The sequence below is a fragment of the Umezawaea sp. genome, assembly GCF_036375055.1.
Taxonomy (GTDB): domain Bacteria; phylum Actinomycetota; class Actinomycetes; order Mycobacteriales; family Pseudonocardiaceae; genus Umezawaea.
This window is the reverse complement of the sequence record NZ_DASUSQ010000083.1, coordinates 1-115,028: the sequence shown is the minus strand read 5'-3', so window position 1 is coordinate 115,028 and position 115,028 is coordinate 1. Positions and strand designations below refer to the sequence as shown.

The 115,028-nt window shown below is 71.9% G+C and carries 101 protein-coding genes, 1 tRNA gene, 1 pseudogene and 2 riboswitches (1 of these 105 running past the window's edge); of the genes and pseudogenes, 36 read left to right on the top strand and 67 right to left on the bottom strand.

From position 1 onward, the window contains the following. On the bottom strand, positions 1-1,740 hold the 5' portion of the coding sequence (gene uvrB / locus VFZ92_RS23080; RefSeq protein ID WP_330878095.1) for an excinuclease ABC subunit UvrB. 429 nt of this gene lie to the left of the window's left edge; 1,740 of the gene's 2,169 nt are visible here — the first part of the coding sequence; it begins with the start codon at positions 1,738-1,740; its stop codon lies beyond the left edge, outside the window. A gap of 57 nt (positions 1,741-1,797) precedes the next feature. Then, positions 1,798-3,096, bottom strand: a complete 1,299-nt coding sequence (locus tag VFZ92_RS23075; protein ID WP_330878094.1) for a DUF5685 family protein — start codon at positions 3,094-3,096, stop codon at positions 1,798-1,800. A 74-nt stretch (positions 3,097-3,170) separates the two neighbouring features. Between VFZ92_RS23075 and VFZ92_RS23070 the strand changes: the two genes are divergently transcribed. Beyond that, the gene (locus VFZ92_RS23070) at positions 3,171-3,710 is read left to right on the top strand and encodes a DUF402 domain-containing protein (RefSeq protein ID WP_330878093.1); all 540 of its coding nucleotides are present in this window, start codon (positions 3,171-3,173) and stop codon (positions 3,708-3,710) included. Positions 3,711-3,875: 165 nt separating this feature from the next. Continuing rightward, positions 3,876-4,319 carry a hypothetical protein gene (locus tag VFZ92_RS23065; RefSeq protein WP_330878092.1) on the top strand — a complete coding sequence of 148 codons (444 nt, stop codon included), beginning with the start codon at positions 3,876-3,878 and terminating at the stop codon, positions 4,317-4,319. On the opposite strand, the gene coaE is transcribed toward VFZ92_RS23065, so the two are convergent. The 3 genes from coaE to rpsA all read right to left on the bottom strand — a co-directional run bounded on the left by coaE (position 4,295) and on the right by rpsA (position 7,838). Further along, positions 4,295-5,470, bottom strand: a complete 1,176-nt coding sequence (gene coaE / locus VFZ92_RS23060) for a dephospho-CoA kinase (RefSeq protein ID WP_330878091.1) — start codon at positions 5,468-5,470, stop codon at positions 4,295-4,297. The genes VFZ92_RS23065 and coaE overlap by 25 nt on opposite strands. 12 nt (positions 5,471-5,482) lie before the next feature. Further along, complete coding sequence (locus tag VFZ92_RS23055; RefSeq protein ID WP_330878090.1) at positions 5,483-5,986, bottom strand: hypothetical protein; 504 nt, start codon at positions 5,984-5,986, stop codon at positions 5,483-5,485. Between the two features lie 361 nt (positions 5,987-6,347). Then, the gene (gene rpsA / locus VFZ92_RS23050) at positions 6,348-7,838 is read right to left on the bottom strand and encodes a 30S ribosomal protein S1 (RefSeq protein ID WP_259623642.1); all 1,491 of its coding nucleotides are present in this window, start codon (positions 7,836-7,838) and stop codon (positions 6,348-6,350) included. Between the two features lie 190 nt (positions 7,839-8,028). Between rpsA and VFZ92_RS23045 the strand changes: the two genes are divergently transcribed. The 5 genes from VFZ92_RS23045 to VFZ92_RS23025 all read left to right on the top strand — a co-directional run bounded on the left by VFZ92_RS23045 (position 8,029) and on the right by VFZ92_RS23025 (position 13,114). After that, positions 8,029-8,859: a class I SAM-dependent methyltransferase gene (locus VFZ92_RS23045; RefSeq protein ID WP_330878089.1), complete on the top strand. Its 831-nt coding sequence runs from the start codon at positions 8,029-8,031 to the stop codon at positions 8,857-8,859. An 85-nt stretch (positions 8,860-8,944) separates the two neighbouring features. After that, on the top strand, positions 8,945-9,877 hold the full coding sequence (locus VFZ92_RS23040; protein ID WP_330878088.1) for a GNAT family N-acetyltransferase: 933 nt from the start codon (positions 8,945-8,947) through the stop codon (positions 9,875-9,877). Positions 9,878-9,981: 104 nt separating this feature from the next. Continuing rightward, positions 9,982-10,644, top strand: coding sequence for an ATP-binding cassette domain-containing protein (locus VFZ92_RS23035; RefSeq protein ID WP_330878087.1), 663 nt, complete (start codon positions 9,982-9,984; stop codon positions 10,642-10,644). Further along, positions 10,641-12,521: a YhgE/Pip domain-containing protein gene (locus tag VFZ92_RS23030; RefSeq protein ID WP_330878086.1), complete on the top strand. Its 1,881-nt coding sequence runs from the start codon at positions 10,641-10,643 to the stop codon at positions 12,519-12,521. Before VFZ92_RS23035 ends, VFZ92_RS23030 begins: the two co-directional genes overlap by 4 nt. Beyond that, positions 12,518-13,114: a TetR/AcrR family transcriptional regulator gene (locus tag VFZ92_RS23025; protein ID WP_330878085.1), complete on the top strand. Its 597-nt coding sequence runs from the start codon at positions 12,518-12,520 to the stop codon at positions 13,112-13,114. The genes VFZ92_RS23030 and VFZ92_RS23025 overlap by 4 nt, the downstream gene beginning before the upstream one ends. 17 nt (positions 13,115-13,131) lie before the next feature. On the opposite strand, the gene VFZ92_RS23020 is transcribed toward VFZ92_RS23025, so the two are convergent. From VFZ92_RS23020 to VFZ92_RS23010, 3 genes are read right to left on the bottom strand one after another with little or no spacing between them, the layout of a single operon-like run. After that, positions 13,132-13,701 carry a hypothetical protein gene (locus VFZ92_RS23020; RefSeq protein ID WP_330878084.1) on the bottom strand — a complete coding sequence of 190 codons (570 nt, stop codon included), beginning with the start codon at positions 13,699-13,701 and terminating at the stop codon, positions 13,132-13,134. Next, positions 13,698-14,294: an AAA family ATPase gene (locus VFZ92_RS23015; protein ID WP_330878083.1), complete on the bottom strand. Its 597-nt coding sequence runs from the start codon at positions 14,292-14,294 to the stop codon at positions 13,698-13,700. Before VFZ92_RS23015 ends, VFZ92_RS23020 begins: the two co-directional genes overlap by 4 nt. 50 nt (positions 14,295-14,344) lie before the next feature. Continuing rightward, positions 14,345-14,866: a GNAT family N-acetyltransferase gene (locus tag VFZ92_RS23010; protein WP_330878082.1), complete on the bottom strand. Its 522-nt coding sequence runs from the start codon at positions 14,864-14,866 to the stop codon at positions 14,345-14,347. Positions 14,867-14,948: 82 nt separating this feature from the next. Between VFZ92_RS23010 and VFZ92_RS23005 the strand changes: the two genes are divergently transcribed. After that, positions 14,949-15,398, top strand: a complete 450-nt coding sequence (locus VFZ92_RS23005; RefSeq protein ID WP_330878081.1) for a helix-turn-helix domain-containing protein — start codon at positions 14,949-14,951, stop codon at positions 15,396-15,398. Between the two features lie 3 nt (positions 15,399-15,401). Here the strand turns inward: VFZ92_RS23005 and VFZ92_RS23000 are convergent, their stop codons facing one another. Beyond that, complete coding sequence (locus VFZ92_RS23000) at positions 15,402-15,905, bottom strand: O-acetyl-ADP-ribose deacetylase (RefSeq protein WP_330878080.1); 504 nt, start codon at positions 15,903-15,905, stop codon at positions 15,402-15,404. Positions 15,906-15,909: 4 nt separating this feature from the next. Further along, on the bottom strand, positions 15,910-16,521 hold the full coding sequence (locus tag VFZ92_RS22995; RefSeq protein ID WP_330878079.1) for a TetR/AcrR family transcriptional regulator: 612 nt from the start codon (positions 16,519-16,521) through the stop codon (positions 15,910-15,912). 64 nt (positions 16,522-16,585) lie between these two features. Between VFZ92_RS22995 and VFZ92_RS22990 the strand changes: the two genes are divergently transcribed. Then, positions 16,586-17,035, top strand: coding sequence for a DUF1453 domain-containing protein (locus VFZ92_RS22990; RefSeq protein WP_330878078.1), 450 nt, complete (start codon positions 16,586-16,588; stop codon positions 17,033-17,035). Between the two features lie 68 nt (positions 17,036-17,103). Beyond that, complete coding sequence (locus VFZ92_RS22985; protein WP_330878077.1) at positions 17,104-18,072, top strand: helix-turn-helix domain-containing protein; 969 nt, start codon at positions 17,104-17,106, stop codon at positions 18,070-18,072. A gap of 16 nt (positions 18,073-18,088) precedes the next feature. Here VFZ92_RS22985 and VFZ92_RS22980 read toward each other — a convergent pair whose 3' ends face one another. Continuing rightward, positions 18,089-19,675, bottom strand: coding sequence for a hypothetical protein (locus VFZ92_RS22980; protein ID WP_330878076.1), 1,587 nt, complete (start codon positions 19,673-19,675; stop codon positions 18,089-18,091). Positions 19,676-20,279: 604 nt separating this feature from the next. Here VFZ92_RS22980 and VFZ92_RS42515 point away from each other — a divergent pair. Further along, a pseudogene (locus VFZ92_RS42515) lies at positions 20,280-20,726 on the top strand (transposase); the annotation flags it as partial. Positions 20,727-20,841: 115 nt separating this feature from the next. Here the strand turns inward: VFZ92_RS42515 and polA are convergent. Further along, positions 20,842-23,517, bottom strand: a complete 2,676-nt coding sequence (gene polA / locus VFZ92_RS22970) for a DNA polymerase I (RefSeq protein WP_330878075.1) — start codon at positions 23,515-23,517, stop codon at positions 20,842-20,844. A gap of 53 nt (positions 23,518-23,570) precedes the next feature. Here polA and VFZ92_RS22965 point away from each other — a divergent pair, with 53 nt between their 5' ends. Next, positions 23,571-24,017, top strand: a complete 447-nt coding sequence (locus tag VFZ92_RS22965; protein WP_330878074.1) for a hotdog fold thioesterase — start codon at positions 23,571-23,573, stop codon at positions 24,015-24,017. Here VFZ92_RS22965 and VFZ92_RS22960 read toward each other — a convergent pair. The 6 genes from VFZ92_RS22960 to VFZ92_RS22935 all read right to left on the bottom strand — a co-directional run bounded on the left by VFZ92_RS22960 (position 24,014) and on the right by VFZ92_RS22935 (position 30,489). After that, the gene (locus VFZ92_RS22960; protein ID WP_330878073.1) at positions 24,014-24,850 is read right to left on the bottom strand and encodes a hypothetical protein; all 837 of its coding nucleotides are present in this window, start codon (positions 24,848-24,850) and stop codon (positions 24,014-24,016) included. The two genes, VFZ92_RS22965 and VFZ92_RS22960, sit on opposite strands and share 4 nt — an antisense overlap. A 119-nt stretch (positions 24,851-24,969) precedes the next feature. Next, the gene (locus VFZ92_RS22955; RefSeq protein ID WP_330878072.1) at positions 24,970-25,683 is read right to left on the bottom strand and encodes an ABC transporter ATP-binding protein; all 714 of its coding nucleotides are present in this window, start codon (positions 25,681-25,683) and stop codon (positions 24,970-24,972) included. Continuing rightward, on the bottom strand, positions 25,680-26,552 hold the full coding sequence (locus tag VFZ92_RS22950; RefSeq protein WP_330878071.1) for an ABC transporter ATP-binding protein: 873 nt from the start codon (positions 26,550-26,552) through the stop codon (positions 25,680-25,682). The genes VFZ92_RS22955 and VFZ92_RS22950 overlap by 4 nt, the downstream gene beginning before the upstream one ends. Next, positions 26,549-28,243 carry a branched-chain amino acid ABC transporter permease gene (locus tag VFZ92_RS22945; RefSeq protein ID WP_330878070.1) on the bottom strand — a complete coding sequence of 565 codons (1,695 nt, stop codon included), beginning with the start codon at positions 28,241-28,243 and terminating at the stop codon, positions 26,549-26,551. The genes VFZ92_RS22950 and VFZ92_RS22945 overlap by 4 nt, the downstream gene beginning before the upstream one ends. Before the next feature lie 17 nt (positions 28,244-28,260). Then, positions 28,261-29,178, bottom strand: coding sequence for a branched-chain amino acid ABC transporter permease (locus tag VFZ92_RS22940; RefSeq protein ID WP_330878069.1), 918 nt, complete (start codon positions 29,176-29,178; stop codon positions 28,261-28,263). An 87-nt stretch (positions 29,179-29,265) separates the two neighbouring features. Further along, the gene (locus VFZ92_RS22935) at positions 29,266-30,489 is read right to left on the bottom strand and encodes a branched-chain amino acid ABC transporter substrate-binding protein (protein ID WP_330878068.1); all 1,224 of its coding nucleotides are present in this window, start codon (positions 30,487-30,489) and stop codon (positions 29,266-29,268) included. Positions 30,490-30,848: 359 nt separating this feature from the next. Here VFZ92_RS22935 and VFZ92_RS22930 point away from each other — a divergent pair, with 359 nt between their 5' ends. Next, positions 30,849-32,753, top strand: a complete 1,905-nt coding sequence (locus tag VFZ92_RS22930) for a hypothetical protein (RefSeq protein WP_330878067.1) — start codon at positions 30,849-30,851, stop codon at positions 32,751-32,753. Between the two features lie 3 nt (positions 32,754-32,756). On the opposite strand, the gene VFZ92_RS22925 is transcribed toward VFZ92_RS22930, so the two are convergent. Together VFZ92_RS22925 and VFZ92_RS22920 are read right to left on the bottom strand one after the other, a co-directional pair. Further along, positions 32,757-33,353, bottom strand: a complete 597-nt coding sequence (locus tag VFZ92_RS22925; protein ID WP_330878066.1) for an ANTAR domain-containing response regulator — start codon at positions 33,351-33,353, stop codon at positions 32,757-32,759. Between the two features lie 237 nt (positions 33,354-33,590). Further along, positions 33,591-34,565 carry a hypothetical protein gene (locus VFZ92_RS22920; protein WP_330878065.1) on the bottom strand — a complete coding sequence of 325 codons (975 nt, stop codon included), beginning with the start codon at positions 34,563-34,565 and terminating at the stop codon, positions 33,591-33,593. A 486-nt stretch (positions 34,566-35,051) separates the two neighbouring features. Between VFZ92_RS22920 and VFZ92_RS22915 the strand changes: the two genes are divergently transcribed. From VFZ92_RS22915 to VFZ92_RS22895, 5 genes are all read left to right on the top strand, one after another. Next, complete coding sequence (locus VFZ92_RS22915) at positions 35,052-36,641, top strand: thiamine pyrophosphate-binding protein (RefSeq protein ID WP_330878064.1); 1,590 nt, start codon at positions 35,052-35,054, stop codon at positions 36,639-36,641. Position 36,642: 1 nt separating this feature from the next. Further along, complete coding sequence (locus VFZ92_RS22910) at positions 36,643-37,158, top strand: DinB family protein (RefSeq protein ID WP_414719978.1); 516 nt, start codon at positions 36,643-36,645, stop codon at positions 37,156-37,158. Between the two features lie 222 nt (positions 37,159-37,380). Then, positions 37,381-38,523 carry an FAD-binding oxidoreductase gene (locus tag VFZ92_RS22905; protein ID WP_330878062.1) on the top strand — a complete coding sequence of 381 codons (1,143 nt, stop codon included), beginning with the start codon at positions 37,381-37,383 and terminating at the stop codon, positions 38,521-38,523. Between the two features lie 8 nt (positions 38,524-38,531). Beyond that, positions 38,532-39,656 carry a Glu/Leu/Phe/Val family dehydrogenase gene (locus tag VFZ92_RS22900; protein WP_330878061.1) on the top strand — a complete coding sequence of 375 codons (1,125 nt, stop codon included), beginning with the start codon at positions 38,532-38,534 and terminating at the stop codon, positions 39,654-39,656. Continuing rightward, positions 39,653-40,738, top strand: a complete 1,086-nt coding sequence (locus VFZ92_RS22895; protein ID WP_330878060.1) for a CoA transferase — start codon at positions 39,653-39,655, stop codon at positions 40,736-40,738. The genes VFZ92_RS22900 and VFZ92_RS22895 overlap by 4 nt, the downstream gene beginning before the upstream one ends. A 36-nt stretch (positions 40,739-40,774) precedes the next feature. Here the strand turns inward: VFZ92_RS22895 and VFZ92_RS22890 are convergent, their stop codons facing one another. Genes VFZ92_RS22890 through VFZ92_RS22850 form a run of 9 tightly spaced genes read right to left on the bottom strand, consistent with a single transcriptional unit; the run spans position 40,775 to position 50,957 of the window. Further along, positions 40,775-41,866, bottom strand: a complete 1,092-nt coding sequence (locus tag VFZ92_RS22890) for a hypothetical protein (RefSeq protein WP_330878059.1) — start codon at positions 41,864-41,866, stop codon at positions 40,775-40,777. After that, the gene (locus VFZ92_RS22885; RefSeq protein WP_330878058.1) at positions 41,863-44,109 is read right to left on the bottom strand and encodes a hypothetical protein; all 2,247 of its coding nucleotides are present in this window, start codon (positions 44,107-44,109) and stop codon (positions 41,863-41,865) included. Before VFZ92_RS22885 ends, VFZ92_RS22890 begins: the two co-directional genes overlap by 4 nt. Then, positions 44,106-44,807, bottom strand: coding sequence for a hypothetical protein (locus VFZ92_RS22880; RefSeq protein ID WP_330878057.1), 702 nt, complete (start codon positions 44,805-44,807; stop codon positions 44,106-44,108). Before VFZ92_RS22880 ends, VFZ92_RS22885 begins: the two co-directional genes overlap by 4 nt. Before the next feature lie 22 nt (positions 44,808-44,829). Further along, positions 44,830-45,540, bottom strand: coding sequence for a protein DA1 (locus VFZ92_RS22875; protein WP_330878056.1), 711 nt, complete (start codon positions 45,538-45,540; stop codon positions 44,830-44,832). A gap of 1 nt (position 45,541) precedes the next feature. Further along, positions 45,542-46,495, bottom strand: a complete 954-nt coding sequence (locus VFZ92_RS22870) for a hypothetical protein (protein WP_330878055.1) — start codon at positions 46,493-46,495, stop codon at positions 45,542-45,544. Continuing rightward, positions 46,492-47,493, bottom strand: a complete 1,002-nt coding sequence (locus VFZ92_RS22865; RefSeq protein ID WP_330878054.1) for a protein phosphatase 2C domain-containing protein — start codon at positions 47,491-47,493, stop codon at positions 46,492-46,494. Before VFZ92_RS22865 ends, VFZ92_RS22870 begins: the two co-directional genes overlap by 4 nt. After that, positions 47,493-48,206 carry a vWA domain-containing protein gene (locus tag VFZ92_RS22860; RefSeq protein WP_330878053.1) on the bottom strand — a complete coding sequence of 238 codons (714 nt, stop codon included), beginning with the start codon at positions 48,204-48,206 and terminating at the stop codon, positions 47,493-47,495. The genes VFZ92_RS22865 and VFZ92_RS22860 overlap by 1 nt, the downstream gene beginning before the upstream one ends. 13 nt (positions 48,207-48,219) lie before the next feature. Further along, complete coding sequence (locus tag VFZ92_RS22855) at positions 48,220-49,740, bottom strand: DUF4407 domain-containing protein (RefSeq protein ID WP_330878052.1); 1,521 nt, start codon at positions 49,738-49,740, stop codon at positions 48,220-48,222. Beyond that, positions 49,737-50,957: a hypothetical protein gene (locus tag VFZ92_RS22850; protein ID WP_330878051.1), complete on the bottom strand. Its 1,221-nt coding sequence runs from the start codon at positions 50,955-50,957 to the stop codon at positions 49,737-49,739. Before VFZ92_RS22850 ends, VFZ92_RS22855 begins: the two co-directional genes overlap by 4 nt. A 749-nt stretch (positions 50,958-51,706) precedes the next feature. On the opposite strand from VFZ92_RS22850, the gene VFZ92_RS22845 reads away from it, so the two are divergent. Then, positions 51,707-52,522 carry a serine protease gene (locus VFZ92_RS22845; RefSeq protein WP_330878050.1) on the top strand — a complete coding sequence of 272 codons (816 nt, stop codon included), beginning with the start codon at positions 51,707-51,709 and terminating at the stop codon, positions 52,520-52,522. Here VFZ92_RS22845 and VFZ92_RS22840 read toward each other — a convergent pair. Continuing rightward, entirely contained in the window at positions 52,519-53,781 is a 1,263-nt protein-coding gene (locus VFZ92_RS22840) for a phospholipase (RefSeq protein WP_330878049.1), read from the bottom strand. The genes VFZ92_RS22845 and VFZ92_RS22840 overlap by 4 nt on opposite strands. Positions 53,782-53,897: 116 nt before the next feature. Here VFZ92_RS22840 and VFZ92_RS22835 point away from each other — a divergent pair, with 116 nt between their 5' ends. Then, positions 53,898-54,320 carry a CoA-binding protein gene (locus VFZ92_RS22835; RefSeq protein ID WP_330878048.1) on the top strand — a complete coding sequence of 141 codons (423 nt, stop codon included), beginning with the start codon at positions 53,898-53,900 and terminating at the stop codon, positions 54,318-54,320. Here VFZ92_RS22835 and VFZ92_RS22830 read toward each other — a convergent pair. Together VFZ92_RS22830 and VFZ92_RS22825 are read right to left on the bottom strand one after the other, a co-directional pair. Further along, positions 54,317-54,700, bottom strand: coding sequence for a RidA family protein (locus VFZ92_RS22830; protein WP_330878047.1), 384 nt, complete (start codon positions 54,698-54,700; stop codon positions 54,317-54,319). The genes VFZ92_RS22835 and VFZ92_RS22830 overlap by 4 nt on opposite strands. Positions 54,701-54,714: 14 nt before the next feature. Then, a complete protein-coding gene (locus VFZ92_RS22825; protein WP_330878046.1) occupies positions 54,715-55,086 on the bottom strand; it encodes a PH domain-containing protein in 372 nt (123 codons plus the stop codon). A 118-nt stretch (positions 55,087-55,204) separates the two neighbouring features. Here VFZ92_RS22825 and VFZ92_RS22820 point away from each other — a divergent pair, with 118 nt between their 5' ends. Beyond that, entirely contained in the window at positions 55,205-56,011 is an 807-nt protein-coding gene (locus tag VFZ92_RS22820) for an alpha/beta fold hydrolase (protein WP_330878045.1), read from the top strand. On the opposite strand, the gene VFZ92_RS22815 is transcribed toward VFZ92_RS22820, so the two are convergent. The 5 genes from VFZ92_RS22815 to VFZ92_RS22795 form a co-directional block, all read right to left on the bottom strand. Continuing rightward, entirely contained in the window at positions 56,008-57,987 is a 1,980-nt protein-coding gene (locus VFZ92_RS22815; protein ID WP_330878044.1) for an amino acid transporter, read from the bottom strand. The two genes, VFZ92_RS22820 and VFZ92_RS22815, sit on opposite strands and share 4 nt — an antisense overlap. Positions 57,988-58,327: 340 nt before the next feature. Further along, positions 58,328-59,068, bottom strand: a complete 741-nt coding sequence (locus VFZ92_RS22810; RefSeq protein WP_330878043.1) for a methyltransferase domain-containing protein — start codon at positions 59,066-59,068, stop codon at positions 58,328-58,330. A 41-nt stretch (positions 59,069-59,109) separates the two neighbouring features. Next, positions 59,110-59,706 (bottom strand): phosphoribosylanthranilate isomerase, encoded by a 597-nt coding sequence (locus VFZ92_RS22805; protein WP_330878042.1) that lies wholly within the window; start codon positions 59,704-59,706, stop codon positions 59,110-59,112. A gap of 787 nt (positions 59,707-60,493) precedes the next feature. After that, a tRNA-Leu gene (locus VFZ92_RS22800) sits at positions 60,494-60,567 on the bottom strand. Positions 60,568-60,617: 50 nt separating this feature from the next. After that, complete coding sequence (locus VFZ92_RS22795) at positions 60,618-60,899, bottom strand: metal-sensitive transcriptional regulator (RefSeq protein WP_330878041.1); 282 nt, start codon at positions 60,897-60,899, stop codon at positions 60,618-60,620. Between the two features lie 270 nt (positions 60,900-61,169). Between VFZ92_RS22795 and VFZ92_RS22790 the strand changes: the two genes are divergently transcribed. Further along, complete coding sequence (locus VFZ92_RS22790; protein ID WP_259623707.1) at positions 61,170-61,511, top strand: histone-like nucleoid-structuring protein Lsr2; 342 nt, start codon at positions 61,170-61,172, stop codon at positions 61,509-61,511. Between the two features lie 67 nt (positions 61,512-61,578). Here the strand turns inward: VFZ92_RS22790 and pabB are convergent, their stop codons facing one another. Then, entirely contained in the window at positions 61,579-63,642 is a 2,064-nt protein-coding gene (pabB, locus tag VFZ92_RS22785; protein ID WP_330878040.1) for an aminodeoxychorismate synthase component I, read from the bottom strand. A gap of 92 nt (positions 63,643-63,734) precedes the next feature. On the opposite strand from pabB, the gene VFZ92_RS22780 reads away from it, so the two are divergent. Further along, positions 63,735-63,998 carry a hypothetical protein gene (locus VFZ92_RS22780; protein WP_330878039.1) on the top strand — a complete coding sequence of 88 codons (264 nt, stop codon included), beginning with the start codon at positions 63,735-63,737 and terminating at the stop codon, positions 63,996-63,998. 16 nt (positions 63,999-64,014) lie between these two features. On the opposite strand, the gene VFZ92_RS22775 is transcribed toward VFZ92_RS22780, so the two are convergent. Further along, positions 64,015-65,631: an aromatic amino acid ammonia-lyase gene (locus VFZ92_RS22775; RefSeq protein WP_330878038.1), complete on the bottom strand. Its 1,617-nt coding sequence runs from the start codon at positions 65,629-65,631 to the stop codon at positions 64,015-64,017. Positions 65,632-66,025: 394 nt separating this feature from the next. On the opposite strand from VFZ92_RS22775, the gene VFZ92_RS22770 reads away from it, so the two are divergent. The 4 genes from VFZ92_RS22770 (at position 66,026) to VFZ92_RS22755 (ending at position 69,876) form a co-directional block, all read left to right on the top strand. Then, complete coding sequence (locus VFZ92_RS22770) at positions 66,026-67,234, top strand: metallophosphoesterase (RefSeq protein ID WP_330878037.1); 1,209 nt, start codon at positions 66,026-66,028, stop codon at positions 67,232-67,234. A gap of 138 nt (positions 67,235-67,372) precedes the next feature. Next, positions 67,373-68,539: a type III PLP-dependent enzyme gene (locus VFZ92_RS22765; RefSeq protein WP_414719975.1), complete on the top strand. Its 1,167-nt coding sequence runs from the start codon at positions 67,373-67,375 to the stop codon at positions 68,537-68,539. Positions 68,540-68,593: 54 nt separating this feature from the next. Then, a complete protein-coding gene (gene speD, locus VFZ92_RS22760) occupies positions 68,594-69,004 on the top strand; it encodes an adenosylmethionine decarboxylase (protein ID WP_330878035.1) in 411 nt (136 codons plus the stop codon). Between the two features lie 5 nt (positions 69,005-69,009). Beyond that, a complete protein-coding gene (locus VFZ92_RS22755) occupies positions 69,010-69,876 on the top strand; it encodes a spermidine synthase (RefSeq protein WP_330878112.1) in 867 nt (288 codons plus the stop codon). A 39-nt stretch (positions 69,877-69,915) separates the two neighbouring features. Here the strand turns inward: VFZ92_RS22755 and VFZ92_RS22750 are convergent, their stop codons facing one another. The 5 genes from VFZ92_RS22750 to VFZ92_RS22730 are packed head-to-tail and all read right to left on the bottom strand — an operon-like array spanning position 69,916 to position 76,065. Further along, positions 69,916-71,985, bottom strand: coding sequence for a S9 family peptidase (locus tag VFZ92_RS22750; RefSeq protein WP_330878034.1), 2,070 nt, complete (start codon positions 71,983-71,985; stop codon positions 69,916-69,918). A 50-nt stretch (positions 71,986-72,035) separates the two neighbouring features. Continuing rightward, positions 72,036-73,370, bottom strand: coding sequence for a HAMP domain-containing sensor histidine kinase (locus VFZ92_RS22745; RefSeq protein ID WP_330878033.1), 1,335 nt, complete (start codon positions 73,368-73,370; stop codon positions 72,036-72,038). Further along, the gene (locus VFZ92_RS22740; RefSeq protein ID WP_330878032.1) at positions 73,367-74,035 is read right to left on the bottom strand and encodes a response regulator transcription factor; all 669 of its coding nucleotides are present in this window, start codon (positions 74,033-74,035) and stop codon (positions 73,367-73,369) included. Before VFZ92_RS22740 ends, VFZ92_RS22745 begins: the two co-directional genes overlap by 4 nt. Positions 74,036-74,080: 45 nt before the next feature. Next, positions 74,081-74,857 carry a DUF1295 domain-containing protein gene (locus VFZ92_RS22735; protein ID WP_330878031.1) on the bottom strand — a complete coding sequence of 259 codons (777 nt, stop codon included), beginning with the start codon at positions 74,855-74,857 and terminating at the stop codon, positions 74,081-74,083. Continuing rightward, a complete protein-coding gene (locus VFZ92_RS22730) occupies positions 74,854-76,065 on the bottom strand; it encodes a class I SAM-dependent methyltransferase (RefSeq protein ID WP_414719980.1) in 1,212 nt (403 codons plus the stop codon). The genes VFZ92_RS22735 and VFZ92_RS22730 overlap by 4 nt, the downstream gene beginning before the upstream one ends. Before the next feature lie 204 nt (positions 76,066-76,269). On the opposite strand from VFZ92_RS22730, the gene VFZ92_RS22725 reads away from it, so the two are divergent. Next, a complete protein-coding gene (locus VFZ92_RS22725; protein WP_330878029.1) occupies positions 76,270-76,932 on the top strand; it encodes a hypothetical protein in 663 nt (220 codons plus the stop codon). Between the two features lie 213 nt (positions 76,933-77,145). Here VFZ92_RS22725 and glyA read toward each other — a convergent pair whose 3' ends face one another. The 8 genes from glyA to VFZ92_RS22685 all read right to left on the bottom strand — a co-directional run bounded on the left by glyA (position 77,146) and on the right by VFZ92_RS22685 (position 84,307). After that, entirely contained in the window at positions 77,146-78,411 is a 1,266-nt protein-coding gene (glyA, locus tag VFZ92_RS22720) for a serine hydroxymethyltransferase (protein ID WP_330878028.1), read from the bottom strand. 20 nt (positions 78,412-78,431) lie between these two features. Next, positions 78,432-79,532 carry a glycine cleavage system aminomethyltransferase GcvT gene (gcvT, locus tag VFZ92_RS22715; protein ID WP_330878027.1) on the bottom strand — a complete coding sequence of 367 codons (1,101 nt, stop codon included), beginning with the start codon at positions 79,530-79,532 and terminating at the stop codon, positions 78,432-78,434. Between the two features lie 117 nt (positions 79,533-79,649). After that, a riboswitch (glycine riboswitch) is annotated at positions 79,650-79,744 on the bottom strand. Then, a riboswitch (glycine riboswitch) is annotated at positions 79,745-79,832 on the bottom strand. Between the two features lie 68 nt (positions 79,833-79,900). Next, positions 79,901-80,203 carry a DUF3817 domain-containing protein gene (locus tag VFZ92_RS22710; protein WP_330878026.1) on the bottom strand — a complete coding sequence of 101 codons (303 nt, stop codon included), beginning with the start codon at positions 80,201-80,203 and terminating at the stop codon, positions 79,901-79,903. A 26-nt stretch (positions 80,204-80,229) separates the two neighbouring features. Further along, on the bottom strand, positions 80,230-80,586 hold the full coding sequence (locus tag VFZ92_RS22705; RefSeq protein ID WP_330878025.1) for a hypothetical protein: 357 nt from the start codon (positions 80,584-80,586) through the stop codon (positions 80,230-80,232). Positions 80,587-80,694: 108 nt separating this feature from the next. After that, a complete protein-coding gene (locus VFZ92_RS22700; protein WP_259623720.1) occupies positions 80,695-81,186 on the bottom strand; it encodes a helix-turn-helix transcriptional regulator in 492 nt (163 codons plus the stop codon). Positions 81,187-81,431: 245 nt separating this feature from the next. After that, complete coding sequence (locus VFZ92_RS22695) at positions 81,432-81,593, bottom strand: hypothetical protein (protein WP_330878024.1); 162 nt, start codon at positions 81,591-81,593, stop codon at positions 81,432-81,434. 398 nt (positions 81,594-81,991) lie between these two features. Continuing rightward, complete coding sequence (locus tag VFZ92_RS22690) at positions 81,992-83,122, bottom strand: CaiB/BaiF CoA-transferase family protein (protein WP_330878023.1); 1,131 nt, start codon at positions 83,120-83,122, stop codon at positions 81,992-81,994. 36 nt (positions 83,123-83,158) lie between these two features. Next, positions 83,159-84,307: an acyl-CoA dehydrogenase family protein gene (locus VFZ92_RS22685; RefSeq protein WP_330878022.1), complete on the bottom strand. Its 1,149-nt coding sequence runs from the start codon at positions 84,305-84,307 to the stop codon at positions 83,159-83,161. Positions 84,308-84,502: 195 nt separating this feature from the next. Between VFZ92_RS22685 and VFZ92_RS22680 the strand changes: the two genes are divergently transcribed. Further along, positions 84,503-85,705, top strand: a complete 1,203-nt coding sequence (locus VFZ92_RS22680) for an acetyl-CoA C-acetyltransferase (RefSeq protein WP_330878021.1) — start codon at positions 84,503-84,505, stop codon at positions 85,703-85,705. 3 nt (positions 85,706-85,708) lie between these two features. Further along, positions 85,709-87,772, top strand: a complete 2,064-nt coding sequence (locus VFZ92_RS22675) for a 3-hydroxyacyl-CoA dehydrogenase NAD-binding domain-containing protein (protein ID WP_330878020.1) — start codon at positions 85,709-85,711, stop codon at positions 87,770-87,772. A gap of 246 nt (positions 87,773-88,018) precedes the next feature. On the opposite strand, the gene VFZ92_RS22670 is transcribed toward VFZ92_RS22675, so the two are convergent. Together VFZ92_RS22670 and VFZ92_RS22665 are read right to left on the bottom strand one after the other, a co-directional pair. Then, complete coding sequence (locus VFZ92_RS22670; RefSeq protein ID WP_330878019.1) at positions 88,019-89,014, bottom strand: AraC family transcriptional regulator; 996 nt, start codon at positions 89,012-89,014, stop codon at positions 88,019-88,021. 228 nt (positions 89,015-89,242) lie between these two features. Next, positions 89,243-89,803 (bottom strand): DM13 domain-containing protein, encoded by a 561-nt coding sequence (locus tag VFZ92_RS22665; protein WP_330878018.1) that lies wholly within the window; start codon positions 89,801-89,803, stop codon positions 89,243-89,245. Positions 89,804-89,930: 127 nt separating this feature from the next. Between VFZ92_RS22665 and VFZ92_RS22660 the strand changes: the two genes are divergently transcribed. From VFZ92_RS22660 to VFZ92_RS22645, 4 genes are all read left to right on the top strand, one after another. Further along, positions 89,931-90,356 (top strand): hypothetical protein, encoded by a 426-nt coding sequence (locus tag VFZ92_RS22660; protein WP_330878017.1) that lies wholly within the window; start codon positions 89,931-89,933, stop codon positions 90,354-90,356. Between the two features lie 364 nt (positions 90,357-90,720). Beyond that, positions 90,721-91,116 carry a hypothetical protein gene (locus tag VFZ92_RS22655; RefSeq protein WP_330878016.1) on the top strand — a complete coding sequence of 132 codons (396 nt, stop codon included), beginning with the start codon at positions 90,721-90,723 and terminating at the stop codon, positions 91,114-91,116. A 58-nt stretch (positions 91,117-91,174) separates the two neighbouring features. Then, positions 91,175-92,278: a GNAT family N-acetyltransferase gene (locus VFZ92_RS22650; RefSeq protein WP_330878015.1), complete on the top strand. Its 1,104-nt coding sequence runs from the start codon at positions 91,175-91,177 to the stop codon at positions 92,276-92,278. Positions 92,279-92,359: 81 nt separating this feature from the next. After that, on the top strand, positions 92,360-93,391 hold the full coding sequence (locus VFZ92_RS22645; protein WP_330878014.1) for a LacI family DNA-binding transcriptional regulator: 1,032 nt from the start codon (positions 92,360-92,362) through the stop codon (positions 93,389-93,391). Positions 93,392-93,899: 508 nt separating this feature from the next. Here the strand turns inward: VFZ92_RS22645 and VFZ92_RS22640 are convergent. The 6 genes from VFZ92_RS22640 to VFZ92_RS22615 form a co-directional block, all read right to left on the bottom strand. Further along, complete coding sequence (locus VFZ92_RS22640; RefSeq protein WP_330878013.1) at positions 93,900-95,360, bottom strand: GH1 family beta-glucosidase; 1,461 nt, start codon at positions 95,358-95,360, stop codon at positions 93,900-93,902. 4 nt (positions 95,361-95,364) lie between these two features. Next, positions 95,365-95,844: a hypothetical protein gene (locus tag VFZ92_RS22635; protein WP_330878012.1), complete on the bottom strand. Its 480-nt coding sequence runs from the start codon at positions 95,842-95,844 to the stop codon at positions 95,365-95,367. 9 nt (positions 95,845-95,853) lie between these two features. Next, entirely contained in the window at positions 95,854-96,162 is a 309-nt protein-coding gene (locus VFZ92_RS22630) for a hypothetical protein (protein WP_330878011.1), read from the bottom strand. A gap of 63 nt (positions 96,163-96,225) precedes the next feature. Further along, a complete protein-coding gene (locus VFZ92_RS22625; RefSeq protein WP_330878010.1) occupies positions 96,226-97,506 on the bottom strand; it encodes an extracellular solute-binding protein in 1,281 nt (426 codons plus the stop codon). A gap of 684 nt (positions 97,507-98,190) precedes the next feature. Next, positions 98,191-100,722, bottom strand: a complete 2,532-nt coding sequence (locus VFZ92_RS22620; RefSeq protein ID WP_330878009.1) for an ABC transporter permease — start codon at positions 100,720-100,722, stop codon at positions 98,191-98,193. Next, complete coding sequence (locus VFZ92_RS22615; protein ID WP_330878008.1) at positions 100,722-101,483, bottom strand: ABC transporter ATP-binding protein; 762 nt, start codon at positions 101,481-101,483, stop codon at positions 100,722-100,724. Before VFZ92_RS22615 ends, VFZ92_RS22620 begins: the two co-directional genes overlap by 1 nt. A gap of 215 nt (positions 101,484-101,698) precedes the next feature. Here VFZ92_RS22615 and VFZ92_RS22610 point away from each other — a divergent pair, with 215 nt between their 5' ends. Next, complete coding sequence (locus VFZ92_RS22610) at positions 101,699-102,559, top strand: AraC family transcriptional regulator (RefSeq protein WP_330878007.1); 861 nt, start codon at positions 101,699-101,701, stop codon at positions 102,557-102,559. Here VFZ92_RS22610 and VFZ92_RS22605 read toward each other — a convergent pair. The 7 genes from VFZ92_RS22605 to VFZ92_RS22575 all read right to left on the bottom strand — a co-directional run bounded on the left by VFZ92_RS22605 (position 102,556) and on the right by VFZ92_RS22575 (position 114,024). Further along, on the bottom strand, positions 102,556-105,546 hold the full coding sequence (locus tag VFZ92_RS22605) for a helix-turn-helix transcriptional regulator (RefSeq protein WP_330878006.1): 2,991 nt from the start codon (positions 105,544-105,546) through the stop codon (positions 102,556-102,558). The two genes, VFZ92_RS22610 and VFZ92_RS22605, sit on opposite strands and share 4 nt — an antisense overlap. 11 nt (positions 105,547-105,557) lie before the next feature. Continuing rightward, positions 105,558-105,752: a hypothetical protein gene (locus tag VFZ92_RS22600; protein ID WP_330878005.1), complete on the bottom strand. Its 195-nt coding sequence runs from the start codon at positions 105,750-105,752 to the stop codon at positions 105,558-105,560. Positions 105,753-105,920: 168 nt separating this feature from the next. After that, positions 105,921-108,245 (bottom strand): chitinase C-terminal domain-containing protein, encoded by a 2,325-nt coding sequence (locus VFZ92_RS22595; protein ID WP_330878111.1) that lies wholly within the window; start codon positions 108,243-108,245, stop codon positions 105,921-105,923. Between the two features lie 166 nt (positions 108,246-108,411). Continuing rightward, a complete protein-coding gene (locus VFZ92_RS22590; RefSeq protein WP_330878004.1) occupies positions 108,412-111,321 on the bottom strand; it encodes an AfsR/SARP family transcriptional regulator in 2,910 nt (969 codons plus the stop codon). A 268-nt stretch (positions 111,322-111,589) separates the two neighbouring features. Beyond that, positions 111,590-112,234, bottom strand: a complete 645-nt coding sequence (locus VFZ92_RS22585; RefSeq protein ID WP_330878003.1) for a DedA family protein — start codon at positions 112,232-112,234, stop codon at positions 111,590-111,592. 688 nt (positions 112,235-112,922) lie between these two features. Further along, positions 112,923-113,135, bottom strand: coding sequence for a DUF397 domain-containing protein (locus VFZ92_RS22580; protein ID WP_330878002.1), 213 nt, complete (start codon positions 113,133-113,135; stop codon positions 112,923-112,925). A gap of 7 nt (positions 113,136-113,142) precedes the next feature. Continuing rightward, entirely contained in the window at positions 113,143-114,024 is an 882-nt protein-coding gene (locus tag VFZ92_RS22575) for a helix-turn-helix transcriptional regulator (RefSeq protein WP_330878001.1), read from the bottom strand. 221 nt (positions 114,025-114,245) lie between these two features. Here VFZ92_RS22575 and VFZ92_RS22570 point away from each other — a divergent pair, with 221 nt between their 5' ends. After that, a complete protein-coding gene (locus VFZ92_RS22570) occupies positions 114,246-114,572 on the top strand; it encodes a hypothetical protein (protein ID WP_330878000.1) in 327 nt (108 codons plus the stop codon). The last annotated feature ends 456 nt before the right edge of the window (positions 114,573-115,028 follow it).

The window sequence follows — 115,028 nt, the reverse complement described above, 5'->3', positions numbered from 1 at the left end:
GTACATGTGGACCTGGCCGGAGACGTTTCGGGCCGCACGGCCGATCGTCTGGATGAGGCTGGTGCCGGAGCGGAGGAAGCCCTCCTTGTCGGCGTCGAGGATCGCCACCAGGGACACCTCGGGGAGGTCGAGGCCCTCCCTGAGGAGGTTGATGCCGATCAGGACGTCGTAGTCGCCCAGCCGGAGCTGCCGGAGCAGCTCGATGCGGCGGAGGGTGTCGACCTCGGAGTGCAGGTAGCGGACCCGGATGCCGAGTTCCAGCAGGTAGTCGGTGAGGTCCTCGGACATCTTCTTGGTCAGGGTGGTGACCAGCACCCGCTCGTCGAGTTCGGCGCGGCTGCGGATCTCGTGGACGAGGTCGTCGATCTGGCCCTCGGTGGGCTTGACGATGACCTCGGGGTCGATCAGGCCGGTCGGGCGGATGACCTGCTCGACGAACTCGCCGCCGGCCTGGCCGATCTCGTACGGGCCGGGCGTGGCCGACAGGTACACCGTCTGGCCGATGCGGTCGGCGAACTCCTCCCACGTCAGCGGGCGGTTGTCCAGCGCGCTGGGCAGGCGGAAGCCGTGCTCGACCAGGTTGCGCTTGCGGGACGCGTCGCCCTCGTACATGCCGCCGATCTGCGGCACCGTCACGTGCGACTCGTCGACCACCAGCAGGAAGTCGTCCGGGAAGTAGTCGATCAACGTCGCCGGGGCCGAGCCCGCCGGACGGTCGTCGATGTGGCGCGAGTAGTTCTCGATGCCGTTGCAGAACCCGACCTGGCGCATCATCTCCAGGTCGTAGCTGGTGCGCATCCGCAGCCGCTGGGCTTCGAGGAGCTTGCCCTGGCGCTCCATCTTCTCCAGCGACTCCGCCAGCTCGCGCTCGATGTCGCCGATCGCCCGCTCCATGCGCTCCGCGCCCGCCACGTAGTGGGTGGCGGGGAAGATCCGCAGGTCGTCGACCTCGCGGACCACGTCGCCGGTCAACGGGTGCAGGTAGTACAGCTTGTCGATCTCGTCGCCGAAGAACTCGACCCGGATGGCCAGCTCCTCGTACGCCGGGATGATCTCCACCGTGTCGCCGCGCACCCGGAAGGTGCCGCGGGCGAACGCGATGTCGTTGCGGGTGTACTGGACGTCGACCAGTGCGCGCAGGAACAGGTCGCGGTCGACCTCCCCGCCGACGGCCAGCGAGATCGACCTGTCCAGGTACGACTGCGGGGTGCCGAGGCCGTAGATGCACGACACCGAGGCGACCACGATCACGTCGCGCCTGGTCAGCAGGCTCATCGTGGCCGCGTGGCGGAGCCGCTCGACGTCGTCGTTCACCGAGGAGTCCTTCTCGATGTACGTGTCCGTCTGCGGGATGTACGCCTCGGGCTGGTAGTAGTCGTAGTAGCTGACGAAGTACTCGACCGCGTTGTCCGGGAAGAAGCTCTTCAGCTCGTTCGCCAGCTGCGCGGCGAGCGTCTTGTTGGGCGCCATGACCAGCGTCGGCCGCTGCACCTTCTCGATCAGCCACGCCGTCGTGGCGGACTTGCCGGTGCCGGTGGCACCGAGCAGCACGACGTCCTTCTCGCCGCGGCGGATGCGGCGTTCCAGGTCGGCGATCGCCGCGGGCTGGTCACCCGCGGGCTCGTAGTCGGCGACCATGCGGAACTGCCCGTCGGTGCGGGGGATGTCGCCGACGGGCCGGAACTGCGAGTGCGCCTTGGGGGTCGCGTCCTCAGCGGGGATCTCGGTAGGGAATGCCACAGCACGAAGGTACGCCTGGGGTCCGACAATTTCTGATCGGCGCTGGTCAAGCCCCCTTTAGCAGTTGCAGTCGCACCCGCAGCAGTCGCCGTCGCAGCAGCACGCGTCGCCGCAGTTGCAGTCGCAGTTGCACCAGGCGTCGTGCCACGTGCCCTTCCACGGGCCGGGGTACGGGTCGCGGCAGCAGTACTGGCAGGTCCCGCACTGGTAGAGCACCGCGACGCAGCCCGCCGCGACGCCGCGGCCGCGCGGCGGGTCGACGCGCGGCGGCCACGCCCACAGGAACCGGCCGGGACCGGGATCCTTCGGGTGCTTGCGGCCCTTCTTCCCCGGCGGCGGGGGCGGACCGGGCGGCGTGCCGCCACCGGGCGCGCCGGGCGGCGGCACGGGTGGCGGGGCGTACTGGCCGTAGGTGTTCTCCTGGCCCGGCGGGGGCTGGTGGGGCGGCGGGTACATGCCGGGCGCGGGCTGCCAGCCGGGCGGCGGAGGCGGCTGGTGGGCGTGCGGGTCGCCGAACGTGCGCCCGATCGCGGTCCTCAGCTCGTGCACGAACAGCGCGTGCACCAGCCGGTCGTCGGTGAACGTCGCCTCGCGCAGCGCGAGCTTGATGCCGAGCGCCGCGTCGTCGCACAGCCGTCGGGCCTCGGCGAGGTCCGTGCCGGTGGCCGTCAGCGGGTTCCACGCGCCGGACGCGCGGTCGGCCTCCAGGTCCTCCACGGCGTCGAGGAGGTGGGCGAGCCGTCCGAAGAGCCTGCCGACCTCGCGCAGCGGGGCCACGTTGCCGGGACGGCCCGCGAGCACGGCGGTCTGCGCGCACGCCTCGCCGGTGGCGGTCTCGGTCGGCTCGGTGACGAGCAGGACCGAGCTGCCCGCACCCGCGGCCGCCTCGACCTCCTCCTGCCTGCGCACGGCCTCGACCAGCACGGACGTGTCGAACCCGAGGTCGGCACCGGTCTCGGCGGCCTGGTCGGCCCACCGGGACGCGACCCTGCGGCCCACCCCCCTGGCGGCGCGGCGGGCGAACACGCCGTCGCCGTCCTCGATGTGGTCGCGCACCTTCGTCGAGGCGAGGACGAGCGAGACCGTCGCGGCCAGCCGGGCGCCCCGGCCGTGCGACACGTCGGCCGACCTCATGCCCCGCAGCGGGCACGGACCGGCGGCCCTGCGGCCGGTCCCCGCCGGGGACTGGGCCTCGACCATGGCCGAGATCGCCAGGCCGTCGTAGTTGGTGACGACCCTCGCGAGCTGCCCGTGGTCGTCCCGGAGGGCGAGGCAGAGCCCGCACAGGTGGGCGAGCCAGGCCTCGCTCAGCTCAGGGCCGAGGCGGTTGCGGCAGGGGCGGATGATCCCGAACATGCGCGGATCTTAGACAGCGGATTCAACCGAATGTAGCAATATGGGTAGACCGTTGGACTCGGCAAGATAACGGGATGCACACGCAGGAGGCCGCCCCCGTGGCGCACATCCACCCGCCCAAGATCGAGTACTTCGACCTGGACGCGAAGAGCAACACCGATCCCAAGGGCCACCTGCGGGGGGTGGAGGAGTACCGCACCGCGCCGCACGGGCTGTACATGTTCCGGCCGGTGCTCGGCCACCCGGAGCTGTCGCACTTCGAGTCGTGGCTGCTGCCCTCGTTCGGGCTCCGCGTCACCCGCCAGTCGTGGCACCCCGGTCACGAACGCGACTACGACCTGTACGTGGACGTCGTGGAGATCACCTCCAGCGGCACGGTGTGGAAGACGGTCGACCTCTACCTCGACCTGATCGTGCGGACCGGCCGCGGCGTGACCGTCCTGGACACCGACGAGCTGCTCGCCGCTTTGGCGGCGGGCCTGGTCCAGGCCCCGCGCGCGCAGTGGGCGCTGGAGACGGCCTACCGCGCCGTCGCGGGCATCTCCTCCCACGGGTTCGACGCGATCCGCTGGCTGGCGGCGCAGGGAGCAGTCACGACCTGGCGACGCCGGTAGTACTGACAGTGTTTTGATACCCCAATCCGTGATGTAACAAATCGACCCGGAGGGTTACCGAACGCACACTTAGGGCTACCCTCGGGTCGCGTGGGAGCGGTCATCACACCTCAGCTGGTCGACACGGTCGACACCGTAAGCGCTGTTCGCAGCTACTCCTCCGGGATGTCGCGACACCTGACGACCTGCGAGGTCGAGCGGTGGGGACTGCGGATGGAGTGCCCGACCCCGGAGGACCCGTTCTCCGATTCGGAGATCACGTGGCTGATCCCGGAACTGGGTCTGCGGCTCACGCACCACCGCCCTCGGTCGCGGCACGCGCGCCGGGCACCGAGCGTGCTCACGGCGGTCCGCGTGGAGCGCGACGGCCGGTCGTGGCGCACGACGGACCTGCTGCTCGGCCTCTCCGTCCCCGGCGGCACCACCGCCCGGATCGTGCGCTCCGAGGAGTTCGCCGCCGCCGTCGCGGGCCGCGTCCTGCGCCCCGGTGACGCCGACCTGGCGCTGCGGACCGTGCACCGCACGCTGGAGGAGATCAGCCTGCACCGCCACGACATGACGTCGTGGCTGATGCACCGCGGCCTCTACGAGGTCTGGCCGCCGCTGTAGCCCATCCGCTCGGAGGCCGCCGCCATCCACGGCTCCTTGGCCTCCGCGTAGTTCTCCCACGTGTCGTCCGAGGCGAACTCGGCCGACAGCGCCAGCTTCAACGCCTGGTAGTCCGCCACCTCGGCGGGGTTGGCCAGCAGCCAGTCCCGGAACCGCAGCGCCCACTCCCACGCCGGCCCGCCCTTCACCCGGACGTGCAGGTTGACGAGCCTCGACGGGTCCGCTCCCGCGTGGAACCGCTTCCGCCACGGCTCCTGGTCGGCGCCCTCGGGCTTCGGCACGTCCTCGGCGTCCTTGCGCACCAGCGGGAAGCCCGCGTCACCCAGCCGGTCGGCCAGCTCGTCGGCCGCCGCCAGGGACGGGACGCCCAACTGGAGGTCGATCACGTCCTTCGCGGCCAGGCCCGGCACGGCGGTCGAGCCGATGTGCTCGACGGTCAGCCCTCCCGCGGCGAGGCCGATCCGGGCGGCGATCCGCCGCGCCTGGAGCGGCCAGGTGTCGTCGTGCGGGACGACCTGGGGACGACCGGACACGCGGCGGTGGAGGCGGACGTTCGCCTCGAACGGGACCAGGCGGTCGGCCCAGAGCGCGTCCACGGCCGCGAGGACCAGGTCGGGGGTGCCGGAGTTGTCCAGCCACACGTCCGCCACCGCCCGCCGCTGGTCGTCGGTGGCCTGCGCGGCGATGCGGTTGCGGGCGTCCTGCTCGGCCATGCCGCGGGCACCCACCAGCCTGCGGACGCGCTCCTCCTCGCCCGCGTGGACGATCAGCACCAGGTGGTAGGCGGGGGCCATGCCGTTCTCGACCAGCAGCGGAACGTCGTGGACGACGACCGCGTCCGGTGCCGCTCCCGCGATCAGTTCGGCGGTCCTGGCACCCACCAGGGGGTGAACGATGCCGTTCAGGGTCTTGCGGGCGGTGTCGTCGGTGAAGACCCTCGCCGCCAGGGCACCCCGGTTCAGGGCTCCGTGCTCGTCCAGGACGTCCGCGCCGAACGCCTCGACGATCCCGGCGAGCCCCTCGGTGCCCGGCTCCACCACCTCGCGGGCCAGCTTGTCGGAGTCGATGAGCACGGCCCCGTGCTCCTGGAGCCTCCTGGCCACCGTCGACTTGCCCGATCCGATTCCCCCGGAGAGCCCCACGCGCAACATGGGGCCAGTCTTTCAGGAGATCGGCTGCGTCATCGACTGGACGGCGAACCCGGTGAGGACCTGACCGAGCTGCTCGGCCGGGAGGAGGTCCGCCCGCGCCCTGACCACGAAGGTGGACTTGCCGATGGAGCCGATGAGGAGGAGTTCCTGGGGACTGGTCAGCAGGGTGCCGCGCTGCTTGGCGACGGGGACGTCGGCGACCGCGGCACCCGCCTGGCGCTCGGCCTCCACGCTCTCGGTGACCCGCTGCTGCGCCGAGACGTCGTCGGCGTAGGTGGAGACGCCGATGACCAGGAGCGCGTCGGACAGCGGTTTGCCCGCCGGGATGCCGTGGTAGCAGTCGATCTTCCCGGTGCGGGCGATCGACGGCTCCGCGATGCCGATGATCTCCGTCGGCTTGGGGAGTTCCCGGCCGAGCGCCTGGGCGACCTGTTCGACCGGGACGATCAACTCGCAGTCGTCCGGCAGGGGCCGGTCGGCCATCACCGGGGTTCGGGTCACCGAAGTGGGTGCCACGATCGTGGGGATCTGCGGGGGTGGCGCGGCGGGGCGCTTCGGTGTCGCGCACGCCGCCAAAGCCAAGGCGCACAAGGCCATCACCGAACCCACCGTCAGCTTCTGGAACCGGACGCCAGCCATAGGAGACCGAACCTAGTAGGCCGGACGGTCGAATCCAAGCGGCGTGCCGGGTGCGACGCGGTCGTGTTTCGGTCGACCGGATCGGGTGGAGCGAACGGCGGGTTCGCAGCGGTCGGTGGTCGGGTCGACCCCGACTTCCACACCACGGCGGCACGGCGTCCGGGAACGGCGAAGCCCCGCACCACCGTGAGTGGTGCGGGGCTTCGTCAGTGGGTCTCAGCTAGCCGATCCCGAGGGATCAGGCGCCACCCGACAGCTTCTCGCGCAGCAGCGCGAGCTGCTCGTCGCTGGCGAGGGTGCCACCGGACTGGGCCGGGGCGCCGGTGCTGGACGCGGCGGCCGGAGCGTCGCCACCCGAGGAGTAGTTGGTCTCCCCAGCGGCCTCTTCCTCGGCGGCAGCGGCCTTCGCGACCTGCTTCATGTGGGCCTCGTAACGGGTGTGGGCCTCAGCGTACTGACGCTCCCACTCCTCACGCTGCTTGTCGAAGCCTTCCTGCCACTCCTGGCTCTCGACGTCGAAGCCCTCGGGGTAGATGTAGTTGCCCTCGGCGTCGTACTCGGCGGCCATGCCGTACTGCGTCGGGTCGAACTCGGAGTCGACCGTGAAGCCCTCGTTCGCCTGCTTCAGCGAGAGGGAGATGCGGCGGCGGTCCAGGTCGATGTCGATGACCTTGACCATGACGTCGTCGCCGACCTGCACGACCTGCTCCGGGATCTCGACGTGGCGCTCGGCCAGCTCGGAGATGTGCACCAGGCCCTCGATGCCCTCGTCCACGCGGACGAACGCGCCGAACGGAACCAGCTTCGTGACCTTGCCGGGCACGATCTGGCCGATGGCGTGCGTGCGGGCGAACTGGCGCCACGGGTCTTCCTGCGTCGCCTTGAGCGACAGCGACACGCGCTCGCGCTCCATGTCGACGTCGAGGACCTCGACGGTGACCTCCTGGCCGACCTCGACAACCTCGGACGGGTGGTCGATGTGCTTCCAGGACAGCTCCGAGACGTGCACCAGGCCGTCGACGCCACCCAGGTCCACGAAGGCACCGAAGTTGACGATCGAGGACACGACGCCCTTGCGGACCTGGCCCTTCTGGAGCTGGTTGAGGAACTCGCTGCGGACCTCGGACTGGGTCTGCTCCAGCCACGCGCGGCGGGACAGGACCACGTTGTTGCGGTTCTTGTCCAGCTCGATGATCTTGGCTTCGAGCTCGCGGCCGACGTAGGGCTGGAGGTCGCGCACGCGGCGCATCTCGACGAGCGACGCGGGGAGGAAGCCGCGCAGGCCGATGTCGAGGATCAGACCACCCTTGACCACCTCGATGACGGTGCCCTTGACCGGCTCGTCCTTCTCCTTGAGCGCCTCGATGGTGCCCCACGCCCGCTCGTACTGAGCGCGCTTCTTGGAGAGGATCAGCCGACCTTCCTTGTCCTCCTTCTGGAGAACGAGGGCCTCGACCTCGTCGCCGACCTTCACAACATCGTTGGGGTCAACGTCGTGCTTGATCGACAACTCGCGCGAGGGGATGACGCCCTCGGTCTTGTAGCCGATGTCGAGCAGGACCTCGTCCCGGTCGACCTTGACGATCGTGCCCTCGACGATGTCGCCGTCGTTGAAGTACTTGATCGTCTTGTCGATAGCGGCGAGGAAGTCCTCCTCCGTACCGATATCGTTGATCGCGACCTGCTTCGGCGCCTTGGCGACCGGGACAATGGTGGTGTCGGTGGACATTAGGTAGGTGGCTCCGGTACGGATTGGGATTGGGTGGCCTGCAAAGTGCGTCGCGCGGCGGGCACACCCGACCCCCACAGGCCAGTTTTCGTGCTACTGGATCATGGGCAGAGCTAACCCACTACGCAGGCGGTATCGTACGCGGCTTCGCGACCAGCGGGCAAACCGGTACCCCCACGTTAGGAGCAGTGTGTCCACGCAGCACGCCAGTGCCGAACTCACCCTCGGCACGACCGGGATCGCCAAGAGGCCCGTGGACGCCGCCGAGTCGCGCACCGCCAACCGGATCTGGTGGGACGCCGACGCCGACGACTACCACGCCGAGCACGGCGACTTCCTCGGCGCGGCGGACTTCGTGTGGTGCCCGGAGGGGGTCCGCGAGCAGGACGCGCGGCTGCTCGGCGACGTGGCGGGCAAGCGGGTGCTGGAGGTCGGCTGCGGGTCGGCGCCGTGCGCCCGGTGGCTCGCGTCGCAGGGGGCGCGGGCGGTCGCGTTCGACATCTCCGCGGGCATGCTGCGGCACGCCGCCGCGGCCAACCGCGAGACCGGGATCGACGTACCGCTGGTCCAGGCGTCGGCGGACCAGCTGCCGTTCGCGGACGGGTCGTTCGACGCGGCCTGCTCGGCGTTCGGCGCGGTGCCGTTCGTGGCGGACTCCGGCACGGTGATGCGCGAGGTGTCGCGGGTGCTGCGGCCGGGGGCGCCGTGGGTGTTCGCCGTGACTCACCCGATCAGGTGGATCTTCCCGGACGACCCCGGCCCCGGCGGGCTCACGGTCACGCAGTCGTACTTCGACCGGACGCCGTACGTCGAGGTGGACGAGCGGGGCAGGGCCACCTACGTGGAGCACCACCGGACGATGGGCGACTACGTGCGGCAGCTCGCCGCCGCGGGCCTGGAGCTGGTGGACCTGCTCGAACCCGAGTGGCCCGCGGGGCACGACCGCGAGTGGGGCCAGTGGAGCCCGCTGCGCGGGAAGCTGTTCCCCGGCACGGCGATCTTCCTGACCCGCAAGCGGTAGCCGCTCGACGCGCCCGGCGGCCCGGTCGTCCCGGTGGACCGGCGGGGCGCCCGGTCCGGGGGTCCCCACGTCGTAACCTGGCCCCATGACGGTCGGTCGAGCGCTGCTGGACGCGCAGTCCGCGCGGTTCGCCTCCCTCGACCCGGTGCTGCCCGCCGTGCCGGAGCCGCCGGACGGCGACGTGCTCACCGCGGCCCTCCCGGACGGCACGCGCGTGGCGGGCGTGCTCCAGCGGCAGGTGTACGACCGGACGTCGCTGCACCGCCTGTGGTCGGCGACCGAGGTGTGGGAGCTGACGCCGCTGCTCGGCGCGTCGGGCGGGCGCGGGATGGACGCGCTGCTGCGGGCGTGGCGGCGGACCGTGGAGCGGGTCGGCGGGGCCGGACCGGACTCGTCCTGCGTGGTGACGTGGCCGAGCCGGGACACCGAGTCGGCCAAGGCGTTCCTCGACCACGGCATGGTGCCGCTGTCGGTGATAGCGGTCCGGCGCAACCAGGGTCACCCGAACGGGGGTCCGCCGCCGACGCTGCGGATCCGCAGGGCCACGCCGAAGGACCTGGACGCCGTGCTCCAGCTCGCGCTGGCGGAGCTGCACTACTCGTCGCTGGTCGGCTCGACGGTCGCCCGGCCGGAGGCGGTCGCGCTCAAGCGCAGGACGCTGAGCGACCGGCTCGCGTCGGGCGGGCCCGCGTGGCTGGCCGAGCGGGACGGGATCGCCGTGGCGCTGGCGGAGTGCGCGGTCGTGTCGTCGGAGCCGGGCAACTGGACGTCGACCAGGCTGCCGCACGGCCGCTGGGGGTACGTGAACTGCCTGTCCGTGCTGCCGGGTGCGCGCGGGACCGGGATCGGCCAGCAGCTCATGGCGTTCGCCCACCGCGAGCTGCAACGGCTCGGCACGGTCGGCAGCTACCTCTACTACAACCCGCCGAACCCGCTCTCCTCGGTGTTCTGGCCGCGCCAGGGCTATCGTCCACTGTGGACCGTGTGGGAAGTGCGCCCGGCCTTCGCGCTGCGCTGACGTCCGTTTCGCGAGGTTGCCGAGAACGTCACACCACCTCCGGTTGCGAGCCGCTCCCCCGCGGACCACTATTTGAACTGACCGGTCAGTTCAAGGAGGTAATGGTGGAGATCCACGCCCAGCGCGTCGGCGTCACGGGGGCGCACGGCCCGCTGCTGCGGCCGACCACCCTGAGGGTCGGCCCCGGCGAGTTCGTGCTCGTCGCGGGCGAGCCCGGCGCGGGCCACACCGCGCTCGGCCTCGCCCTGTCCGGCAGGTTGCGGCCCAGCACCGGCTCGGTGCTGCTCGACGGCACCGACAACCCCTCCGAGCTGCGCGGACGGGTCGCGCTCGTGGACGCGCCCGAGGTCAACGAACCCGAGGCCGCGCTCAAGCTGAGCACCGTCGTCGGCGAGGAGCTGGCCATGATCGGCGAGCGCAGCGGCCGCAAGGCCGTCGCGGACTGGCTGGTCGAGCACGGCGCCGAGGAGCACGCGACCAGCCGCTTCGAGCACGTCCCCGCCGACCTGCGGTGCGCGCTGCTGCTGGAGCTGGCCGCCGCCCGGCCCGGCGTCGGGGCGCTCGTCCTCGACAGCCCCGACCGCTACCACGGCACACCGGAGACGTGGCTGGGCCTGGCCAGGGCGCTGGTCACCCCGGAGCGCTCGGTCGTGGTGCTCTGCTCGACCAGCTCGGCGCGGCTGCTGGACGTCACCGCCGCGCGCCTCGGCGAGGACAACACCCCCGAGGTCGACGACGAGGAAGAAGCCCAGGAGAAGACGGCGTGACCGCGATTCGGATGGCGCTCAACGAACTGCGCCGGGTCAGCTCCGGCACGTTGCCCAAGCTCGCGCTGCTGGCGCTGGCGCTCGTGCCGCTGCTGTACGCGTCGCTCTACCTGTACGCGAACAAGGACCCGTACTCGAACCTGAAGAACGTGCCCGCCGCGCTCGTCGTGGCCGACCGGGGCACCGACCAGGTCCACGCCGGTCGCGACGTGGCCGACGAGCTGGTCAGGGGCGGCAGGTTCGACTGGCACCAGGTCGGCGAGGCCGACGCCGAGAAGGGCGTCCGCGACGGCACCTACACGTTCGCGCTGACCCTGCCCGAGGACTTCTCGCAGGCCCTCTCGTCCTCCGGCGACTTCACCCCGCGCCAGGGCGTGATCACGCTGACCACCAACGACGCGAACAACTACCTCGGCAGCACCATCGCGAACCAGGTCGTCGCGGAGGTCCGCCGGTCGGTGTCGGTCAAGATCGGCGAGGAGGCCGCGGACCGGCTGCTGCTCGGCTTCTCGACGATCCGGCAGAAGACCGTCGAGGCGGCCGACGGCGCGACCAGGCTCGCCGACGCGCAGCAGTCCGCGCTGACCGGGACGCAGCAGCTCGTGGACGGCGCGACCCCGCTGGCGGACGGCGCCGGGACCTTGGCGAACGGGCTGGACCAGCTCCAGGCCCAGACGAAGGACCTGCCGCTCAAGTCGCAGCAGCTCGCCAACGGCGCCAAGCAGGTGGCCGACGGCAACGCGACCGCCGCGACGACCGCCGAGGACTACGCCGCGAAGGCGCAGGCGCTGGTGACGGGTCTCGACCAGGTCAACGGCGACATCGCCGCGAAGCTGCGGGCGGGCGGGATGCCCGAGGAGGACGTGCAGAAGGTGCTGACGGCGCTCGGTCAGGCCAAGGCGCCGGTCGACGACGCCAACGGCAAGGTGCAGGGCGCGGCGGGCCAGCTCCGGCAGCTCGCCAACGGCGCCGAGCAGGTGTCCGACGGGGCCGCGCGGCTCGCGGCCTCGACACCCGCGCTGACCGACGCGATCACCAGGCTGGACGACGGCGCGGGCATCCTCGCGTCCGGTGCCGTGCGGCTCCGCGACGGCGCCACCGCGCTGCGCGACGGCGAGCAGCAGCTCGTCGACGGCACGACGAAGCTGCGCGACGGGCTCAACGAGGGCGTCGGCCAGATCCCGAACCCGGACGACCCCACCCGCGACGCCACCGCGAAGACCATCGGCGACCCGGTGAACGTGCGCGGCGTCAGCCAGACCGCCGCGGGCACCTACGGCGCGGGCCTCGCCCCGTTCTTCCTCGGGCTGGCCACGTGGATCGGCGCGTTCGTGCTGTTCCTGCTGCTGCGACCGCTGTCGCGGCGGGCGCTGGCCTCGGGCCAGTCGGCGGTGCGGGTCGCGGTCGGCGGCTGGCTGCCCGGCGCGCTGCTCGGCCTCGCGCAGGTGGTCGTCATGTTCTCCGTCGTGGCGCTGGTCGTGGACATCCGGCCCAGCGACCCCGTCGGCACGCTGGCGTTCCTGTTCCTCACGTCGATGACGTTCGTCGCGGTCCTGCACGCCCTCAACGCGCTGCTGGGCGCGGTCGGCAAGTTCGTCGGGCTCGTGCTGCTGATCCTCCAGCTGGTCAGCGCCGGCGGCACGTTCCCGTGGCAGACCATCCCGGAGCCGCTGTACCCGCTGCACTACGGTTTGCCGATGGGCTACGCGGTGGACGGCTTGCGCCACCTCATGTACGGCGGCGAGCTGAGCGGTGTCGGCCACGACGCGCTGGTGCTGGTGGCCTACCTCGTCGGAGCGCTGGCGGTCTCCACGTTCGCCGCGCACCGGCAGCGGGTCTGGACGCCGTCGCGGCTGAAGCCGGAACTGGTGCTGTGAGCACGCCCCGGCCCGGTCGCACCGGGGTCACCAAGCAGAAGCTGTTCGACGCGGCGCTGAAGCTCGTCGGCGAGCGCGGCGCGGCCTCGGTGACGGTGGACGAGATCGCCGCCGAGGCCGGGGTCGCGAAGGGCACGGTCTACTACAACTTCGGCAGCAAGGACGCCCTCGTCGACGCCCTGCTGCGGCACGGCGTCGACCTGCTCGCCGCGCGGTTGCGCCCGGCGCAGGAGCAGGAGGGCACCGAGGACGCGCTGGCCGCGCTGGTGGACGGGATGCTCGGCTTCTTCGCCGAGTACCCCGCCTTCGGCCAGTTGCTCGTCAGCGAGCTGTGGCGGACGCCGGGCCAGTGGCACGGCACGCTCAGCCTGCTGCGCGACGACATCGTGTCCATCGTGAAGGCGCAGATGCAGCGGGCGCACGACGCGGGCCGCCTCCCCGAGGGGGTCCAGGTGGGCACGGCGTCGGCGGCGCTGTTCGGCACGCTGCTCGTGATCGCCCTCGACTGGCAGGTGTTCCAGCCCGAGCGGTCGTTGGCCGAGGTCCGCGAATCCGTGCTGCTGCTGGTGCGCGGCCTCGGCCCCCGTGGCTGACCGGGCTCAGGCGGGCGTCACCACACGTCCACGTCGCCCACGTGGTGGGTGGACGGCGGCTTGCCCTCCAGCGCCCGGTGCACGGCGGCGAGCACGCCGTCCGAGGTCTCCCGGTGCGAGAGCCAGCGCCTGCCCGATCCGTGCTTGACGTGCCCCAGCACCACCTGCTGGGTGGGGTGGCCGTCGAGGATCGGCTCCGGCAGGCCGTGGACGCGGTGCGCCGCCCCCGAGTCGTGCACCTCCACCACCGGGGCGTGCGGGGCCAGCAGCGGCGCGACGGCCTTCAGCACCGACTCGCGGTAGGTCGAGTGCACCCAGGCGACCAGCAGGTCGGCGGGGTGGTCGAGGGTGGTGCGCACGCGTTCGGCCAGCTCGGCGGGCCGCGCCCAGTCGGCGGCGATCTCACGGGCTCTCGGCTCCGCGGCCGTCGGCCGGTGGCCCGCCGCCACCACCGCGGCCCGCGCCGCCAGGCCGAACCGAGGTCTGCGGCTGGGCAGCACCACCTTCCAGCCGTCGGCCAGCAGCGCTGACGCGCACCCGGCCAACATCCCCGTCCCACCCAGCACCAACGCGATCCGGTCACTCATAGCGATGACTCCTCGTTGAGTCCTGCCGCGTGGCGCAGCGGGCCCGCGCGCCACCGGTCCACTTCCCTCTGGCCGCACAGCCGCACGATCGCCAGCCGTGCCCCGTCCTCACCATCGCGCATCACGGCCAACTTCCGCCGCAGGCTCGCGTGCGACTTCCACGCCCACCTCCAGAGGTGCCTGCGGTCGGTGAACACCGTGCGCAGCGGTGGCTCGTAGTTGCCGTTCCACAGGTGCTGGCCCCGCAGCCTCCTGCGCACCGTGCGCAGGACCAGCCTCCTCATCACCACGTGCCGGGGGTGGTCGAGCCAGACGACGGTGTCCGCCTCGCCCAGCAGGAGGGGTCGCACCTCCCGGTACTGGTACTCCGTCACCCACGCCGGTCCGCGCGCGAACCGGCGCACCTCGGCCGCGAACTCCGGCCTCGGTGTCCACCGCGGGCCGTGGAACAGCGCGTCGAGCTCCACGTACGGCAGGTCGAGCACGCGGCCTATCCGATCGGCCATGGTCGACTTGCCCGCGCCCGCCGTGCCCGCCACGAGCACCCGTCTCGGAGCGTGCGGCAGCGGATCGGAGGGTCCCAGGATCGGCACGCGCCCAGGCTACCGGCGGGCACCGACAGGAACCGGGTGCTGGACGAGCCCTACGGACGGCTGATCGCGGCCAGCAGGTCCTCGTGGGTCGGCAGGCCGAACGCCCAGCCGACGGGGAACGAGAAGTGGACGACGCCGTCCGCGTGGACCGTGCGGGCACCGGGCATCGCGCCGCGAACGAGCCGCACCACCGGGGTGTTCTCCGGCAGCACGTCGCCGTGCAGTTCGAGGTAGCCGAGCCCGCCCGCGAGCGCGGTGATCTCGGTGAGCAGCATCCGGCCCACACCGCGGCGGTGCCAGCGGTCGACGACGGCGACCGAGACCTCGGCCGTGCCCCGGCCGGTCCTGACCAACCGGGAGATGCCGATGGGCTGCCCGAGGACCTCGGCGACGACGGCCGCGTGGCGGTCGCCGTCCAGGTCGATCAGCTTGTCGCGGAACGACCTGGTGAGCCGCGGCACGGGTGCGTGGAACCGCAGGTAGCGGCTGTGGTCGGAGAGCCCGGCGAAGACGGCGTCGACGGCTGCCGGCGCGCTCCAGCGGTCGAGCGCGCGCACGCTGGGACCGGTCATGGTGCGACCACCTAGTTGGGTTCGGATTCAGAACTCCACCATAGCTGGGTCTGTTTTTCGAACGCAAGCGTATTCTGGAGAGATGGCACACGCGAAGCTCGCCGACCCGCAGTGCACGATCGCGCGCCCCGCCGCCTTGCTCGGCGAGAGGTGGACCCTGTTGCTGCTGCGCCAGGTCTTCCTCGGCACCCGCCGCTTCGAGGACTTCCAGACCGCGATGGACATCTCCCGCAGCGTGCTCACCGAGCGGCTCGCGGAGCTGGTCGACGAGGGCGTCCTGCGCCGCGTCGCCTACAAGGACGCCCGCACCCGCTACGAGTACCGGCTCACCGACAAGGGCCGCGCGCTCTACCCCGTGATGATGGCCCTGCGCGACTGGGGTTCGGAGTGGATGCCACCCGTGGACGGCCCGTCGTTCGAGCTGCACCACCGGGACTGCGGCGGCGGCGTGCACGCGAAGGTGGAGTGCACCGGCTGCGGCGAGGAGCTGACCGCGCGGGACGTGCGGGTCACCACCCCGAACCGGGCCTGAGGCTCACAGCCGGTCGGCGAACGCGCGGTGGGCGGCCGCGCCGAACAGCACGAAGCGCACCAGGCGCACCGGTCCCACCGGCTCGCGGACCGCGGCCAGCGCGATCTCGGCGGCCGACTCCAGCGGCCACCGGTAGACGCCGGTGGAGATCGCGGGGAACGCCACGGTCTCCGCACCCAGCTCGGCCGCGACCAGCAGCGAGTTGCGGTGGCACGCCGCCAGCAGCTCCGAGCGGTCCTCGGTGGCCGAGTGCACCGGGCCGACCGTGTGGACCACCCACTTCGCGGGCAGCCGTCCCGCGGTGGTGGCGACCGCCTGCCCCACGCCCAGCCCGCCGCCGAGGTGCGCGGCGCGCAGCGCCCGGCACGCGGCCAGCACCTCCGGGCCGCCCCGGCGGTGGATCGCGCCGTCGACACCGCCGCCGCCGAGCAGCGACGAGTTGGCCGCGTTGACCACCACGTCCACGGCCTGCTCGGTGATGTCACCCTCGACGACCTCGATCTCCACGCCGTCAGCCTGCCAGTTCGGCCAGGTGGCGGCGCAGCACGGTGGTCATGACCTCGGGTGTCGTGAGGTCCGGGTGCAGCACGGCGTTGACGGCGAGCCCGTCGAGCAGGGCCGCGAGGCGCTCGGTCTCGACGGCCGGGTCCAGCCCCTCGGGCAGCGCGCCGTGGGCGACCGCCCCGGCGAGGACCCTGCCGACCACCGTCCGCACGCCCCGGTGCAGGCGCAGCGCCGACGGCCGCAGCGAGGGGCGGGTGCGGGCGGCGGTGATGAACGCGAGCCAGATGACGGACTCGTCCCGGCGGTCGGCGTCGAGCGGCAGCAGCTCACCCAGCAGCGCCTCGACCAGCGGCCCGCGCTCGTCGGACGTGCCCGCCGCGAAGATCCGCTCCGCCCCGGTCCGCAGCCGGACCCCGACGCGCTCCTCCAGCTCCTGGAGCGCGAACACCAGCAGCTCGTCGTGGCTGTCGAAGTAGTGCCGGACCGAGCCGATCGCCAGTCCCGCCTCGTCCGCGACGTTGCGCAGCGACGCCTGCTCGACGCCCTCCCTGCGGACCACGCGGAACAACGCGTCCACGACGGCGCGGCGGCGGGCTTCGGCGTCGACGATCCTGGGCACTCCCCTTTTTAGCACACCCATGCTAATTTAAGTAGCACGACCATGTTACAAACGAGGGGGAACCATGACCACCTGGGTGCTGATCGTCGTCGGGGTGGTGGCGGTGATCGTGAAGCGGGCCGTCGGCGAGCCGGTCGACCTCCGCGACCTGGTCGTGCCGCCGCTGGTGCTGCTCGGGGTCGGCGTGCACGGCCTGCTGGAGGTGGACCTGGGCGCGGTCGACGTCCTGTGGCTGGTCGTCGGCTCGCTGGTCGGGCTCGCGATGGGCGTGCTGCGCGGGTCGTCCGTCCGGCTGGCCACCCGCGACGGCGTGCCGTGGCAGCGCTGCACCGCGCGGACGTTCGCGTACTGGGGGCTGTCCGCCGCGGTCAACCTGGCCGTCGGCTTCGCCGCGAGCCACTACACCGACGCTCGGCCGATCACCCTGTCCATCGGCGTCGGCCTGCTCGGCGAGGCCGTCCCGGTCGGCCTGCGGGCGCTGCGGGCGGGCGCGCCGACCGCCACACCGGGGTGACCACGTCGATCGGCCGCGAAAGTATCGTCACCACCGCGAACGTGGTGGCCTCACCGTGGGGAGTGGTCGTGCTGGGAGCACTCGGGCTGGGTCCCGCCGAGGAACGGATCTACCGGGCCGTCGTCAGCGGCTACCGCAGCGACGCGGACGCCATCGCCGAGAGCCTCGGCGCCGACCGCGGCGAGGTGACGGCGACGCTGAAGACCCTGCTGACCAAGGGGCTCGTCACCCGCACCGGCGAGCACTACGCGGCGGCGCCGCCGGACGTGCTGCTCGGCCCGATGCTGGTGAAGGGGCAGGCCGAGCTGGAGCAGGCGCGGGCGGCGGTGTCGCAGCTCGCGGACGAGTACCGGGGTGACGCGCGCCGCCGCGACTCGGCCCGGCTGGTGGACGTCGTGACCGGCGCGGAGGCGATCCGGCACCACCTGCTGAGCCTCCAGCGCGGGGCCCGCGAGGAGATGCTGTGGTTCTGCCGCAAGGCGCCGATCGCGATGTCCTCGCCGGAGAACGACGAGGAGGCGAAGGCGCTGGCACGGGGCGTGCGCTACCAGGCCGTGTTCGAGACGGCGCTGCTGGAGGAGCCGGGTGAGCTGGCCGAGGTGATGGCCTCGGTCCGCGCGGGACTGATCGGGCGCTCGCTGCCCGCGCTGCCCGTGCGGCTGGCCGTCGCGGACCGCAAGATCGCCCTGTGCCCGCTGGTCACCGACGACGCCACCGGCGAGCCGACCGCCGCGCTGGTCATGGAGAGCAGCCTGCTCAGCGCGCTGGTCGCCCTGTTCGAGAGCTACTGGGAACGCGCGATCCCGCTGCGCATCGACGGCGGCGCCGACGTGCCGCTGACCCCGGACGAGCGGCAGCTGCTGTCACTGCTGCTCGCCGGGGTCAGCGACAAGTCGATCGCCACGCAGCTCGGCGTCAGCGGCCGCACCCTCCAGCGCAGGCTCCAGGACCTGATGCGGCGGGCCAACGCGCAGAGCCGGATGCACCTGGCGTGGCGGGTCAACGAACTCGGCTGGCTCGGCGACTCGGGCTGGTGAGCCCGCGCGGGTCGGGTCAGCGCAGCGCGAGCCGGTGCACCCCGCTGGCCATCGTGCCCGCGAACAACCACGCGCCGTCCGGCGAGACGAGCACCGACCGCACCTCGTGGTCGGCGGGCTGGTTCGGCAGGGCCCTCCAGCTCGTGCCGCCGTCGGTGCTGCGCAGCACGCCCAGTCCGGGCACGTCGAAGTCGCGCGACCCGGCGAACAGCGCGCCGTCGCGGGAGAACACCACCGACGTGGAGAACAGCGACGGACCGGCACCGTCCGCGAACGACTTGCCCGCGTCGTGGCTGACCTTCAGCAGACCGTCGCCGACGGCGACCACGTGCGCGGGGTTCCTCGGGTCGACCGCGACGGCCTCGACCCGCCCGTCGAACGCCTTCGCGAGCGGCAGGTCCGCGCCGGTGCTCAGGTACAGCCCGCTCACGTCCGCGATCCACACCCCGCCGGAGCGGGTCGGGTCGATCGCGAGACCGTTCACCCCGGACAGCTCGGTGTCGTGCAGAGGGGTGAAGCTGGTGGCGCCGTCCGTGCTCGCGTACAGCGCGGGAGCGAGGTAGGCGCCGGTGTAGACGCGGCTCGGGTCCTTCGGGTCGGCCACCACCGAGTGCGAGTTGCCGGGGAACGACGCCAGCCCGGTCCACGTCCGTCCTCCGTCACCCGACTCCTCGATGAAGAAGCACTCGCCGGGGCAGTAGGCGTTGCGCGCCCGCAGCACCTCGTTCCCCTTGCCGGGCAACGTCTCCAGCGCGCTGACGGTGTTGCCGACCGTGTGCGGGACCTTGCCGGTCCACCCCCAGTCCTGGTAGCCCGCCCCGAGGTCGCGGCCGAGCGGCGCGGTGGAGCGGTAGCTGCCGGTCGGCGTGCCTGCGAGCAGCGCGGACCCGGCGACGGCCAGCGCGTTCACCGAGGTGTCCGGCACGCCGATGCGCTGGAAGTCGACGGAGTCGCGGGTCGTGAAGATGCCCGCGGACGCGGCGACGACCTGCACGTCCGGCCGGTCCGGGAAGCTCCCGACCTCGTTGTAGACGTCGACCTTCTCGAACGCGGGCTTCGCCCTCCACGTGCGGCCGAGGTCCCGGCTGACCCACAGGTTCTTGGCACCGCTGCCGTCCGGCGAGCCCTCGATCGTCTGCACCTGGACGTCCCCGGCCGGGCCGACACCGATGTAGGGCACGGCGTCGTCCGCGTTCCACGGCCCGCTCACCGTCCGCCAGGTCTTCCCGCGGTCGGTCGACAGCACCGCCCCGCTGAAGATCCCGGCGGCCACCACGACCCGTTCCCCCACGGACAGCGAGTCCACGGCGAGGTCGACGGCCAACTTCTTCGCCCTCTGGGGCCGCGACGTGGCGTTCTCGACCAGGTGCACCCCAGCACCCGTACCGATGTAGAGGTCCCGGTCGTCCAGCCCGAGCTGCCGCACCCCCTGCGGCGACCCGGCCAACAACTCCCAGTGCGACCCGCGGTCGGTGCTCAGGTGCACACCGTCGTCACCACCGACGAACACCGACCGCCCGTCCCGCGACACCACAACACTCGTGAAGCCGGCAGGCGTCTCGAACACCGACGAGAACGACCGCCCACCATCCCGACTGCGCACAACGAACCCCCGCTCACCCCCTTGCGGTGCAGCGACGACGTAAACCAGGTTCGGATCCCGCGGATCAGCCGCGATCTGCCGCCCAGCAGCAGCGGGCAGGTCCAGCCCCACGGGCGCCCGCCAGGTCTTCCCACGATCGTCGGTCCGGTAGACGTTCCGACCAGTGGCCGTCAGCACGTACAACCGCGACGGCATCGCCCGCGTGAACGCGAGATCCCCACCACCGGCGTTCGGCCCCATCGACACCCACGAAGACCGACCAGCGGACTCACCCTCGACCGGCCCAGCCGAAGCGGGCACACCAGTCCCGAGCACAACACCCACAGCCAACGCGAGCGCAGCCGGCTTCCAAGAGTTCCGGTACATGGCCACAGCCTGCTGAGACCGGCTCAACGAGTCACTAGTTCGCCCCTGGCACAACCACGACAAGTCGCAACTCCGCCACCACACCCGAGCACCAGGCCTTCCCGCCGCGCAGACCAGCCGCAAGACGCGCAAGCCCGCAGGGCGAGCCCGCTCCCCACCCGCCCCCGATCCCCAGCGCGGTGCGCACCGGGCATCGAAACGACCAACAATCGGGGCGAGCCCCACCCACCACATCCCAGTGGCCAGCCCACTCCCCAACCCTGAGCGCCCGTTTCCGACCGCCACGAACAGCACCGCCGCCGGGTGGTCGTGGACGCGATCCTCTACCTGGTCGACGAGCGGGTTCGCACTGTGGAGGGCGGGCGCGTCCCAGCGGGTGCCCGACGCGCGGCGGGACCGGGTCCGCCTGGCCGCCGACGGTGCCGCGGCACCGTCGGCGGAGATCGTCGACTCGCAGTCGGTGCGGGCCGCGGAGACCGTCCGCAGTGCGACCCGCGGCTACGACGCGGGCGAGAAGGTCCAGGGCCGCAAGCGCCACATCGTCGTGGACACCCCGGGATCGCTGGTCGCGCCAGCGTCCACGCAGGGCCGGGGCGCCGCCCCTTGCCTGCGGCGCCTGCGTTCGGTCGCGGGCGGACGTGTCGGGGTGGTGTGGGCCGATGGCGGCTGTACCGGTGCCCTGCTCGGCTGGGCGCGCAGGACTCTTGGTGCGGTGGCCGATGATCCGCACCACCAGCCGTCGACCGACTCAGCCGCGGCAGCTCGGAAACAGGCGCTGAAGAGCACCCGACTGCCCAGCCCTAATGAGCAGCCGCGTCCCACGACCGCCCATACCCCACCGACACCTCCAACGGCACCGACAACGAATAGGCGTTCCCCATCTCCTCCCGAACCAACGCCTCCACAGCGGCCCTCTCCCCCTCGGCCACCTCCAGCACCAGCTCGTCGTGCACCTGCAACAACATCCGCGAACGCAACCCGGCCGACTCCAACGCCCGGTGCACCCCCAGCATCGCCACCTTGATGATGTCCGCGGCCGACCCCTGGATGGGCGCGTTCAACGCCATCCGCTCAGCCATCTCCCGGCGCTGCCGGTTGTCGCTGTTCAGGTCGGGCAGGTACCGCCGCCGCCCGAGGATCGTCTCCGTGTACCCGTCCTTGGACGCCTGCACCACCAGTTCCTGGAGGTAGTCCCGAATCCCCCCGAACCGGGAGAAGTACGCGTCCATCTGCTCGCGGGCCTCTTCGGCCGGGATCCTCAGCTGCTGCGCCAACCCGTACACGGACAACCCGTACGCCAACCCGTACGACATCGCCTTGACCCGCCGCCGCATCTCCCCGGAGACCTCGGCGGTGGGCACCGAGAACGCCTTCGAGGCGACGTAGGTGTGCAGGTCCTCCCCCGAGTTGAACGCCTCGATCAACCCGGCGTCCTTCGACAGGTGCGCCATCAACCGCATCTCGATCTGCGAGTAGTCGGCGGTCATCAGCTCCGAGTACCCGTCGCCGACCACGAACGCCTCCCGGATCCGCCGCCCCTCGTCGGTCCGGATCGGGATGTTCTGGAGGTTCGGATCGGTGGACGACAACCGTCCGGTGGCCGCGATCGTCTGGTGGAACGTCGTGTGGATGCGACCGTCGTCGGCCACCGACTTCAGCAGTCCGTCCACGGTGGACTTCAACCGCGTGACGTCCCGGTGCGCCAGCAGGTGCTGGAGGAACGGGTGCTCGGTCTTCTCCAGCAGGTCCTGGAGGGCCTCGGCGTCGGTGGTGAACCCGGTCTTGGTCTTCTTCGTCTTCGGCATGTTCAGCTCGTCGAACAGCACCACCTGGAGCTGCTTGGGCGAGCCGAGGTTGATCTCCTTGCCGATCACCGCGTAGGCGTCCTGCGCGGCCTGCTTCACCCCGGCCGCGAAGTGCGCCTCCAGCTCCGCCAGGTGCGCGGAGTCGACCGCGATCCCCACCGCCTCGACCTCGTCCAGCACCGCCATCAACGGCAGCTCCAGCTCGGCCAGCAACCGGGTCCCGTGGATGTCCACCAGCTGCTCGTCCAACGCGTCCGCCAGCTCGGCGACGGCGCGGGCCCGGATGATCGCGCCGGTGGCGGTCTTCTGGAGCTCCTCCTCCTCGTCGGCCAGCAGCGAGAGCTGCCCGTCCGACGACTCCTCCGCCCGGAGTTCGCGGTGCAGGTACCGGATCGCCAGGTCGTCCAGCGCGAACGACCGCTGCCCCGGCCGCACCAGGTAGGCGGCCAGCCCGGTGTCGCTGGTCAACCCGCGCAGCGTCCACCCCCGAGCCCGCAGGGCGCGCAGGGGCAGCTTCAGGTCGTGCCCGGCCTTCAGGACCGACGGGTCGGCCAGCCACGCGGCCAGCGCCCTCTCGTCGGCCTCGTCCAGCCCGGCGACCTCGACGTACCCGCCGTCACCGGTGGCCGTCGCGAACGCGATGCCCTCCAGGTCGCCCGCGCTCTCGCGGAACGCGATGCCGACCCGCGCGCCGCGCGCGTACTCGTCCAGCCAGCCGCCGAGCAGCCCGGTCGGGACGGCGCCACCGTTGACCTCGAACCCGTCCTCGACCTCGGGCTCCTCGGACGGCAGGGTCGCGAACAGCCGGTCGCGCAGCACGCGGAACTCCAGCTCGTCGAACAGGCGGTGCACCGCCTCGCGGTCCCACTGCTTCTTCTCCAGGTCGTGCGGCCCGAGCGGCAGCTCGACGTCGCGCACCAGCTCCGTCAGGTGGCGGTTCAGCATCACGTTGGTGATGTTGTCCCGCAGCGCCTCGCCCGCCTTGCCCTTGACCTCGTCGACCCGGTCGATGAGCCCGTTGAGGGACCCGAACTGCTGGATCCACTTGGTGATCGTCTTCTCGCCGACGCCGGGGATCTTCGGCAGGTTGTCCGACGGGTCGCCGCGCAGCGCCGCGAAGTCCGGGTACTGCTCCGGCGTCACGCCGTACTTCTCCACGACCAGCTCGGGCGTGAACCGGGCCATCTCGGACACGCCCTTGACCGGGTACAGCACGGTCACCGAGTCGCTGACGAGCTGGAGGGCGTCGCGGTCGCCGGTGCAGATCGCGACCTTGAAGCCCTCGGCGACGGCCTGCGTCGTGATCGTGGCGATCAGGTCGTCGGCCTCGAAGTTGTCCTTCGCCATCGTCGGGATCGACAGCGTCGCGAGCACGTCCTGGATCAGGCTGACCTGCCCCTTGAACTCGTCCGGCGACGAGCTGCGGTTCGCCTTGTAGTCGGCGAACGCCTCCGAGCGGAACGTCTTGCGCGAGACGTCGAACATCACCGCGACGTGCGTGGGGGCCTCGTCGCGCAGCAGGTTGATGAGCATCGAGGTGAACCCGTACACGGCGTTCGTCGTCTGCCCGGTGTTCGTGGAGAAGTTCTCCTTGGGCAGCGCGAAGAAGGCCCGGTACGCCATCGAGTGGCCGTCGATCAGCAGCAGGCGCGGTGCGTCGGAAGTGCTCACGGCCCGAGTCTAGGGTGGAGCACCGACAGTTCCGCACCGACCGGAGGTAGCCGGTGACCGCCGCCGTCCCACCCACGCCCGACCAGCTCCCCGGCCTCAACCTGGACCTGGCCGCCGAGCAGCTCACGACGAAACTGGGCATCGAAATCACCCGATGGGATGCGGACCGGCTCGTCGGCACCATGCCCGTCGCGGGCAACCGCCAGCCCTACGGGCTGCTGCACGGGGGCGCGACGGCGTCGCTCGCGGAGACGCTCGGCTCGGTGGCCGCGGCGATGCACGCGGCGCCGGACCGCGTGGCGCTCGGCCTTGAGCTGTCCTGCACGCACCACCGCGCCGCGCGCGAGGGGCTCGTGACGGGCGTCTGCACGCCGCTGCACGTCGGGCGGAGCACGGCGACGTTCCAGATCGCGGTCAGCGACGAGGACGGCAGGGCGGTCTGCACCGCCCGGTTGACGTGCATCCTGCGCGAGCGGCCCCCCGGCGAGCCGAAGGCCTAGCCCCTGGGCGCGGAGGGCACCGTCCTCCGCGCCCGGAACCGGTTCCGCAGCCACCGGACCACGAGCGCGACCAGCAGGAGGCCGAGGGAGAACGGGAGCCACCAGCGCGGACCCACCACCGCCTCGGCCACGACCTGCACGCAGCCCAGCGCGAGCGCGGCGACGACCACGCCCCGCGCGGTGCGGGCGAGCAGCGCGGCCGTCACGGCGTAGACGCCCACGAGCACGGCGGTCAGGTACCAGGCCGAGCCGGGCACCTTCAGCAGGTGGAGGAACGCGGCCGTGCCCGTGAGCAGGCCGCCCGCCACGAACGGGCGGACGCCGTCGCGCAGCGCGACGGCGAGGGCCAGTGCCGCGAGCGCGACGACGGTCAGCTGGACGTCGTCCACACCGGGCAGCGGCTCGTGCGGCCGGAAGAGGCGGACCGGGGGCGCGGCGGCGTCGCCGAGCAGCAGCCACGCGCCCAGCTCCACCGCGGCGAAGGCCGCCAGTCCCGCCAGGACCGACCGGCCCGCGACGAACGACAGCGCGGTGGCCGCGGCGACCGCCGCCAGCAGGCCGAGCGCCAGGAAGCCCAGCAGCGGCGCGAGCGCGACGTCCGGGGTGGGGCCGGGGCGGAAGCCCAGCGCCCGGTAGGTCAGGTAGGCGGCGAACAGCCCGAGGCCGAACGCGCCGAGCTGGGCCGGGTCCACGGCGCGGGCGCGGCGGGTGCAGGCGACGGCCAGCAGCGCGTACACCGCGCCCTGCGCGACGGCCTCCACGGCGCTCGACCACCACGTGTCCGCGAGCAGCTCCGCGCTGCGCACCAGGTTCGCCGACATGAGCGGGTTCACGGCGTGCACGCTGCCACACCCGCCGAACGGTCCGGCGACCGGAGCCGACCCACCGCGCGCACGACGGCGCCCCGCCTCCCGCGCAGGGGAGACGGGGCGCCGAGGTGGTGCGGTCGGTCCTAGTCCTCGCCGAGGTAGGCCGCGCGGACCCGCTCGTCGGCCAGCAGCTCGTGGCCGGGGCCTTCGAGGGTGGTCTTGCCCAGGTCGATCACGTACGCGTGGTCGGACAGGGCGAGCGCCGCCAGGGCGTTCTGCTCCACCAGGAGGATGGTGGTGCCCAGGGTCTGCAACTCCTTGATGGTGTCGAAGATCAGCTGCGTCATGATCGGCGAGAGGCCCATCGAGGGCTCGTCGAGCATGAGGAGGCGGGGCTTCGACATCATCGCGCGGCCGATGGCGAGCATCTGCTGCTCGCCGCCGGAGAACAGGCCCGCCTTGTTGTGCCTGCGCTCACCGAGCACGGGGAACAACTCGTACACGCGCTGCATGTCCGCCTCGACGCCGTCGTCCTTGCGGACGTAGGCGCCGAGCTGGAGGTTCTCCTCCACGGTCATCCGGGGGAACAGCCGCCTGCCCTCCGGGCAGTGGGCGAGGCCGCTGCCGAGGATGGTGTGGGCGGGCTGGTCGTGGATGGCCTGGCCCTGGAACAGGATCTCGCCGCCCGTCGGCCGCAGCAGACCGGAGATGGTCCGCAGCGTGGTCGTCTTGCCCGCGCCGTTGCTGCCGATGAGGCTGACGATGTGGCCTGCCTCGACGGTGAACGAGACGTTGCGGACGGCTTCGATCGCGCCGTAGGCGACGCTGAGGTTGCGGACCTCAAGGAGCGCGCTCATGCCTGCTCCCCTTCCGGCTTCGTGGTGTCGGCGGCGGTGTGCGGGTCGGCAGCCCTGTTGTGCTGCGTCTCCTCGACCATCGCCTGGACCTCGGCCTCGACCTCGTCCGGCGGCTTGCCGAGGTAGGCCTCGATGACCCTCGGGTCACGGCGCACTACCTCGGGGCTGCCCTCGACGAGCAGCTCACCCTGCACGAGCACGGAGACCGAGTCGCACAGGCTGAAGATGAACTTGATGTCGTGCTCGATCACGACCACGGAGACGCCGGTGTCGCGGATGGCCAGGATCAGCTGCCGCGTCGCCTCGGTCTCCTGCGGGTTCATGCCCGCGGTCGGCTCGTCCAGCAGCAGCACGGCCGGGTCGGTCGCCAGTGCCCTGGCGATCTCCAGGCGGCGCTGGTCGCCGTAGGGCAGGTTGCGCGCCAGCTCGTCCTCGATGCCGGGGAGGTTGACGAACTCCAGCAGCTCGGTCGAGCGCTCGCGCGCCGCCTTCTCGCCCCTCTGGTACGAGGGACCGTGGAACAGCGAGGCCAGCGGGCCCTGCTTCATCCGCACGTGCCGTCCCACCATGACGTTCTCCAGCACGGTCATGCTGGGGAACAGCCGGATGTTCTGGAACGTGCGGGCCACGCCCGCGGTGGTGACCTTCGCGGGGTCGCCGGGCAGCACGTCGCCCTTGAGCAGCACGCTGCCCGTGGTCGGCGTGTAGAGACCGGTGAGGCAGTTGAAGAACGTCGTCTTGCCCGCCCCGTTGGGGCCGATGAGACCGACGACCTTGCCCTCGTCGAGCTTCAGCGACACGTTCTGCAGCGCCTTGAGGCCACCGAAGACCATCGAGACGTCGCGCGCTTCCAGGACTGGCGTGCTCACGCCTTGGCCCCCTTCGTGTCGTGCTCGTGCACCTCGTCGACCGGAACTCCGCCGACGTCCTCATCGGCGAGCTCGGCCCTGCGGTGCCGGTCGGGCACCAGCCCCTGCGGCCGGAACCGCATGATCAGCACCAGGGCGAGACCGAAGATCATCAGCCGGTAGTCGCTGAACTCGCGCAGCTTCTCGGGCAGCACGAACAGCAGCGACGCGCCGAGGACGGCGCCGGGGATGGACCCCATGCCGCCCAGGATGACCGCGGCGAGCAGCGTGACCGACTCCAGGAACTTGAAGCTCTCGTAGGAGACGGTGCCGTTCTTGTGCGCGAACACCGCGCCCGCCAGACCCGCGAGCGTGGCACCGACCAGGAAGGCGAGGATCTTCGCCTTGCCGGTCTTGATGCCCATCGCGCGGGCGGCGTCCTCGTCCTCGCGGATCGCGATCCACGCACGGCCGATGCGGCTGAACTTGAGGTTCGCGAAGATCGCCATCACGCCCGCGACGAGCAGCACGATCAGGACGTAGTACAGGACGCCCGCGGGCAGCTGCACCGAGCCGATCGACAGGGACTGGTTGAACTCCTTGCCGAACAGGTCCAGCGGCGGCACGCCGGGGATGGCGTTGGCGCCGTTGGTGAGCCCGCCGATGTTGTTCTGCGCGGACCTGGTGAAGATCTCACCGAACGCGAGCGTCACGATCGCGAGGTAGTCGCCGCGCACGCGCAGCGTCGGCGAACCGACGATGGCGCCGAAGATGCCCGCGATGATCGCGGCGATGACGGCGGCGACCGGGAACGGGAGGTCGAGACCGATCTTGGACGCGGCGGCGCCGGACAGGTTCGCCGCGACGACCGCGCCGATGCCCATGAACGCCACGTACCCGAGGTCGAGCAGACCGGCGAGGCCGACCACGATGTTGAGGCCGATCGCGGTGGCGGCGTAGATGCCGATGTTCGCGGCGACCGTCATCCAGTACTCGGACCCGGCCCCGGTGAACGGGAGCAGCAGCGCGCACGCCAACAGGACGACCACGCTGAAGATGCGGTGCTTCTCCGACAGCTCGGAGATCCAGCCGACCAGGCCGACCCCGTTGAGGGCGGTCAGCAGGCCCGCCGCGAAGCCGAGGAACGACAGGAACAGGCCACCCGCGTACGGGTTGGCCGGACCGCCCTGGCCACCGGCGGTCAGCGTCGCGGAGACGGCGACGAGCACGGCGGCGAACGTCACCAGCAGCACGAGGTAGGCCAGCGGCGTGGACAGCGTGAGCTTCCACTTGGTGGGCGGCTCGATGCCGAGGCCCGTGCCCGCGAGGATCACCGCGATGCCCGCCACGACGCCGACGACCCCGCCGAAGGCGGAGCTGCCGTCAGCGGCGGTGATGGCGCCGAGGCCACCGCCCTCGGCGACGATGAAGACCGAGTTGATCAACGCGACGGCGAGGCCACCCCAGCCGAGGGACCTGATGACCCGACCCTTGTTGGGGATCGGCGCGAAGGTCGCGATCAGCACCAGCACGCCGAGCAGCAGGATGTGCCACCGGAACCCGGTGACCCCGAACGGGGCGTCGAAGTACTGGAGGGTGGCCCGGTCCGGGTAGTTGCCCGAGTTGAGCGAGAACGTCACCCACGGCAGGAGCGCGGCCACGATCAGCAGCACGCCACCGACGACGGCCAACGGACGCGCGAAGGGCTTCACTGTATTGGCGATCTTGCTCACGCGCGCACCCTTTCCGGCTCACCGAACAGGCCCTGAGGCCGGAACACCAGCACCAGGATGAGCACGACGAAGATCCAGACGTAGTCGTACGAGGTCCCACCGGGCATGTACTGACCCGCGAGGGTCTTGACGAGACCGATGATGAACGCACCGACCACGGCGCCCCGGATGCTGCCGACGCCGCCCAGCACCGCCGCGGTGAAGGCGAAGATGCCCGTCTGGAAACCCATGTCGGTGTTGATGTTGGTGTAGTAGGTGCCGAAGAGCACGCCCGCCACACCCGCGAGCGCCGCGCCGAGGACGAACGTCAGCACGATCACGCGGTCGGGGTTGACACCCATGAGCTTCGCGGTGTCGGGGTCCTGCGCCGTCGCCCGCATCGCGCGGCCCATGCGGGACCGGTTGATGTAGGTCTGGAGCAGCAGCGACAGGATGATCGACACGAAGATCAGCAGGACACCGGTCCAGCTGATCTTGATGGGACCGAGCGAGAGCTGGCCCTGGACGAACGCACCGGGGAAGGGCAGGGCCGCGGTGGCGTTCGGGTAGAAGTTGCGCACGAACTCCTGGAGGAACACCGAGACACCCAGCGCGGTGATCAGCGGTGCGAGCCTGGGGGCGTTGCGCAGGGGCCGGTAGGCGAAGCGCTCCATCAGGAGGGCGACCACGACGCTGATCGCGACGCCTCCGAGGAGCACGAGCGGGAGCGACACGTACCAGACGTCCTTGACGGCTTCCGGCACGAGCCAGGTGTACGTCGCCAGGCCGCCGTAGGCGCCGACCATGAAGACTTCACCGTGCGCGAAGTTGATCAGCTGGATGATGCCGTACACCATGGTGTACCCGAGCGCGATCAGGGCGATCAACGCGCCCTGCACCACCCCGTTGGCCAGCTGTTGAAGCAGGGTTGACACGACTACCTCTACCTCCGTAGACAGCGGGGGCGGACAGAACTGTCCGCCCCCACCGCATCTGACGTCAAACGATCAGTAGTCGTGCACTCAGCCGGTGAACTCGCCGGTCTCGGCGGAGTTCCACTTGCCACCGGTGACCTGGTAGACCGTCAGCACCTTGTTGGTGCTGTCGCCGAACTCGTCGAACTTGATGCTGCCGGTCGCGCCGCTGCCGCTGTAGGCGCCGACGGCCTTCAGCAGGTCCTCGCGCTTGCTCTCGGCCCAGTCACCACCGTTGAGGGCGGTGGCGAGGCCACCGATGATGGAGTTGGCGGCGTCGTAGGAGAAGGCACCGTAGGCGCCGTAGGCGTCCTTGTAGCCCTTCTTGGCGTACGCGTCGACGAACGCCTTCGCGCTGTCCAGCTTGTCGGTCGGGGCGCCGACCGAGGTGGCGAGGTCACCGTCGCCGCCGCCGAGGCTGATGTACTTGTCGTCGTAGATGCCGTCGCCACCCATGAGCGGGATGTTGAGGCCGGAGCTCTTCATCTGCTTGCTCAGCGGGGCGGCCTGCGGGTACTCGCCGCCGTAGTACAGGGCGTCCGGCGTGGAGCCCGCGATCTTCGCGATGACGCCCGCGAAGTCCGTGTCCTTCTCGCCGACCTTCTCCTGGGCGACGATCTGCGCGCCCTTGGCGGTGGCCTGCTTGGCGAACTCGGCCGCGAGGCCCTCACCGTAGGTCTTGCCGTCGGTGATGATCGCGATCTTCTTCTTGCCCGCCTTGCCGACCAGGTAGTTGGCCGCGAACGGTCCCTGGAGCTCGTCGGTCGCGCACACGCGGAAGTACGTGTCGAACGCGCGCTTCGGAGCGGTGGCGAACGCCTCGCCGCGGGTCAGCGTCGGGTTCGTGTTCGCGGGCGAGACCTGGACGATCTTCTTCTGGGAGAGGATCGGCTGCACGGTCTGGGCGACGGACGAGTTCAGCGTGCCGACGACGCCGACCACGTTCGGGTCCGACGACAGCTTGGTCGCGGCCTGGGCGCCCTTGGCCGGGTTCGCCTCGTCGTCCTGCGTGTCGACGGCCAGCTTGTAGCCCTTGACCGTGCACTTCTCGTTGGCCTCGTCCACGGCGAGCTGGGCCGAGTTCTTGATGCCCAGGCCGAGGGCCGAAAGACCACCCGACTGGGGGGCGATCACGCCGACGATGAGGGTGCCCTTGCTCGTGTCGCACGCACCACCGGAAGCACCGGACTCGGTCTTGTTCGTGCCGCATGCGCCCGCGACGAGCAGAACACCGACGACGATTGCTGCGGACTTCACTGAGTGCTTACGCACGTGATGTCCCTCCTCAATCCAAGCTCTTGGCGGCAGCGAGGTCACCGCGTACCGCGCTTAAATCCCTCTCACTGAGGGTTGGCCGGAACCTAGGCGATGAAGTGGGTCACCGTCACCACAGGCAAGGTGCTCGTGACCATAACGCAACGCGGTGTTATGTTTGACTTGATAATTTATACACCCCGTAACACCAGCGCGCTTCTGCCGCTTGCCGCTGTCGTCGCTGGTCAGGACGCCGCCAGCAGACCACCCGAACGATTTTCGGATCGAGTGCCTGCTGTGATAGTGCAGTCACAATACGTGCGGATCTTAAGCCACTTGTATCCATCGAGCGGGTGATGTCGGCATAACATTGCCTCATGACACCGCGGAGGCGGCTAGCCACGGCGTTCGTGGCCTTCGCCGTCCTGGCCGCAGTGGTCGCGGCCCTTCGCCACGCCCAGAGCGGCTCGACCGGGCCGCCCGCGCCCCCGCCGGTCTCGCTCGCGGACTTCACCGCGCCCCACCTCCTCGTGCCGAACCCCGGCGAGCCGCCCGCCGCGCCCGCGGAGGTCGAGGCCTTCGGCGGCCACGGCTGGATCAGGGTCGCCTGGGGCTCGGCGCTGCCGGGTGGGCAGGACCCCGCCCACGCCGCCGGGTACGAGGTCAGCTGGCACCGCGACGGCGAACCGGCCAGGACGCGGCGGGTCGCGAGCAGCGAGGTGCAGCTGGACGGGCTGGCCGAGGGCGTCGACCACCGGATCGCCGTGCGCACCGTGGACGCGGTCGGCCGCCGGTCGCCCGCCGTCGAGACCACCGGCCGCGTGGGCGACGACGGCGACTGGCGCGACGGGCTGACCGGGCTCCTGGACGACTTCGACGACCCCGCCACCACCGACGCGCGCCGCTCGGGCTCGCTGTGGCACGTCGACGGCTACCGCGGCTGCGTGAACACCGACAACGCGGGCGGGCACCTGCTGGTGGAGATGAACTGCGGCGCGGACTCCGCCGTCCTGCGCGCCCGCCGCCCGCTGGTGCTGTCCGAAGTGGACGACGACGTCCTCGGCCGGGTCGGCGTGGTCACCGACGCGGCGGGCGCCCGCGGAGGGCTCACGGTGGACCTGGTGCCCGGCGGCCCGGACCAGGTGGGCTCGGAGGAGGTGTCCGACCCGGCGCTGCCACCGGGAGCGGTCCGGGTCGCGCTCGACGACGACGGCGCCCGCGTGCTGGCGGCCCCGGACGTCCCGACCGTGCCGGACCGGGGTTCGGAGGCCGCGACCCGGCGCGGAACCGGTGTGCTGCACCGGTTCGACGTGCTGCTGACGAAGTCCGGGGTGCGGGTGCTCCAGGACGGCAGGCAGATCGGCTCGTCCGGCGCGGTGCCCGCGTGGCGGGAGGCGACCGTCCTGCTGGGACTGCGCGGCGCCAGGGGGCGGCGGAGCACCGTGCGCCTGGACGCCGCCGGGTTCAGCGGCGCGCAGACCCCGGTGAGGGGCGTGGTGGAGACGCCGACCGTGCCCGCGACCCAGCAGGTGCTCGACCTGGACGACCAGGCGCCCGGCGTCGGGATCTCCCGCGCCCCGCTGCGCGGCGCGACCGCCGCCCGGCTGCGGGCCACCGTGACGTTCGCAGGCCCCGTCGACCCGGCCGCGGTGGTGGTGCAGCTCGGCGACGCCCGGCTGCCCGCCGTGCAGGCGGCCCCCGCCCCGGTCGTGGCGGGCGTGGTGCGCCAGGGGACGGCGATCACCGTCGTGGCGGAGCTGCCGCCCGAACTGCTGGCCGAGACCGGCCCCGACTCGCTGTCGCCGTTCGTGCTGCGCGTGGCGGGCGGCAGGGCGGCGATGGGCACGGTCCGGTCGAGCTACCTGGAGGTCGACACCACGACCACCGAGGCGCCGCCCGCGACCACCGGCCGCCCCCGGTCGACACCGGCGGACGAGCTGCCCGCGGGCTCGCTGGTCGTGCGCGACCAGAACAACCAGGTCCTGCCGCCGGACCAGCCGCTCGGCCAGCGCAGGGTGGTGCTGTCCATCACGCTGGACCCGCTCGGCGCGGAGGCCGTCAGCGGGTCCGTCGCGGGCGTGGCCGGGTTCCGGCTGCGCATCGACGGGCAGCTCGCCGCGACCGTGAACACCGCGCGGGACGGCCCTGGGCTCGGGGGCACGTACACCGTCGGCCTGGAACTGGGGCGGCTGCCCGCCGGACGGCACCGGGTGGAGCTGGAGGTGGTGCCGGTCGACCCGGCGGAACGGGAGCGGTCCACCCTCGTCACGCTGGAGGGCTGAGGGTCAGCCGAAGTTCTCGATGACCGCTTCCGCGACCGCCTTCATGGTCGTGCGGCGGTCCATCGCGGTCCGCTGCACCCAGCGGAAGGCCTCGGGCTCGGACAGGTTCTGCTTGCTCATCAGCAGGCCCTTGGCGCGCTCGACGACCTTGCGGGTCTCCAGGCGGTCGGTCAGGCCCGCGACCTCGTTCTCCAGCGCCTGGAGCTCGGCGAAGCGGCTCATGGCCAGCTCGATGGCGGGCACCAGGTCGCGCTTGGCGAACGGCTTGACCAGGTACGCCATGGCGCCGGCGTCGCGCGCGCGCTCGACCAGTTCGCGCTGGCTGAAGGCGGTCAGTATCACCACGGCGGAGATGCGGCCCCCCGCGATGGCGGAGGCCGCCTCGATGCCGTCGACCTTCGGCATCTTGACGTCGAGGATGACCAGGTCCGGGCGCAGTTCGGTGGCGAGCTTGATGGCCTCGTCACCGTCGGCGGCCTCGCCGGCCACCTCGTAGCCCTCTTCCCGCAGCATCTCGACGAGATCGAGGCGGATCAGCGCTTCGTCCTCCGCGACGAGCACGCGGCGCGGCGCGGGGTGGGCCTCGGCCGGTTGGGTCACCGGGGTCCTCCTGACGGTCTTGCCCGACCGGACGCGGTCGCGGCTGGTCGAGGGCAGTCTACCGACGCCGGTGGCCCCCACCATCGCAAAGCGCCGTGATCGCGGACACGAGCGGCCCCCGGCGGCGCCGCCCCGGCACGGCGGGACGGTCGGCCGGGCCGACCGCACCGTTCGGTCCACAACGGACTCGCGGCGCGAACCGCAGGGGGCGCAAGGCACACGCCCCCCGCGGCGCGACTACGTGATCGCCGACCAGCCCGTGACGCCGTCCGGCCACTCGAACGCCGCCAGGGCCTCCTCGTTCGCCGGATCGGGGGCGTCGACCTCGCGCAGGAACAGCGCGTCGCCGCCGACCGCCAGCCCGAGGCCGCCCGCCGAGCTGGGCACCTCGACCGCGCCGGGCAGGCCGAACACGCCGTCGGACAGCCGGTCGGCGACCCACGGCAGGCCGAGGCCGCCCGGCCACTCCAGCCACCACTGCTCGCCCTGCGACCACGAGCGCAGCCAGGGTGCCCTGGCGAACAGGGCCACGCGGCGCAGCAGGGCGCTGCCGATGCCCGAGGGACCGGGCGTGCGGCCGTGCTCGGCCAGGTGCGCCCGCTCCGGCCCGGTCAGGTCGCCCTCGGCGAACGTGGAGGTGAGACCGCGGTCGGCCAGCAGCCTGCGCACGTAGGCCATCGCGGTGTCCCAGGCGGTCGTGTCGACGCCCGCGAGGACGATCCGGGCGTCCGGGTCGTCCAGCACGTGCAGCTCGACCGCGCGGGGGTGCCTGCGGACGCGGACGCCCGCCAGGCCCGCCACCCACGTCTCCTCCAGCCGGGGCAGGAGTTCGTAGAGCAGCGGACCGAGCGCGTGGTCCGCCAGGTGCACGCGCGGCACGGCGAAGGGCTCCACCGCGCGGAACGCGTGCGCCGGGCGCAGCATGCTCGCCGGAGGGCGGAGCTGCAAGTGGGCCGCCGCGTCGGAGGCGACGCGCAGCAGCGCGGACTCCAGTTCCCGCTGCGCCCGCGACAGCGCGCCGGGCAGCAGTTCCAGGCTCAGCCGCTCCGGCAGCGCGCCCCGGCCGCGCAGGGCGTCCACGACGAGGTCGCGGTCGTCCGCGGTGAACGCCGAGAGCGCGGCCTTGACCGCGGGCACCGCCTGGGTGAGGTTCTCGCCGGTGTACACCCGGCGGAGGTCGACCAGCTGGTCGGTGAGGGACGTGCGTGACACGGTGGGCTCCCGCTCGCACCGCCCGGCTCGGCGAAGTAGGACGCGCGCACTCGTGCGTCGGTCTGGTGGTCAGGTGTTGCTCGATGAGCAGGGGTACCTCTACCCCGCGGCGGATCTGCCACCCGGTTGCCGGGGAGTGGCTCCAGCCTCACGTCTGCTCACGCACGCCGGTGACCACCATACCTCCGGCCGCACCCGTTCCTCCGCGAATTCGGCGAACGGGTGCGGCCGGACCGGTTCGGCGGACGGGCGGGAGGTGGCGGAGGAGCGCCTGCGCGCCGCCGGCGCGGTGCGCGGTGCGCGGTCGAGGGTTGGGACGCCCCGGAGCAGCCAGGGCTCGACCCCCGTCCGGCTGCGGTCCGGACGGGCGCTGATCGGCCGAGGCCTCGACGTGGAGGTGTCGAGGCACCCGCTCGGACGGGCCCGAGCACCGGGGCCGCCGCACGCGCGTTGCCCCGCTGAGCGGCGCTGCTTACCGTCGGGTCCATGGTCACCGGAGCCCGCCGCCTGCTCGAAGTGCTCGCCTCGCACGGCGTGGAGGTGGTGTTCGGCCTGCCGGGGGTGCACAACCTGGCCGTCTGGGAGGCGCTGCGCGACTCCGGCATCCGGATGATCGGTGTCCGGCACGAGCAGACGGCCGCGTACGCGGCGGACGGCTACGCGCGGGCCACCGGACGCCTCGGGGTGGCGGTCGTGACGACCGGGCCCGGCGCGGCGAACACGCTGGGCGCCGTCGGGGAGGCGATGGCGTCCGGGTCGCCGGTGCTGGTCGTCGCCACGGACATCCCGTCCACGCTGCGGGTTCCGGGCGTGCACCGCGGCGTGCTGCACGAGACCCGCGACCAGGCCGGGATGTTCCGGCCGGTGGTCAAGGACGCGTGGACCGTGCCGGACGCCGGTTCGCTCGCCGCCTCCGCCCACCGGGCCGTGCGGACGGCGCTGTCCGGCGCGCAGGGGCCGGTGTACCTGGGGATCCCCGCGGACCTCCTCGTCGCCCCGGCCGCTCCCGCCGCCGCCGAGCCCGCCGCGGAGTCCCCCGTGCCGGACCTGTCCGAGGCGCTGGAGCTGATCGCCGGTGCCCGGCGGCCGGTGATCTGGGCCGGTGGCGGCGCGGCCCGCTCCGGCGCCGACGTCGGGGAGCTGGCCTCGCGGATCGGGGCGCCGGTGCTGACCACGTTCGGGGCGCGCGGCCTGCTGCCGCTCGACCACCCGTGCGCGGTGCACGGGCCCGTCCACGTGCCCGAGGTCGGCGCGCTGTGGGACGCCGCGGACCTGGTGGTCGCCGTGGGAACGGACTTCGACGGGATGTCGACGCAGAACTGGGCGCTGCCGCCGCCCCCTCGGCTGCTGGCCGTCAACGTGGACGCCGACGAGGCCTCGAAGAACTACCCGGCGGACGCGGTGCTGGTCGGTGACGCCCGGCGGGTGGTGTCGGCGCTGGTCTCGGCGCTGCCGCCCGCTCCGCCGCCGGTGGACCTGGTGAGCGGGGTCAACGCGGCGGTGCGGCGGACCGTGGCGGACGAGTCGCCGGAGGCCGCGTACCTGTTGGCGGCGCTGGAGGGCGTGTCGGCGACGCTGGTGGCGGACATGTGCGTGGCCGGGTACTGGGTGGGCGGGTTCCACCGGGTGCCGAGGCCCCGCGGGCTGGCCTACCCGGTGGGGTGGGGGACGCTGGGGTTCGGGTTCCCGGCCGCGGTGGGCGCCTCGGTCGTCGGGCGGGCCGTGGCGGTCTGCGGGGACGGCGGGTTCCTGTTCGCCTGCGGGGACCTCGCCACGGTGGCGCAGGAGGGGCTGCCGGTGACCGCGGTGGTCGTGGACGACGGCGGGTACGGGATGTTGCGCTACGACCAGGAGGTCGCCGGGCACCCGGCCACCGGGGTGGACCTGCGCACGCCGGACTTCGTGGCGCTCGCGGAGAGCTTCGGGGTGCCCGCGGTGGCCGTGGACGGGTTCGGGTCGGTCTTCGGGGCCCGGTTGGCCGAGTTCGTCGCGGCGGAGGGGCCCAACGTGCTGGTGGTCCGCTCGCGGCTCACACCGCCGCCGACCACCTCGCCGCGGTGGTACCGGCGGGGCTAGGGTGTCGAACATGGGTTCGAACGTGCCGGAACGCCGCTGGCCGCGGACGTACGCGACGGACGAGTTGCGGTTGCAGTGGGAGTTCCTGGACTTCCTGCGGCTGACGGCCGTCGCGAAGGTCGCCGGGTTGAGCAGGGACCTGGGGGCCGCCGCCCCGCTGCCCACGTCGCCCGTGGTGACCGCCATGGGGGTGCTGAAGCACCTGACGGCGGTGGAGCGGTACTGGATGTCCATCGTGGGCGGTGGGGTCGACCTGCCCTCGCTGTGGGGCGTCGACGCCGACGCCTCGTGGGCGTTCGGGGCCGGGGAGACCCCCGAGACGGTGACCGCGGAGTACCAGGCCGAGTGGGAGCTGTCCGGGCGGGCGCTGGCCGGGCTCGGGCCGGACGAGCCGACCCGGTTGCCGGACGACAAGACCGTGCGGTGGGTGATGGTGCACGTGATCCAGGAGACGGCTCGGCACGTCGGGCACCTGGACTTCCTGCGGGAGCTGGCCGACGGGGTCAAGGGGGAGTAGCCGGGGTCGCCTCGACGGCGGTCCTCGGGCGCGCCCGCTCGAAAACCCGCGGTTTCGCCCCGCGGGGGCTTGGCAGCGCCGCGGCGCGCACTGCACGCTGGGGCTCATGCCACCTGGACGCGCCTACGCCCCCACCGGACCGCTCGTGGACGACGGGGTGACCGGGGTCCGGTCGGCGCGGCGGGCGGTTCCGGGTGGACACCGTCGAGAGGGGGGTCGGCCGTGACTCCCGACTCCGCCGAGGTCGTCGTGGTCGGCGGTGGGGTGATGGGCGTCAGCATCGCCTTCCACCTCGCCGAGGCCGGTGTGCGCGACGTCGTGCTGGTGGAGCGCGACGAACTCGGGTCGGGGTCCACCAGCAAGGCCGCGGGCGGGGTGCGGGCGCAGTTCTCCGACGAGGTCAACATCAGGCTGGGGGCGCGCAGCCTGGAGGCGTTCGCGCGGTTCGGCGACCGGCCGGGGCAGGAGATCGACCTGCACCGGACCGGGTACCTGTTCCTGCTGTCGGACCCGGACGCGGTGGCGGCGTTCGAGCGGAACGTGGTGCTCCAGAACGGCCTGGGCGTGCCGAGCCGGATGCTGGAGGTGGCCGAGGCGAAGGCGATGTCGCCGCTGATCTCCACCGACGGGCTGCTGGCCGCCACCTACTCCCCCGACGACGGGCACTGCACGCCGGAGTCGGTCGTGCTCGGGTACGCGACGGCCGCGCGGCGGCTCGGGGCGGTGCTGCGCACGCGCACGGAGGTGCTGGACATCGAGTCGGACGCAGGCGGGATCACCGCCGTCGTCACGAACCGCGGGACCATCCGGACGTCGACCGTGGTGTGCGCCGCGGGCGCGTGGTCGCGGCGGATCGGCGGGCTCGTGGGCGTCGACCTGCCGGTCACGCCGCTGCGGCGGCAGGTCGTGTGCACCGAGCCGATCCCCGACCTGGCCCCGGTCGTGCCGTTCACCATCGACTTCGCGTCGTCGTTCTACTTCCACCGCGAGGGCCGCGGGCTGCTGATGGGCATGTCGGACCCCGAGCAGGAGCCCGGTTTCCACCTGGACCGGTCCGACGAGTGGTTGCCCCGGCTGGGCGAGGCGATCGGGGTGCGCGCGCCGGGCCTGCTGGACGTCGGGGTCGCGAGCGGCTGGGCCGGGCTCTACGAGGTGACGCCGGACCACAACGCGCTGATCGGGGAGGCACCGGGCCGGTTCCTCTACGCCACGGGGTTCTCCGGGCACGGGTTCCTCCAGGGTCCCGCGGTGGGCGAGGTGGTGCGCGACCTGTACCTCGGGCGCGAGCCGGAGATCGACGTGTCTACCTTGGACGCGAACCGGTTCGCCGCGAACGCCCACCGGCCCGAGCTCAACACCGTCTGAGGGACCCGATGACCGACGTGCTGCACCTCATGGACGAGTGGGGACCCGAGAAGGTCGTCGTGGTGTCCGACCGCCGTTCCGGGATGAAGGGCGTGCTGGTCATCGACAACACGGCGCGCGGCACGGGCAAGGGCGGCACCCGGATGGGGCCGGACGTGACGACCGGCGAGGTGGCCCGGCTGGCGCGGGTGATGACGTGGAAGTGGGCGGCGGTCGACCTGTTCTTCGGCGGCGCCAAGGCCGGCATCGTGTTCGACCCCGCGTCACCGGGCAAGGAGAGGGCGCTGCGGGCGTTCGCCCGCGCGCTGTCCAACGAGGTCCCCGGCGAGTACGTGCTGGGCCTGGACGTCGGTCTCGACGAGCGGGACGCGGCGATCGTGCAGGACGAGCTGGGCGACCGGGGCGCGATGATGGGCGCACCCGCCGCGCTGGGCGGCCTGCCGTACGACGAGCTGGGCGTGACCGGTTTCGGGGTCGCCGAGGTGGCCGACGAGCTGTCGGAGTCGGTGGGCGGCAAGCGGATCGCCATCCAGGGGTTCGGGGCCGTCGGCGCCGCGGCGGCGAAGCGGTTCGCCGAGCTGGGTGCCTCGGTGGTGGCGGTGTCGTCGGTGCACGGCGCCCTGCACGACCCCGACGGCCTGGACGTGCCGCGCCTGCTGGCGCTGCGGGAGAGCCACGGGGACGCGGCGGTCGCCGAGTACGGGCGGGTGCTGCCGCTGGGCAAGGAGCTGCTGGCACCGTGCGACGTGCTGGTGCCCGCCGCGACGCAGGACGTGATCGACAAGGACTGGGCGGGCCGGATCAACGCCGCGATGGTGGTGGAGGGCGCGAACCTGCCGACCACCGCCGCCGCGCAGGAGGTGCTGGCGGCGCGCGGGATCACCGTCGTGCCGGACTTCATCGCCAACGCGGGCGGGATCATCGCCGCCGCGTTCGGGGTGGACGCGCGCTGCTCGCCGTCCCCGGTGGCGCCGTCGACCGTGATGACCGCCGTGTCGTCGAAGCTGCGGGCGAACGCCGCGCTCGTGGTGCGCGAGTCGGCCCGGCTCGGGGTGACCACGCACGACGCCGCCCGCGCGCTGGCGCAGGACCGGGTGCTGGCCGCGATGCGGCTCAAGGGGCAGGTGCCGTGAGCGCGCTCGGCGGGCTGGTCGTCGCGGACTTCGGCCGGGTGCTGGCCGCGCCCTACGCCACGATGCTGCTCGCCGACCTCGGCGCCGAGGTGGTCAAGGTCGAGCACCCGCGCGGCGACGAGACCCGCGCCTGGGGCCCGCCGCACGCTGACGGCGTGGCCACGTACTTCCTGTCGGTGAACCGGAACAAGACGTCGACGGTGCTGGACCTCTCCACCGCGGAAGGGCGGTCGGCGGCGCGGGAGCTGGTGCTCGGCGCGGACGTCGTGGTGGAGAACTTCCGGCCGGGCACGATGGCCGGTTTCGGACTGTCCTACGAGGACCTGCGGACCGTCCACCCCGGACTCGTGTACTGCTCGGTCACCGGCTTCGGCTCGGGCGGGGGCCGCCACCTGCCCGGCTACGACCTGCTCGTGCAGGCCGTCGGCGGGCTGATGAGCGTGACCGGCTCCCGGCCGGGCGAGCCGGTGAAGACCGGGGTGGCGCTGGTGGACGTGCTGACCGGGATGCACGCGGCGGTGGGGATCCTGGCCGCGCTGCGGCACCGCGACGCCACCGGCGAGGGCCAGCTGGTCGAGGTGGACCTGCTGTCCGTGCTGCTGTCGTCGATGGTCAACCAGAGCACCGGGTACACGGCGGCGGGCGTCGTGCCGGGGATCATGGGCAACCGGCACCCGTCGATCGCGCCGTACGAGCTGGTGGAGACCGCGGACCGGCCGGTGGTGCTGGCCGTGGGCAACGACCGGCAGTTCGCCGGGCTCTGCTCGGCGCTGGACGTGCCGGACCTGGCGACCGACCCGCGGTTCGCCGCGAACGCCGACCGGGTGGCGCACGTGGACGAGCTGATGGCCCTGCTGGGGCCGCGGCTCCGCACGGGCACGGCCCGGCACTGGTTCGACGCGCTCACCCCGCTGGGCGTCCCCTGCGGCCCCGTGAACGACCTCGCGGGGGCGTTCGAGCTGGCCGGCGACCTCGGGCTGGAGCCGGTGGTGTCCCTGGACGGGCTCGACCTGGTGGCGAACCCGATCAGGATGTCCCGCACGCCCGCGACCTACCGCCTCCCGCCGCCCCCGCTGGGGTAGTGCCCCCTGCCGAGCGGGGGTGCGCGGGCAGCGGCTCTAGACGTCGTCCTCGTCCTCCTCGTCGTCGTCCAGCGGCGCGTACACCGCGGCCGCCGCCTCGGGCACCACCTCGGCGGTCAGCGCGTCCTCCAGGCAGCCCGCCGCCCGCGGCGCGCGCGGCAGCGACGCGCCCCGCCCGTCGCCCGCCATCCCCTGGGCGATGGCCGACGTCGCCCTGCCCACGATGGCCGCGACGTCGCTGCGGTTCACCAGCCCGTGCTTGAGCGTCACGTCGAGCACGCCGCGGGCGTCCTCCAGCTCCGCCTGCTGCTGCTTGAGCACCAGTTGGAGGAGGTCGGCCGCCTTGCCGGGGTCCTGCGCGAGCGTGATGGCGATCAGGCTCTCGGGGTTCTGCCCGACGCCGCTGAACATGGCCATGCGCTGCCGGTCCAGTTCGAGCTGGTGCGAGTGCCGCATCGCCTCGATCTGCATCTCGTGCTCGTTCTTCATCTCGGCGAGCCGTTCCTCGGCCGTCTGCTCGATCGCCGAGTGCCGCAGCGCGTCCTTCTTCACCTCGTGCGACCGCACGCCCTCCGTGCGCCGCCGGATGTAGTTGATGGTGCTCGCGTCGAGGGTGAGGGCGGTGGTGCAGCTGAGCACGCTGACGCCCTGCCGCAGCCCCTGCCGGGCGCGACCGCCGGTGAACGCGTGCGTCATGGCCCGCTCGGCCGCCGTCCCGTCCTCGATCGGGTAGGTGACGCTGATGTCCCGCAGCACCCGCTCGACGTGCGGTCGCAGCACCGGCCCCGCGTCGACCAGGTTGGTCTTCGCCGCCTCGACGGGGTCGGTGATCCGCCAGGTCACCGTCACCTTCGCGGCGAAGCAGGACGCCTGGTCCAGGCTGGGCAGCGTGAGCTGGAGGTCGAGGCAGAACACCGAGGTGTTGACCAGGAACAGCGCCTTGTAGCCCGCGCCCCCGCCGAGCGGCAGCTGCTCGGTCAGGTGGTGGTACTGGCCGTAGCGGTCGAGGAAGACGGTCGCGCGGTCGTGGCTGGGGACCGGGCGGTTCTTGAACATCAGCTCGCCGACCTTGATCTCCACGCGGGTGAGCAGCGGCGGGTCGGGCTGGACGGGGTTCCTGGCGATCATGCGGGGACCTCCTCGCGGTCGAGTGCGGCGAGCAGCGCGCTCGCGGCTTCGGTCGGGCCGCGCCGGGCGCGCGCCCATTCGGTCAGGTACAGCCGCAGGGTGGCCGGGCCGCCGGTGGCCCTGGCGACGTCGGCGAGCAGCGCGCCGAGCGGTTCGCGCTGGGCGGGGTCGCGCTCGGCGGTCTTGACCCACTGGTGGACGACCCGGTAGGCCTCGCCCATGAAGTAGGGCGCTTCCAGCACCCGCGCGACGAGCGACACCACGGCCTCCCGCCTGGTGGTCCGGCGCGTTCCCACGACCACCCCCCGCGCGGGGTGACGCGTCCGGCGGTCCAGGTCGGCGACCCACAGCAGTCCGGGCCACGGGTCGGTGCTGCCGTCCTCGGACACCTGGAGGTAGACGACCAGTTGCAGCACGCAGTTCAGCGCGGTGTTGCGCAGGTCGGCCTTCTTCGACCTGCTCCACGACAGCAGGGCGCCGAGCACCGGGTCGAGCCGGTCGGGTTCCAGCGACAGGTTCGTGACCGAGTCGGCGACCGCGATGATCATGCGCGGTTCGTCGGTGTCGGCCGCCCTCCGCAGCCGCTTGAGGACCTGCGCGGTCGTCATGATCGGCAGGACGCCCATCGCGGCGACGGCCGCGACCCGCCTCCCGGTCGCCGCGCTCCCCTTGAGCCACTGGTCGATCATGCGGTTGATCAGCGGCTGGAGTTCGGGTTGCAGCGCGGGGAGCCGCAGCGCGCCGATCACGGCCTGGCGCTCCCAGTAGTCGTTCTCCTCGGCCCACGGTTCGATCACGTGCCTGCGGGCGTGGTCGAACTCCGACAGGCTCAGCAGCCCGACCGCGACCCCCGCGCGGATGCGGACGTGCCGGTCCGGCGAGCTGCCGAGGTCGCGCAGCCAGTCGCGCACGACGCCGTGGGCCTCGGTGTACTCGCGCCAGACGTGTTCGAGCACCTTGCGCGGGCGGTGCGGGTCGAGGTAGCGGGCGACCTCCGCGGCCAGCGTCCCGAGGTCGCTGTCGTCGACGGCCAGGGTGATCTCGGCCTCCATCCGCTCGACGAGGTTGGCCGTGCGCACCGCGAACACCGAGCGGGTGCGGTCGCGCAGGTCGGGGACCTCGGCCTCCTGGATCGCCCTGGCGAGCATCGTCCCCGCCTCGGCGACGGTGGCGAGCGGCATCCCGTCCAGCACGGCGAGCGCGACGGCGAAGGCGCGGTACTCGTTGTCCGGCAGGGAGTCGAACCACTCGCGGAACGCCGACTCGGCGCCGCGGGCGTAGCGGAGGCGGACGTCGTCGACGCCCGCCTCCCCCAGCACGACCGCGCAGAGGCCGCGGCCGAAGTCCGCCAGGTCGCCCGCGCGCAGCGTGCGGCCGACGACCTCCTCGACCAGCTCGGTGAACTCGGGGAAGTCGACCAGGTCCTGCCGGGGTCGGCCCGCGGCCACGAGCCCGGCCTGGAAGTGGCTCAGCACCAGCGTCCGGTCGTCCGACCGCTGCGCGCCGTCCACGACGTAGGCGGTCAGCTCCCGTTCCCGCAGCGGAGCGTCCGCGCCGAGGAGGACGAGCATCCGCGCCCCGGCCTCGGTGAGCCTGCGCCGCCACTGGTCGAGCGAGAACTCCCGCAGCGACGCCGCCTGGTCGAACTCCAGCGTCTCCAGCAGGTAGCCGCGGTCGGCCTCCAGGTCCACCGGGGCGGCGGGCGAGCGCAGGTCGGTGTCCGGGCTGAGCTTGTCCACGCCCTGCGCGCACTCCAGGCCCAGGAGGTTCAGCGCGGTGGCCGTGCGACCCCAGCCCGACGGCGCGCGGAGCAGGACCAGCCGCTGGTCGCGCAGCCGGTCGCGCAGCTCGCGGTAGTTCGCGGGTTCGACGAACGTCACCGCCGCCGCCCGCAGCGCCTCCGCGGGGATCGGCCCGGTGGGCACCGATCCGTGGTGGAACCCGGTCGTGCGGGGGAGGCCGGCGTCGACGAGGCCGATCGTGTTGGCCACGAAGACGTTGCCGACACCGCCCCGGACGCCCAGCAGCGAGGCGATGGCGTTCTCCATCGCGCGGGCGTCCTGGTGGAGCTTGCGCGCGTTGGTCGCGTCCGAGGCGGTGTCCTTCGCGCTCGGCCCCTCCGGCTCGGGCGCGGCGGCGTCCGGCTTCGCCTTCTCCCCGTCCTCGGGCGCCTGCTTCGCCGAGTCGTCGGAGCCGGTGCCGGCGCCCGCCTCCGGCTGCTCCGCGGCCTCCTCGTCGCTCACGACGCGGGCCCGAGGCCGACGCGGGCGTCGACGGTGCCGATCGTGTCGGCGGTGAAGACGTTGCCCCTGGCCTTGATGGAGATCGACTTGGCGGGGGGCGCCTCCACCCGCACCGGCTCCGCGGCGGGCGCGCCCGTCGCGACGGGCGGGGTCGCGTAGCCGGGGACGCGGATCCACATCCGGCGGCCGTCGTCGAGCAGGTCGCGGTAGGTCTCCGGCTGGAGCGCGGCGTAGCCGGGCCGCACCACCGTCTGGTGGACGGCGTCCGACAGGACCACGATCGACTGCGCCCGCGGCGCGGCGCGCAGGACCGCCTTGACCCCGGCCCCGTTGACGATGCGGAACGCGGTCGTCAGCGCGTCGCCGACCCAGCCGTGCGGGTCGCGCGCGACCAGTCCGAAGTGGACCCCCAGGCGCAGCCTCATCCACTCCGGCGGGTCGACGGTGGCGTTGTGCCGCCAGAGCGCCTGCACGAGGTCGCCGACCAGCGGGTCCAGCACCGGCAGCACGTCCGAGTCGAACACCGCCAGCACGCCGTCGCCCAGGTCGTCGACCCGGTGCGGCGGCATCGTCCTCAGCGCACCCCCCAGCACCCCGTACAGGGCCGCGCGCAGCGCCGCCTTCCGCGGATCGGTGCGCTCGCTGGACTTCTCTATGTCCACGACCAGGATCGCCCGGTTTCTCGTCCCGAGGTCCACGACGTTCTCCCTCCACTGGTTCTCATGGCAGTCGTCCCCGCCCGCAGACCGAGTCCAGGACGGCCGTGATGCCGTGGGACACGACGGAGTCGCGCACCATCCGGTACCCGGCGCCGTACACGGGGTCGGGGTTGTCCAGCGCCGATCGGCGCAGCGCGGCGGCGAACCCGGTCGGCCTCCGCTTGAGCCAGGCGCCGGAGAACAGCTCGCACACGCCCTCCTCCACCTGCGGCGACAGGTCGGGCGCGCCGCGCTGGGCGAGCCACGCGTGCCCGATCTCGTGCACGACCACGGCCCCGAAGTGGGTCTCGGTGAGCCCGCGCGCGATCTCGATGCCGAGCACGTCCGTCACCGAGGTCTCCACCCACGTGCGCTGGAGGGTCCGCCCCAGGCAGAGCGCGCCGCTGTCGTCGACGAGCCCGTCGGGGTCGACCAGGGTGACCCGCACCCGCTGGGCGAGTGCGATGCCGAGCGCCGCCATCTCCCCGCGCAGCAGCGGGATGTGCTTCCTGGCCTCGTCCAGGGTGTCGACCGCCTGGCGGGCGCAGGTCGGGCAGCGCGCGGTCGTGGCGGTGAACCGCGACCACCCGCGCCGCCCGTCGGGCCCCGGTCGTCCGCAGAGCGCGCAGGTGCCGTCCGCCGGGTGCCGGACGCAGGTCTTCTCGCCGTGCAGCGACACGACGTAGCGGTCGGTGGGCGGTGTCCCGCACACCACGCAGGTGCTGTCGGCCATGTCAGGTCACCCGAACCCATCGCCTCGTCCGCGCGTCCCGCCTCCACCCGGACGTGCTCATCCGGGCGGTGGCCGTCCGCGCGGCGGGTACGGCCGACCCGGCCAGCACCGCGTCGAAGTAGCGGCCCCAGGTCTGCGCCGTCGTGCGTCCACCCGGATCGGGGCGCAGCGCGGCGCGCAGCAGCGCGGGCCCCTCCCCCGGCAGCACCCCGTCGAGCCTGCTCGGGTCGCGCGCGACCGACGCGAACCCGCCGGGGCTCAGGCAGCGGAGCACGAACAGGCCGAACTTGTAGAGGTCGCTCGCCTGGCTGAGCACGGGCTCCGGCGGGTCCCAGTCGGGGGCGTTGAGCTGGCGCACCACGGCCGCGGCCCCCTTGATCCGGATGCCGTCGCAGTCGACCAGCATCACGCACGGCCGCTCGTCGAGCCGGAAGACGGCGTTCTTGGGGTTGAGGTCGCCGATCACCAGGCCGTTGCGGTGCAGCAGGTGCACCGCGCTGGCGAAGTCGCGGCACACGAGGACCCGCTGCGCGGTGCTCGGAGCGGGCATCCCCAGGCGCGCCGCCCGGCTCGGCTCGACGAACAGGTGCTGGACCTCGCGCAGCGTGCGGGTCCGCTTCCCGCTCGGCTTCACCCTGTCCTGGAAGTAGCCCTCGGGGATGAGCCGCAGGAGGACGCCCCGCACCTCGCCGTCCTGCTCGACGGTGCGGACCGGCCACGCGGTGGCGGCGTCGATCCGCCGCCGCACGGCCTCGTCCACGCGCAGCCTGCGCGACACCACCGCGGCCAGCCCGTGCGGTGGCGCCTGCCCGGCCCGGTACTCCTTGTACACCAGCGGTCCTGGCACGTCCGGGAGCGAGGCGTTCGGCGCGCGGTAGACCTTCGCCTGCCCGCCCGCGCCGAGCAGCTCGCCGAGCGCGCCGATCTCGTCCAGACCGATGACGTGGGCGCTCATGCCGTCGCGACCGGCCAGAACCCGACGGCGGTGCGGTCGTCGTCGAAGCTCCGGCGCGCGAACCCGACGTGGGCGGCGAACTCCAGCCCGGACGCGGGCGGCGTCGCCCAGACCCCGCTCAGGAACCGCCCGACGTCGCCGGTGCCGTCCGCGAGCGGGTCGCCGATGCCGTCGGTCATCAGCACCAGCACCTCGCCGGGGGCGACGGTCGTCCTGACCGGCACGGGCTCGGTGCTCGACAGCAGCGGGAGCGCGTGCACGGACGACGAGTGCAGGACCGCGCCGTCGTTCTTCACGGGGTGCTGCGGTTCCCAGCGGCCACCCGCGCGCAGCACCCACGCCGACGAGTCGCCCACCGAGAGCACGTGCACCTCGTGCGCCCCGTCCACCGGGGCCAGGTCGACCACCGCGTAGAGCACCGTGGACGCCAGGTGGTCGGCGATCTCCCGGACGGTGGCGCTGTCCGCGGTCGGCATCCCCCGCGCGGCCAGCAGCCTGCGCCCCCGCGCCTCGACAGCGCCCGCGAACCGGCGGACGAGCTCCGCCCACCGCAGGTCGGCCGGTCGGGTCGAGGCCAGCTCGTTCGCCAGCACCTCCGTGCCCCGGCGCGCCAGGAGGGCCGCGGCCCGGTGGGAGTACCTGCCCGACGACACCCCGTCGGCCACCGCGAGGACGAGGTGCCTGCCGTCCGGGGTGCGCCGGAAGCCGTACTCGTCCTGCCGCACGGTGCCGTACGCGCGGTGCGCCAGGCCGCGCACGCTGGCCGCGCGCACCTCGCCCACGCGCCCGCGGGCGCCGTCGAGCAGAGCCACGCCGTCGAGGACGGTGTCCCTGCGGTCCCAGGCGTCCTCGTCGGGGATCGGCACGGTCCTGGACGCGGCCCGGCCTGGATCGCCCACGACGAAGGGCTCGACCCGTCCTCGCCACGGCACCGTCCGCTCCGGTTCGGGCAGCGGCGGGCGGACCTCGTCCGCACGTGCTCCGGTCGTCGTGTCCATCAGACGAAGTCGTCCGAGGAGTGCGCGGCGATGCCCGACGGCAGGTCCTGCTTCTGCGGCAGCACGAGGCCCGAGCTGCCCTGCGTCAGGCTCTGGCCCGACGCGAGCATGCTGGAGATGAGGATCTCCGCGATGGCGGCGATGGCGTGGGCCGGGTTCTGGCCGTTCTCCATCAGGTACATCTGCATCGCCTTGGGCCCCGAGGCCGGGTGGATGAGGCTCGCCAGGGTCTTCGGGTTCGCGTCGTCGACCCCGCACGGCACGAAGTTCGGGTAGATCGGGAAGTTCTCGGTCAGGTCGCGGAACGCGTCCTGCCACTCCGTGCCGCGGTCGGTGGGGTCGCCGTCGCTGATGAAGAACACGGCGGGCCGGTGCACCTGGAAGCCGTCGGCCTTGAGCTGCTTGACGTTGCTCTCGATCTCCGAGCGCAGCAGCCGGAACGCCGCCGCGTAGGACGTCGCGCCCCGCACGGTCAGCGAGGGCAGGGTGACGTTCTCGTCGAGCAGGTCGCACAGCGGCAGGCGCACGGTCGCGTCGGTGCCGAAGTCGATGAGTCCGAAGCGGACCTTGTCCGACAGGATCGGCGCGTCGGCCAGCGCGTCGACGACCGCGGGCATGATCTCGTTGGCCTGTTCGAGCTTCGCACCGGTCATCGACACCGAGACGTCGATCACCAGGTAGAAGGGCAGGAGCTTGGCGTTGTCGCTCGCCATCGGGGTTCTCCGTTCAGGGGGTGGGGGTGGTGGACGGCGTGCCGTTGGCGCGCGTGCCGTTGGCGCGGGGGAGCTTGGCCGTGCGGATCGGCTTGGTGAGGCGGTCGTCGACGGCGTTCGCCAGGCTCGTCTTCGGGATGCGCACCGTGAGGGGGTCGCTGCCGCCCGCCCTCTTCGGCTTCGGGACGCCCACCGGGGGGAACCGCGCCGTGTGCCGGTCGTCGGCTCCCGCGTTGGCGTTGTACCAGCGGTTCAGCTCCTCGTCGGTGCGCCGCTGCGCGACGGTCGCCCAGACGTCGACGGCCTTCTTGGCGAGGTCGGCCTGCTTGCCCGCGACCAGCTGCGCGGTCTGAGCGTGCGCCTGCGTCTGGGCGTCGAGCTGCTGGCGCTCCATCGCGAGCTTCTGGTCGGCGCGGTCCACCTCAAGGTCGCGGTCCCGGTCGGCCCACAGCCGGTCGTTGGCGTCCGTGCCGTCGTCGGTGCGCTTGACCATCCGGTCGTAGAGCGTCTCCGGCCCGAACCCGGCCATCAGCTTCACCACCACCGGGAGCAGCTCGATGCACAGGAACAGCAGGAACAGCGCGGTGTGCGCCCGGCCGCCGCTGGGGCTGCCCTCGGTGATCCGGTCCAGCGCCTCCAACCGGGCCAGCAGGCCGGTGTCGGCCGCCGTGGCCGTGCTGCCGCGCTTCTCCAGGTCCGCGCGGTCCTCGCGCAGCCGTTCGAGGTCGCCCTGGAGTTCCGGCAGCCGCTTCCTGGCGTTGTCGGTCTCGGTGGAGGCGCCGTCCTGGAGGCGCTTGGTGACCTTCGCCGTGGCCTCGTCGAGCGCGGTCTGCGCCTTGTCGCGGGTCGACCTCGCCTCGTCGGCGGCCCGCTTCTTCTGCTGGTAGGACTCGCCGTCTCCGGGGACGTTGGTGCCGCAGGCGCCGTCGAACTCGCACTGCGCCAACCGGTTGGCCTCCTGGTAGGCCTTCTCCGCCGTGTCGAGCCCCGCCTTCGCGGCCTTCACGTCCGGGTCGTCGGAGATCGTCGTGGTGGACTTGCCGGACAGGACGTCGAGCAGCTCGCGCTCCTCGCCCTCCAGTTCGGTGATCTTGGCGAACGCGTCGGCGACCTTGCCCTGGTTCTGCTTCGTCGTCTCGGCCTGCATCGCGATCAGCTCGCTGTTGATCTCCGGCTCGAAGATCCTCAGCACCAGCGGCATCGAGATGATCGTCCCGATCACCACCGCGAGCGCGACCCGCGGGATCGCGGCGAACAGGTTGAGCAGCCAGCCGTTGCTCCGCGTCATCGTGACGACGAGCATCCGGTCCAGGTTGAAGATGACCACGCCCCAGACCAGGCCCGCGAGCACCGCCGCGTAGGCGGGCAGCTCCAGCACCGAGTAGAGCGCGAAGAACGCCGAGACGGCGGCGACGCCGGAGGTGCTGAGCAGGACACCGCCCATCGCGGCGTGCTTGTTGACGTCGCCCGGCGCCTTCTCCAGGATCGACACCCTCGCGCCGGACAACCTCGCCAGCCACATCGAGAAGCTCATCGGCCCGCCCCCTCACCCTCGTGGAACCAGGGGTCGAACCCCGGTGATTCGGTCAACATCGCTCGCAGGTCGAACGGGAACCCGGCCGTGGGAGCCGGGACGGAGGGCAGCGGCGGTCTTCGCCCGCCCGTCGTGAACGCCTCCGGCGCCATCGCCCGCACGTCGACCGCGGGCAGCGGCGGCAGCTCGGCGCGCGGCGGTCCGGCCTGCCCGAGCAGCGGCCACGCCACCTGCGGCACCGGCACCGGCAGCGGGTGGATCCGGGGCGGGGCCACCGCGGTCAGCGGCCCGAGCCGCCGGTGGTCGGTCCCGAGGTTGTTGACCGCGCGGACGTCGACCCAGCCGGACTCGGCCACCGCGACCGACGTCCGGCCCCGGCCCGGTGCGCCGTCGACCCGCGACGTGACCGCGCCGGCGGTGACCTCGACCTCGACCGCGTCCCGCGCCTCCCACTCGACCACGACCGACTGCCCGGCCAGGACTACCGCACGGTCGAGCCGGACCTCGCCCAACCGCGGCGGGACCAGGCTCTCGCCCAGCAGCAGCCGCAGGCGCGCCTCCCACTCCCGCGCCGTCGGCCGGTCCGCGGGCACGGGGCCCAGCGCCCGCCGGAGCATCGCGAGCCCCTCCGGGTCGAGGCAGGTCGCCGCCGCGGCCGGATCGGTGTTGACCGACGAGTACGCGCCGGGCGTGAGGCAGCGCAGGATGAACAGCCCGAGCTTGTAGTGGTCGGTCGCCCGGCTCAGCGCGCCGCCCTCCGGCGGCAGCCAGTCGGGGAAGTTGAGCTGCTTGACCCGCGCGACGACGCCGGTGGGCCGCACGGCGTCGCAGTCGAGGAACAGCACCATCGGTTCGGCGTCGAGCCGGTAGACCGCGTTCTTCGGGTTGACGTCGCCGACCACGATCTTCAGCTCGTGGTGCAGGAACGCCAGTCCGCCCGCGAAGTCCCGGCAGATCCGCAGCCGCTGCTCGTCGGTCGGCACCGGCCGTCCGAGACGAAGGGCGCGGTCCGGCGCGACGAACAGGTTCTGCACCTCGCGCAGCGATTTTTTCACGCCCGCGTTGCGCGTGACCAGGTCGAAGTACGGTTCGGGAATGAGCGGCATGACAATGCCGACGGCGTGGCCGTTCTCCTCCACGACCCGCACCGGCCACGCGGTCACGGCGTCCAGTTTCGCGCGCGTCGCGTCGTCCAGGGCGTTTCGCGAGGCGACCACCCGGTGCAGGCTCTGCGGCGACTCGTGGGGCTTCTGATAACGCTTGTAGACGAGCGGTCCACGGACGTCCGGATAGGTGAGGTCGGGTAGCGCGAAAACCGTCGCCTCCCCGCCCTTTCCCAGCTGAACTCCAAGTTTTCCCAGGTCGGCAGGCGCGACGGACATGGCTGTGCCCGACGAGGTTTTCCCCACGATGACCTCTCCTCGACAATGATGGAATTCAGCCTTGGACAATCCACGAAGGCGACCGCAGTTTTCGGGTTACCGATCGGTCATTGCTCGACGCATGCGCCGGGTGCCTCTTCGCGAGATCAATCGAACGACCATCGATGTTCGTTACCGCCACCCAGGGGACTTCTCGACGGATATTCGCCCCATTCGGCCGACGGCACCGCACGCTCGGTGACCGCGTTGATGACCGACCGCACTTCCGAATCGCACCGGAACAACGGCCACAAGCCCGTTTTCGTCGAAGAACGCCATTCGGTTACACCTCTTCGACAACGATCAGGCCACAACCAACCGAATGCGACGACCACCTACGGTGATCGCGAATGACGGTGCGTCAACAGAATTCCACTCGCAATGGACTGCCTATTCACCGGGAAAACCGCATTTCCGCGCGGGAGCGGTCCCCACCCGGTCCGCGGGAACGAGGACCGACCCCGGCGTCCCCGCGTGCACTTCTAGCCCGATCGGGTGAGGCGATTCGGCCGTGGGAAGCACTCCGGTGCTGGTTTGATTCCGCCATGGTCAAGCGTTCACTGCCGGTCGTCCTGCTGCTGGTCCTGTTCTCCACCCCCGCCCACGCGGTGACGGGCGTGGACTTCACCGGCACCGTGGCGCTGAGCGGCTGCTCGGGAGCGGTGGTGCGGACGCCGACGGCGAGGCCCACCGACGCGGCGCTGGTCATGTCCAACGGGCACTGCGTGAAGCTCATGGCGGCGGGCGAGGTGATCACGGAGCAGGCGAGCGACCGGACGTTCACGCTGCTCGACTCCACCGGCGGGTCGACGCTCGGCACGCTGCGCGCGACGTCGGTCGCCTACGCCACGATGACGACCACCGACGTGGCGTTCTACCGCCTCGACCAGACCTACGCGCAGGTGGAGGCGCTGGGGACCAGGGCGCTGGAGCTGTCGCCGAGGCGTCCGGTGGCGGGAGCGGACATCAGGGTCGTGTCCGGGTACTGGAAGCGGCTGTACTCGTGCGAGCTGGACGGGTTCGCCCACGAGCTGCGCGAGGGCGCGTGGACGTGGCGCGACTCGATCCGCTACACCGCGTCGTGCGACACCATCGGCGGCACGTCCGGCTCGCCGGTCATCGACGCCGCGAGCGGCGAGGTGGTCGGCGTCAACAACACGGTGAACGAGAACGGCAAGCGCTGCACGCAGAACAACCCGTGCGAGGTCGACGAGGCGGGCGCGGTCACCGTGCGGCGCGGCGCGGCGTACGGCCAGCAGACCCACCTCGCGGTGGCGTGCATCGGCGCGGACAGCGCGTTCACGCTGTCCGCGCCGGGCTGCGGCCTGCCCAAGCCCGCCGCCCTGGTCCTGCTGGGCTAGTAGCGGTAGGTGTTGAGGGTGTCGACCGCCGCCCTCGGGTTGCCGAGGTGGTAGTGGTCGACGGCGAGGAACGTCGGCTTCTTGCGGGCGGCGGGCTCGCAGAAGCGCTGCGCGCGGTTGGCGAGCTTGGTGTTGTCGTCGGTGACCGTGCCGGTCATCGGGACGTCCCGGAAGTGGTTCATCACGAACAGCCTGCGGAAGCCGCCCTCGGTGCGCGACAGCGGGACGTCGTTCCAGCGGCTGTAGCAGGACCAGTCCGACGCGCCGACGCCGCCGCCCATCGACCAGTGGTTCTCCACGGTCCAGTCCCGCTGGTACTGCACGCCGGAGCTCTCCCTGCCGTCGGCGACGTGGTCGGTGAAGATCAGCAGGCGCTGGTTCCGCGAGCGGAGGTCGGCCATCGTCGGCCAGCCGTTCTGCCGCACCCCGGTCCGGTCCGGCCGGTACAGCACGTCCTGCAAGCCGTTGACCCGCGCCAGCTCGGCGCGCAGCACGTCGGCGGAGACGTAGTCCTCCAGGAAGACCGTGACGAACTCGTTCCGGTTGGCGCCCAGGAAGTCCACGATCCGCTGGAGGTCGACCCGCAGCGCGACCGGCTTGCTGACCAGGTTGCAGCTGTTGTGGCACAGGATCGCGCCGTCGGGGGTCTGGTGGACGTCCATCATGAACCCGCGCACGCCGTCGGCGAGCTGCTGGGTGATCCCGCGCGCCTGGTTGGGGAACAGGTTCACGAACGGGGGCGCGAACCCGCCGTCCACGCCGTTCGCGTAGGCGTTGTGCGACGTCAGGAACGTGACCTGGTCGAGCGTCCGCTCACCGTCCGGCAGCGCGGGCAGGCGGTTCGGCGTCACGGGCGTCAGGTACCACTGGTCGCCGCCCGCGCCGATCGCCAACGGGGTGGCGGGCTTGAGGTAGCGGTCCGCGCCGGGCACCTTGAACCGCAGCAGGTCGCCCTCGGAGCTGATGTCCCACCGGGTGTCCGCGCTGTCGCACGCCTGCATCGCGGCCCGGTCGCCGGACCGGCCGAGGCACCGGCCGCCCTCTTCCAGGCGTCCGTCGGAGCGGAGGTTCCACTGCTGGTGGTCCTCGTCGCCCTTCGGCCGGTGCTGGTCGACGGTGTCGCCGGTGACCGCCGCGTTCAGGCCCGTGGCGACGCTCTGGAGGTAGAACCGGCCCGGCGCGGGGACGTCGGCCCTGGCGGTCGGCACGACCAGCCCGGCCAGCAGGGCTGCGACGACGGCGGAGCGGATGACGCGCATCAAGAGTCCTCTCGGATCCTCCGCGGCGGGCGGGTTCGCACAGGATCACGCACGAGCGACGGATGCGAAAGTGTTTCATTAAATGTTCATGCTCGGCCGGGACGTACGATCGACGGATGACGAACGAGCCGTGGGGCGACCGGGAGACCATCCGCGAGGTGCTCGCGAAGTGCGGCACCTGGGCCGTCGTCGGGCTGGGCGACAACCCGGCGCGCGCGGCCTACGGGGTGGCGAAGTTCCTCCAGCAGCACGGGAAGCGGATCGTGCCGGTGCACCCGAGCGCGGCCACCGTGCACGGCGAGCGGGGTTACGCGTCGCTCGCCGACATCCCGTTCCCGGTGGACTGCGTGGACGTGTTCCGCCGTTCGGCCGACGCGGGCGCGGTCGCCGACGAGGCCGTCGCGATCGGCGCGAAGGCCGTGTGGTTCCAGCTCGACGTGGTCGACGAGCAGGCGTTCGACCGGACCCGCGCCGCGGGGCTGTCCGTGGTGATGGACCGCTGCCCCGCCATCGAGTGGGCGGCCAACGGGCCGCGCTAGCGCTTGCGGGCCGTCACCTCGATCTCGACGCGCATCCGCGGGTCGGCGAGCCCGACGGCCATCATCGTGGCCGCCGGGCGGACGTCGGCGAAGGTCCGGCGCAGCACCGGCCAGCACGGCTCGAAGTCGGCCGGGTCGGGGAACAGGTAGCGGACCCGGACGACGTCGGCGAACCCGCAGCCCGCCTCGGCGAGCGCCGCGCCGACGTTCGCCAGGCACTGCTCGGCCTGCTCCACCACGTCGTCGGCGATCGTCATGGTGGCGTAGTCGAACCCGGTCGTGCCCGACACGAACACCCAGTCACCGTCCACGACGGCGCGCGCGTACCCGATCCGCTCCTCGAACGTGGACCCGGACAGGATGGTTCGACGGTCGCCCATGCGGGCCAGCGTAACTAGCGGGTGATGTGCCACAGCACCACGTTGTGCACGTGGTGGGCCTTGTCCGAGCCGCGGAACTCGATCTCGTGCACGTGGGTGCCCGCCGTGACGGCGATGGCGGACGTGCTGAAGAAGCTGCCGCCCCAGCTCTTGTTCGACACCACGGCGACGCTGCTGATCTTCGAGTACGGCACCGACACCAGCGCGGTCTTCTTGCCGATGAACGATTTGTCCTGGATGACGACCCGCAGGTCGGTGATGCCGATGAACCCGGTCCCCGCGCCGATGGCGTCGTAGACCGCGATCACCCGTTCGCCGTCGAGCAGACCGCTCACGATCTGCTCGTACTGCTCGCGCCGGTCGAAGACAGGACCGTTCTTCGCCATCGAACCCCCTCGCTCGGTGAACCTCCACCGTATCCGCCCGGCGCGGCGGTGGGTCGGATCACCGAAGTCCGCCGCGGTCCTCGTTGACACTTCCACGACCTGACGCGAGCATTCGTGCATGCCGTCCGCGACCCTCAACGGGATCACCGTCAACTACCAGGTCACCGGAGACGGCGCCGACCTGGCCGTGCTGGTCATGGGCACCGGGAGCCCCGGCGGTGTCTGGCGGGCGCACCAGGTGCCCGCGCTGGTCGACGCGGGCTACCGGGTCGTGACGTTCGACAACCGCGGCATCCCCCCGACCGACGAGTGCGCGGGCGGGTTCACCGTCGACGACATGGTGGGCGACACCGCGGCGCTGATCGAGCACCTCGGCGGCGGGCCCGCCAGGGTCGCGGGCACGTCGCTCGGCGCGCGCGTGGTGCAGGAACTCGCGCTGGCCCGGCCGGACCTGGTGTCGCACGCCGCGCTGCTGGCCACCTACGGCCGTCCCGACCCGGTGCGCACCACGCTGTCGCTGGGCGAGCGGGAACTGCACGACTCCGGCGTGAAGCTGCCCGACAGGTTCCACGCGGCGTTCAGCGCGCTGCGCTACCTGTCCCCCGCGACGCTGGCCGACCCCGTGACGGCGAAGGACTGGCTGGAGCTGTTCGAGTACGGCGGTTCGTCCGTCGGCGCAGGCGTGCGGGCGCAGATGGCGCTCAACGACTTCACCGACCGGCTGGCCGACTACCGCCGGATCACCGTGCCCTGCCTCGTGGTCGGGTTCACCGACGACCGCACGCTGCCCCCGCACCTGGCCCGCGAGGTCGCCGACGTCATCCCCGGCGCGCGGTACGCCGAGGTGGCCGACGCGGGCCACCTCGGCTACCTGGAGAAGCCCGCCGAGGTCAACCGGCTGCTGGTGGACTTCTTCGCGTCCTAGCCGCCCACGTGGATGCCGGGGCGGCGGGCGGGGTCCTCGTCGCTCTGGCGCAGCACCTCGCGCACGACCGGCGCGGTGTCGCCGCGGCCCAGGATGAGGTAGCGGAACAGGTGGCCGAGCGGGCTGCCCTCCGACCACTCGAAGTAGCAGTGCGGCCGCACGCCCGTCGCGTCCCGCAGCGACAGCAGGATCGCCGCGATGGCGTTCGGCGCGGCCGGGCTCTTCGCGCGCAGGATCCGGTGCCCGCCGACCTCGACGCCGCGCACCCGCAGGACCTCGCTGAACTCCGACGGGTCGTCCACCTCGATCTCCAGGAACAGCACGTCCGCCCGGCCCGGCACCGGGTTCATCGACCGCTGCTCGGTCTCCTTCGCGTCGTACTCCGCCTCGTCGCCCGCCTGCCTGCGGTTCGCGATCAGGTTCAGGGCGCCGTCGAACGCGATCGAGTCGGTGACGAACCGGCGCGCGGCCTCGTCGAACTCCAGCCGGTCGACCCGCAGCTCCGTCGTGCGCGACACCCGCGACACCAGTGACACCACCACGATGCCGAGGACGAACACCCCGGAGATCGCGATGCCGTCCGGCTTCTCGCGGACGTTCTCCACCAGCGCGTAGAGCAGCACGAGCGTGAGCACGGCGAACCCGGCGGTGGCCCGCTTCTGCCCGCGCCGCAGGGCGGAGATGGTCACGGCGACCGCGCCGGACACCATCATCGCCAGGATGCCCGTCGCGTACGCGCCCGCCTGGGCGTTGACGTCCGCGCCGAACCCGACGGTGATCAGCACGCTGATCACCGTGTACACCAGCACGACCGGCCGGACGGCCCGGCCCCAGTCCGGCGCCATGCCGTAGGACGGCAGGTAGCGCGGAACGATGTTGATCAGGCCCGCCATCGCCGACGCGCCCGCGAACCACAGGATCAGGATGCTGCTGACGTCGTAGAGCGTGCCGAACGCGGTGCCGAACTCCCGGTGCGCCAGGTAGGCGAGCGCGCGGCCGTTCGCCTCGCCGCCCTCCTGGAACGCCTCGGCGGGCACGAGCACGGTGGTGATGAAGCTGGTCGACAGCAGGTAGACGGACATGATCAGCGCGGCGACCGTGAGCAGCTTGCGGGTGTTGCGGACGCGGCTCTCCAGCCGTTCCCCGGCGGTCTTCCCGTCGGCGGCGACCAGCGGCATCATGCTGACGCCGGTCTCGAACCCGGAGAGTCCCAGCACCAGCAGGGGGAACGCGAGGATCGCGGGTCCGACGACGTCGCCGGGACCACCGCCCGCGGTGAGCGCGTCGAGCCAGCGGCGCACCGCCTCCGGGGAGTCGACGACGTCGACCACGCCCGCGACGACCACGACGGCGTTCAGCAGCAGGAACAGGCCCACCAGCGGGATGGCGACGCTGACGGCCTCGCTGAAGCCGAGCAGGAACACCCCGCCGAGGACGAGCAGCAGCACCACCGTGATCAGCACCGCGTGCCCGTGCAGGAAACCGGGCAGGAACGGGTTCTCCAGCACGTGGACCGTCGCGTCGGCGGAGGACAGGGTGATGGTGATGATCCACGACGTCGCCACGAAACCCAGCAGCACCAGCACGAAGACCTTGCCCCGCCAGAACGGCAGCAGGTTCTCCAGCATCGCGACGGACCCCTGGCCGTGCGGGCTCTCCCTCGCCACGCGGCGGTACATCGGGAGCATCCCCAGCAGCGTCAGCGCCACGATCAGCAGCGTCGCCAGCGGTGACAGCGCGCCCGCGGCGAGCGCCGCGATGCCGGGCAGGTACGACAGCGTCGAGAAGTAGTCGACCCCCGTCAGGCACATGACCTTCCACCACGGCTGCGGCGTCGCGTGCGACTCGTCGCTCTCCGGCCCGACCGGCTGCACCCGGTTCGCCAGCAGCCACCGCGCCACCGCGCCGCCGGGCGGCTTCGGCCGCACCGGCGAGTCGACGCTCTCGGGGACGACGAGTTCAGGCGTGGTGCTCATGGGTCTCCTGCCACCTGACCGGACCGCGACCACGCCAGGATGCCCGACGCCCCGGAACACCGCTGCTCAGCCCCCTTGTGCGACCGGTTCGTCCCACTGATCCGGTGAACCGCGACGAGTCCGCTTCTTCCGGATTGGCGTGGAGCCGCTGCCCGAGGTGCTGGAGTCGGTCCGCCGCTTCGCCGAACGGGTGCAGGCGGGTCCGTCCGACCACCCGGTCGCCCACCCTCCGTCCACAAAGCACCGTCCACTCCCGGCGCCGGCCGCGACCAGCTCCGTCCCGTGCCTGGCCGCCACACCGGCCGACGTGGACCGGTGCACGACGCGACCGTGGCAGCGGCTACCGCTTGACCACGACCACCGCGGACAGCACCACGCTCGCCAGGAACGGGCCAGCGGTCAACGCCGTCAGCCACTGGTCCACCTCAGCGCGGGTGAGCCCGCCCGCCCGCACGGCCCGCTCCGCGGTGCGGGTCAGGCCGAAGACGCGGTCGGCCTCGGTGAAGTCGCGGAACACCGGGGCGGTGGCGGTGGCTGAGCGGACCTCCAAGCCCGCCTCCTCCGCCAGGCGGGGTAGCTGACGGCCGACGACGGCGTTGCGGACGACGTCGGTGCGCAGGTAGCGGGCCAGGGTGCGGCCCGTGTCGAGGTCGCCCGGATCGACGACGAGCGTCTCCCAGTCCGGCTCGGCGAACGCGGCCAGGCCGCCGGCGCGGAGGACGCGGCGGACCTCGGTGAGCACGCGGAGCGGGTCGGCGACGTGCTGGAGGACGCGGTCGGCGCGGGCGCGGTCGACCGAGTGGTCGGGCAGCGGCAGGGCGTGGGCGTCGGCGGTGAGGACGCGGACGTCGGGGAGGGCGGCGGTGCGGCGGCGGGCCTCGGCGACCATGGTCGGGTCGTGGTCGACGCCGACGGTGGTGCCCGCCAGGGCCGCCAGCGCGGGCAGGTCGGTGCCGGGGCCGCAGCCGATGTCGAGGACGGTGTGGGCACCGGTGGGGGCCAGGGCCGCGAGGAGCGCCCGCTTGTAGTCGTGGCCCGCACGGGTGGCCGCCACGTCGTCCAGGTAGCTGATGTCCGCCATGCGCCCAGCCAACCACCGGGACGTGGAGGTTCCGTGGTGGTTCAGCGGAGGTGTGCGGCGGCCACGAACTCGCGCATCAGGCCGTGGTCCTTGACACCGCGCGACGACTCGATGCCGCTCGACACGTCGACCCCCCAGGGCTGGGCGCGGGTGACGGCGTCGGCGACGTTGGCCACGTCCAGGCCGCCCGCGAGCAGCCACGGGCCGTCCGGGCGGGTGGCCAGGGCGTCCAGTTCCCAGCGGTGGCCCGAACCGGGGACCGGGGAGTCGAGCAGCAGGTACTCCTCGCCGTACGCGCCGACGCGCAGGTCGGTGTCGGCGCGCAGCGCGGTCGCGCGCACCAGCCGCACCGGCAGGCCCGCCAGCTCGGCGAACGCCTCGCGCGGGTAGTCGCCGTGCAACTGGACCGCGCCCACGCCCGCGGCGACGGCCAGGTCACCCGCCTCGGCGGCGGGGACGCCCGCGAACACCCCGACCGCCAGGACACCGGGCGGAACGGCGGCCACGAGCCGTTTCGCGGTCGCCGGGTCGACCTGCCGGGCGCTCGCGGTGAACACGAACCCGACCGCGTCCGCGCCCGCGTCCACGGCGACCGCGACGTCGGCCTCGGTGCGCAGCCCGCACAGCTTCACGTACATGGCGAGGACGCTACCCGTGCACTCCGACACCGGTCGGCACGAGGCTTCGGGGGCACCGCGAGCGGAAACCTCCGGCTGACGGCGGCAGAACAGCGACGACGGGGTCCGCGCGGTGGAGTGGTGAGCGAGTCGTACGCGCGGTGCACGACCCCCGTCCCGCCCTGCCCGAGCAGGTCGCGAACTCGGTAAGGCCCGAAGTCCGATAAGCCTTTCCGGGTCCCCCACGACCACCAGGTGACCCTCGCCCGGTCGACCGACCGGATCACCGAACCGCATTCACCCGGCCGCGAACCCCTGTGCCGCACCGCGTTTCCCACCGCCGGTTAGCGAAAGCCCCGTCCTGCGAGGACCGGCGGGCACCGGGTGATTAGCACACCGCCCACTCGCTTTCCACCACGACTTCGTCCCCGCGACGGCCCCGACACCCGCCCGACCGGACCGCGGCGCAAATATGAGGGTCAACCTCTCCGCGCGCGACGAAAACCCCGGCGGCGCCGGCCGCGAACGCGGAGAACGTGCTGCGAGAACCCGAGGAAGCCCGTTCCATTCACCACCAGCGAGGGACGCGCGGGATGACTCCGAACGGGTGCGCATATGCACCAGTGCGCCGCAAGCGCGGGTACGGCGGGTGACGGGTGGGATAACGAAAAGGCCGCGCACCGCGTCACCGCGAACGGGCTCGGAGCCATTGCGCGGGACGATCGGTCACCGCGGTGGCAGGGCCGCAAACGTCTTCGGCTCCTGACCGGTACCGCTGGTCAGGAGCCGAAGAGGAGAACGAGTGGAGTGCCCCCGGTCAGAGTCGAACTGACACTGGACGGATTTTGAGTCCGCTGCCTCTGCCGGTTGGGCTACGGGGGCCGGCAGGGCGCAACTGTACTGGATCAGGTCGCGCCCTCGGGAAACGGGCCCTAGGAGCGGACGAGGCGGCCGATGGCCGCGCTGGCTTCGCGGATCTTCTCCTCCGCGACCTCACCGCCCTCCGCCGCGGCCTGGGCGACGCAGTGCTTGAGGTGTTCGTCGAGGAGGCCGAGGGAGACGGCCTGGAGGGCCTTCGTGGCCGCTGAGATCTGGGTGAGGACGTCGATGCAGTAGTCGTCGTTGTCGACCATGCGCTGGAGACCGCGCACCTGGCCTTCGATGCGACGGAGCCGCTTGAGGTAGTCGTCCTTGTTCGAGGTGTACCCGTGCATCACTCCCGGCCTTCCCTACCCTGGGTGGGTATCGCCTCCAGGATAGGCGTCCGCACCACCCTCGTGCGCGCCGTTTGTCGCGGTAACCGGCGCCGTCTTGACGTGCATTTAAACGTCAGGCACCAAAATGACCCGACCGGGGGGCATCAGTCACATTTTGCCTCTCAAAGGTTAGCCGATATTCACGTTGTGCACTATGGTGACCCCGAAGCGTGTGGCGAAGTTACAGTCGACGGCAGCACGCGCTATGCGAGCACATACGGAGGAACAGTGGCACAGCAGACCGTCGTCCAACTCATCGACGACCTCGACGGCGGCGAAGCCGACGAGACCGTAACCTTCGCGCTGGACGGTGTGGAGTACTCCATCGACCTGTCGAAGGAGAATGCGGACAAGCTGCGCGAGTCGCTCGGCGACTTCGTCGCCAAGGCGCGTCGCGCTGGAGGTCGCAAGCAGCGCAAGGGCACCGGCAAGAGCACCGTCAAGGCTGGTGACAAGGCTCAGGCGCAGGCCATTCGCGACTGGGCGCGTGCGCAGGGGCACCAGATCTCCGACCGTGGCCGCATTCCGCAGGGCCTGGTCGTGCAGTTCCAGGAAGCGCACGCTTCCTGACACGTCGTCGTTTCACCGCGTTGGCCTGGCCTGATGGCGGGTCAACGCGGCGAAACGAGCCGTTAACTCACGTGGTGGACCATTCCGCGTCCACTGCGGCGTTCGACTGACGACCGGGAAACGGCGTGTCGAGCAGACGGAGCACGGCAGTCGCCTTGACCGCCGTCTCCTCGAATTCCTCGGCGCCGTCCGAGAGGGCGATCACGGCTCCGCCCACGCCGAAACTCACCTTGTCCTCGTGGACCACGAGAGTCCTGATGACGATGCTGAAGTCCGCTGATCCGGACAGCGAGAAGTAACCGAGGGCTCCTGAGTAGACACCCCTGGGCCCTCCTTCCAGGCCGTCGAGGATCTGCATTGTCCGGATCTTCGGCGCACCGGTCATCGAGCCACCGGGGAAGGCGTCGCGAACGCACCGCACGGTCGAGGCGCCGGGCCGCAGCACCGCTCGGACCCCGCTCACGAGCTGGTGGACGGTCGCGTACGTCTCGACGTCGAAGATCCTCGGCACCTCCACCGAGCCGACCTCCGCGTTGTGCCCGAGGTCGTTGCGGACCAGGTCCACGATCATCAGGTTCTCGGCGCGGTCCTTCACGCTGGTGGCGAGGTCGTGGCGCAGCGCGGCGTCCTCCTCGGGGGTGCGACCGCGCGGCCGGGTGCCCTTGATCGGCTCGGACAGCACGACGCGGTCGCGGTCGACCCGCAGGAACCGCTCGGGCGAGGTGCTGAGCACCGACAGCGCGCCGAACCGCAGCAGCGCCCCGAACGGAGCCGGGCTCTCGCGCCGCAGGAACCGGTAGGCGGTCCACGGGTCGACGGTGCCGCGCCAGGTCACCTGGTTGGTCAGGCACACCTCGTAGGTCTCCCCCGCGGTGATCGCCTCCAGGCACGCGTCGACCAGCTTCAGGTAGTGCGGTCCCGCGTGCCGCAGCGACACCCCGGCGAACCCGGAGCCGACCGCTCCCACCGGCTCGGCCGACGCGCCGACCTCGCTCAGCGCGGCCTCGACCTCGGCGAACCAGCCGTCGTCGGTCAACGACAGCAGGTGCACGCGCCGCAGCAGGTGGTCGAACACCACCGCGCGGTCGGCGAACACCATGGCCGCGTCCGGGAGCTCGGACCGGTGGGCGAGCTCGCCGCCGCACTCGGCCTTCAGCTCGTACCCGAGGTAGCCCACCCAGCCGAGCGCGAACTCGAACGGCAGGTCGGGGGCCCGCACGGCGTTCTCCGCCAGGTCGCGCTCCAGCCAGTCGAAGAACGGCCCGTCGTGCGCGGTGACGCCGTCGGCGCCGGTCACGGTCACCCGCCCGGCGAACACGTCGACCGTGGCGACCCGCGCCAGCGGTCCGCTCGCGTCCCCCATCACGGAGAACCGCCCCCGCCCGCCCGCGCTGCTGCTGTCCAGCCAGAACGCGTCCGGCGACGAGCCGTGCAGCCGCGCGAACGCGGCCTCGGGGTCCGGGTGCGCGTCCAGCGACCGCACCAGGACCTCCCGCGACGGCGGCGCGGCGGCCGGTCGGGTCACCCGGACGGGCTCGACGGGCTCGACCGCGTGGTGCTCCTCGGTGAGGCGGCGGAAGTTCGCCAGCAGCTGGTGGCCGTGCTCGGTGCAGATCGACTCCGGGTGGAACTGCACCCCCCACGCGGGCCGCGTCCGGTGCCGGACGGCCATGAGCACCCCGTCGTCCGACCAGGCGACCGGTTCCAGCTCCGGCGGCAGGTCGGTGACCGCCAGCGAGTGGTAGCGGACCACCCGGAACGGCGAGGGCAGCCCGGCGAACAGGTCCGCGCCGGTGTGCCGGACCAGGTCGACGCGGCCGTGGCGCGGTTCCGGCGCGAGCGCGACGGTGGCCCCGCGGTCGAGGCACAGCCCCTGGTGCCCGAGGCAAACACCGAGCAGAGGAATGCGCGCGTGCGCGATGACGTCTTGGCAGAGGCCGAAATCGCCCCTGTTCCGGGGGTCGCCCGGTCCGGGTGAGATCACCACGTTGTCGAAACCGCCGAGATCGGTCAGCCGGAAGTGCGGATCGTCGTTCGTGATGACGACCGGATCGTGCTCGTTCACCCGCGCGAGGTACTGGAACAGGTTGAAGGTGAACGAGTCGTAGTTGTCGATCAACAGCGTGCGCATGACGTACGGCACGGTACCTGCTGAAACACTCGAACGGACTACCTCGACCACGAGCCGGTGGCGCACCTCTCAACGGGTACGGTGGTGCCCTGATGAGCGAGGACGACGAGCAGGACGACGACTACACCGAGGACGACGACGAGGGCTTCGACGAGGACTTCGAGGAAGACCCGTCGGACCTGTTCGAGGTGACCCGCGAGGTGCGGACGGTGTGCCAGCTGTGCGGTGGCGCGGGGTTCGTGGCGAACCCGGTGCTCGCCGTGATCGGCGGCACGCCCAGGACCGTGGACAACGGGCGGTCGTGCCCCCACTGCGACGGCAACCGGACGTTCACCGGGCTCATCCCACCGCTCTAGAACCCCGCGCCGGGCGTCACAGCAGCTTGCACGACGTCCGCATCGCGCCGCTCCTGATCAGGGAGACGACGGTGTGGATGTCGGCGTCCATCCGCCGGTCGGCGTCGACCATCGGCACGTGCTCGCGCACCAGGTCGAACGCGGGCCGCGTGGCGGGGCTGAGCAGCTCGGGTCCGCGCAGGTCGGCGGCCTGGCAGAGCGCGAGCAGGTGGATCGCGGCGACCTGCTCGGCCAGTTCGAGCACCGTCCTGGCGTCACGGGCGGCGATCGTGCCCATGCTGACCTTGTCCTGGTTGTGCGCCTCGGTCGACCGGGAGAACGCGCTCGCGGGCGCGGTCAGCTTCAGCGCCTCGGCCGTGAGCGAGGACGCGGCGATCTGCATCCCCTTGAACCCGTGGTGCAGCCCGGCCCGCCAGTCGTCCTCGGCGAACGGCAGCACCAGGTTCGCGGGCATCCCGTTGTTGAACTTCTCGTCCACGACGAGCGCGAGCTGCCGGTCGAGCAGGTCCGCCACGTTCGCCACGGCGAGCTTGAGGCCGTCCATCGCCTGCCCGATGTGCCCGCCGTAGAAGTTGCCGCCGCTGCGCACCGCGTTGTCGGCGGCGTCGAAGAGCGGGTTGTCGTTGGTCGAGTTGATCTCGATGGTGACCCATTTCTCGGCCCATTCCACGAGATCTCGCAAAACCCCGGTGACGGCGGGTGCGCAGCGCAGGGAATAGCGATCCTGAACGGCGTGGTCGAGGTGGTGGAAGCCCGCCCCGATCGGCATCGGATCGGAGGTCAGCACTTCTCCGTAGGTTCGCGAAAGACCTGATCCGTCCAACAACACGCGGATGTTGTCGGCGCTCGTGAGTTGACCGGGATGCGGTTTCTGCTCGTGGATGAAACGGTCGTAGTGGCCCTGGTTGCCGAGCAGCACCTGCGCGCCGAGCGCGGTGCACAGGTCGGCGACGGCGGCGACCTCCTTGGCCGACTCGACCGCCAGCGCGGCGAACGCGGACATGAAGGAGGTGCCGTTGATGAGCGCCAGGCCCTCCTTGGCCTCCAGCACGAACGGTTCGAGGCCGCACTCGGCGAGGGCGTCGACCGCGGGGACGTCGCGTCCCCGGAACCGGACGTCCCCCTCGCCGATGACGGTGCTCGCCAGGTAGCAGAGCGGGACGAGGTCACCGCTCGCGCCGACCGAGCCGCGCTCCGGGATGATCGGCAGGACGTCGTTCTCCAACAGGGCCAGCAGCCTCGCGACCAGCGCCGGGCGGACTCCGGAGTGGCCCCTGGCCAAGCAGTTGGCCCGGATCAGCAGGGTGGCGCGCACGACCTCGGGACTGCTGCGCGGGCCGGTGCCGTTGAGGTGGTAGCGGACGAGGTTGCGCTGGAGTTCGGCGGTCTTGACCGCGGAGATCTGGCGCGCGCTGCTGTCGCCGAAGCCGGTCGTGACCCCGTAGAGGGGCAGGCCGAGGTCGATCAGCCGGAGCTTGAGGCCGTGGGAGCACTCCATGCGCGCGAGCGCTTCGGGGTCGACGCCCACCCGCGGCCGCACCGGGCGCCGCGCGATGTCCGCGACCTCGCGCGGAGTCAGGTCGTGACCGTTCAGGCACATCGCATTCCGCACGTCGTCGAAGGTCGAGGTCATCTCGTCGCCTCTTTCCAGGAGTTATCCCCTAAGAAGGTCCCCCTCATGAGGAAAAAGAGAACCCCCACCTAGTCGCCTGGTTTCTCCTTTCCACCCCACCACGAAACTCCAGTTAATTACACCGCTGTACTTCCTCCCGTGGAAGCAAGCGGTTTCTCCTTGCTGCGGGGAGCGTGACAGCGGCTCGGATAACCTGTCAACACTGGATTCCAGGGGGCAGGGGCATCGGATCATCGTCAATATCCCGGTCACTTTCCGCATTTATGCCCGTCCTCGCCGCCGCGACGCCGGTGTCCGTCCAGGCCGGACGGTCCCGCGCTCGTGACACGACAACCCGAATGGCCGATCGCGGGGCCAGACGCCGGACGAACGCGAGAACGTGGACACTGGCGCCGTGATCTTCCTGCTGCTGCTCGGCGTGCCGACCGGCCTCGCCCACCTCTACCTGTGGAAGCGGCTGGTCCGCGACACGACCACCACGCCCCGCGGCAGGAGGCTGGGCACCGCCGCCGTCGTCGGCATGTTCCTGCTCCTGTTCGCCGGTCTCGTCGGCGGCCGGTACCTCGGCCCCGACCTCGGCGCGGTGCTCGCCTGGCCCGGCTACCTGTGGCTGGCGATGACGCTCTACCTCACGCTGCTGCTGGCCGTGCTGGAGGTGCCCCGCGCGGTGCTCAACCGGGTGTGGCGCCGCGAGCAGGTCCCCGCGCCGGTCACCGTGCCAACCGAGCCCGCGGCGGCACCGGTCGAGGAACCCCCGGCCGGGCCGGTCGACACGAGCAGGCGGCTGTTCATCGCCCGGTCGCTGGCCGTCGCGGGCGGGCTCGCCGCGACCGGCGTCGTCGGCTACGGGGCGACGCAGGCGCTCGGCGGGCCCGTCGTCAAGCGGGTGCCCGTCCCCCTGGGCAAGCTCGCCCCCTCGCTCTCGGGCTTCCGGATCGCCGTGGTCAGCGACATCCACCTCGGCCCGCTGCTGGGCCGGTCGCACACCGAGCGGATCGTGAACACCATCAACGGCCTCCAGCCCGACCTGGTCGCCATCGTCGGCGACCTCGTCGACGGCACCGTGGAGGAGCTGGGCGAGGCCGCCGCGCCGCTGCGCGACCTGGTCAGCAGGCACGGCAGCTTCTTCGTCACCGGCAACCACGAGTACTTCTCCGGCGCGCAGCCGTGGCTGGCGGAGCTGAGCAGGCTCGGCGTGGACCCGCTGCGCAACGAGCGGCTCACCATCGCCCGCGACGGGGCCTCGTTCGACCTCGCGGGCGTCAACGACGTCACCGGCCGCGGCTACGGCGACGGCCCGGACATGGTGAAGGCGCTCGACGGCCGCGACACGTCCACGCCGGTCGTCCTGCTCGCGCACCAGCCCGTGCAGGCCACGCAGGCCGCGGAGCTGGGCGTGGACCTCCAGCTGTCGGGCCACACCCACGGCGGCCAGATGTGGCCGTTCAACTACGCCGTCACCCTCCAGCAGCCGGTCGTCTCCGGGCTGGCGACGGTCGGCGGGATGCCGGTCTACGTCAGCAACGGCGCGGGCTTCTGGGGTCCCCCGGTCCGGGTGGGCGCTCCTCCGGACGTGTCCCTGATCGAGCTCCGCAACGCCTGATCGATCACATTGGGCAGATCCGGTACCCCGTTTTCCGCCGACACCACCTAGAGTGGACGGCCGTGCCCGAACACGGTGTGATGGGAGATCCCTGGCGGAATGACTGAGAGCGTTGCCACACCAGCGGTCGATCCGCTGATGCCACGTCCCGTTGGAACCGGGCGTGAGGAGGCACAAGCTCGCATCCGCCGTTTTCTGGATCATGAGCGACCCGCCACCCCCTGTTTGGTCGTCGACCTGGAGACCGTGCGGGAGCGCTACACCGCGATCTCGGCCGCGCTCCCCGGTGTCGGCGTCTTCTACGCCGTGAAGGCGAACCCGGAGCCCGAGGTGGTCGGCCTGCTGGCCGCGGAGGGCAGCTCGTTCGACGTGGCCAGCCCGGCGGAGATCGACCTGTGCCTCGCGCAGGGCGCTCCCGCCGAGCGGATCTCCTACAGCAACCCGATCAAGAAGGCCGCCGACGTCGCCTACGCCTTCGGGCGGGGTGTGCGGCTGTTCGTGTCGGACAGCGAGCAGGACGTGCGGGCCATCGCCGAGCACGCGCCCGGTTCGGGCGTGCTGCTGCGGATCTTCGTCAAGGCCAACAGGTCCACCTACCCGTTCGGCAAGAAGTTCGGCTGCGACCCGGAGATGGCGACGGACCTGCTGCGGCTGGCCGACCGGCTCGGGCTGCGGGCACTGGGTGTCGCCTTCCACGCCGGGTCCCAGCAGCTGGACCCGCACGGCTGGGACGCCGCCATCGCCGACGCGGGCGCGATCACCGCGAAGCTGCGGGCCGAGGGCCTGGAGCTGTCCACGGTCAACCTCGGCGGCGGCCTGCCGTCGGCGTACCTGGAGGAACCGCCGCCGCTGGCGGACTTCGCCGAGGCCATCACCGCCTCGATCGCCGAGCACTTCGGCGAGCACCGGCCGACCGTGATGATCGAGCCCGGCCGCGCGGTCGTCGCCGAGTCCGGCGTGATCCGCTCGGAAGTCGTTCTGGTGTCGCGGAAGTCGTACTCCGACGAACGGCGGTGGGTCTACCTCGACGTCGGCCGCTACGGTGGTTTGGCGGAGACCGAGGGCGAAGCCATCGCCTACCCGCTGCGCACCAGCAAGGACGACGGGCAGTGCGGCCCGGTCGTGCTCGCCGGACCGACCTGCGACGCCGACGACGTGCTCTACCAGCGCGTCCGCTACGACCTGCCGCTCGACCTGCGGGCGGGTGACCACGTCGACCTGCTCGGCGCGGGCGCCTACACGTCGAGCTACTCCTCGGTGGCCTTCAACGGTTTCGGCCCGCTGGCCACGTACTGCGTGCGATGAGCACGCCCCGGATGTCCACCAGTTCGGTCCCGCTGAAGATGTTTGGAGTGATTGATGTCCGAAGTTCCGTGCGAGACGGAGCCGGTCGGCTTGTTCGCAGGACAGCACGTGCTCGCCGAGTTGGAGGGCGTGAGCCCCGAGATCCTCGACGACGAGAAGTTCCTGCGGCATGCGCTCGGTGAAGCTCTCACCCAGGCGAATGCCACGGTGCTGGAGGTGATCTCCAAGCAGTTCGACCCGCAGGGGGTCACCGTGCTGGCCCTGCTTTCGGAGTCGCACGCGTCCATCCACACCTATCCGGAGGTCGGATCGGTGTTCGTGGACGTGTTCACCTGCGGCACGAGGGCGAAACCCGCGCTTGCGGTGCAGTTGCTCGCCGAGGCGCTGGGCGCCGCGTCGACACGGACGGACATGATCAGCCGGGGCAACCGCGTCCCGGCTCTCGTTGGTGAGGAAAACGCGTGACCACGATCGACAACTCCATTCGGGAACCGCTGGGTGACGGCCTCACCCGCCTCTGGGACGTCAAGGACGTCGTGGTGGACACCAAGACCGAGTTCCAGCACCTGGTGATCGCCGACACGGCGCAGGGCCGGTCCCTGTTCTGCGACGACGACCGCCAGAGCACCGAGTTCAGCCAGCTCACCTACCACGAGGCGCTGATGGTCCCGGCGCTGCTGCTCGCGGACCGGGTCGAGCGCGTGCTGGTCATCGGGTCCAGCGAGGGCGTCGTGTGCCAGATGGCGGTGCGGGCGGGCGCGACCGTCGTGGACCACGTCGACATCGACTCCCAGGCCGTGAAGCTGTGCGCCGAGCACCTGCCGTACGGCTACACGCCGTCGGAGCTGGCCGAGGCCGAGGCGGGCACCGGGCCGGTGCGGGTGAGGTACACCGACGGGTGGGAGTACATCCGCGGCGCCGCCGAAGCGGACAACGGGGCGAGGTACGACATCGTGCTGGTCGACCTCCCCGACGAGCGCGAGGAGGAGGCGCAGCACAACCGCCTGTACGGCGAGGAGTTCCTGCGCATGTGCAAGGCGCTGCTCACGCCCGGCGGTGTCGTGGTGACGCAGGCTGGCTGCCAGACCATGTGGCGCAACACGACGCTGATCCGCTCGTTCCAGCGGTTCAACGACGTGTTCGACACGATCGTCTACTACGGCTCGGACGAGCACGAGTGGGCGTACCTGTTCGGCCGCGCGGACGTGGTCGAGGACCCGACCGCGCTGATGACCGAGCGGCTGGCGACCTCCGGCTACCAGCCGGAGACGATCGACGACCTGGCGCTGCTGTCCGGCTCGATCCCGCCGTTCACCGTTCGCCAGTCCCTGGCGTAGAACCGTTGGGGGGAGCCGGTTCCCGGCTCCCCCCTCGGCTCAGCCCAGCGACCTGCGCAGGAATTCCACCTGGAGCAGCAGCAGGTTCTCCGCCACCTGCTCCTGCGGCGTCATGTGCGTGACGCCGCTCAGCGGCAGCACGGTGTGCGGCCTGCCCGCCGCGACCAGCGCGGACGAGAGCCGCAGCGTGTGCGCCGCCACCACGTTGTCGTCGGCCAGCCCGTGGATGATCATCAGCGGGCGTTCCAGCTTCGCCGCGTCGGCGATCAGCGAGTTCGCCTCGTACACCTCGGGCCGCTCCTGCGGGGTCCCCAGGTAGCGCTCGGTGTAGTGCGTGTCGTAGAGCGCCCAGTCGGTGACCGGCGCCCCGGCGATGCCCGCGTGGAACACGTCAGGCCTGCGCAGCACGGCCAGCGCCGACAGGTACCCGCCGTAGGACCAGCCCCGGATGGCCACGCGGGACAGGTCGAGGTCGTCGAACCGCGCCGCCACGGCCTGGAGCGCGTCGACCTGGTCCTCCAGCGTCGAGCCCGCGAAGTCGAACGCGATCTCCCGCTCCCACACCGGTCCGCGGCCGGGCGTGCCGCGCCCGTCGGCGACGAGCACCGCGAAACCCTGGTCCGCCAACCACTGCGAGGCCAGGTAGGCGTTGCGCGCCGACAGCACGCGCTGCGCGTGCGGGCCGCCGTACGGGTCGAGCAGCACCGGCAGCTTCGCCGAGCCGGGCACGTGGCCGGTCGGGAACAGCAGAGCCACGCGCAGGTCCCGCTCCCCCGCGGTCAGCAGCCGCACCTCCGGCGTCAGCACGGGGGTCTCGGCGAACGACGCGATCTCCTGCCCGGTCGACACGGTCACCCTGGAACCGGACCAGCCGAGCCCCGCCGACGAGAGCAGCAGGACGTCACCGCCGCGCACCGCGTGGTGCACACCGTCCTCAGTGGACAGCCGCTCCACCGCGCCCGCGGTGACCCGGTAGACGGGGACCTGGGTCGGGTCGGCCTCGGAGGCGGTCACCAGCACGTCGTCGGCCGTCACGTCGAGCACCGCGCGCACCTGGAAGCCGTCCGGCGTCCACTCGTCGTCGCCGACCACGAGCCGGTTCGCCCCGTCGCGCACGGCGATCCGCACGAGCCTGCCGTCCGGCGTCCACACCGGCACGCCCGGCATGATCTCCACCCAGGTCGGGTCGGTGTCGGTGTGCACGACCTCGGTGGCGCCGGTCGCGGTGTCCACGGCCAGCACCAGCGCGGTCCGCTGGTCCCTGGTCTGCACCAGCAGCAGCGGGGCGCCGCCCGAGGACCAGTGCGCCGAGGCCAGGTACGGGTAGGCGTCGCGGTCCCACTCGACGGCGACGGCCGAGCCGTCCAGGCCCAGCACGGACAGGCTCACGAGCGCGTTCGGCGTGCCCGCCGCCGGGTAGGCGATCTCGGTCGCCCGCGTCGCCGGGTTGGCCGGGTCGGCGATGTACCAGCGCGCGACCGGCGTGTTGTCCACCCGCGCGGCGAGCACGGCCGTGCCGTCCGGCGCGAACCAGTACCCGCGGAACCGGCTCATCTCCTCCGCCGCGATGAACTCCGCCAGGCCCCAGGTGACCTCGGGGTCGTCGTCGTGGCCGAGCACGGCGTCCTCACCGCTCGCCAGGTCGACGACGTGCAGGTCGCCGTCCGCCGCGTACGCGACGCGCGTGCCGGTCGGGTCCAGCCTCGGGTCGACCACCGAGCCCGCCGCGGGCAGCTCCCGCACCGCGTTCGTCGTCAGGTCGGCCAGGAACAGCCTGCCGGACAGGGCGAACACCGCCTGGCGGGCGTCCGCGTCGACCGCGTACCCGACGACGCCCGCGCCGGACTCCCGGCTGCGCTCGCGCCGCGCGCGCTCCTGCGGCGAGAGGTCCTCGGGGTCGGTCAGCAGCGCCGCCGGATCGGCGACGAGCGTCTCGACGCCGGTGGCCGTGTCCAGCGCCCACAGCCCGTTCGCGCGGCTCGTGGCCGTCGCGACGCGCAGGAAGTACACGTGTGAACCGTCGGGTGCGACGGTGAAGGTCCTCGGTGCGCCGAGGGTGAACCGCTGGGTGCGCGCGTGTTGGCGCGGGAAGGAGGTTTCGTTGCCCACCCGGCCACCCTAGTACCGCGATCCGCGCTGGTCCCGGCAGTGGGACGGGGTCACAGCGTGAACCCGATCTCCGCTCCGCCACCGGACCTCGGGCGGGCGAACACCGCGCCGCCGTGGGTGGTGGCGACCTCGTGGACGATCGCCAGCCCGAGCCCCGAACCGGGCAGCGAGCGGGCAGAGGTGGCGCGGTGGAACCGGTCGAAGATCCGGGCCCGGTCCTCCGGCGCGACACCGGGTCCCCGGTCGAGCACGCGGAAGCCGTTCGGCCGGAGCACGATCTCGACCGGTCCCTCGGAGAACTTGATCGCGTTGTCGACCAGGTTGGTCACCGCCCGTTCCAGGCCCCGCACGCGGCCCGTGACCACGCCCTCGGCGTCCACCAGCACCTCGCGCCCGCTGCGCCGCCGGGCCCGGCCCGCCACCCGCTCGGCGAGACCGGGCAGGTCGACCGCGTCGAACGCCTCGTCCACCCGCCGCTCCGCCGAGAACTCGATCAGCTCCGCCACGAGGTGCGACAGCTCCCGCGCCTCGCCGTCCAAGTCGTCGATGAGCTGCCCGCGCGACTCCGACGGCAGCTCGTCCACCCTCTTGAGCACGGCGATGTTGGTGCGCAGGCTGGTCAACGGCGTGCGCAGCTCGTGGTTCGCGTCCTGGACCAGCCGCCGCTGGTCCTCGCGGGCGCCCGCGAGCCGCACCAGCACCGAGTCGAACGCCGCCCCCAGCCTGGCCACCTCGTCGGTGCCGCCCGTCCCGAGCATCAGGTCGAGCCGACCGCCTTCGGCGACCTCCTCGGCGGCCCTCGTCAGCCGCTCCAGGCCACGGGTCAGGCGCCGGGCCACGAGCCTCCCGACCAGGACGGCGAGCAGCAGCACCAGCACCGCGGCGCCCGCCAGGCGCCAGGCGAACCCGGCGATCATCGCCTCGGTCCGGGAGATCGGCCGGGCGAGCTGGACGGCGCCCCGACCGCCCCCGAGCGACACCGTGACCACCCTCAGCTCCTCACCCCCGCGAGGGGTGAACTCGCGCTCGGCCGTCTCCCCCGCGGTGTCGAGGGCCGCGACCTCCTTGTCGACGGTGTAGACGGGGAACGAACCTGCCTCCGGATCGGTCTGGCCGAGCCTGCCGTCACCCGCGAGGACCTGCGTGACGACGTCGCGGGAGCTCATCACGTCCTTCCCGACCTCGCCGTCCTCGATGAACCCCTTGGGGGTCAGCTCGGTCCGCGAGACGCGGTCGACCGTGGCGTCGACCTGCGAGCGGAACGCCCTCTCGGCGTCACCCTCCAGGGCGCTCTCCCCGACGGCGTAGGCGACCCCGGAGACGGCGAGGACCACGGCGGCCGAGATGCCCGTGAACGCCCGCGTGAGCCCGCGCCGCGCGTTCACGCCCCACGCACCGTGTAGCCGACACCGCGCACGGTGTGGATCAGCGACGGCCCGCCCACCTTGCGCCTCAGGTACCCCACGTACACCGCGAGGTTCTTCGACTCGACGCCGAAGTCGTAGCCCCAGATCCGGTCGTAGATGGTGGCGTGGTCCAGCACGATGCCCGCGTTGCGCACCAGCAGTTCCAGGAGGTCGAACTCGGTCTTGGACAGCTCGACCGCGGTACCGCCGCGCCACACCCGCCGGGCGGCGGGGTCGATCCGCAGGTCCGAGACCTGGAGCACCCTGTTCCCGTCCGGCGGCTCCACCCGGCGCAGCAGCGCGCGCAGGCGGGCCAGCAGCTCGTCCAGCTCGAACGGCTTCACCAGGTAGTCGTCCGCGCCCGCGTCCAGGCCCTCGACCCGCTCCGAGGTCTCGGACCGGGCCGTCAGCAGCAGGATCGGGGTGCGGTAGCCGTCCGCGCGCAGCAGGCGGCACACGTCGAGGCCGTCGACGCCGGGCATCATCACGTCGACCACCGCGGCGTCCACGCCGGACCGGCGCACCTCGTTCAGCGCCTGGACGCCGTTGGGCACCGGGATCACCCGGTACCCCTCCAGTTCCATCGCCCGCACCAGGGACTCGCGGATCGCCCGATCGTCGTCGGCCAGCAGCACCGTGCTCATCACGTCGAGCAGTCTGGCCGGTCCCGGTGAGAGGCCGGTAAGAACCTAGGCGGACTTCTTCGGCGGCCACGGCACGAAGCCGCTGGTCCGCTCCACGTAGTCCGCGTAGCCGGGCCTGCGCGCGGCCATGTCCTTCTCCAGCAGGGGCTTGCCGGTGCCCTTGGCGAGGGTGAACGTCATCGCGATCGGCGCGACCACCGTGAGCAGGCCGATCCAGTGGTGCGCGGCGAACAGGAACAGCCCCCACCACACGACCGCGTCGCCGAAGTAGTTCGGGTGCCGGGTGTAGCGCCAGAGCCCGCGGTCCATGACCTGGCCCTTGCTGGCCGGATCGGCGCGGAACCTCGCCAGCTGCCGGTCGCCGACCGACTCGAACGCGAACCCGACGGCCCAGACGAGCACCGCCAGGTGGTCGAGCACCCCGAGCGGGGCGGTCAGGTACGACGCGGCCTGCACCGGCAGCGACACCAGCACCATGACGACGGCCTGGATCGCGTAGACCCGGTACATGCCGAGCACGCCGCGCCTCTTGAGGATCGCGACGTAGCGCGGGTCCTCGTCCCCGCCGCGGTTGCGCGCGTGGATGTGCCAGCCGAGGCGGACACCCCACACCACCGTCAGCAGCGCCACCAGCAGGCCGCGCGGCGTCGGACCGGCGAGCAGCAGCGTGACCACGGAGATGATCGCGAAGCCGACGCCCCAGAACACGTCGATCACGTCGTACCGGCCGCGCGACCTCGCGGCGGCGAACAGCGCCGACACGAGCACCAGCACGAAGACCGCGGTCAGCAGGACGTTCAGGCCGAAACCACCCGCGTTCACCCCGCCACCCGCTCACGGGTGCGCGGCATGCCGCTGGTGCCGTTCGCGCTCGGCCGCACCGCGAGGACCTGGTCCACGCCCATCCGCCCCTCCTCGAAGGTCAGCGCCCCGCCCGCGAGGTAGAGCCGCCACACCCGCGCCTGGCCCTCGCCGACCAGCGGGACGACCTCGTCCCACCGCTCCTCCAGCGTCGCGGCCCAGGCCCGGACGGTCCGAACGTAGTGCTCGCGCAGGGCGTGGACATCACGGATCTCCAGGCCCGCCCGCTCCAGGTGGCCGATCGTCGCGCTGACGGGCCGCATGTGCATGTCGGGGGCCACGTAGGACTCGATGAACGCGCCACCACCGGGTGCGTTGGCCCCGCGCGACATCTGCTGGAGCAGCAGCCTGCCCTCGGGCTTGAGCAGCCGGTGCAGGGTGGCGGCGTACTCGGGGTAGTTCTCCTCGCCGACGTGCTCACCCATCTCGATCGTCGAGATCGCGTCGAACGGCTCGTCGTCGATCTCCCGGTAGTCCTGGAGCTTGACCGTCACGAGGTCTTCCAGTCCCTCGTCGGCCACGCGCTTCCTGATGTGCGCGTGCTGCGCGCGGGAGATCGTGACGCCGGTCGTGGACGCGCCGAAGTGCTTGGCCGCGTGGACGACCATCGAACCCCAGCCGCAGCCGACGTCGAGCAGCCGCGTGCCGGGTCCCACGTCCAGCTTGCGGCAGACCAGGTCGAGCTTGTCGCGCTGCGCGTCCGCGACGGTGTACTCAGGACCGTCCGACGTCCAGTAGCCGCTGGAGTAGGCCATGCTCGGGTCGAGCACGAGCTGGTAGAAGTCGTTGCTCAGGTCGTAGTGGTGCGCGATGGCCGCCCGGTCGCGGCCGCGGGTGTGCCGCGCGCCGGACAGCCTGGCCTCCTCACCGGGTGCCGCGGGCCGGGGTCCGAGCGCGCCGAGGCGCAGCGCCACCCGTGCCGCCCCCAGCAGGTCGACGGCCTTCGGCTTGCCCGCGCGCAGCGCTCCCCGCCTGGCCAACGCCCAGAACCGCGCCAGGCCGTCGGTCAGGTCGCCCTCGACGTCCAGCTCACCCGCGACGTACGCGCGCGCGAGGCCCAGCTCGTCCGGGTTCCACACCAGGCGGCGCAGCGCCCGCTTGGACCGGATGACCGCCACTGGTCCGTTCGTGGGGCCCGCGCTGCTCCCGTCCCACGCCCGCAGGCCGATCGGCAGGGGCGTTCCGAGGACCTTTTCGACGACGGTAGCGAGCTGACCTGCCACTCCACCGGTAACGACCACCACGAGCCTCCTGAGCCAAGACGGGTAGCAGTTGTTCGGCCCGAGATTGTTTTCGGTTCGGTTCTGAACCGCTGACGCGGTCCCCCCGTATTGCTCCGTGAAGCGAATGAACGGACGAGGAGGAGTTGAGAAGTGATCCGACGTAACCGCATCGCCATCGCCGTTGCAGGCGGCATGGCAACCGTGCTCGCCCTGGTCATGTGGAGCACCAACGCCGTTGGCGTTCAGGGCACCACCGTGGCTCAGACCGGTTCCGCGGTGGAGGCTGCTGCCGCGCCGGGTGACTACGGCTACGACACTCCTGCCGCGGCGGGCACCGACGCCCCCGCCGCGGGCGCGCAGACCAGCGCCGCCGGGCAGCCCGCCGCGGAGCCGCCCGCCGCCGCACCCGAGGTCTCGAACGTCCGGCTGGTCGCCAAGACCGTCGACAAGATGGGCGAGGTCGTGCAGGACGGCGACGGCCGCACGCTGTACCGCTTCGACAAGGACACCCCCAAGCCGCCGGTCTCCAACTGCAACGACGCGTGCGCCGTGACCTGGCCGCCGCTGGTCGTGCCCGCGGGCTCCACCCCGCAGCTGGAGGGCGTCGACCCGGCCCTCGTCGGCACGCTGAAGCGCGCTGACGGCACCGAGCAGGTCACGATCGACGGTTGGGGCCTGTACACGTACTCGAAGGACCCCGGCCCCGGCAAGTGGGCGGGCCAGGGCGTGGGCGGCACCTGGTTCGTGATCCAGCCGAACGGCAAGCGCAACGTCGAGTGCCTCCCGCCGGGCGTCACGGCCCCCGCCGCGTAGTGCTGAACCACCGGTAGTGCGGTGAAGCCCGGCCCCGGGGAAGGGGCCGGGCTTCACCGCACTCGTGGAACTGAGGACTTGCCGCTCATTCGCTTCGCGGTGAGGTACGACGAGAACGGCCCCCCGCGTCCGCGGGGGGCCGTTCTCGTCGCGGTGGTGGGAGATCGAGGTCTCCCGGTGGTGGAGACCGGTCGGCCTCCACCACCGCTGCCGTCAGAGGCTCGGGTAGAGCGGGTGCTTCGCGGCCAGCACCTCGACGCGCGAGCGCAGTTCGGCGAGGTCCGGGTCGGGCAGGAGGGCCGCGACGATGATGTCCGCCACCTCGGCGAAGTCGGCCTCGCCGAAGCCGCGGGTCGCCAGGGCGGGGGTGCCGACGCGCAGGCCCGAGGTGACCATCGGCGGGCGGGGGTCGTTCGGGACGGCGTTGCGGTTGACGGTGATGCCCACCTGGTGCAGGCGGTCCTCGGCCTGCTTGCCGTCCAGCTCGGACGCGACGAGGTCGACGAGCACCAGGTGCACGTCGGTGCCGCCGGTGAGCACCTTGATGCCCGCGGCGGCGGCGTCGGACTGGACCAGGCGGTTCGCGAGGATCTTCGCGCCCTCGACCGTGCGGCGCTGGCGGTCGGCGAACTCGGGGCTGGCGGCGTGCTTGAACGCGACGGCCTTGCCCGCGATCACGTGCTCCAGCGGGCCGCCCTGCTGGCCGGGGAAGACAGCGGAGTTGATCTTCTTCGCGATGTCCGCGTCGTTGGACAGGATCACGCCGCCGCGCGGACCGCCGAGGGTCTTGTGCGTGGTGGTCGTGGTCACGTGCGCGTGCGGCACGGGGCTCGGGTGCAGACCCGCGGCGACGAGACCGGCGAAGTGGGCCATGTCCACCATCAGGAACGCGCCCACGGAGTCCGCGATCCGGCGGAACTCCGCGAAGTCCAGCTGGCGGGGGTAGGCCGACCAGCCCGCGACGATCAGCTTCGGCTGGTGCTCCTGGGCGAGGCGCTCGACCTCGGCCATGTCGACCAGACCGTCCGAATCGGACACGTGGTAGGGCACCACGTTGTACAGCTTGCCGGAGAAGTTGATCCGCATGCCGTGCGTCAGGTGACCGCCGTGGGCCAGGTCGAGGCCGAGGATCGTGTCGCCGGTGTTCAGCAGCGCGAACATCGCGGCGGCGTTCGCCTGCGCGCCGGAGTGCGGCTGCACGTTGGCGAAGCCCGCGCCGAACAGCTCCTTGATCCGCGCGATGGCGAGCCGCTCGACGACGTCGACGTTCTCGCAGCCGCCGTAGTAGCGGCGGCCGGGGTAGCCCTCGGCGTACTTGTTGGTGAGCACCGATCCCTGCGCTTCGAGGACCGACACCGGGGTGAAGTTCTCCGACGCGATCATCTCCAGCGTGTTCTGCTGGCGGGCGAGCTCGGCGGCGACGGCTTCCGCCACCTCCGGGTCGAACTCCGCGAGGGAGGTGTTGAAGTGGTCCGACATGTGGTCTCCCTTGGGACGGATCAGTTGGCGCGCTTGTAGAACGGCAGTGCGACGACCTCGACGGGCTCCTGCCTGCCCCGGACGTCCACCGCCAGCTTGGTGCCGGGCTCGGCGCTGCCCTTGGCCACGTAGGCCATCGCCACCGAGTACCCGAGCGTCGGGGAGAGGGCCCCGCTGGTGATCTCGCCGACCGCGGCGCCGTCGGCGTCCAGCACGGTGTACCCGTGCCTCGGCGCCCGGCGTCCCTCGGTCTTGAGACCGACGAGCGTGGTGTCCACACCGGACTCCGCGACCTTCGCCAGCGCGTCGCGCCCGACGAAGTCGCCGGGCTTGTCGAGCTTCACGACCCGGCCGAGGTTCGCGTGGTACGGGGTGCGGGAGGTGCTCAGTTCGTTGCCGTACAAGGGCATCCCGGCCTCCAGGCGCAGCGTGTCGCGGCAGCCGAGGCCCGCGGGCTTCAGGCCGTGCTCCTCGCCCGCCTCCAGGAGCGCCGCCCACACGGCGGGCGCGTCGGCCGGTGCCGTGAACAGCTCGAAGCCGTCCTCGCCCGTGTAGCCCGTCCTGGCCAGCAGCACCGGGGTGCCCGCGACCTCGGTCGGGTAGGAGGCGTAGTACTTCACCGTCGCCAGGTCGGTCGGCGTGAGGCCCGCCAGGATCGCGGTGGAGTTCGGCCCCTGCACGGCGAGCAGCGCGTAGTCCGTCGACCGGTCGACCACGGCGGTGTCGAAGCCCTTCGCGCGCTCGACCAGTTCGCCGAACACCAGCGCGGCGTTGGAGGCGTTCGCGACGACGAGGTACTCGGTGTCGCCCAGCCGGTACACGATCAGGTCGTCCAGCACACCGCCGTCGGCCTGGGTGATCATGGTGTAGCGGGCGCGGCCGACGCCGATCGCGGAGCAGTGGCCGACCAGCGCGTGGTCGAGCGCGGCGCCCGCCTCCGGGCCCTCCAGCACGATCTCGCCCATGTGCGTGAGGTCGAACAGCCCCGCCGTCCGGCGGACCGCGTGGTGCTCGGCCAGCTCGCTGTCGTAGCGCAGGGGCATCCGCCAGCCCGCGAAGTCGGTGAACATGGCGCCCAGCGCCTCGTGCTCGGCGTGCAGCGGCGTCCGACGGCTTTCCATCTGGGTGGATCCTCCCTGGTGGGCATGCTCAACGGCCGACCGCGCCGCGGGGGCGACCGGTCGACCGGCGGCGGGCAGTGGGGACACGGTCATCGGCGAGACTCCTCCTGTGAGCGAGCCTCCCCCTCTGTCATGAGCCTGAGAGCTTCGACGCGCGAGCGCGACTTGCACCGTGGGCGAGGCGCACGGGTGCGCCTGCTTTTCAGAGTTGCCTGCGTCGCGCGGTACCGGTGCCTGAGAGATTCCGGGGAGGAGTTGCTCCTTCGGCGCCCCTCGCGGGGACTCTTCCGCGCGCCATCGACGGCCGTGTTCAGTTGATACCGCCAGACGCTATTCGCAGGCCGTGCCGCAGGTCAACAGGGGTCGCCTCACAGGGGGACGCCCTCCCGGACGCGCTCGACCACCTTGCGCTCCGCGTAGAACGACAGGAACGGGATCGTGCCCGCGAGCAGGACCAGGATCGTGCCCTTGATGGACCAGCGGGCCTTGAGCCCGAGGTCGACGGCGATCACCAGGTAGATGGCGTAGAGGAAGCCGTGGACCGGACCGACGAGCTTGATCATGCCGGTCGAGTCGCCCACGTACTTGAAGAGCATGGCCACGACCAGCAGCAACAGGCCCACACCGACCACGTAGGCCATGAACCTGAACCGGTTCAACGCACCGCTCATCGCCCGTCCGACCGCCTTCGTTCCGCTTACCGCTGGTCCCGCGCGTTCAGCTCGGCGAGGTAGCGGTTGTAGACCGCCAGCTCGTCGTCGGTGTCCACGACGGGAGCCCTGACGGCGTCAACGGTAACGACAGGCGCGGGTGCGACCACGGGCGGCTCGGCTTTGCGCTGCGCGTCGAGCTTGCGGATGCGCCAGACCATGAAGGCCGGGAAGAGTCCGAACAGCGGCCACTGCAACACGTAGCCGAGGTTCTGGAAGGTCCCGCTGGCGGATTCGAACCTCGTCCACTGCCACCACGCGAGACCGCAACAGCCCACCAGCGCGACCGCGCACACCAGAGCGATGCCCAGGCGCTGGGGGGTGATGAGAGGACCGCCGGTCACCTCTCCAAACTAGCACCGGCGGTACTGCGGCTGGAGGTCCAGGGCCGGGTGACCCAAGGGTTGGGGCTCCGCTCGGAGCCCACTCCCGTATCCGGACCGCCGACCGTCCTAGGCCACGCCGTCCCGGCGTTGCCGCTGCAACCTGGCGACGCACCACGCTGCCGCACTACCCCGACGCAGGTGCTGGAGCACCGTCATCGGGCCGAGTCGACGACCCAGGTCCGCGGGCAGGAGCCCGGCCACCCGGTAGTCCAGAGCGCGCTGGTCCAACGGGCTGATGCCCGCGTCCCACCACTGCTCCGCCTCGGCGAGGTCGCCCACGAGCTGCCAGTAGCTCGCCGCCGCCTCCAGGAGGACCTCGGGCACCTCGGGTGCCCTCCTCCGCATCGCCGCCACGTACGCGGGGCTGGCCGACTCGACCCGCACCACTCCACGTGGACCACCGTTCGCCCGCTGCGAGGGGATCCCCGGCGACGCGCTGGGTGGTGCCTCCGCCAGCCAGGCGTTCTTGATCCGGTTCACCTCCTGCATCTCGGCGTCGTCCGACCGCTCCGCCGCCCACTGCCTAAGCAGTTCGTCGACTCCGGAGTCCTCGACCATTTATGCCTCCCTGGGGTCGAAGATCAGCCAATGCAGCGCACCGTATTCAAGGGTTCGGCCAACCGCTAGACCCTTGTTTGTCGATAACCCCGTTACCAGGGTGTTATAGGCCCTATTCCACCCATAAGGTCCAACGGTCGAGCCGCCACGTCACCCAGGGTGATGGTCCGGAACCGGGTCGCGCGGCCCGCCGGGGAGCGGGCCGCGCAACACCGGTCGAACGGGCCGGGACGGGGCCCCGGCGACTAGCCGAACAGGCTCCGGAGGAACGTGATGATCGCTTCGGCCCCCTCGCGCAACCAGGCGAGGACCTGCGAGACCGCGTCGGCGGACTCCACCGGGCGGGTGATCAGGAGGAACAGCACCAGCGCGACCGCCGCCAGCACGACCACCTTCTTCGTGTTCACGTCAAGCCACTCCGTCCGCTCAGGTTCGTGCGGCGGTCCCCCGTGACAGCCGGGAGCACGCCGTGTCACCCGACATGGTCCCCCATTCACCCGGTTGATGAACCTCGAACACGCATGCCGTCCTCGAACCGCCCCGAGATCAGCGCCCTGAGACGCTCGAGGGGGTTCGAGCGTCACCCGAATGGCCGCTCAAGGAGCCGTCCGGATCGGACGATGACCTGGGTACGGGCGTCTCGTCCGGCAACCCCCCAGCTAGCGCACCGAGGTACTCGCGAACCATCAGCACACCCAGAGGGTCCCGCCGCTCTCCCGAGCCGTGCTCCACGAGCACTCTGCGTGATCGCCGTAGTTCAGTGCCGTGATTCTTTCCCGGCGCTATTTCGCTGCCCTTTTATCGATCATCCAATTACTCCGGCCCGACTCAGTTCCGTAATCTCCGAGTCCGGCAGGCCGAGTTCTGCCAAGACCTCGATCGTGTGTTTTCCGGCCCGCACGGGTGGCTCGGGCGCCCCGGCGGGAGTGCGGTCGAACCGGGGAGCGGGTGCGGGCAGCGCCGTCCCACCCACGTCGGTGAACACCCCGCGCGCGACGTTGTGCGGGTGCGAGGGCGCCTCACCGGGTTCGAGCACCGGCACCAGGCACGCGTCGGTGCCCGCGGCGAGGTCCGCCCACTCGTCCCTGGTCCTCGTGGCGACCACCGCCGCGATGCGGGCGCGCAGGTCGGGCCAGTTCGCCGGGTCGTGCCGGTTGGGCAGCTCCCCCAGGCCCAGCACCTCCACCAGTTCGGCGAAGAACCTGTCCTCCAGCGCGCCGATGCTGACGTACCGGCCGTCGGCGGCCCGGTAGACGTCGTAGAACGGCGCGCCGCCGTCCAGCAGGTTCGTGCCGCGCTCGCCCTTCTCCCCGCCCGCCGCGCGCATCCCGTGCAGGAACGTCGTGAGCAGCGCGGCACCCTCGACCATCGCCGCGTCCACGACCTGGCCCCGGCCGGAGCGCTCCCGCTCGTAGAGCGCGGCGAGCACGCCCATCGCGAGCAGCAGGCCACCGCCGCCGAAGTCGCCGAGCAGGTTCAGCGGCACGGTCGGCGCCTGACCGGCCCGGCCGATGGGTTCCAGCGCCCCGGAGAGGGCGATGTAGTTGATGTCGTGGCCCGCGCGCTCGGCCAGCGGCCCGTCCTGGCCCCAGCCGGTCATCCGGCCGTACACGATGCGCGGGTTGACCGCGGCCACGTCCTCCGGGCCGAATCCGAGGCGCTCGGTGACGCCGGGCCGGAAGCCCTCGACCAGCACGTCGGCCCGGTCGACCAGGCGCAGCACGAGCGCCGCGCCCTCGGGCGTGCGGATGTCGATGCCCACCGACCGCCTGCCGCGGCCCAGCGGATCGCCCGGCACGGCGCCGGGGTCGCCGCCGATCCGGTCCACCCTGATGACGTCCGCGCCGAGGTCGGCCAGCACCATCGCACCGAACGGGGCGGGCGCGAGCCCGGCCAGCTCCACGACCCGCAGCCCGGCCAGCGGTCCCTGCTTCATGGGTTCTCCCTGCTACGGCGAACTCGTCGCGGCGGACTACAGCGACCGGGCGATGATCTCCTTCATGATCTCGTTCGTGCCGCCGTAGATCTTCTGGACACGCGCGTCGGCCCACGCCCGCGCGATCGGGTACTCCGTCATGTAGCCGTAGCCGCCGAAGAGCTGCACGCACTCGTCCACGACCCGGCACAGGCGCTCGGTCGACCACCACTTGGCCATCGCGGCCGTGGGGACGTCGAGCTCGCCGTCCAGGTGCAGGCGGATGCAGTCGTCGACGAACGACCTGGTCACCGCGGCCTCGGTGGCGCACTCGGCGAGGGTGAACCGGGTGTTCTGGAACTTGATCAGCTCACGGCCGAACGCGGTGCGGTCCTTGGTGTACTCCAGCGTCATCGCGACCGCCGCCTCGATGCCCGCGACGGAGGCCACCGCGATGATCAGCCGCTCCTGCGGGAGCTGGTTCATCAGCTGGACGAACCCCTGCCCCTCGGTGCCGCCGAGCAGGTTGGCGGCGGGCACGCGGACGTCGTCGAAGAACAGCTCGGCGGTGTCCTGGCCCTTCATGCCGACCTTGTCGAGCACCCGGCCGCGCCGGAAGCCGGGCGCCTTGGCGGTCTCGACGACGAGCAGCGAGGTGCCCGCCGCTCCTCCGGCCGGGTCGGTCTTGGCGACCACGACGACGAGGTCGGCCTGGCTGCCGTTGGTGATGAAGGTCTTGGAGCCGTTCAGCACGTAGGAGTCGCCGTCGCGGACGGCCTTGGTCTTGATGCCCTGGAGGTCGGAGCCCGCGCCGGGCTCGGACATCGCGATGGCGCCCACGTACTCGCCGCTCGCGAGCTTGGGCAGCCACCGGAGCCTCTGCTCCTCCGTGCCGTAGGCGAGCAGGTAGGGCGCGACGATGCCGCTGTGCACGCTGTTGCCCCACGCGCTGTCGCCCGCGCGCGCCTGCTCCTCGATCAGCACGGCCTCGTGGGCGAACGTGCCCCCGCCCCCGCCGTACTCCTCGGGGATGGACAGGCACAGCAGCCCGACCTCGCCCGCCTTCGTCCACAGGTCGCGGTCGACGTGCTTCTGCGCCGCCCAGCGCTCCTGGTTGGGTGTCATCTCCTTCGCCATGAACGTGCGGGCCAGCTCGCGGAGCTGGTCGAGGTCCTCGGTCATCCAGGCGGAACGGCGCTTCGGCATACCCGTCAGCCAAGCACCGCACCGCGCGGTCTGCCATGACCATCGAGCTTCCGATGAGGGGCCGAACGTGAGCGAAAATGTCGTTGCTGCTCGTCCCGCACCTGGTGCGGCCGTGGTCTGGACCGCTCAAGTGAGCTATTCGGTCACCCATCGCGGTCATGGGCAACGCCCCGCCGCGGGCCTACCGTCGAGCACATGAGCGAAGCCTTGATCTTCGATGCCGTGCGGACGCCGCGCGGCAAGGGAAAGCGCGGGTCGCTGCACAGCGTCAAGCCGGTCACGCTGGCCGCCGGGGTGCTGAAGGCGCTGTCCGAGCGGAACGCACTGGACACCTCGGCGGTCGACGACGTCGTGTTCGGCGTGGTGTCGCCGGTCGGCGAGCAGGGCTCGGACATCGCGCGGACGGCCGTGATGGCGGCGGGCTGGGCGCAGCGGACGGCGGGCGTGCAGCTCAACCGGTTCTGCGCGTCGGGCCTGGAGTCGGTGAACATGGCGGCGGCGAAGGTCGCGTCCGGGTTCGAGGACCTCGTGGTCGCCGGTGGCGTCGAGTCGATGTCGCGGGTGGCGATGGGCTCGGACGGCGGCGCGTGGGCGTCGGACCCCGAGACCAACATGGCGACGAACTTCGTGCCGCAGGGCGTGAGCGCGGACCTGATCGCGACCCTGGAGGGCTTCGACCGGTCGGCCGTCGACACGTGGGCCGTGCGGTCGCACCGGCTGGCGACGCTCGCGCAGGAGAAGGGCTACTTCGACCGGTCGATCGTGCCGGTCGTGGACCAGAACGGCACGCTGGTGCTGGCGGCCGACGAGACGATCCGGCCGGAGACGACGCTGGAGCGGTTGGCGGGGTTGAAGCCGAGCTTCCAGTTCCACGGTGACCTCGGGTACGACTCGGTGGCGATCGACCGGTACCCGTCGGTCGAGCGGATCAACCACGTCCACCACCCCGGCAACTCGTCGCAGATCGTCGACGGCGCCGCGGCGATGTTGATCGGGAACGAGCGGGCGGGCAAGGACCTGGGGTTGACGCCCAGGGCCCGGATCATCGCGACCGCCGTGATCGGCACCGAGCCGACGATCATGCTGACCGGGCCCGCCCCCGCGGCGCGCAAGGCGCTGGACCGGGCCGGGTTGACGGTCGAGGACATCGACCTCTTCGAGATCAACGAGGCTTTCTCGTCGGTGGTGCTGAAGTTCCAGCGCGACCTCGACCTGCCCGAGGAGAAGATCAACGTGAACGGCGGGGCCATCGCGCTCGGGCACCCGCTGGGGGCCACCGGCTGCATGATCCTGTCGACGCTGCTGGACGAGCTGGAGCGCCAGGGGCTCCGGCGGGGCCTCGCCACGCTGTGCGTCGGTGGCGGCATGGGTATCGCGACGATCATCGAGAGGGTCTGAGACATGCCTGTGCACTACGAGAAGGACGCCGGGGGCGTCGTCACGTTGACGATGGACATGTCCGGGTCGGCGAACGTGATGAACGCCGAGTACCAGGAGGCGATGGGGGTCGCGGTCGACCGGCTGGAGGCCGAGCGCGACGAGATCACCGGGGTGGTGCTGACGTCGGCGAAGAAGACGTTCTTCGCCGGTGGCGACCTGAACCTGCTGATCCAGGTCACGCCGGAGAACTCGTCGGAGGCGCTGGCCGGGGTGTCGCTGGTGAAGTCGCAGCTGCGGCGGTTGGAGCTGCTGGGGAAGCCGGTGGTGGCCGCGGTCAACGGTGCCGCGCTGGGCGGGGGGCTGGAGATCGCGCTGGCCTGCCACCACCGGGTGGTGCTGGACGACGACCGGATCAGGCTGGGGTTGCCCGAGGCCACCCTCGGGCTGCTGCCGGGCGGCGGGGGTGTGACCCGGATGGTGCGGTTGCTCGGCTTGCAGGCCGCGCTGCCGCTGCTGATGGAGGGCAAGCAGCTGCGGCCCTCGCGGGCGTTGCAGGCCGGGTTCGTGGACGAGCTGGCGGCCGACCGGGACGACATGATCGCCAAGGCGCGGGCGTGGATCGCCGCGAACCCCGCGCCGCGGCAGCCGTGGGACGAGCCGGGGTTCGCGATCAAGGACGTGCGGGTCGGGGACCCGAACGTGTACTCGCTGCTCGCGGCGGCGCCTGCCGTGCTGCGGAAGAAGACCCACGGCGCTTTCCCCGCGCCGGAGAAGATCCTCGCCGCGGCGGTCGAGGGTGCGCTGGTCGACTTCGAGACGGCGTTGCAGATCGAGGGGCGGTACTTCCTGGAGCTGGCCTCCGGGCAGGTGTCCAAGAACATGATCACGGCGTTCTGGTTCCAGCTCAACGAGATCAACGCGGGCGGTTCGCGACCGTCCGGTGTGGAGCGCCGGAAGACCGCCAAGGTGGGTGTGCTCGGCGCGGGGATGATGGGCGCCGGGATCGCCGAGGTGAGCGCCAAGGCGGGCATCGAGGTCGTGCTCAAGGACGTGACGCTGGAGGCGGCCACCAGGGGCGCTGCCGGGATCGCGGGGATCACCCCCACCGACTCCGACGCCGACCTCGCCGGGTGCGACCTGATCATCGAGGCGGTGTTCGAGAACCGCGAGCTGAAGGGGAAGGTGCTGCCCGCGGCCGAGGCCGCGGCGCTGCCGGACGCGGTGATCGCGTCGAACACGTCCACGTTGCCGATCACCGGGTTGGCCGCCTCGGTGTCGGACGCGGAGAAGTTCATCGGGCTGCACTTCTTCTCGCCGGTGCAGAAGATGCGGCTGGTGGAGATCATCCGCGGGGAGAAGACGTCGGACGAGACGCTGGCGAAGGCGTTCGACTACGTGCTCCAGATCGGGAAGACGCCGATCGTGGTGAACGACAGCCGGGGCTTCTACACGTCGCGGACGTTCGGGACGTACGTGACCGAGGCCGTGACGATGGTCGCCGAGGGCGTCCGGCCCGCGTTGATCGAGAACGTGGCGAAGAGGGCCGGGATGGCCGTGGGGCCGTTGGCGGTGTCCGACGAGGTGACGCTGACGTTGCAGCTGAAGATCCGCGAGCAGACGTTGGCGGACGACCCGTCGTTGGCCGCGCTGGGCGCCCACCCGGCGTTCGCGGTGATCGAGGAGCTGGTGGGGCTCGGACGCACCGGGAAGTCCGGTGGGGCCGGGTTCTACGAGTACCCGGAGGGCGCGAAGAAGTTCCTGTGGCCGGAACTGGTGACGCGGTACTCGCGCGAGGACGCCGGGGTGTCCGAGCAGGACGTCGCGGACCGGTTGCTGTTCGTGCAGGCGTTGGAGACGGTGCGCTGCCTGGACGAGGGGGTGTTGACGAGTGTTCGGGACGCGAACATCGGGAGCGTCTTCGGGTTCGGGTTCGCGCCGTGGTCCGGGGGGACGTTGCAGTTCGTGAACTCGTACGGGCTCGGGGCTTTCGTGGAGCGGGCTGATTACCTGGCGGATACGTACGGGGAGAGGTTCCGGCCGCCTGCTTCGCTGCGGGAGCGGGTGGTGAGGGGGGAGGGGTTCTAGGGGATCTTCCCTCCCCGATCTTGGCAGTGTCTCGACGCCCCGCCCCTTTGTCCAGGCTGGAAAGATGCCTTGACAAAGGGGTGGGGCGTCGAGGGTCTTAGAGCATCGGGGGCGGGGGGTGCGGGTGGAAGAGCTGTGGGTGGTGGGGTGGGTCCGGGGTTGGTTCGGGCCGGGGGCCGGTCACATCCGGGTGCCGTTGGCCGGGAGCCGGCTGGGTGCCGTTGGACCTGTGAGAGTTCTCGGTGGTCAGGTGCCGGCTGCTCTGTAGGCTCCCGGGCTGCTTCCCGTCCAGCGTTTGAACGCCCTGTGGAACGCCGAGGCTTCCGAGAAACCCAATCTCAGAGCCAGCTCTTCTACCGATTCGCCGCCCCTCACCAGGCTTGAGACCGCCTGGTCGCGCAGCAGCTGCTCTCTCACCTCGCGGAACGAGGTGCCTTCCGCTGCCAGTTTTCTGCGCAGCGTTGGGGCGCTGACTCCCAGTCTCGCCGCCACCTCTGGCAGGCCGCCGGAGATCCCGTTGCCGAGGATGCGCCTCACCAGGCCCGCGGTGTTGGCGCCGTAGTCCCTGCGGGACAACAACTCCGCCGGTGAGGCGCGGAGGTAGCGGTGCAGTGCGCTCTCGTCCTGGACCACCGGCATCCTGAGGAACCTGGTGTCGAACCTGAGCGCTGTCCTCGGTGCGTTGAAGTTCAGCGGACAGCCGAAGATGAGGTGGTACTCGCCGCCGTGGGCTGGTTCCGGGTAGCTGAAGTCGACTCTGCGCAACGGGATCCGCCTGCCGATCAGCCAGCTGGAGAAGCGGTGCCACAGGACCAGCAGGGACTCCGCGAGGAAGTGGTCCGGGTCGTCCGCCGCGGACAGGTCCAGTTCCAGGCGGAAGGTGTCCGGGGTGTCCTCCACCAGCGACATGGCAGGCCTGGAGTCCAGCAGGTCGTAGAAGTCCAGGCCCCTCCGCAGTGCGGCGCCCAGGTCCGGGCAGTGGACCGCCAGCAGGCACATGGTCTGGAAGGTGCCCCGTTTGCTCGGCTTCGGGCCGAAGCCCATCAGCTCGTCGTCGAGCTGGTCCCACAGCGCCTGGATGAGGTGGGTGTACTGCTCGGCGGTGACCCTGGCGCGGTCGTCGGCCAGCAGCGACCCGCTGATCCCGGCCGCGGCCAGCACCGGGGTCACGTCGTGGCCGCCGCGGAGCGCGCCGCGCAGGGCGGCGCGGACGTAGTGGATCGCGATGGTCCTGGTGAGCATCACCCGACAGTCTCCCACCGGACATCCGGGTGCGGCGGCGCGGTCTCCCGCGCCGCCGCCCGCGGATGGCTCACCCCAGTGAGCCGACTCCTCGCCGACGGGGCTTGTGCTCGTCCGCCGGCAAGGGAAGTTGTGCCTCACACCACGGTATGAGGTCTAGACCAGATACGTCAATACGGTCCAACGGCCCTATCCGGGCCGCGCAGGCGGCCGTGTTCCGCCTGCGTGTCAGGCCTGTTCCAGCGGCGCTACGGCGAAGCCCGCGGAGAACCGCTGGCACCAGATCACGACGCTGCGCACGCCGTCCAGGTCGGTGGCCGCCGGGATCTCGTAGACCTGGTTGCCCTGGTTGGCCTTGAGCTTTCCCAGGCTGGTGAAACCGCTGCCGAACGCCTTCTCGGCCGAGTCGGACGGCTTGTCGGACAGGTAGACGTAGAGGTCCGGACCGTCGCTGGTGTCCAGGGCCTCGAACTGGACGACGTGGCCGCCGTCGGCTCGCCGCACCAGCGTCGCGGAGCCCGTGGTCGCGTGCTCCAGTGAGCGGAAGGGTCCCGATGCCAGTGCGACCGGTTGCTTCGGGGGTTCGGGGGTCGACGAGGTCGCGGAGGCCGTGGGGCCGGTGGTCGTCGGCGCGCCTGCCGCCGGGGCGCTGGTCGACGGTGGGACCAGCAGGGCCTCGTCGGCGGTGCGGGTGGTGATCAGCCGCCAGGGCTGGAACAGCGCCAAGCCCACCCCGACCCCCACGACCAGGACCACCGCCACCGCGCTCACCACTACCCGCCGGGACATGCCCGCCACCCTTCGTCGTCCGATCAGTCCGTCCCCGAGAGGAGACCACCGGAGACGTGCCTCACGGGGCGGTTTCGGCCTTACGAAGTTCTGACATCAGCTCACCTGATCGGGTTAGGGTCGCCCGGTGGTTCCACGAACGAGCACGGAGACGACCGTCGGCCAACTGGTGGTCGGGGCAATCATGCTCGGCTGCGCCGCCGCGGGTCCGTTCCCGAGTCCCGTCCCGCTGCTGTTCGTGATCGCCGCGGTGGGCACGGCCAACGCCGCGTTCGACCTCATGCGCACGTTCGGCTCGGCGCTGCTCGGGGGTGTGGCCGTCGCGAGCGTCGGACTGGCCGCGGTGCCGTTCGCGACCTGCTCCAACGACCGGTTCACCGACGTCTTCACCTGCGCGGGCGACGCGCCGACGTGGCACATGACCGGTTCGGTGCTGGTGGCGGGCCTGTCCGGCGCGAGCCTGGTGCTGGCGCGGATCGCGGGCACGGCGAGCGTCGACCAGAGGCTGGCGCGGATCCAGGAAGACCTGAACGCGATGCGCGGCAGGCGTTGACCACCGGTCCGGGTGCGTGAACCGGGCACCCGGAGCCATTTCACCCGACCGTGCGCATAGGACTCGAGCCGGGTCGTCCCGCGCACGGGCCGCGGGCGCAAAGTCGGCCGGTGCGCGGCGGTTCGAGCGCGGTGACAAGGGAGCCGGGGTGGTCGTCGAGCCATTCTTCCCGGTCAGCGCGCCGACGCGGAAAACCACGCGCTGGGAGATCGATCGGTGCATCGACTTCCAGGGGTCAGAGGCAGACCTGGAATGGCTCGATTAAGTTCAGCCAACACATTTATCCGGCGTCGAACCACCTGTACTGTCTCGAACGAATCCCTCTCCACACGACGTTCTGGTCATCCCTGCGAAGGAGCTTGCTGTGCGAGTGCTCTGGGCCGCGTGCGGCTCGGCCGTCGCGGCATCGGCGTTGGCCGGTGTGCTGCTGGGTGTGCTCCTCGACGGTTCCGGGCAGCAGGCCGGTGATCCGACGAAGCCGGGGTCGACCTGGATGACCAACGCCCCGTCGAGCACGTCCAGACCCCCGTCGTCGTCGACCGGTTCGAGTTCCAGCGTCCCGCCGTCGTCCACGACGACGACCACGACCACGACGACCACCACTCCCCCCGCCGCGCCGCCCCCCGAGACCACGACGACCGAGGCCGTCGCGCCTCCGGTGGCGACGACCCAGACCACCACCACGACGACGACCACCAAGCCCAGGGAATGGCCGTGCAGCCCGCTCAACCCGCTGCCACCGCCCACCTGCGGCCCCTGAGCGGAAGTCGAAACAAGCCCGTCCCCCGGCGGCAACAGGAGCTCGGAAGCCTGGAGCGATGGAGTCCACGGGGAAGACCACACCGCTGACCTGGCGACTGCGCGTCCAGCTCGACGACAGTCCCGGCGCGCTCGCCAGGGTCACCATCCGACTCGCCGAACGCGACTGCAACGTGCTCGCGCTGTCCGTCATCCCGGTGCCCGGCGGCGTCGTCGACGAACTCGTCGTGCGGGCCGCGCCCGGCCTGCTGCCCGCCGACCTGGTCGAGGCGATCCGCGCCGAGGGCGGCCGGTGCGTCGGCATCACCAACGCCGACGTGCACGACCTGGTCGACGCCCCGACGGCGGCCCTGCGCGCGGCGGGCGACGCGGTCCGCCACCCCGGCAGCGCGTGCGACGCCCTGCGCGCCGTGCTGGCCGCGGACTCGGTCGTGGTGCTGCCCGTCGGCGCCGAGGGCGACCCGTCCGACGAGAAGCCCGGCCACCACGCGCGCCTGCTCACCCGTGACGGCACGGTCGTCGTGGCGCGGCGCGGCTGGTCGCCGTTCACCCAGGTCGAACTGGCCAGAGCGGCGGCGCTGATCGACCTGCTCGACGAGTCGGGCACGCCCACCCCTCGACCGACGGCGCTGATCAGCGCGGACGGCATGGCGCTGGTGCTCAGGGCGGGCGGCGCGGACGACGAGGACGCCGTGGCGGCCCTGCACTCGCGGTGCTCGATGCGGACCCTGTTCACCCGCTACCACTCCGGGATGCGCACGCTCCCGCGCCGCTGGCTGCACCGGCTGCTCAGCCCGCCGCGGGGCAGCACCGTGGTGGCGCAGTGCGCGGACCGGGTCGTGGCGCTGGGCCAGCTGATCCGGACGTCCACTCCGGACAGCGCGGAGATCTCCCTGCTCGTCGAGGACGCGTGGCAGCACCGGGGAGTGGGCACGGCGCTGCTGTGCGCGCTGGCCGACACCGGTCGTGCGGCGGGGTACCGCGAACTCGTGGCGTGGTGCCTGCCCTCGGAGACCGGGCTCGTGCGCACGGCCGCCCGCGCGGGCCTGGAGACCGCGGTGCGGCGGGAGGACGGACTGCTGCGGCTGTCCATCACGCCGACGCCCGCGCCGCTGCGCGCACCCGTCCGCGCGGCGCGTGCGCAAATCGGTGGGACTCGCTGACGGTCGGGTGTGGGAGCGCTCCCGAGCGGGGGTGATCCGGCTAAGCTGAGCCGATTCACCGATCGTCGAGGAGTGGTGCCCGTGTCCGTCCAACCGCAGCGCGCGGCGCGTCCCACCCTGGAGGACGTCGCCGAGAGAGCGGGCGTGTCGAGGGCGACGGCGTCGCGGGTGCTGAACTCCTCGCCGAGGGTGAGTCCCGAGGCGCACGAAGCGGTGACGGCTGCGGTGGTGGAGCTCGGTTACACGCCGAACCACGCGGCCCGCTCGCTGGTCACGCGGCGCACCGACGCGGTCGCGGTCGTGTTCTCCGAGCCGGAACCGAAGATCTTCGACGACCCGCACTTCGGGCAGCTGATCAGGGCGGCGGCCCGCGCGCTCGCCGCCGCGGACGTGCAGATGGTCCTGATGCTGGTGCACTCCCCCGAGGACCAGGCCCGCGCCGAGCGCTTCCTGGCGGGCGGCCACGTCGACGGCGCCCTGCTGTTCGCGCCGCACAAGGGCGACCAGCTGCCGTCGATCGCCCGCAAGCTCCCGCTGCCGGTCGTCTACGCGGGCCGCCCGTGGGGTCCGCTGCGCGGCCTGCACCTGGTCGACAACGACAACACCGGCGGCGCGGTCGTCGCGACCGAGCACCTGTTGTCGTTGGGGCGCAAGAAGATCGTCAGCGTCACGGGCACGGCCGACGAGTACTCGTCCATCGACCGCCTCGAAGGCTGGCGGACGGCCGTCGGCGCGGACGACGCCGTGACCGCGCTGATGACCGAGAGCGGCAACTTCGACCGCGAGGGCGGCAAGCGGGCGATGGCCGCGCTGCTCGACCGCGTGCCCGACCTGGACGCCGCGTTCGTCGCCAGCGACCTGATGGCCGCGGGCGCGCTGGACGCCCTGCGCGAGGCGGGCAGGCGCGTGCCGGACGACGTGGCCGTCGTGGGCTTCGACGACCACCCGCTGATCGCCCCGCACACCGAGCCGCCGCTGACGACGATCAAGCAGGACTCGAACGACCAGGTGGCCCACATGGTCAACCACCTGCTGCGGCTGCTGCGCGACGAGCCGGTCCGGGCCCGCCGGGAAGTGCTGCCGACGATTCTCGTGCGCCGCCAGTCGACTTGATACCACCTTCGGGCGGTATTACTACTACCCCTGGTGTCCTTATCGCCGCCAATGGCCACTCTTTCGAGCATTTCCTATTGCCGCAGACAACTCACCGTATTTGTCGGACCCCGAGAGTAATGTATAAAACAGGGGTCCCCCTGGGCGGGTTACCTCTGAGTCGGCGTGAGTGCGCGAGGCGGGGAAGCGCGATTCCGCGTGATCGCGTTTTGCCGTTCGGAAATTGTTGACCGCGGGTCAATCGCCATTCCGCCGACCGGGCTTCCGGTCACGCGGTGCGGCACCCCCGCCCTGAGCACCGGACACCGCTCGACGGGGTGGCGAGTCCGCGGTCGGGGCACGGCGGACGGCCGTCATTCCGATGAGCGCTTGTCGATGCAAACAACTCTGCGTACGTCTCCCCCGGAATATGCATCGCACATGAATTGAGGAGGCCCCGATCGGGACCTCCTCAAGCCCTGGACGAGGGACCCGCGCGACGGTGCGGGCCCCTCGTCACCTCACGCCCCTACTCCACCTCGTACCCGGTGGCGGGAATCGAATTGCGGCCGATGATCCGCGCCAGGGTCGCCCCGCTGCGCTTCACCGTCCGCTCCTGGGTCTCGTAGTCGACCCGCACGACACCGAACCGCTGGCTGTACCCCTCGGCCCACTCGAAGTTGTCCAGCAGCGACCACGCGAGGTACCCGCGGATGTCGGTGCCCGCCTCGATGGCCCGGTGCACGGCCCGCAGGTGGTCGACCAGGAACGCGACCCGCTGCGGGTCCTCGACGTGGCCGAACTCGTCGACCTCGTCGACGAACGCCGACCCGTTCTCGGTGATCACGATCGGCAGGCCCGGCGCGTCCTTCCCGAGGCGGACGAGCAGCTCGGCGAACGCGTCCGCGTTCTGCTCCCAGCCGAAGCTGGTCAGCTCACCGCGCGGGTCGAGCAGCTCGACACCGCGCAGACCGGGGAACGGCCCGTCGGTGACGACCTCCGGGTCGGCGGCGGGCGCGACGCGGGTGGGGCTGTAGTAGTTCACGCCCAGGAAGTCGATCGGCGTGGCGATGACGTCGAGGTCACCGTCCAGCACCACGCGCTGCCAGTCACCGAGCCACGCCACGTCCTGCACTACGTCGGCCGGGTAACCGCGGCCGAGCACCGGGTCCAGGAAGATCCGGTTGTGCAGGCCGTCGACCTTGCGCACGGCGTCCAGCGACGCGGTGTCATCGTTGTCAGCCTTGCCCTGGGTGAAGTTCAGGACCAGCGAGAACTTGTGTTCCTCGGTGGCCCGCTCGCGCATCGCCCGCGTGGCGAGGCCGTGCGCCAGGAGCAGGTGGTGCATGGCCTCCAGCGACGCCTTGGAGTCCGTCAGGCCGGGCGCGTGGTTGCCCTTGTGGTGACCCAGGAACGCGGAGCACCACGGCTCGTTGAGCGTGCTCCACAGCTTCACCCGGTCGCCGAGGTGGCCGAACACGACCTGCGCGTACTCGGCGAACCGGTGGGCGGTGTCGCGGTTGCGCCACCCGCCCTGGTCCTCCAGCCACTGCGGGAGGTCCCAGTGGTACAGCGTGGCGACGGGCTCGATGCCCTTGGCCAGCAACTGGTCCACCAGCCTGTCGTAGAACGCCAGACCGCGCGGCTCCACCAGGCCGTCGGCCGCGGGCACGATCCGGGGCCACGCCACGGAGAAGCGGTACGCCGCCAGGCCGAGCTGCGACATCAGCTCGACGTCCTCGGCGGACCGGTTGTAGTGGTCGCACGCGGGCTCGCCGGTGTCGCCGTTGAGCACCTTGCCCGGCGTGGCGGCGAAGGTGTCCCAGATGGACGGTGTGCGACCGTCCACGGTGGTCGAACCCTCGATCTGGAAGGACGCGGTGGCCGCGCCCCAGGTGAAGCCCGCCGGGAATCGGAGGGTGTCGGGGGCGAGGTCCGGGGCGGGCACTGGCGCCCGCCCGACTCGGCTGTCCGGGTCGGTGGTGGTCATCTAGTCATCCCTTCACGGCACCCTGCACGATCCCGCCGACGATCCGGCGGGCCGGCAGGATGAAGATCGCGACGACCGGCAGCACCGCGAGCGATGCGCCGGCGAGCATGAGCGAGTGGTCGGTGTGGTAGCCGCTGGCCAGTGCTGACAGCGCGACCTGGACCGTCGGGCCGTCGTTGGGGTCCAGCACGATCAGCGGCCGGAAGAAGTCGTTCCACGCCGTCGTGAACGCGAACACGCCCATGACGGCGGCCTGGGGTCGCACGATGACGGCTTGCGGGGTGCCGTACCGGTCGAGGTCGGACATCAGCGTGTGGAGCGGGACCACGCCGAGCTGGGTCGGCACCATCGCGGTGCCCGGGGCGAGGAGGAACGGGGAGTTCGTCATCGCCGGGGAGGAGTCGACGGTGTCGAAGACCCTGGTGGTGTTCTCGACCGGGTGACCACCCGGCGTCAGCGGCGGGGCGGTGTCGAGCGCTGCCACGGCTCCCCCTCAGCCCTTGGACGCGATGCGTCGCGTCACGGAGAAGTTGATGCCCGCGACGACCAGGACGACCAGGATCGGGGTGTTCCAGGAGTTGGCGTCGCCGAGGAGGGTCGCGTAGTTGTCGAGGCCGACGAGGCCCTGGTCGCCGTCGATCGGCTGCCAGTCGCGCAGCGACACCCAGGCGGTGTGCAGCAGGGGGTGGAGGCCGAAGACGCCGAACACCAGGAAGAAGGGGGCGATCACCAGGTGGGGCGTGCACTCGCCGTCCAGCCGCGCGAGCGGCCACCGCCGGTCGCCGTTGGTCTCACCGGCCATCGACGGCCCCCGGCGCGCGGCGGAGCGGGGCCGGGACCCCGCTCCGCCCGTGGTTGTCCGGTGTCACTTGACGGCGTCCTGCGCTTCCTTCAACGCCTGCGCGAACGCCTCCGACGTGTTCTGCTTGCCCTGTTCGACCCTGGAGAGGGCGCTGCTGAACACCGGGGTCACCTTGGAGTCCTTGGTGCCGCGGTAGGTGGGTTGCAGGTTCTCGGCGGAGGTGCCGAAGATCTGGCCGACCGGGGCGTTGTTGAAGTAGGTGTTGACGGTGGCCGTGACCTCGGGGTCCTTGTAGGCCACCGGTTCGCTCGGCAGGTTGCCGGTCTCCTTGAAGATCCGCTTCTGCTGCTCGGGGGCGGTCAGCCACTTGGCCAGCTCGTAGGCCTCCTGGGGGTGCGCGCTCTGCTTGGGCACGGCCAGGAAGGACCCGCCCCAGTTGCCGCCGGGGCCGGGGGCGTCCGCGACGTCCCACTTGCCCGCGGCCTCGTCGCCCGCGCCCGCCTTGATGAGGGCGAGGGCCCAGGCGGGGCACGTGGTGGTGGCGAAGGACGCCTGCTTCAGCGCGACGTTCCACTCCGGGCTGAACGGGGGGAGCGCGCCGGTCTGGCGCTTCTCGCCGAGGCTCGCCGCGAGGGTGAAGGCGTCGCCGACCTTCGTGTTCCTGTCGGCGATGTAGGAGTCGTCGGCCTTGGCGAAGTACGCCTCCTCGGTCTGGTCGAGGATCGCCTTGTAGACGTTGAGGGCCGTGTCGACGAACTTCACGTCCGGCGTCTGCTCGGTGAAGGTCTGGGCGGTGGCGACGTAGTCCTGCCACGTGGGCCAGAGCTTGCCGACCTCCACGCGGTCGACGGGCAGGCCCGCCGCCTCGAACAGGTCGCGGCGGTAGCACAGGGCGAGGCTGCCCATGTCCGTGCCGAGCCCCAGCACGAAGTTGCCGTTGTCGGTGGTGCCCTGGCTCCACTTCCAGGCGGCCCACTGGTTCTCCAGGTCCTTGGCGCCGTGGTCCGCGAGGTTCACGAACTTGTCCTTGGACTGGCGGAACTGGGCGACGTTGCCCTCTTCGATGGCGACGATGTCCGCGGCGCCGCGTCCGCCCGCGAGCTGGGTGGCGAGCTGCGTGTGGTGCTGCTCCATCTTGACCTTGCGCTGCTCGACCTCGATGTTCGGGTGCGCGGCCTGGTACTCCTTGACCAGGGCGTCGTACCCGAAGTCGGAGAAGACGCCGATGGACAGCTTGATCTTGCCGTCCGAGCCTCCCGCCTCTCCCCCGCACGCCGCGACGCTCGTCACGGCGAGGGCGGCCACCACGGCCGCAGCCGCACGACCGACCAGAGTCCTGCTCATCCGTCCTCCTCGGCGCGCTCCGCCCGCGTGACCCAACGCAGTGAGAGCGCTCTCACAGTCGACGTGGCAGCCCCCGGTGTCAAGCAGGCGGACCGCTGTCGACATCGTTCCGTAACCTTCCGACCGCTTCCGGCGCACCGCGCGACGAGCACGGGGCCGCCCGTGATTTCAGCAGTACGAGGTGGTGGCGGCAGCACCAGTACGGGTGAACACCGGGTGAACTGTGCTCCGAACGGCCCAGAGGGGCAAGAGGCGGGGGTTGGCTCGGCCCTCGCCCGAGCCAACCCCGCACCCTGGTAGAGGCCTCGCGCCGCCGAACGTGACGCGCGGGAAGAAAAGATTCCTCGACCGCTCCCGGCCGTCCCGCGGAGCGGACGCCGCCGCGGTGCGAATCGGACGTTCGGGCGGAACGCCGCCGCGAGGTGGTCGGCTCGACGCGGTGGTGCCCGAGGGCGACCTGTGCGAGCCGCGGCTCGGCGGGGCTGGGTTCGCCGAGCGGTACCGGTCGTGCGACCTCGTCGCGTCCCCGGACCGGCCCGTGCGGGAGCTGGAACGGCTCCCGCGACCGCGGACCCCGGCTTCGCACCCCCGTGGCGCGCCGCTGCCCCGCACCGTGGGGCGCGGGGCAGCGGCCGTACCGGGGATGACGGCCCGCCCTCCCCCGAAGAAGGACGGGCCGTCGGGTCAGGCCTCGGCCATCCCGGCGACGACCGAGGTGCGGGCCGCTCGCCTCGCGGGCATGGCGGCGGCGATCATCGCCGCGACCACGGCCGCGAGGAGCATGACGCCGATCTGGCCGACCGGGACGTCGAAGGTGATCGGGAAGCTGTCCGACGACAGCGCCTCGACCAGGATCCAGCCGAACCCGACACCGAGGACCAGGCCGATCGCGGCGCCCATGACGGCCATCAGGACCGACTCGACCACGAGCATCAGCCGCAGCTGGCTCTTGGTGAGGCCGAGCGCCCGCAGCAGCGCCGACTCCCTGGTGCGCTCCAGGACCGACAGCGTCAGCGTGTTGGCGATGCCGAACAGGGCGATGATCACGGCGAGGCCGATGAGGGCCCAGATGAAACCGAGCACCTGGTCGACCTGGGTGTTGAGCTGGGCCTTCGTCTCGGCGGCGCTGTCGATGACGGCGATCGGCGAGGGGTCGGTGACCTTCTCGACGGCCGCCCGGCCCGCTTCGGCGCCCACGCCGTCCTTGAGCTTCACCATGATGCTGCGGAAGCCGGGCGTGTCGGGGTTGAACGAGTTGAGCGTGGCCAGCGTGACGATGCCGCTGCTGTCGATGCCGTCGACGACCGCGACGACCTTCAGGTCCTTCTTGGTGGCGCCGACGCCCTGCGGGAGGGTGCCGCCGACGGCCAGTCCGCCGCGCTTGGCGAAGCTGGAGCTGATCGCGACCTCGCCGTCCTCGAGGCCCGTGATGCTGCCCGACACGACCTTCGGCCGCACGAGGTCGCCGAGCGCCTCGGGCGTGGTGGCCTCCAGGTACGCGCTGTACTGGGAGTTCTCCTCGCTCTCCGGGGCGAACGCGGCCACCGGGGCCACCTTGGCGACCTGGGGGACGGCGGTGAGCTGGTCCAGCAGGTCCTGCTGCAACGGCCTGCTGTAGATCGACGAGGTGACGGTGTAGTCGGCGGGGAAGCGCTGGTCGACCTCGGCGCTCGCGGTCTCCTTCGCGCTGGTGGCGACGACCGTGACGAGGCTGACGATGGTCACGCCGATCATCAGCGCGGCGGTCGTGGCCGCGGTGCGCTTGGGGTTGCGGCCCGCGTTGCCGGACGCCAGCTTGGCGGGAACGCCGAACAGCGCCCTCGGCACGACGCCGAGCACCCGGTTGACCGGTCCGACGAGCACCGGGCCGAGCGTGACCACCATGGCCAGCAGCAGCATCGTGCCGGAGCCGGTGATGATCAGCGCCGCTTCCTCCTCCATGCCCGTGCCGAGGTAGACGACGCCCGCGCCCGCCAGGCCGAGGAGCACGGCGAACGCGATCCGCAGCTTGCCGGTGCGGGCGACCTCCTCGCCGCTGTCGAGCTGGGCGCGCAGCGCGGCGACCGGGGCGACCTTCGTCGCCTTGCGGGCGGGCAGCGCCGCCGAGACCACCGTGATCAGCACGCCGACGCCGAACGCGGCGAGCACCGTGGTGGGCGTGACGGGGAGCCGGACGACCGTGTTGTCGCCGGAGAGCGACCCGACGACCGTCTGCATGAGGGCGGAGACGCCGATCCCGCCGAACAGGCCGATCACGGAGGCGAGGAAGCCCATGGCGACGGCTTCGGCGATGACGCTGCCGAACACCTGGCCGCGGCTGGCGCCGACGCACCGCATGAGGGCGAGTTCCCTGGTGCGCTGGGCGACCAGGATGGTGAACGTGTTGTAGATGACCATGGCCGCGACCACGAGCGCGATGAGCGCGAACGCGAGCAGCAGCTGGGTGAACTCGTTCGAGCGCTCGCTGATCTGCTTCAGGGTCTCGGTGGTGAGCTGCTCACCGGTCTGGAACTTGAACGCCCTGTCGCCGCCGAAGGTCTTCTCCAGGTTCGCGACGAGCTGCTGCTGGGTCACGCCGGGAGCGGCCTTCGCGACCAGCTCGTACCCGCGGACCTTGTCGCTGAGCCCGGTCAGCGCCTCGGGCAGCAGGACGAGGTGCTCGCTGCCGCCGAGCGACATGGAGTTGGCGCCCTGGGCGAACGTGCCGACGATGGTGAACGAGTGCTTGGCGTCGTTCTCGTCGAGCAGCGTGATCTGCTGGCCCAGCGACAGCTTCGTCGTGGCCAGTGCCCGCACGTCGACCGCGGTCTCGGTGGTCGACGCGGGGAAGCGGCCGTCCTTCAGGTCGTACTCGCGCAGCTCCGGCGTGGACGCGAGCGGGCCTGCGCTGGCGGGCTTGGCCTTGCCGCCCGCCGTCAGCAGCGCGGCGGAGACGTAGCTGCGGATGTCCGCGCCCTGCACGCCCTGCGTGCCGCGGACCTTGTCGAGCGCGGCCTGGGAGATGCCGGTCTCGGACTCCGGGCCCTCCCCCGTGAGCGACATCGACGCGTCGACGCCGCGCGAGGTCTTGGCGAACTCGTCCTTCATGCCCTCGGTGATGCCGTCGCCGAGCACGAGCGTGCCGCTGACGAAGGCGACCCCGAGCATGATGGCGATCGACGACAGCAGGAGCCGCGCGGTGCGCGCCCTGACACCCGCGATGATCGTCTTCAGCATCACGCCCCCAGGTGCTTGAGCGCGGAGAGCACCGAGTCGGCGGTCGGGTTCTGGATCTCACCGGCGAGGTGGCCGTCGGCGAGGAGCACGACGCGGTCGGCGTAGGACGCGGCGACGGGGTCGTGGGTCACCATGATCACGGTCTGGCCGAGCTTGCGCACGGACATCCGCAGGAAGTCGAGGACCTCGGCGCCGGAGCGCGAGTCCAGGTTGCCGGTCGGCTCGTCGGCGAACACCACGTCCGGGCGGGCGACCAGGGCGCGGGCGCAGGCCACGCGCTGCTGCTGGCCGCCGGACAGCTCGGACGGCTTGTGCTTCAGCCGGTCCCGCAGGCCCAGCACGTCGACGATGGTGTCGAACCACTGCTTGTCGGGCTTGCGGCCCGCCAGTTCGAGGCCGAGCAGGATGTTCGCCTCCGCGGACAGCGTGGGCAGCAGGTTGAACGCCTGGAAGACGAACCCGACGCGGTCGCGGCGGAGCTTGGTCAGGTCCTTGTCGTTGAGGCCGGTGATCTCGGTCCCGCCGATGTGGACGGACCCGCCGTCCACGTTGTCCAGACCCGCGAGGCAGTGCATGAGCGTCGACTTCCCGGAGCCCGACGGGCCCATGATGGCCGTGAACTTCCCGGCCTGGAACGCGACGCTCACGCCGCCGAGCGCCCGCACCGCGGTGTCGCCCTTGCCGTACACCTTCACCAGGCTGGAGGCGGCGACGGCGGCTTGCGTGCCAACCCGGCCCGTCTCGGACACCACTGCAGACATTCCCTGCCCCATTTCGCTCACCGTCTCGCTGACAGGGGAAAACCTAGGCAGCGGCCACGTGAGCGGACATCCCTCCCGACGCGCACTCCGGACTCAACCCGCAGGATGACCCCGGCTCCTCCCGTGGTCGCACGACCCGACCGGGGCGGGCACGAACTGTCGGGTCCGGCAGGGTGGACGGGCCGCAGCATGGACGTCGAGGAAGGGAGGCCGGAGTGCTGGAACGGCTGAACCAGGCCATGGAGCACGTCGAGCGCAACCTCGACCAGCCGATCGAGGTTGCCGACCTGGCGCGGATCGCGCTGACGTCGGAGTACCACCTGCGTCGGCTGTTCTCGGCGCTCGCGGGCGTGCCGCTGTCGGAGTACGTCCGGCGCAGGCGGCTCACCGTCGCGGGCGCGGAGGTGCTGGCCGGGCGGGAGACGCTGCTCGACATCGCCGTGCGGTACGGGTACGGCTCGGGCGAGGCGTTCGCCAGGGCGTTCCGGGCCGTGCACGGCGTCGGGCCCGGTGAGGCGCGCAGGACCGGAGCGGCCCTGCGGTCCCAGCCACGGATGTCCTTCCGCCTCGTCGTCGAAGGGAGCAGCAGCATGCGGTACCGGGTCGTGGAGAAGGACGGGTTCCGGGTGGTCGGCCGGAGGGCGAGGGTGCCGCTCGTCCACGAGGGGATGAACCCGGCGATCGTCGAGTTCGTGAAGGGTCTCGGACCGGAGGTGCGGGCGCGGATCGAGGCGCTGTCGGACCAGGAGCCGTCCGGGGTGCTCAACGTGAGCGTGAACGTCGACGAGGGCTTCGAGGAGGGCACCGAGCTGGACTTCTACTACGCCGTGGCGTCCGGCGCCGACGTGCCGGAGGACCTGGAGTCGCTGGACGTGGACGCCGGGACGTGGGCGGTGTTCGAGAGTTCGGGCGAGTTCCCGAAGGTGTTGCAGGAGGTGTGGCGGGACGTGTACACGCAGTGGTTCCCGTCCAACCCCTACCGCAGCGCGCCGGGTCCGTCGCTGCTCAGCGCGAAGGTGTCGGCCGACGGCGCCACGGCGGACGCGGCGCTGTGGGTGAAGGTGGAACGCGCCTAGGAGTGGTCCAGCAGGCCGCGGTCGTAGGCGAGGGCGACGGCTTCGGCGCGGCGGCCCGCGCCGAGCTTCGCCATGATGCGGGTGAGGTGGACGCTGACCGTCTTCTCGCTGATGTACAGCTCCTCGCCGACCTCGCGGTTGGTGCGCCCCAGTGCGACGAGGCCGAGCACGGACCGTTCCCTCGGGGTGAACGGGTCCACGCGGTCGCGCGGCTCGGCCTCGTCCGCGCGCAGGGTGACGCGGGCCCGGCGGGCGACGCGGGTGACGGCGTCGAGCAGCGGGGCCGCGCCGACGGTGCGGGCGAACTCGGCGACCTCCCGCAGGTGGGCTGCGGCCTCGTCGCGGCGGTCGGCGCCCAGCAGCGCCTCGGCCAGCCGCCACCGGCACACGGCCTGCTCGAACACCATGCCGAAGCCGAACTCGGCCGCGGCGCGCGCCCACAGCTCGGGGTCGCCCGCTCCGGTGAGCCTGCTGCGCTCGGCGTCGGCGCGCGCCAGCCACGCCCGCCCCTCCGGGCCGAGGACGCCGGTGCGCGGCAGGCCGTTCACGGCCGTGGCGCGGGCGTGGTCGGCCAGCCGGTTGCCCTCGGCGACGGCGGTCGCCTCGCCGTCGCCGTCCCGGCGGCGCCTGGCCCCGGCGGCGACGTCGGCGTGGGCCGCGACGCCCAGCGCCCCCAGCCGGATGCCCGCCAGCAGCCACTCGTCGCCCACCTCGCGGGTCCAGGCGAGGGCGTCCGCGACGCGGTCCACGGCCTGCTCGGGCCTGCCGCGCCACTGCGCCAGCTCGGCCCCGGTGCCGCCGGTGATCAGCGCGATCTGCACGTCGCGGTGCCAGTCCTCGCGGAGTTCGGCGATCATGCGCTCGGCGTGGTCGACGTCGCCCCGGCTGACGGCGACGTGCGTGCCCACGGCGGCGAGCCTCGCGACGACCGTGCTCGACACGGCCAGGCCGGGTGGCTCGGCCGCGGCGGCGCTCTCGTCCCAGCGGCCAAGGTGGTAGAGCGCCAGCGCTTGGAGCACCCGCACCTCCAGCCCGAACCCGCTCCAGGTGATGCCCTTGGCCCTGGCCCGGCGGGACGCCTCCTCGAACACGCGCAGCGCGTCCTCCAGTTCGCCCCGGTCGTAGTGGTCCAGGCCGAGGAAGTACCGGGCGCGCATCTCGGTGTTGACCGCGTCCGCCTCGACGGCGCAGTCGATCGCGCCGATCAGGTGCTCGCGCGCCGACTCGGTGCGGTCCTCGCGGCCGTCCAGCAGCCCCAGCGTGGCCAGCGCGTCCGCGACGGCCCCCGCCGCGCCGGACTCGCGCCCGTCGCGCACCGCCATCTCCGCGCGCTCCCGCGCCAGCGGCAGGTCGCGGGCGTAGCGCAGGCACGACGCCGACACGGCCAGCACCCACGCGCGGGACTGGCTGGCGGGCCGGTCGCGCACCAGCCGCCACGCCTGGTCGACGGCCTCGTGCATCTCCCGGTCGTGCCCGTCGAGCCCCTGCGACGCCTGCGCGACCCGCCGCCACATCTCGGCGGCCTTCTCCGGGTCGGCCGGGTCGACGACCTCGGTCGCGGACCTGGCGAACGCGAGCGCCCGCTCCGGCTGCCCCGCCGTGCCCGCCGACCAGGACGCGCGGCTCAGCAGCACCAGTTCCGTCACGTCCGGTGGCCGCTGGTCCTCCGCGACCGCGGCCCACAGCCTCAGCGCCTGCTCGAAGTGCCGCAGCGCCTCGGCGGGCGCGCCCGTGCGGTGCGCCTCCTGCCCGGCGTCCACCGACGCGGCCAGCGCGCGCGGCAGGTCGTGGCTCTCCAGGCTGTGGTAGGCCAGCCCCGCCGCGAACCCGCGCCCCTCGCGGCCGGTCAGGTACCGCGCGTACGCCGCGTGCAGCCGCACCCGCTCGCCGGGCAGCAGGTCGCCGTAGACCGCCTCCTGGAGCAGGGCGTGCCGGAACACGTAGATCTCGTCGGCGTCGCCGACCAGCAGCACGTGGTGCTGCACGGCTTCCCGCAGCGCGGCGTCCAACCTCGCGTCGTCCAGGCCCGCCACGGTCCGCAGCCGGTCGTGGCTCACCCGCCTGCCGCCGATGGACGCGACCCGCAGGACGTGCTGGGTGTCGGGCGCCAGGCGTTCGATCCGGGTCAGCAGCACGTCAGCCAGCGCCGCCGGCATGCCGCCGCTGGGCAGGCAGCTCGCGGCGGCGAGCAGTTCCTCGGCGAAGAACGGGTTGCCCTCCGACCGCTCGGCGACCTCGCGGACCACGTCGTCCGGCAGCTCGTCGGCCAGCGCCTCGACGAACGCGCGCGACTGCTCAGCCCCGAACGGCGCCAGTTCCAGCCGCTCCACGGCGGGCAGGCGCAGCAGCTCGGTCAGCAGGGGCCGCAGCGGGTGCGCGCGGTGCAGGTCGTCGGACCGGTAGGTGCCCAGGATCAGCAGCCGCTGCGAGCGCAGCCGCGACAGCAGGAACGACAGGAGGTAGCGGGTCGAGGCGTCCGCCCAGTGCAGGTCCTCCAGCACCAGCAGCACGGTCCGCCGCTCGGCCAGCTCGCCGAGCAGCCCGTGCACCGCGTCGAACAGCTGCAACTGGCCGACGTCCTGCTCCGACCGGCGGCTCCGCGGGAACAGCGGCGGCTGGTTCGAGCCGTCCCGCGTCTCGTCCTGCCCCACCGGCAGCGCCAGTTCGGGCAGCAGCCGCGCCAGTGCGGGCCTCGCGCCGATGTCGAGCAGGCCCCGGTCCCTCGCCTGGCCGAGCACCTCGGCGAAGGGGAGGTAGGGGATGCCCATCTCCTCCACGTCGAGGCAGCGGCCCGTCAGCACCAGCGTGTCCGCCGCGGACGCCAGTTCCTCGACCACGCGCGTCTTGCCGACCCCCGCGTCACCCGCGAGCAGCACCGCCGACGCCGATCCCGCGGCGGCGGACGCGAGCGAAGCCCGCAGCCGAGCCATTTCCCGACCGCGGGCCACCAGGGGGATGCCGGATCCGAGACGCGCCACGAGTGGCATGTTCGCACACCTCAGGCGGCGTCGCCCCTGGCTTTCCGCTGCTCGGGGACGTCGGCCCCGGCGAACCCGGCCAGCCGCGCCCACCAGGCCGCCTTGCGCGGCGCGGTGCGCCGCGACTGCCGCACGTGCTCCGCGTCGGCCCGCATCGACCGCTGCCGGTAGTCGACCTCCGCCTTGATCGCTTCGGGCGTCCACTCGAGGCTCATCGTCTTCACTCCCGTGTCGTCTTCGTCAGTGACACCGAGAGTCGTCGTAAGGGGTGGGGGCGGGCATCGGAGGTTCACGTGGCCCGCGCCCGCGAGGGCCTTACCCGACAGCGGGAAGGGGCACCCCCGACCCTGGTCGGAGGTGCCCCCGCGCTCCGCGTCAGGCGATCAGCAGGCGCCGCTGTCGCGCCACGCGCCCCACTCGCCGGTGGTGCCGGGCTCCTCGCCCTGCGTCCACCACTGGGCCGTCCACTTGCGGCCCTTCCACGACACCGCGTTCGTGCCGACGTAGACCTTCGTCCGGTCCCACGCCGCCGCGGTGCAGTTCGGCGGGGTGGTCGTGGTGGTCGTCGTCGTGGTGGTGGTGGTCGTGGTCGTCGTCGTCGTGGTGGTGCTGGTCGGCGGGTTGCCGCCCGCTCCGCGCGGGTGGTCCGACGCGATGGCGTAGGTCTTGCCGCCGAAGGTGAACCGGAAGTTCGACGGCGACGTGATCGGGAGCTGGTAGTTGATCGTGATGTCGACGCTGGCGCCCGGTGCCAGCGACTGCCACGTCGGCATGGCCACCGACACGTGCTGGAAGTCGCCGCGCAGACCGCCGACGTTGGACCCGGTGTGGCCCTTCGACACGACCTGGAGGCCGAAGCCGGACTGGTCGGTCATGCTGCCGGGCGCGCTGGTGCCGTAGTCGAACTCGATCTTCGCGCCACCGGGGATGGTGACCGTCGAGTTGTTGGTGATCTTCAGCTTCGGCGTGATCGGGTAGTTGGCGTCGCCGAGGGCGAAGCCGCCGACCACGGCCGAGACGTCGAGCACGTCGGCCGGGGTGGCCGTGGACGCCTTGAGGTTCCCGTACGGGGCCGCGCCGCGCAGACCGTCGTTGATCTTGCTGATCAGCGTGTCGCCGATCGTGTACTGCTGCTTGGTGGAGTCGAACCGGTAGTCACCGGCGAGTTCCCAGATCATCACGCCGCCGATGCCCTTGTCGGCGATGTACTTCGCCTTCGTGGCGACCGACTGCTCGTCCTCGGTGGACAGGAACACCTTCTTGGTGCTGTTCCACAGCCACGGGGAGACGAGGGTGCTGTCGTAGTTGCGCGCGTAGGTGCCGCTGATCCGGTCGGTCGGGTCGGTGTCCGGGGTGAGGCCGTACGCCGCCAGGTAGTCCGGCGTGATGCCGTTCTGGAGGTTCATGGCGTGCCACATGGGGTTCACGCCCGACGGCACCTCGGCGTTGCCCGCCGTGCTGTCGTGCCACAGGTTGTCGATGCCGATCGCGCCGTTGCCGCACGGGGTCGTCGAGCCGACCGAGCCGCCCGTGCCCGCGGGGCACTTCGACTGGTCCGGGAGCGCGGCCGTGCCGCCGAGCCCGTTGACGCCGCCGCTGACGCCCTGCCAGCCGCGGGTGTAGAACGGCAGGCCCATGTTGATCCGGCCCGCGGGCATGGCGCCGCGGAAGTAGTGGTAGGCCCAGTCGGTGTTGAGGTAGCCGATGCCCTCGTACTGCGGGGCGGTGTAGACGCCGCCCGCGGCCAGCTCGCCGTCCTTGCCGTTGTCGTAGAGCGCGGCGTTCGGGCCGACGAAGTGGTTCCACGAGCCGTGCAGGTCGTAGGTCATCACGTTCAGGTAGTCCATGTACTTGGTGACCTGGTAGGCCTCCATGCCGCGCAGCAGCCAGCCCGACGCGGGAACGGCGGCGGTCAGCAGGTAGTGCTTGCCGTCGGCGGCGCCCGCGCGGTCCAGCTTCTCGCGCAGGGTCTTCATGATGTTCTCGTAGCCCGCCCACAGCCGGCCGCGGTTCGCGTTGGCCAGGGCGAAGTCGTCCGGGTTGCCCGCGTTGTTGTTCGACGTCGGGTACTCGTAGTCGATGTCCGCGCCGTTGAATCCGTAGGTGCGCAGGAAGTCCACGACCGAGTCGGCGAAGGTGTTGATCGCGCCCTGGTCCTGGCCCAGCTTGTAGAAGCCGCCGTTGGCGTCGCGGGTGCCGTCGGGGCGCAGGAAGCCGCCGGTCTCCGCCCAGCCGCCGACCGAGATCAGCGTCTTCACCTTCGGGTTCTGCTTCTTGAACTTCGTCAGCTGGTTGAAGTGCCCCTTGTAGGACAGCGACGGGTCCATCTCCGCGCCCGCGACACCGGGCCACTCCATGCCGGTGGAGGCGTTGGTCGCGCCCGCGTCACCGACGGAGATCCTGTTCTGGTTGTCGATGTGCGCGAACGCGTAGTTGAGGTGCGTGACCTTGCTCCACGGGATGTCCTTCGGCAGGTACGCGGGCGAGCCGTCCTTGCCGGTGCGCCAACTGCTGAAGTAGCCGATGACGCGGCGGGAGTGGTTGGCGTCGAACGACTCCCGGCCCGCGGTGTCGTAGACCGAGCAGTACGGCACGTCGACGCCGGGCGTCTTGTAGAGGCCGTCGGGGCGGCAGTCCTCGTTGCCCGCGGCACTGGACGGGGCGGGGTTGGCTACGGCGATCAAGAGTCCGGCCAGCGTGGCGAGCATCGCCAACACCGGCACCAGCTTTCTGGGCACGGCGAACCTCCTGCACCTGGCGGCGGCCTGGCAGGTGTGTTGAGAGAGCAGGGATGTGTGTCACGGCTCACCCGTGACGCGTCGCGCTGAACGTAGGTAGCGCGGGCACCCGGTGTCAATAGGTATAGACCAATCGTCACACAGCGGTCGGCGACACCGCCCGCGTGCGGGCCAGCCGCGCCCGGACCTGGTCTGCCTCCGGGGCGTCCAGTTCGGTGAACAGCGCGAGCGCCCGCTGCCAGTGCGACACCGCGCCCGGCACCCCCTGGCGGTCGAACACGGTCGCGAGCTGGTCGTGCGCGAGCGCCTGGTGGTACGGGCTGGCGGCGTCCGTCGCCAGCGTCAAGGCCGACCGCGCGCTCACCGCGGCCTCCTCGTAGTGCCCCTCCGACAGCAGGGCGACCGACAGGTCCGAGTGGCACGTCGACTCGCCGCACTGCTCGCCGACCTCCCGGTACATCACCAACGCAGCGCGCAGCCACGTCGGCGCGTCCGCCACCCGGCCGTTCGCCAGGTACAGCAGCCCGAGGTTGTGGTGGGCGTTCGCCTCGGTCCACCGCGACCCGGCGCTGCGGCTGACCTCGATGGCCTCGCGGTAGTGCGCCTCGGACTCCTCGATCCGGCCGACGTCGAGCAGCGTGTCCGCCACCGTCGTCAGCGCGCGCGCCTGCTGGTCGAGGTCGCCGCTCGCGCGCGCCACGTCCAGCGCCTCGCCGTGCCGGACCAGCGCCTCGTCGTTGCGCCGCAGCCGCAGCAGCGCCGTGCCGAGGTTGAACAGCATCACGAACTTCGCCTTCGGCTCGCCGAGTTCGGTGGCCGCCCGCAGACCGGACTCGGTGACCCGCAGCCAGGTCCCGTGGTCGGCGCGCAGCCAGAAGAACCGCGACAGCGCGTACGCGAGCTGCCAGGCGTGCACCAGCCACTCGCGGTCGAACACCGGCGCGGAGCTGTCCGCGGCCAGGTCGGCGACGGCCAGCAGGTTCGCCTCCTCGGCCTCCAGCCAGCCGATCGCGTCGGCCGACGACGCCAGCTTCGGCACCGCGGTCGGCCGGTGCTTCGGCTCGACCCGGACGCTGCCGCGGCTGATCGGCAGCAGGCCGTCGGCCACGTCCGCGACGTGCAGGTAGTAGTCGAGCATCCGGCCGGTGGCGTCGCGCCGCTCCTCCGGCGCCAGCTCGCCCGCGAGGGTCTTGCTGTACACGCGGACCAGGTCGTGGGCGCCGTAGCGGCCGGGCTCGCCGACCGAGAGCAGGTTCGCCGCCGTCAGCGAGTCCAGCGCCCGCTGCGCCTGCCCCGCGTCGACGGCGGCCATCGCGGCGGCGACGAACGGCGTCACGTGCGTGCCGGGGTGCAGGCCGACCAGCGCGAGCAGGCGGGCGGCCAGCGGCGGCAGCGCGCGCCGGGACGCGTCCAGCGCGGCCCGCACGGGGCCCTCGCCGTCCTCCAGGCCGAGCGCGGCGAGCCTGCCGTGCTCGTCGTCCAGCTCCGCCACGAAGTCCGCCACGCGCAGCGTCGGCGACACCGCGAGCCGGGCGGCGGCGATGCGCAGCGCGAGCGGCAGCCCGTCGCACAGCTCGGCCAGCCTGCGCAGCCCGGCGGCGTCGGCGCCCGCGCCGCGACCGGCGACCCGGCCCAGCACCTCCACGGCCGCCTCCGGGGTGAGCATGTCCAGCTCCACCAGCCGGGCCTCGGCGTGCGCGACCAGCCCGACCAGGCGCCTGCGGCTGGTCACGACGACGCACGAGGACGAGCCGGGCAGCAGCGGCAGCAGCTCGGTCGAGCCGAGCACGTTGTCCAGCATCACCACCATGCGGCGGTCCGCGACGAGCGTGCGGTAGAGGGCCGAGCGCTCCTCGACGGTCACCGGGGCGTCGTTCGGCTGCACGCCGAGCGTGCGCAGGAACCGGTTGAGCACCTCGCCCGCGTCCAGCGGGTCCTGGTTCGGGTCGTAGCCGTGCAGGTCGACGTAGAGCTGCCCGTCGGGGAAGGCGTCGCGGACCCGGTGGGCCCAGTGCAGCGCGAGGGCCGTCTTGCCGACGCCCGCGGGGCCGCTCACCACCAGCAGCAGGCCGCTGCCGGGGTCGTCGGCGAGCAGCTCGTCCATGCGGCGCAGCTCGGCGTCCCTGCCGATCAGGGACGCGGGGGCGCGCGGGAGCTGGGCAGGCACCGTGCCGCCGACCGGCGAGATCGGCGTGACGGGTGCGGGCGGGGCGGGGGTCGCGGCCCGGCCGGGTTCGGGGTCGTCGCCCGCCAGCACGGCCATCTGGACGCGGCGCAGCTCCGGCCCCGGCTCGACGCCCAGCTCGTCGATCAGGACCCGGCGCGCCTCGCGGTAGACGGCGAGCGCCTCGGCCTGGCGGTCGGCCTGGCACAGCGCGCGCATCAGCAGCCCGTGCGCGCGCTCGCGCAGCGGCTGGTCGCCGACCAGCGCGGTGAGCTGGCCGACCAGGTCGGCTCCCTGGCCGAGCGCCAGCCGCAGCTCGGCGCGCTCCTCCAGCACGGCGAAGCGGCGCTCGACCAGCCTGCCGCGCTCCACCTCGGCGAACAGCCCGGAGATGCCGCCCAGGGGTTCGGCCCGCCACAGCGCGAGCCCGTCCTCCAGCAGCCGGGCGGCGCCCGCGAGGTCGCCCGCGGCCCGCAGCCTCACCGCTTCCGCCGCGCTCGACTCGAACACGTCCAGGTCCAGCGCGCCGCGGTCGACCCGCAGCAGGTAGCCGTCGCCGACCGACGTCAGCAGTTCGGCGGGCGCCCTACGGGCGCGGGTCGGCTCCAACGCCCGGCGCAACCCGGCCACGTACGTCTGCACGAGGTTCACCGCGCTCGTCGGCGCGGCGTCGCCCCAGACCGCCGTGATGATGTGGTCGCGGCTCACCGGGGTGTTGCGGTTGAGCAGCAGCACGGCGAGGACGGCACGCTGCTTGGCCGCACCGAGGTCGACCTCGCGACCGGTGCGGATCACCCGCAGCAGGCCGAGTACCTCGAACCGGAGGGACTCGGGGTTGTCGTGCTCCACCGACGTGTCCTTTGCCGAAGTGCTGTGCCCCACGCCCTGAGCCTAGAGATCACTTCAGTCCGGCTCCAGTCGCGCTGTAGCCGCGTTCTTAGGCTAAGCGTGTCCGACCAACCACACAGGGCGAAACCCGGTGGGGGAGGTTGGACCAGATGGCGGAACCGAACCTCCGCCATCTCCCTGATCGACGTGGGTCGTCCGGCGTGCAAGGGGCATCCAGCCCGCGGCGGCGGAACGCCGGCCGACCCACGTCCCCATCAGATGAAGAGGGCCACCCGGTAGGGGGTGGCCCTCTTCGCCCTTTTCAGGACACCTTCTCGAACTCGCGCTCCGGGACCCGCCGCTCCTTCGCCCTGCGGCGCAGCGCGTAGACCGCGCCCGCGACGGCGATGGCGCCGAACAGGACCCAGCTGACCCCGCCGAGCACCGACTCGACGTACTTCGCCGACGCGCCCGCCGCCGACCCGATGCCGATGTGCAGCGCCGACCAGCAGATCGCGCCGGCGACGGAGGCGGGCAGGAACCGGCGGTAGGGCAGCTTCGACGCCCCGGCCGACGCCGGGACCAGCGTCCTCACCACCGGCAGGAACCTGGCGGTGAACACGGCCGTCCCACCGCGTCTGCGCAGCAGGTCACCGGCCCGGTCCCAGTGGACCTGCCCGAGCTTGCGGACGATCCGCGACTCGCGCAGCCGCTCACCGTAGCGACGGCCGAGCAGGTACCCGATGCTGTCGCCCGCCACCGCGCACACCGACACCACCAGCCACATCACCAGGAACCGCGGCACCGTCGTGACCGTCGTCGACGCGATCAGCAGCGACGTCTCCCCCGGCGCCAGGAAGCCCACCCCCAGCGTGCACTCGGCCAGGGTCAGCGCCCCGGTCACGGCCACGACCGCCGGTTGCGGCAGGCTCGCCAGCCCGGCCAGCGCGTCGGTCACGAATCCCATGCGTTCCCCCAGAGGTGAGCGCGACGAGCCCCAGCCCCAGCAGGACCGCGGCCCAGTGCTGCGCGGCCGTGAGCCAGTCGCTGTAGAAGAGGTCGGCCACGAGCACCGCGGCGATGACCGCCGCGAGCACCCGTGAGCGGCGCAGGAGCGCCAGAGCGGCGGCGGCGCACGCGAGCGCGGCCGAAGCGCCGTAGTCGAGGCGGTGCAGCACGGCGTGCGCGGAGAACAGGTTCGCCAAGCCGAAGGCGACCAGGGTCGGCACGAGGTGGCCGAGCGCGAGGACGACGACCGTGGCGGCGGACCCCGCGGTCCGTTCGAGGGTCGCGACGACGAGCGCCACGAGCAGCAGCGTCCACAGGACGTGCGCGAGGTGGTAGGAGCCGAACAGGCTCACCGGGAGCCGCCACCAGCGGCCCTCGACCAGGTCCGCGCCGCGGTACCTGGTCGGCTCCCGCAGCGCGGGCACGAGGCCCGCGACCAGGCAGCACAGCCCGAGCACGACGGAAACGGGAACGCGCGACGACACGACGTGAACCCCTTTCCGGTGACTGGACACAGTTCACCGGAAAGGGGTGTCGCGAACATCGGACCGCGGGCTACACCGCGTCGTTCCACGGTCTGACCACGAACCAGACCGGAGTCGTAGAAGACCCTGAGGGAGGAGTGAGGGGGATGTCCCCCGGACGAGCTAGTTCAGGTCGAACGCACCGTGCTTGGTCGTGCCGAGGAAGCGGCCCCAAGCGGCTCCGTCGAAGCCCAGCACGGGGCCCGAGGGGTTCTTCGAATCGCGGACACCGGCTCCGACCGGCGCGAGCGCGACCTCCACGCAGTCCGGCCCACCCGCTGACGACCGGCTGCTCTTGCGCCAGGTCGCTCTCGACAAATCGGTTGTTGGTTCCACTGCGGATTCACTCCAGTTCTGGGGAAAGAGCGTGCGCCGCGGCTTCGAGCACCTCGGCCGACTCGACAGGCCCGAGCGCGGTGCCCGACAACCGCTCGAACATCTGGGAGTACCACTCGACGTCCGAGGGCTGCTCCAAATAGACGCCGCTTCTGGTGCTTTCGATGTATACCACGTCCGGATCGAGCCGCTCGGGAAAGCTCAGGATGACGAACGGCCCGTCCATCGCGGCGTGACCGCCGCAGGCGAAGGGGACGACCTGGAGGGTGACGTTGGCCAGCTCGCCGACCTCCAGCAGTCGTCGGAGCTGGGCCCGCAGCACGAGGGGGCCGCCGACGAGCCTGCGCAGGGCGGCCTCGTCGATCACCACGTGCAACCGCAGCGGGTCCTCCTCCCGCAGCAGCGCCTGGCGGGCGTTGCGCAGCTTCACCCGCCGCTCCACCTCGGCGGGAGCGGCGTCGGGCAGCACCTCGCGGATCAGGGCGCGCGTGTACTCCTCGCACTGGAGCAGGCCGGGGATCATCAGACCCTGGTAGGTGCGCACGAACTCCGCGTCCGCCTCGAACCCGATGTACCGACCGGGCGCGATGTCCCCGTACTCGTCCCACCAGCCCTTGCGGCGCGCCTCGCGCGCCAGTTGGACCAGTTCGTCCAGCAGCAGGTCGTCGGCCCCGTACGCGGCGAGCATGTCCCTCACGTCGCGCGGCGTGACCCCCACCCGACCGGTCTCGATCCGGCTGATCTTCGAGGCCGAGCACTCCAGCCGCTCGCCGACCTCCTCGATCGTCAGACCCGCGACCTCGCGCAACCGGCGGAGCTCGGCCACGAGCCTGCGCTTGCGCAACGTCGGGCTGCTGCCCCGTGCCATCACCAGCACCTCCTGGGTCATGCACAGTCTGTGACGAGAAGCCAAGCGAGCAAAGAGACGTCATCCATTCGTGTACTGCAACTTGCAGTTCGCGGGTGAACGGTCGCAGGCTGCATGAGCACGTTTTCGCGGCCATCCGGTCGTGGAAGGACTCCGGAGGGTCGCAGCCATGCCCAGCGTCACGGGACGACGCCCAGCCGTCGCCTGGAATCCCCCAGTTCAGCCGGTCGGGGAGCGCTGAGATGTCCGTGACCGTGTTCAGCCAACTCGACAAGTCGCTGCACGAACACCTCGCCACCGTGGCCCAGATGGCGGCCCGCGGCGACGACCAGACCGTCGCGGAACTCGCGAGGGCCGAACTGCCCCGCATCGTCGCCGCCATCAAGGTCCTGCTGGACGAACACCAGCCCGACGAGCACGGCCGCTGCCCCACCTGCCGCACCCGCTGGTGGAGCAGGCGCCTACCCGCGCCCTGCCGCGCGTACCTGAGCGCGCAGCTCTGCCTGACCGTGGCGGGCGAGCAGTCCCCAGGGGGCGGCAGCCACCGCCACCTCCGTCGGGTCGGCTGAGCGCGGCACGGTCTTCCACGCGACGGCGGCGCGGGTCCACCTGGCTTGAACCACCGACGACCTCGACCACCGTCACGGTCGTGACGACAACACCGACGCGGTCACCGCGGACCACCACCGCGGCCCCGCAGACGTAGTTCCACCCCGACTGGTTCCACCCCGACTGTTCCGCACACGGCGGCCGCAGTTCTCGCAAGACCCCAGCACCGCACGCCGACCACCGCACCTTTTCCCACCACGTTTCCCGCATTTCTGCGTTTCTGCGTTCCTGTGTTTCTGCGTTCTTGTGTTCCTGTGTTGCCGCGTTCCTGTTTTGCCGCGTCACCGCCTCACCGCGTTCCGCACGACCGCACGACCGCACGACCGCACGACCGCACGACCGCACGACCGCACGACCGCACGACCGCACGACCGCACGACCGCACGACCGCACGACCGCACGACCGCACGACCGCA

Excerpts from the sequence above, each read along its gene's own strand:
- VFZ92_RS22835 (WP_330878048.1), top strand. The coding sequence starts at position 53,898 with ATGACGAACGAGCCGTGGGGCGACCGGGAGACCATCCGCGAGGTGCTC.
- VFZ92_RS23005 (WP_330878081.1), top strand. The coding sequence starts at position 14,949 with ATGGCACACGCGAAGCTCGCCGACCCGCAGTGCACGATCGCGCGCCCC.
- VFZ92_RS22875 (WP_330878056.1), bottom strand. The coding sequence starts at position 45,540 with ATGGCCGACAGCACCTGCGTGGTGTGCGGGACACCGCCCACCGACCGC.
- VFZ92_RS22650 (WP_330878015.1), top strand. The coding sequence starts at position 91,175 with ATGGAGTCCACGGGGAAGACCACACCGCTGACCTGGCGACTGCGCGTC.
- VFZ92_RS22775 (WP_330878038.1), bottom strand. The coding sequence starts at position 65,631 with ATGACCTCGACCTTCGACGACGTGCGGAATGCGATGTGCCTGAACGGT.
- VFZ92_RS22845 (WP_330878050.1), top strand. The coding sequence starts at position 51,707 with ATGGTCAAGCGTTCACTGCCGGTCGTCCTGCTGCTGGTCCTGTTCTCC.
- VFZ92_RS22915 (WP_330878064.1), top strand. The coding sequence starts at position 35,052 with ATGGTCACCGGAGCCCGCCGCCTGCTCGAAGTGCTCGCCTCGCACGGC.
- VFZ92_RS22680 (WP_330878021.1), top strand. The coding sequence starts at position 84,503 with ATGAGCGAAGCCTTGATCTTCGATGCCGTGCGGACGCCGCGCGGCAAG.
- VFZ92_RS22600 (WP_330878005.1), bottom strand. The coding sequence starts at position 105,752 with ATGAGCCTCGAGTGGACGCCCGAAGCGATCAAGGCGGAGGTCGACTAC.
- VFZ92_RS23075 (WP_330878094.1), bottom strand. The coding sequence starts at position 3,096 with ATGTTCGGGATCATCCGCCCCTGCCGCAACCGCCTCGGCCCTGAGCTG.
- VFZ92_RS22825 (WP_330878046.1), bottom strand. The coding sequence starts at position 55,086 with ATGGCGAAGAACGGTCCTGTCTTCGACCGGCGCGAGCAGTACGAGCAG.
- VFZ92_RS22860 (WP_330878053.1), bottom strand. The coding sequence starts at position 48,206 with ATGGCGAGCGACAACGCCAAGCTCCTGCCCTTCTACCTGGTGATCGAC.
- speD (WP_330878035.1), top strand. The coding sequence starts at position 68,594 with ATGTCCGAAGTTCCGTGCGAGACGGAGCCGGTCGGCTTGTTCGCAGGA.
- VFZ92_RS23010 (WP_330878082.1), bottom strand. The coding sequence starts at position 14,866 with ATGACCGGTCCCAGCGTGCGCGCGCTCGACCGCTGGAGCGCGCCGGCA.
- VFZ92_RS22615 (WP_330878008.1), bottom strand. The coding sequence starts at position 101,483 with ATGTCTGCAGTGGTGTCCGAGACGGGCCGGGTTGGCACGCAAGCCGCC.
- VFZ92_RS22815 (WP_330878044.1), bottom strand. The coding sequence starts at position 57,987 with ATGAGCACCACGCCTGAACTCGTCGTCCCCGAGAGCGTCGACTCGCCG.
- VFZ92_RS22855 (WP_330878052.1), bottom strand. The coding sequence starts at position 49,740 with ATGAGCTTCTCGATGTGGCTGGCGAGGTTGTCCGGCGCGAGGGTGTCG.
- VFZ92_RS22740 (WP_330878032.1), bottom strand. The coding sequence starts at position 74,035 with ATGAGCACGGTGCTGCTGGCCGACGACGATCGGGCGATCCGCGAGTCC.
- VFZ92_RS22620 (WP_330878009.1), bottom strand. The coding sequence starts at position 100,722 with ATGCTGAAGACGATCATCGCGGGTGTCAGGGCGCGCACCGCGCGGCTC.
- VFZ92_RS22700 (WP_259623720.1), bottom strand. The coding sequence starts at position 81,186 with ATGGTCGAGGACTCCGGAGTCGACGAACTGCTTAGGCAGTGGGCGGCG.
- VFZ92_RS22820 (WP_330878045.1), top strand. The coding sequence starts at position 55,205 with ATGCCGTCCGCGACCCTCAACGGGATCACCGTCAACTACCAGGTCACC.
- VFZ92_RS22780 (WP_330878039.1), top strand. The coding sequence starts at position 63,735 with ATGAGCGAGGACGACGAGCAGGACGACGACTACACCGAGGACGACGAC.
- VFZ92_RS22630 (WP_330878011.1), bottom strand. The coding sequence starts at position 96,162 with ATGGCCGGTGAGACCAACGGCGACCGGCGGTGGCCGCTCGCGCGGCTG.
- VFZ92_RS22870 (WP_330878055.1), bottom strand. The coding sequence starts at position 46,495 with ATGAGCGCCCACGTCATCGGTCTGGACGAGATCGGCGCGCTCGGCGAG.
- VFZ92_RS23070 (WP_330878093.1), top strand. The coding sequence starts at position 3,171 with ATGCACACGCAGGAGGCCGCCCCCGTGGCGCACATCCACCCGCCCAAG.
- VFZ92_RS22900 (WP_330878061.1), top strand. The coding sequence starts at position 38,532 with ATGACCGACGTGCTGCACCTCATGGACGAGTGGGGACCCGAGAAGGTC.
- VFZ92_RS22890 (WP_330878059.1), bottom strand. The coding sequence starts at position 41,866 with ATGATCGCCAGGAACCCCGTCCAGCCCGACCCGCCGCTGCTCACCCGC.
- VFZ92_RS22570 (WP_330878000.1), top strand. The coding sequence starts at position 114,246 with ATGTCCGTGACCGTGTTCAGCCAACTCGACAAGTCGCTGCACGAACAC.
- rpsA (WP_259623642.1), bottom strand. The coding sequence starts at position 7,838 with ATGTCCACCGACACCACCATTGTCCCGGTCGCCAAGGCGCCGAAGCAG.
- pabB (WP_330878040.1), bottom strand. The coding sequence starts at position 63,642 with ATGCGCACGCTGTTGATCGACAACTACGACTCGTTCACCTTCAACCTG.
- VFZ92_RS22690 (WP_330878023.1), bottom strand. The coding sequence starts at position 83,122 with ATGAAGCAGGGACCGCTGGCCGGGCTGCGGGTCGTGGAGCTGGCCGGG.
- VFZ92_RS22625 (WP_330878010.1), bottom strand. The coding sequence starts at position 97,506 with ATGAGCAGGACTCTGGTCGGTCGTGCGGCTGCGGCCGTGGTGGCCGCC.
- VFZ92_RS22575 (WP_330878001.1), bottom strand. The coding sequence starts at position 114,024 with ATGACCCAGGAGGTGCTGGTGATGGCACGGGGCAGCAGCCCGACGTTG.
- VFZ92_RS22675 (WP_330878020.1), top strand. The coding sequence starts at position 85,709 with ATGCCTGTGCACTACGAGAAGGACGCCGGGGGCGTCGTCACGTTGACG.
- VFZ92_RS22955 (WP_330878072.1), bottom strand. The coding sequence starts at position 25,683 with ATGAGCGCGCTCCTTGAGGTCCGCAACCTCAGCGTCGCCTACGGCGCG.
- VFZ92_RS22840 (WP_330878049.1), bottom strand. The coding sequence starts at position 53,781 with ATGCGCGTCATCCGCTCCGCCGTCGTCGCAGCCCTGCTGGCCGGGCTG.
- VFZ92_RS22795 (WP_330878041.1), bottom strand. The coding sequence starts at position 60,899 with ATGCACGGGTACACCTCGAACAAGGACGACTACCTCAAGCGGCTCCGT.
- VFZ92_RS22810 (WP_330878043.1), bottom strand. The coding sequence starts at position 59,068 with ATGGCGGACATCAGCTACCTGGACGACGTGGCGGCCACCCGTGCGGGC.
- VFZ92_RS22685 (WP_330878022.1), bottom strand. The coding sequence starts at position 84,307 with ATGCCGAAGCGCCGTTCCGCCTGGATGACCGAGGACCTCGACCAGCTC.
- VFZ92_RS22665 (WP_330878018.1), bottom strand. The coding sequence starts at position 89,803 with ATGTCCCGGCGGGTAGTGGTGAGCGCGGTGGCGGTGGTCCTGGTCGTG.
- VFZ92_RS22765 (WP_414719975.1), top strand. The coding sequence starts at position 67,373 with ATGCCACGTCCCGTTGGAACCGGGCGTGAGGAGGCACAAGCTCGCATC.
- glyA (WP_330878028.1), bottom strand. The coding sequence starts at position 78,411 with ATGTCGGACCACTTCAACACCTCCCTCGCGGAGTTCGACCCGGAGGTG.
- VFZ92_RS22585 (WP_330878003.1), bottom strand. The coding sequence starts at position 112,234 with ATGGGATTCGTGACCGACGCGCTGGCCGGGCTGGCGAGCCTGCCGCAA.
- VFZ92_RS22640 (WP_330878013.1), bottom strand. The coding sequence starts at position 95,360 with ATGACCACCACCGACCCGGACAGCCGAGTCGGGCGGGCGCCAGTGCCC.
- VFZ92_RS22605 (WP_330878006.1), bottom strand. The coding sequence starts at position 105,546 with ATGCCACTCGTGGCGCGTCTCGGATCCGGCATCCCCCTGGTGGCCCGC.
- VFZ92_RS23065 (WP_330878092.1), top strand. The coding sequence starts at position 3,876 with ATGTCGCGACACCTGACGACCTGCGAGGTCGAGCGGTGGGGACTGCGG.
- VFZ92_RS22990 (WP_330878078.1), top strand. The coding sequence starts at position 16,586 with ATGACCACCTGGGTGCTGATCGTCGTCGGGGTGGTGGCGGTGATCGTG.
- VFZ92_RS22670 (WP_330878019.1), bottom strand. The coding sequence starts at position 89,014 with ATGCTCACCAGGACCATCGCGATCCACTACGTCCGCGCCGCCCTGCGC.
- VFZ92_RS22865 (WP_330878054.1), bottom strand. The coding sequence starts at position 47,493 with ATGGACACGACGACCGGAGCACGTGCGGACGAGGTCCGCCCGCCGCTG.
- coaE (WP_330878091.1), bottom strand. The coding sequence starts at position 5,470 with ATGTTGCGCGTGGGGCTCTCCGGGGGAATCGGATCGGGCAAGTCGACG.
- VFZ92_RS23040 (WP_330878088.1), top strand. The coding sequence starts at position 8,945 with ATGACGGTCGGTCGAGCGCTGCTGGACGCGCAGTCCGCGCGGTTCGCC.
- VFZ92_RS22710 (WP_330878026.1), bottom strand. The coding sequence starts at position 80,203 with ATGAGCGGTGCGTTGAACCGGTTCAGGTTCATGGCCTACGTGGTCGGT.
- VFZ92_RS22805 (WP_330878042.1), bottom strand. The coding sequence starts at position 59,706 with ATGTACGTGAAGCTGTGCGGGCTGCGCACCGAGGCCGACGTCGCGGTC.
- VFZ92_RS22930 (WP_330878067.1), top strand. The coding sequence starts at position 30,849 with ATGACACCGCGGAGGCGGCTAGCCACGGCGTTCGTGGCCTTCGCCGTC.
- VFZ92_RS22595 (WP_330878111.1), bottom strand. The coding sequence starts at position 108,245 with ATGCTCGCCACGCTGGCCGGACTCTTGATCGCCGTAGCCAACCCCGCC.
- gcvT (WP_330878027.1), bottom strand. The coding sequence starts at position 79,532 with ATGGAAAGCCGTCGGACGCCGCTGCACGCCGAGCACGAGGCGCTGGGC.
- VFZ92_RS22830 (WP_330878047.1), bottom strand. The coding sequence starts at position 54,700 with ATGGGCGACCGTCGAACCATCCTGTCCGGGTCCACGTTCGAGGAGCGG.
- VFZ92_RS23020 (WP_330878084.1), bottom strand. The coding sequence starts at position 13,701 with ATGAGTGACCGGATCGCGTTGGTGCTGGGTGGGACGGGGATGTTGGCC.